Origin of the sequence: Bradyrhizobium sp. (assembly GCF_004799405.1) — a bacterium.
In the GTDB taxonomy this organism is placed as follows: domain Bacteria; phylum Pseudomonadota; class Alphaproteobacteria; order Rhizobiales; family Xanthobacteraceae; genus Bradyrhizobium.
This window is the reverse complement of the sequence record NZ_SSMW01000002.1, coordinates 1-115,343: the sequence shown is the minus strand read 5'-3', so window position 1 is coordinate 115,343 and position 115,343 is coordinate 1. Positions and strand designations below refer to the sequence as shown.

General features: G+C 62.8%; 98 protein-coding genes and 1 pseudogene (1 of these 99 running past the window's edge). 36 read left to right on the top strand and 63 right to left on the bottom strand.

Features of this window, described 5'->3' with window-relative positions:
* The 6 genes from E7813_RS00770 to E7813_RS00745 form a co-directional block, all read right to left on the bottom strand.
* Positions 1–124, bottom strand: partial view of an alpha/beta fold hydrolase gene (locus E7813_RS00770; RefSeq protein ID WP_291569877.1) — the beginning only. The gene continues 647 nt to the left of window position 1, outside the view; 124 of the gene's 771 nt are visible here — the first part of the coding sequence; the start codon lies at positions 122–124; the stop codon falls past the left edge of the window.
* Between the two features lie 197 nt (positions 125–321).
* Entirely contained in the window at positions 322–1,608 is a 1,287-nt protein-coding gene (locus E7813_RS00765; protein ID WP_291569875.1) for a DUF445 family protein, read from the bottom strand.
* Positions 1,609–1,816: 208 nt separating this feature from the next.
* Entirely contained in the window at positions 1,817–2,299 is a 483-nt protein-coding gene (locus E7813_RS00760; protein WP_291569873.1) for a phasin, read from the bottom strand.
* A 204-nt stretch (positions 2,300–2,503) separates the two neighbouring features.
* Entirely contained in the window at positions 2,504–3,100 is a 597-nt protein-coding gene (locus E7813_RS00755; RefSeq protein WP_291569872.1) for a GNAT family N-acetyltransferase, read from the bottom strand.
* A complete protein-coding gene (locus tag E7813_RS00750) occupies positions 3,097–4,179 on the bottom strand; it encodes an alpha/beta fold hydrolase (protein ID WP_291569871.1) in 1,083 nt (360 codons plus the stop codon). Before E7813_RS00750 ends, E7813_RS00755 begins: the two co-directional genes overlap by 4 nt.
* Positions 4,176–4,562: a hypothetical protein gene (locus E7813_RS00745; RefSeq protein WP_291569870.1), complete on the bottom strand. Its 387-nt coding sequence runs from the start codon at positions 4,560–4,562 to the stop codon at positions 4,176–4,178. Before E7813_RS00745 ends, E7813_RS00750 begins: the two co-directional genes overlap by 4 nt.
* A 204-nt stretch (positions 4,563–4,766) precedes the next feature.
* Between E7813_RS00745 and E7813_RS00740 the strand changes: the two genes are divergently transcribed.
* Complete coding sequence (locus tag E7813_RS00740; protein ID WP_291570068.1) at positions 4,767–5,657, top strand: alpha/beta hydrolase; 891 nt, start codon at positions 4,767–4,769, stop codon at positions 5,655–5,657.
* Positions 5,658–5,681: 24 nt separating this feature from the next.
* Here the strand turns inward: E7813_RS00740 and E7813_RS00735 are convergent, their stop codons facing one another.
* The 6 genes from E7813_RS00735 to E7813_RS00710 form a co-directional block, all read right to left on the bottom strand.
* Positions 5,682–8,918, bottom strand: a complete 3,237-nt coding sequence (locus E7813_RS00735) for a cytochrome P450 (protein ID WP_291569868.1) — start codon at positions 8,916–8,918, stop codon at positions 5,682–5,684.
* Positions 8,919–8,982: 64 nt separating this feature from the next.
* On the bottom strand, positions 8,983–9,966 hold the full coding sequence (locus tag E7813_RS00730) for an alpha/beta hydrolase (RefSeq protein WP_291570066.1): 984 nt from the start codon (positions 9,964–9,966) through the stop codon (positions 8,983–8,985).
* A 14-nt stretch (positions 9,967–9,980) separates the two neighbouring features.
* The gene (locus tag E7813_RS00725; RefSeq protein WP_291569866.1) at positions 9,981–11,531 is read right to left on the bottom strand and encodes a wax ester/triacylglycerol synthase family O-acyltransferase; all 1,551 of its coding nucleotides are present in this window, start codon (positions 11,529–11,531) and stop codon (positions 9,981–9,983) included.
* Positions 11,532–11,583: 52 nt separating this feature from the next.
* Positions 11,584–12,375, bottom strand: a complete 792-nt coding sequence (locus E7813_RS00720) for an alpha/beta hydrolase (RefSeq protein ID WP_291569864.1) — start codon at positions 12,373–12,375, stop codon at positions 11,584–11,586.
* Between the two features lie 8 nt (positions 12,376–12,383).
* Positions 12,384–12,638: a DUF6489 family protein gene (locus E7813_RS00715; RefSeq protein ID WP_291569860.1), complete on the bottom strand. Its 255-nt coding sequence runs from the start codon at positions 12,636–12,638 to the stop codon at positions 12,384–12,386.
* Positions 12,639–12,699: 61 nt separating this feature from the next.
* Entirely contained in the window at positions 12,700–13,953 is a 1,254-nt protein-coding gene (locus tag E7813_RS00710; RefSeq protein ID WP_291569859.1) for an FAD-dependent oxidoreductase, read from the bottom strand.
* 197 nt (positions 13,954–14,150) lie between these two features.
* On the opposite strand from E7813_RS00710, the gene E7813_RS00705 reads away from it, so the two are divergent.
* From E7813_RS00705 to E7813_RS00650, 12 genes are all read left to right on the top strand, one after another.
* On the top strand, positions 14,151–15,746 hold the full coding sequence (locus E7813_RS00705; RefSeq protein WP_291569856.1) for an ABC transporter substrate-binding protein: 1,596 nt from the start codon (positions 14,151–14,153) through the stop codon (positions 15,744–15,746).
* Positions 15,747–15,843: 97 nt separating this feature from the next.
* Entirely contained in the window at positions 15,844–16,824 is a 981-nt protein-coding gene (locus tag E7813_RS00700) for an ABC transporter permease (protein ID WP_291569853.1), read from the top strand.
* A 13-nt stretch (positions 16,825–16,837) separates the two neighbouring features.
* Positions 16,838–17,815, top strand: coding sequence for an ABC transporter permease (locus E7813_RS00695; protein WP_291569852.1), 978 nt, complete (start codon positions 16,838–16,840; stop codon positions 17,813–17,815).
* Between the two features lie 4 nt (positions 17,816–17,819).
* Positions 17,820–18,803, top strand: coding sequence for an ABC transporter ATP-binding protein (locus tag E7813_RS00690; protein ID WP_291569848.1), 984 nt, complete (start codon positions 17,820–17,822; stop codon positions 18,801–18,803).
* Positions 18,800–19,801, top strand: coding sequence for an oligopeptide/dipeptide ABC transporter ATP-binding protein (locus E7813_RS00685; protein ID WP_291569846.1), 1,002 nt, complete (start codon positions 18,800–18,802; stop codon positions 19,799–19,801). The genes E7813_RS00690 and E7813_RS00685 overlap by 4 nt, the downstream gene beginning before the upstream one ends.
* A gap of 103 nt (positions 19,802–19,904) precedes the next feature.
* Positions 19,905–21,767 (top strand): gamma-glutamyltransferase family protein, encoded by a 1,863-nt coding sequence (locus tag E7813_RS00680; RefSeq protein ID WP_291569844.1) that lies wholly within the window; start codon positions 19,905–19,907, stop codon positions 21,765–21,767.
* A 23-nt stretch (positions 21,768–21,790) separates the two neighbouring features.
* Positions 21,791–22,489: a DUF1028 domain-containing protein gene (locus tag E7813_RS00675; RefSeq protein WP_291569843.1), complete on the top strand. Its 699-nt coding sequence runs from the start codon at positions 21,791–21,793 to the stop codon at positions 22,487–22,489.
* Entirely contained in the window at positions 22,486–23,475 is a 990-nt protein-coding gene (locus E7813_RS00670) for an ABC transporter ATP-binding protein (RefSeq protein ID WP_291569841.1), read from the top strand. The genes E7813_RS00675 and E7813_RS00670 overlap by 4 nt, the downstream gene beginning before the upstream one ends.
* Positions 23,475–24,584 (top strand): dipeptide ABC transporter ATP-binding protein, encoded by a 1,110-nt coding sequence (locus E7813_RS00665; RefSeq protein WP_291569839.1) that lies wholly within the window; start codon positions 23,475–23,477, stop codon positions 24,582–24,584. Before E7813_RS00670 ends, E7813_RS00665 begins: the two co-directional genes overlap by 1 nt.
* 24 nt (positions 24,585–24,608) lie before the next feature.
* Positions 24,609–26,120 (top strand): ABC transporter substrate-binding protein, encoded by a 1,512-nt coding sequence (locus tag E7813_RS00660; protein ID WP_291569837.1) that lies wholly within the window; start codon positions 24,609–24,611, stop codon positions 26,118–26,120.
* A 139-nt stretch (positions 26,121–26,259) separates the two neighbouring features.
* Positions 26,260–27,201 carry an ABC transporter permease gene (locus E7813_RS00655; RefSeq protein WP_291569835.1) on the top strand — a complete coding sequence of 314 codons (942 nt, stop codon included), beginning with the start codon at positions 26,260–26,262 and terminating at the stop codon, positions 27,199–27,201.
* 3 nt (positions 27,202–27,204) lie between these two features.
* Complete coding sequence (locus tag E7813_RS00650; RefSeq protein ID WP_291569832.1) at positions 27,205–28,092, top strand: ABC transporter permease; 888 nt, start codon at positions 27,205–27,207, stop codon at positions 28,090–28,092.
* Positions 28,093–28,153: 61 nt separating this feature from the next.
* Here E7813_RS00650 and E7813_RS00645 read toward each other — a convergent pair whose 3' ends face one another.
* The 10 genes from E7813_RS00645 to E7813_RS00600 form a co-directional block, all read right to left on the bottom strand.
* Entirely contained in the window at positions 28,154–28,897 is a 744-nt protein-coding gene (locus E7813_RS00645; protein ID WP_291569830.1) for a hypothetical protein, read from the bottom strand.
* Positions 28,898–28,916: 19 nt separating this feature from the next.
* Positions 28,917–30,167 (bottom strand): adenylate/guanylate cyclase domain-containing protein, encoded by a 1,251-nt coding sequence (locus E7813_RS00640; protein WP_291569828.1) that lies wholly within the window; start codon positions 30,165–30,167, stop codon positions 28,917–28,919.
* Positions 30,164–30,553 (bottom strand): response regulator, encoded by a 390-nt coding sequence (locus tag E7813_RS00635; protein ID WP_291569826.1) that lies wholly within the window; start codon positions 30,551–30,553, stop codon positions 30,164–30,166. The genes E7813_RS00640 and E7813_RS00635 overlap by 4 nt, the downstream gene beginning before the upstream one ends.
* The gene (locus tag E7813_RS00630) at positions 30,550–33,666 is read right to left on the bottom strand and encodes a GAF domain-containing protein (protein ID WP_291569824.1); all 3,117 of its coding nucleotides are present in this window, start codon (positions 33,664–33,666) and stop codon (positions 30,550–30,552) included. Before E7813_RS00630 ends, E7813_RS00635 begins: the two co-directional genes overlap by 4 nt.
* Positions 33,667–33,721: 55 nt before the next feature.
* Positions 33,722–34,714, bottom strand: coding sequence for an ABC transporter substrate-binding protein (locus E7813_RS00625; protein WP_291569822.1), 993 nt, complete (start codon positions 34,712–34,714; stop codon positions 33,722–33,724).
* Between the two features lie 138 nt (positions 34,715–34,852).
* On the bottom strand, positions 34,853–37,933 hold the full coding sequence (locus tag E7813_RS00620) for a multidrug efflux RND transporter permease subunit (RefSeq protein ID WP_291569820.1): 3,081 nt from the start codon (positions 37,931–37,933) through the stop codon (positions 34,853–34,855).
* A gap of 105 nt (positions 37,934–38,038) precedes the next feature.
* Positions 38,039–39,232 carry an efflux RND transporter periplasmic adaptor subunit gene (locus E7813_RS00615; RefSeq protein WP_291569818.1) on the bottom strand — a complete coding sequence of 398 codons (1,194 nt, stop codon included), beginning with the start codon at positions 39,230–39,232 and terminating at the stop codon, positions 38,039–38,041.
* A gap of 1 nt (position 39,233) precedes the next feature.
* Positions 39,234–39,920, bottom strand: coding sequence for a helix-turn-helix domain-containing protein (locus E7813_RS00610; RefSeq protein ID WP_291569816.1), 687 nt, complete (start codon positions 39,918–39,920; stop codon positions 39,234–39,236).
* 85 nt (positions 39,921–40,005) lie between these two features.
* A complete protein-coding gene (locus E7813_RS00605) occupies positions 40,006–40,596 on the bottom strand; it encodes a thiamine pyrophosphate-dependent enzyme (protein ID WP_291569814.1) in 591 nt (196 codons plus the stop codon).
* A complete protein-coding gene (locus E7813_RS00600) occupies positions 40,593–41,150 on the bottom strand; it encodes a thiamine pyrophosphate-binding protein (protein WP_291569812.1) in 558 nt (185 codons plus the stop codon). Before E7813_RS00600 ends, E7813_RS00605 begins: the two co-directional genes overlap by 4 nt.
* Before the next feature lie 113 nt (positions 41,151–41,263).
* On the opposite strand from E7813_RS00600, the gene E7813_RS00595 reads away from it, so the two are divergent.
* The 3 genes from E7813_RS00595 to E7813_RS00585 all read left to right on the top strand — a co-directional run bounded on the left by E7813_RS00595 (position 41,264) and on the right by E7813_RS00585 (position 43,898).
* Positions 41,264–42,487 carry a cytochrome P450 gene (locus E7813_RS00595; RefSeq protein WP_291569810.1) on the top strand — a complete coding sequence of 408 codons (1,224 nt, stop codon included), beginning with the start codon at positions 41,264–41,266 and terminating at the stop codon, positions 42,485–42,487.
* Positions 42,488–42,589: 102 nt separating this feature from the next.
* Positions 42,590–43,597, top strand: a complete 1,008-nt coding sequence (locus E7813_RS00590; RefSeq protein WP_291569808.1) for a glycosyltransferase family 2 protein — start codon at positions 42,590–42,592, stop codon at positions 43,595–43,597.
* 58 nt (positions 43,598–43,655) lie between these two features.
* Positions 43,656–43,898: a hypothetical protein gene (locus tag E7813_RS00585; RefSeq protein WP_291569806.1), complete on the top strand. Its 243-nt coding sequence runs from the start codon at positions 43,656–43,658 to the stop codon at positions 43,896–43,898.
* Positions 43,899–43,987: 89 nt separating this feature from the next.
* Here the strand turns inward: E7813_RS00585 and E7813_RS00580 are convergent, their stop codons facing one another.
* From E7813_RS00580 to E7813_RS00570, 3 genes are all read right to left on the bottom strand, one after another.
* Complete coding sequence (locus E7813_RS00580; RefSeq protein WP_291569804.1) at positions 43,988–45,139, bottom strand: Gfo/Idh/MocA family oxidoreductase; 1,152 nt, start codon at positions 45,137–45,139, stop codon at positions 43,988–43,990.
* Positions 45,140–45,260: 121 nt separating this feature from the next.
* Positions 45,261–46,103: a VOC family protein gene (locus E7813_RS00575; protein ID WP_291569802.1), complete on the bottom strand. Its 843-nt coding sequence runs from the start codon at positions 46,101–46,103 to the stop codon at positions 45,261–45,263.
* Complete coding sequence (locus tag E7813_RS00570) at positions 46,100–47,359, bottom strand: Glu/Leu/Phe/Val dehydrogenase (RefSeq protein WP_291569801.1); 1,260 nt, start codon at positions 47,357–47,359, stop codon at positions 46,100–46,102. The genes E7813_RS00575 and E7813_RS00570 overlap by 4 nt, the downstream gene beginning before the upstream one ends.
* 226 nt (positions 47,360–47,585) lie before the next feature.
* On the opposite strand from E7813_RS00570, the gene E7813_RS00565 reads away from it, so the two are divergent.
* A complete protein-coding gene (locus tag E7813_RS00565; RefSeq protein WP_291569799.1) occupies positions 47,586–48,479 on the top strand; it encodes a sugar kinase in 894 nt (297 codons plus the stop codon).
* Between the two features lie 21 nt (positions 48,480–48,500).
* Positions 48,501–49,451: a ribokinase gene (locus tag E7813_RS00560; RefSeq protein WP_291569798.1), complete on the top strand. Its 951-nt coding sequence runs from the start codon at positions 48,501–48,503 to the stop codon at positions 49,449–49,451.
* 82 nt (positions 49,452–49,533) lie between these two features.
* Here E7813_RS00560 and E7813_RS00555 read toward each other — a convergent pair whose 3' ends face one another.
* Both E7813_RS00555 and E7813_RS00550 read right to left on the bottom strand, forming a co-directional pair.
* Positions 49,534–50,754, bottom strand: coding sequence for an FAD-dependent oxidoreductase (locus tag E7813_RS00555; protein WP_291569795.1), 1,221 nt, complete (start codon positions 50,752–50,754; stop codon positions 49,534–49,536).
* 4 nt (positions 50,755–50,758) lie between these two features.
* Positions 50,759–51,964 (bottom strand): cytochrome P450, encoded by a 1,206-nt coding sequence (locus E7813_RS00550; protein ID WP_291569793.1) that lies wholly within the window; start codon positions 51,962–51,964, stop codon positions 50,759–50,761.
* A 135-nt stretch (positions 51,965–52,099) separates the two neighbouring features.
* Between E7813_RS00550 and E7813_RS00545 the strand changes: the two genes are divergently transcribed.
* Positions 52,100–52,894, top strand: a complete 795-nt coding sequence (locus E7813_RS00545; RefSeq protein WP_291570063.1) for an enoyl-CoA hydratase-related protein — start codon at positions 52,100–52,102, stop codon at positions 52,892–52,894.
* A 156-nt stretch (positions 52,895–53,050) separates the two neighbouring features.
* Here the strand turns inward: E7813_RS00545 and E7813_RS00540 are convergent, their stop codons facing one another.
* The 6 genes from E7813_RS00540 to E7813_RS00515 form a co-directional block, all read right to left on the bottom strand.
* Positions 53,051–54,391, bottom strand: coding sequence for a TRAP transporter large permease (locus E7813_RS00540; RefSeq protein ID WP_291569791.1), 1,341 nt, complete (start codon positions 54,389–54,391; stop codon positions 53,051–53,053).
* Complete coding sequence (locus E7813_RS00535) at positions 54,388–54,972, bottom strand: TRAP transporter small permease (RefSeq protein WP_291569789.1); 585 nt, start codon at positions 54,970–54,972, stop codon at positions 54,388–54,390. The genes E7813_RS00540 and E7813_RS00535 overlap by 4 nt, the downstream gene beginning before the upstream one ends.
* A 159-nt stretch (positions 54,973–55,131) precedes the next feature.
* Complete coding sequence (locus E7813_RS00530) at positions 55,132–56,085, bottom strand: TRAP transporter substrate-binding protein (RefSeq protein ID WP_291569787.1); 954 nt, start codon at positions 56,083–56,085, stop codon at positions 55,132–55,134.
* 163 nt (positions 56,086–56,248) lie between these two features.
* On the bottom strand, positions 56,249–57,250 hold the full coding sequence (locus E7813_RS00525; RefSeq protein ID WP_291569785.1) for a TRAP transporter substrate-binding protein: 1,002 nt from the start codon (positions 57,248–57,250) through the stop codon (positions 56,249–56,251).
* A 127-nt stretch (positions 57,251–57,377) separates the two neighbouring features.
* Positions 57,378–59,093: an IlvD/Edd family dehydratase gene (locus tag E7813_RS00520; RefSeq protein WP_291569784.1), complete on the bottom strand. Its 1,716-nt coding sequence runs from the start codon at positions 59,091–59,093 to the stop codon at positions 57,378–57,380.
* A 224-nt stretch (positions 59,094–59,317) separates the two neighbouring features.
* A complete protein-coding gene (locus E7813_RS00515) occupies positions 59,318–60,136 on the bottom strand; it encodes an NAD(P)-dependent oxidoreductase (RefSeq protein ID WP_291569783.1) in 819 nt (272 codons plus the stop codon).
* A gap of 91 nt (positions 60,137–60,227) precedes the next feature.
* Between E7813_RS00515 and E7813_RS00510 the strand changes: the two genes are divergently transcribed.
* Entirely contained in the window at positions 60,228–61,196 is a 969-nt protein-coding gene (locus E7813_RS00510; RefSeq protein ID WP_291569781.1) for an SMP-30/gluconolactonase/LRE family protein, read from the top strand.
* Between the two features lie 2 nt (positions 61,197–61,198).
* Here the strand turns inward: E7813_RS00510 and E7813_RS00505 are convergent, their stop codons facing one another.
* The 3 genes from E7813_RS00505 to E7813_RS00495 form a co-directional block, all read right to left on the bottom strand.
* Positions 61,199–62,323, bottom strand: a complete 1,125-nt coding sequence (locus E7813_RS00505; protein ID WP_291569778.1) for a mandelate racemase/muconate lactonizing enzyme family protein — start codon at positions 62,321–62,323, stop codon at positions 61,199–61,201.
* A gap of 102 nt (positions 62,324–62,425) precedes the next feature.
* Positions 62,426–63,856, bottom strand: coding sequence for an aldehyde dehydrogenase family protein (locus tag E7813_RS00500; RefSeq protein ID WP_291569776.1), 1,431 nt, complete (start codon positions 63,854–63,856; stop codon positions 62,426–62,428).
* A 287-nt stretch (positions 63,857–64,143) separates the two neighbouring features.
* Positions 64,144–66,513: a transketolase gene (locus tag E7813_RS00495; protein ID WP_291569774.1), complete on the bottom strand. Its 2,370-nt coding sequence runs from the start codon at positions 66,511–66,513 to the stop codon at positions 64,144–64,146.
* Positions 66,514–66,648: 135 nt separating this feature from the next.
* On the opposite strand from E7813_RS00495, the gene E7813_RS00490 reads away from it, so the two are divergent.
* Complete coding sequence (locus tag E7813_RS00490) at positions 66,649–67,110, top strand: Lrp/AsnC family transcriptional regulator (RefSeq protein ID WP_291569773.1); 462 nt, start codon at positions 66,649–66,651, stop codon at positions 67,108–67,110.
* Positions 67,111–67,152: 42 nt separating this feature from the next.
* Here E7813_RS00490 and E7813_RS00485 read toward each other — a convergent pair whose 3' ends face one another.
* The 7 genes from E7813_RS00485 to E7813_RS00455 form a co-directional block, all read right to left on the bottom strand.
* On the bottom strand, positions 67,153–68,097 hold the full coding sequence (locus tag E7813_RS00485; protein ID WP_291570061.1) for a DMT family transporter: 945 nt from the start codon (positions 68,095–68,097) through the stop codon (positions 67,153–67,155).
* Between the two features lie 222 nt (positions 68,098–68,319).
* Positions 68,320–69,177 (bottom strand): aldo/keto reductase, encoded by an 858-nt coding sequence (locus E7813_RS00480; protein WP_291569771.1) that lies wholly within the window; start codon positions 69,175–69,177, stop codon positions 68,320–68,322.
* A 148-nt stretch (positions 69,178–69,325) separates the two neighbouring features.
* On the bottom strand, positions 69,326–72,076 hold the full coding sequence (locus E7813_RS00475) for a nitrate reductase (RefSeq protein WP_291569769.1): 2,751 nt from the start codon (positions 72,074–72,076) through the stop codon (positions 69,326–69,328).
* 21 nt (positions 72,077–72,097) lie between these two features.
* On the bottom strand, positions 72,098–73,315 hold the full coding sequence (locus tag E7813_RS00470; RefSeq protein WP_291569767.1) for an FAD-dependent oxidoreductase: 1,218 nt from the start codon (positions 73,313–73,315) through the stop codon (positions 72,098–72,100).
* A gap of 9 nt (positions 73,316–73,324) precedes the next feature.
* Positions 73,325–73,750 carry a globin family protein gene (locus tag E7813_RS00465; protein WP_291569765.1) on the bottom strand — a complete coding sequence of 142 codons (426 nt, stop codon included), beginning with the start codon at positions 73,748–73,750 and terminating at the stop codon, positions 73,325–73,327.
* A gap of 77 nt (positions 73,751–73,827) precedes the next feature.
* Positions 73,828–75,207: an MFS transporter gene (locus E7813_RS00460; RefSeq protein WP_291569764.1), complete on the bottom strand. Its 1,380-nt coding sequence runs from the start codon at positions 75,205–75,207 to the stop codon at positions 73,828–73,830.
* 318 nt (positions 75,208–75,525) lie between these two features.
* Positions 75,526–76,440, bottom strand: a complete 915-nt coding sequence (locus E7813_RS00455; protein ID WP_291569763.1) for an intradiol ring-cleavage dioxygenase — start codon at positions 76,438–76,440, stop codon at positions 75,526–75,528.
* A gap of 134 nt (positions 76,441–76,574) precedes the next feature.
* Between E7813_RS00455 and E7813_RS00450 the strand changes: the two genes are divergently transcribed.
* The 3 genes from E7813_RS00450 to E7813_RS00440 all read left to right on the top strand — a co-directional run bounded on the left by E7813_RS00450 (position 76,575) and on the right by E7813_RS00440 (position 81,004).
* Entirely contained in the window at positions 76,575–77,813 is a 1,239-nt protein-coding gene (locus E7813_RS00450) for a serine hydrolase domain-containing protein (RefSeq protein WP_291569761.1), read from the top strand.
* A gap of 148 nt (positions 77,814–77,961) precedes the next feature.
* On the top strand, positions 77,962–79,470 hold the full coding sequence (locus tag E7813_RS00445) for a sensor histidine kinase (protein ID WP_291570059.1): 1,509 nt from the start codon (positions 77,962–77,964) through the stop codon (positions 79,468–79,470).
* Between the two features lie 223 nt (positions 79,471–79,693).
* Complete coding sequence (locus tag E7813_RS00440; protein WP_291569759.1) at positions 79,694–81,004, top strand: ABC transporter substrate-binding protein; 1,311 nt, start codon at positions 79,694–79,696, stop codon at positions 81,002–81,004.
* A gap of 37 nt (positions 81,005–81,041) precedes the next feature.
* Here the strand turns inward: E7813_RS00440 and E7813_RS00435 are convergent, their stop codons facing one another.
* The 3 genes from E7813_RS00435 to E7813_RS00425 all read right to left on the bottom strand — a co-directional run bounded on the left by E7813_RS00435 (position 81,042) and on the right by E7813_RS00425 (position 83,295).
* Positions 81,042–82,211 carry a Gfo/Idh/MocA family oxidoreductase gene (locus E7813_RS00435; protein ID WP_291569757.1) on the bottom strand — a complete coding sequence of 390 codons (1,170 nt, stop codon included), beginning with the start codon at positions 82,209–82,211 and terminating at the stop codon, positions 81,042–81,044.
* 213 nt (positions 82,212–82,424) lie between these two features.
* Positions 82,425–82,760 carry a hypothetical protein gene (locus tag E7813_RS00430; RefSeq protein ID WP_291569756.1) on the bottom strand — a complete coding sequence of 112 codons (336 nt, stop codon included), beginning with the start codon at positions 82,758–82,760 and terminating at the stop codon, positions 82,425–82,427.
* Positions 82,690–83,295 (bottom strand): isochorismatase family protein, encoded by a 606-nt coding sequence (locus tag E7813_RS00425; protein ID WP_291569755.1) that lies wholly within the window; start codon positions 83,293–83,295, stop codon positions 82,690–82,692. The genes E7813_RS00430 and E7813_RS00425 overlap by 71 nt, the downstream gene beginning before the upstream one ends.
* Before the next feature lie 151 nt (positions 83,296–83,446).
* On the opposite strand from E7813_RS00425, the pseudogene E7813_RS00420 reads away from it, so the two are divergent.
* Both E7813_RS00420 and E7813_RS00415 read left to right on the top strand, forming a co-directional pair.
* A pseudogene (locus tag E7813_RS00420) lies at positions 83,447–84,492 on the top strand (LysR family transcriptional regulator).
* A gap of 7 nt (positions 84,493–84,499) precedes the next feature.
* Positions 84,500–84,895 carry a helix-turn-helix transcriptional regulator gene (locus E7813_RS00415; RefSeq protein WP_291569754.1) on the top strand — a complete coding sequence of 132 codons (396 nt, stop codon included), beginning with the start codon at positions 84,500–84,502 and terminating at the stop codon, positions 84,893–84,895.
* A gap of 28 nt (positions 84,896–84,923) precedes the next feature.
* On the opposite strand, the gene E7813_RS00410 is transcribed toward E7813_RS00415, so the two are convergent.
* The 3 genes from E7813_RS00410 to E7813_RS00400 all read right to left on the bottom strand — a co-directional run bounded on the left by E7813_RS00410 (position 84,924) and on the right by E7813_RS00400 (position 87,829).
* Positions 84,924–86,564 carry an FAD-dependent oxidoreductase gene (locus tag E7813_RS00410; protein WP_291569752.1) on the bottom strand — a complete coding sequence of 547 codons (1,641 nt, stop codon included), beginning with the start codon at positions 86,562–86,564 and terminating at the stop codon, positions 84,924–84,926.
* Positions 86,561–87,544 (bottom strand): tripartite tricarboxylate transporter substrate binding protein, encoded by a 984-nt coding sequence (locus tag E7813_RS00405; protein WP_291569750.1) that lies wholly within the window; start codon positions 87,542–87,544, stop codon positions 86,561–86,563. Before E7813_RS00405 ends, E7813_RS00410 begins: the two co-directional genes overlap by 4 nt.
* 123 nt (positions 87,545–87,667) lie before the next feature.
* On the bottom strand, positions 87,668–87,829 hold the full coding sequence (locus tag E7813_RS00400; RefSeq protein ID WP_291569748.1) for a hypothetical protein: 162 nt from the start codon (positions 87,827–87,829) through the stop codon (positions 87,668–87,670).
* Between E7813_RS00400 and E7813_RS00395 the strand changes: the two genes are divergently transcribed.
* The 4 genes from E7813_RS00395 (at position 87,819) to E7813_RS00380 (ending at position 92,381) form a co-directional block, all read left to right on the top strand.
* On the top strand, positions 87,819–89,150 hold the full coding sequence (locus E7813_RS00395; RefSeq protein ID WP_291569746.1) for a L,D-transpeptidase family protein: 1,332 nt from the start codon (positions 87,819–87,821) through the stop codon (positions 89,148–89,150). The genes E7813_RS00400 and E7813_RS00395 overlap by 11 nt on opposite strands.
* A 136-nt stretch (positions 89,151–89,286) precedes the next feature.
* Positions 89,287–90,018, top strand: a complete 732-nt coding sequence (locus E7813_RS00390) for a glutathione S-transferase family protein (RefSeq protein ID WP_291569744.1) — start codon at positions 89,287–89,289, stop codon at positions 90,016–90,018.
* 243 nt (positions 90,019–90,261) lie between these two features.
* A complete protein-coding gene (locus tag E7813_RS00385) occupies positions 90,262–91,083 on the top strand; it encodes an enoyl-CoA hydratase (RefSeq protein WP_291569743.1) in 822 nt (273 codons plus the stop codon).
* A gap of 71 nt (positions 91,084–91,154) precedes the next feature.
* Positions 91,155–92,381, top strand: a complete 1,227-nt coding sequence (locus E7813_RS00380; RefSeq protein WP_291569741.1) for a CaiB/BaiF CoA-transferase family protein — start codon at positions 91,155–91,157, stop codon at positions 92,379–92,381.
* A gap of 211 nt (positions 92,382–92,592) precedes the next feature.
* Here E7813_RS00380 and E7813_RS00375 read toward each other — a convergent pair whose 3' ends face one another.
* From E7813_RS00375 to E7813_RS00335, 9 genes are all read right to left on the bottom strand, one after another.
* Positions 92,593–92,847, bottom strand: coding sequence for a hypothetical protein (locus tag E7813_RS00375; RefSeq protein WP_291569740.1), 255 nt, complete (start codon positions 92,845–92,847; stop codon positions 92,593–92,595).
* Positions 92,848–93,036: 189 nt separating this feature from the next.
* Positions 93,037–94,116: an isocitrate/isopropylmalate dehydrogenase family protein gene (locus E7813_RS00370; protein WP_291569739.1), complete on the bottom strand. Its 1,080-nt coding sequence runs from the start codon at positions 94,114–94,116 to the stop codon at positions 93,037–93,039.
* 130 nt (positions 94,117–94,246) lie between these two features.
* Positions 94,247–95,314 (bottom strand): alcohol dehydrogenase, encoded by a 1,068-nt coding sequence (locus E7813_RS00365; RefSeq protein ID WP_291569738.1) that lies wholly within the window; start codon positions 95,312–95,314, stop codon positions 94,247–94,249.
* 63 nt (positions 95,315–95,377) lie between these two features.
* Positions 95,378–96,364 (bottom strand): oligopeptide/dipeptide ABC transporter ATP-binding protein, encoded by a 987-nt coding sequence (locus tag E7813_RS00360; RefSeq protein WP_291569736.1) that lies wholly within the window; start codon positions 96,362–96,364, stop codon positions 95,378–95,380.
* Positions 96,361–97,356 carry an ABC transporter ATP-binding protein gene (locus tag E7813_RS00355; RefSeq protein ID WP_291569735.1) on the bottom strand — a complete coding sequence of 332 codons (996 nt, stop codon included), beginning with the start codon at positions 97,354–97,356 and terminating at the stop codon, positions 96,361–96,363. Before E7813_RS00355 ends, E7813_RS00360 begins: the two co-directional genes overlap by 4 nt.
* Positions 97,353–98,225, bottom strand: coding sequence for an ABC transporter permease (locus E7813_RS00350; RefSeq protein WP_291569733.1), 873 nt, complete (start codon positions 98,223–98,225; stop codon positions 97,353–97,355). Before E7813_RS00350 ends, E7813_RS00355 begins: the two co-directional genes overlap by 4 nt.
* Complete coding sequence (locus E7813_RS00345) at positions 98,212–99,162, bottom strand: ABC transporter permease (RefSeq protein WP_291569731.1); 951 nt, start codon at positions 99,160–99,162, stop codon at positions 98,212–98,214. The genes E7813_RS00350 and E7813_RS00345 overlap by 14 nt, the downstream gene beginning before the upstream one ends.
* A gap of 6 nt (positions 99,163–99,168) precedes the next feature.
* Positions 99,169–100,710 carry an ABC transporter substrate-binding protein gene (locus E7813_RS00340; RefSeq protein WP_291569729.1) on the bottom strand — a complete coding sequence of 514 codons (1,542 nt, stop codon included), beginning with the start codon at positions 100,708–100,710 and terminating at the stop codon, positions 99,169–99,171.
* Between the two features lie 121 nt (positions 100,711–100,831).
* Positions 100,832–102,064, bottom strand: coding sequence for a CoA transferase (locus E7813_RS00335; RefSeq protein WP_291569727.1), 1,233 nt, complete (start codon positions 102,062–102,064; stop codon positions 100,832–100,834).
* Positions 102,065–102,261: 197 nt separating this feature from the next.
* On the opposite strand from E7813_RS00335, the gene glgA reads away from it, so the two are divergent.
* Entirely contained in the window at positions 102,262–103,677 is a 1,416-nt protein-coding gene (gene glgA / locus E7813_RS00330) for a glycogen synthase GlgA (RefSeq protein WP_291569725.1), read from the top strand.
* A 20-nt stretch (positions 103,678–103,697) separates the two neighbouring features.
* On the opposite strand, the gene E7813_RS00325 is transcribed toward glgA, so the two are convergent.
* The 4 genes from E7813_RS00325 to E7813_RS00310 form a co-directional block, all read right to left on the bottom strand.
* Positions 103,698–104,903 carry an MFS transporter gene (locus E7813_RS00325; protein ID WP_291569723.1) on the bottom strand — a complete coding sequence of 402 codons (1,206 nt, stop codon included), beginning with the start codon at positions 104,901–104,903 and terminating at the stop codon, positions 103,698–103,700.
* Positions 104,904–105,038: 135 nt separating this feature from the next.
* The gene (locus tag E7813_RS00320) at positions 105,039–105,512 is read right to left on the bottom strand and encodes a PRC-barrel domain-containing protein (protein ID WP_291569721.1); all 474 of its coding nucleotides are present in this window, start codon (positions 105,510–105,512) and stop codon (positions 105,039–105,041) included.
* A 27-nt stretch (positions 105,513–105,539) separates the two neighbouring features.
* Positions 105,540–107,738, bottom strand: coding sequence for an amylo-alpha-1,6-glucosidase (locus E7813_RS00315; protein ID WP_291569719.1), 2,199 nt, complete (start codon positions 107,736–107,738; stop codon positions 105,540–105,542).
* Positions 107,739–107,809: 71 nt separating this feature from the next.
* Positions 107,810–109,573, bottom strand: coding sequence for an ABC transporter ATP-binding protein (locus tag E7813_RS00310; RefSeq protein WP_291569717.1), 1,764 nt, complete (start codon positions 109,571–109,573; stop codon positions 107,810–107,812).
* A gap of 299 nt (positions 109,574–109,872) precedes the next feature.
* Between E7813_RS00310 and E7813_RS00305 the strand changes: the two genes are divergently transcribed.
* Positions 109,873–110,940, top strand: a complete 1,068-nt coding sequence (locus E7813_RS00305; RefSeq protein ID WP_291569715.1) for a glycosyltransferase family 4 protein — start codon at positions 109,873–109,875, stop codon at positions 110,938–110,940.
* A 28-nt stretch (positions 110,941–110,968) separates the two neighbouring features.
* Here E7813_RS00305 and E7813_RS00300 read toward each other — a convergent pair whose 3' ends face one another.
* The gene (locus tag E7813_RS00300; RefSeq protein ID WP_291569713.1) at positions 110,969–111,709 is read right to left on the bottom strand and encodes a GntR family transcriptional regulator; all 741 of its coding nucleotides are present in this window, start codon (positions 111,707–111,709) and stop codon (positions 110,969–110,971) included.
* Positions 111,710–111,888: 179 nt separating this feature from the next.
* Between E7813_RS00300 and E7813_RS00295 the strand changes: the two genes are divergently transcribed.
* From E7813_RS00295 to E7813_RS00280, 4 genes are all read left to right on the top strand, one after another.
* Complete coding sequence (locus E7813_RS00295) at positions 111,889–113,142, top strand: ABC transporter substrate-binding protein (protein WP_291569710.1); 1,254 nt, start codon at positions 111,889–111,891, stop codon at positions 113,140–113,142.
* A 27-nt stretch (positions 113,143–113,169) separates the two neighbouring features.
* The gene (locus E7813_RS00290; protein ID WP_291569708.1) at positions 113,170–114,024 is read left to right on the top strand and encodes a branched-chain amino acid ABC transporter permease; all 855 of its coding nucleotides are present in this window, start codon (positions 113,170–113,172) and stop codon (positions 114,022–114,024) included.
* Positions 114,021–115,013, top strand: a complete 993-nt coding sequence (locus E7813_RS00285; protein ID WP_291569706.1) for a branched-chain amino acid ABC transporter permease — start codon at positions 114,021–114,023, stop codon at positions 115,011–115,013. Before E7813_RS00290 ends, E7813_RS00285 begins: the two co-directional genes overlap by 4 nt.
* Before the next feature lie 4 nt (positions 115,014–115,017).
* A partial coding sequence (locus tag E7813_RS00280) for an ATP-binding cassette domain-containing protein (protein WP_291569704.1) occupies positions 115,018–115,343 on the top strand: 326 nt, incomplete at its 3' end.

The window sequence follows — 115,343 nt, the reverse complement described above, 5'->3', positions numbered from 1 at the left end:
CCTTTGGCGCCAGGCTCAGCAGTGGCAAAGCGCCCAGAAAGGCGCCAAGTTCATGGATGGCGCGCCCCTCCAGAAACATCAGGGTTCTGGACGGCGGGCGCAGCGTCTGCGTGGCAACGGACATCGTAGCTCCTCTCAGGACCGGCCCCTCAAGCTTCGGCAGCCGGCCGATCGACCATGGGAAGACGCAAATCTCGTAGAATCGTTCCGCAACGCAACAACCCGTCATGAAAGCTAGGGAACGGCTTTCCGCCTTTCAAGCCGACCACCATGACGCAGGCGGGCATCGTCGCATTTAGAACCCTCGGCGTGATGAAATAGTCACAGCCAGCGCAGCAGAAATTCGGCGGTGTAAAGCCCCAACCCTGCCAGGCCGCCGATCAGCGAGCCGTTGAAGCGGATGTATTGCAGATCCTTGCCGATGTTGATTTCGATCAGCGAAATCAACTGCCCCATATCCCAGGCCTTGACCTGATCGGAGATGAAGCTCGAGACGCCGCTTTTCTGATCGGCGATGAAGCTTCCGAGCACGGCGACGAAACCCTTGTTGATCTCGCCTCGCAACTCGGAATCGCCGGCGAGCGCTTCGCCGGCCGCCGCGAACATGCGGGCCAGGTGCTGCTGCAGCACCTGACTCTCGCCGCTGGCGCTGCGCTCGATGAAGAGCTGCGCGTTCGACCAGATGTTGCGCGCGAGGTCGCCAAGCTCGGGGCGCGCCAGGAGGTCGCGCTTCAGCCCGTCGATGCGATCGGCATAGGCCTTGTCGTGACCGAGCCGGTCCACAAACGACAGCACCATGCGGTCGAACTCGCCGCGGAATGGATGATTGGGATCGCTGCGCACTTCGTCGAAGAAGGTGCTGGCGGAGGCTACGATCTTGTTCACCAGGAATTTGTCGGTGCGATAGAGTTTTAGCAGCGTCGGCAACTCGCCGCGGATTTTCTCGCGGATCATCGCCATGGTTTCAGGCTGGGTCAGCGATTGATGCACCGCGTGCAGGAAATCGTCGAGCAGCCCCTGATGCCGGCCCTCGGCCACGAATGCACGCAACGTTCCGGCGGCGAGCGGCGCCAGGTCGATCGATTGCAACTGACTGGTAACGCGGCGGGTGATGAAATTCATCAGGCCCGAGGTTTCCGTCGCGGAGACGGCCTCGGGCAGAAGACGCAACGCAAAGCGGGCGAGATCGGCGCTGCGCTTGCGATCGCGCAGCCAGTCGGCAATGAACGAGCCGAAGTCGATCTGTCGCAATTTAGCATCGACGGGAGCCGCTTCAAGAAAATGCCCCTCGATGAATTCGCCGAGCTTGTCCGCGATACGGTGCTGATTGCCCTGGATGATCGCGGTGTGCGGGATCGGCAATCCCAATGGCCTGCGAAACAGCGCCACCACGGCGTACCAGTCGGCGAGCCCGCCGATGGTGGCGGCTTCCGCGAACGCGGCGATGAAGCCGAACATCGGATGTACAGGCAGCAGCGCCTTGGCGGCGATGAAGACCGCCAGCGTGCCGGCCAGCACCAGCGTCGCCAGCAGCTTGACCCGCCGCAGTTCCGCCGCCCGCGCGGCGTCGCCGGGAGCATCGAACGAGAATGTGCCGGTGGCGGGCATGAAGGTTTCCGGAACGGACCCAAGGTTTCGCGCAACGTGAAGAATAGCAGCTTCCGTCATGGCGAGCGAAGCGAAGCAATCGATGGCAATGCGAAACAACAGCCGGATTGCTGCGTCGCTCGCGCTTTTTTGCAACGACGAACGACGGCCGCAAAAAGAAGGCCCGCATCAAGCGGGCCTTCGAATGTCGGAAGTCTGTCGATCGCGATCAGGCGATCTTGCTGTACACCTTGGAGAAGTTGTCCTGGGCAGTCTTGGCACCGTCGGCGACGAGCTTTCCGAGATATTCGGTGGTGGACTTCGCTCGCGACATGAACACTTCACCGCGCGCGCGCACCATATCGGACTGGATCTGGACGGCTTCGTTGAACGACTTGGCGGAAGCGAGCTTGTCGATGCCGGCGAAGAACGCCTCGGCGTCCTGATAGATCGCGTCCTGGATGTTGCGGCTGATCTTGGCGGCCTCGGTGACCGAACCGGTAACGGCGGTCTCGATCGCAGCGGTCACCTTCTCGGAACCGGCGTACAGGTCGGCGGCGCGGTCCTTGGCAGTACCGGCGGTCTTCTTCACGAACTCACGGGCGGCCTCGGGAACTTCCATGTTCTGGATGTTCTTCAGCGCATCGGTGACGGGCGCGAAGGCCTGCTTGACGGTGTCGAGCACGGGATTGGTCTCATTGATGTCGGTCATGGGGTCTCTCCATCCTCAGGTTTGAGCTATGGGCTCACCCCGTCCGGATTGGCCCGGGGCAAGTCATATATGGCACGGTTAATGGTGCGACGCAACATGGGATGTTGCGATGCGATATCACGAATTCGTGATCGGCTGGATGTTTGGGCAGTTTGCTCGAAAGCCAGGCCGCGAACCTGGCCCACTTCGTTCGCAAGCGTGTTTTCAGTGCTGAACAGCCCCTGGCAGCCCGTAAGCCTCCATCTGGGCCCGGACCTGCGCCACGTTGTGCCCAAGCACGACAATGTCGTGCTTGCGGCCGGACTTGTCCTGCACATGGTCGCGCAGCAGCGCTTCGGCCTTGAAGCCGAGGCCCTCGAAGATCGCGATGGCACCGGTCTGGTCCACCGTCATCTGCACCACCAGCTTTTCCAGACCGGCGCCCAAGGCCAGCGCAAACGTCTCCTGCGACAGCGCCCGTCCGACCCCCTGCCCGCGCACGTCAGACGAGACCACGTTGCGGATTTCGCCGACATGCGGCGACCACGACAAGGGATCGCGCACCAGCGTGCCGCATCCCACCACCTTGCCGTCCTTTACCGCCAGCAGGCTCGTGATCGCGCCGCGCTCGATCTCCTTGATCCAGGCGGCCAGCACCTTGGGTTCGCTGATGTTGCGCGGCAGGAACAACAGATCATGCACCGGGAGCTTTTGTGCGAACTCCAGCACGGCGGCCTCGTCGGCCGGCGACATCAGGCGTATCTCGATCTCGCCGGCCTCGGTCGCCACGCGGCGCGGATAGGAACGTGTCTCGCTGCTCATATCGATCTCTCACCTAGCCAGGAATCCAGTTTCGGCCATAGCCGCTTGATCGCGTTGGCGCCGGCGACCAGGCTGACGTGACCGCCCTTGAGCATCACCTCTTCCTTGTCGGTCGAGCCGATCTTTTGAACCAGCGGCTTGGCCGCATCGTAGGGCACGATGTGGTCGTGCTCGGCGACCGCATGCAGGAACGGCACCGTGATCTTGGAAATTTCAGCTTTGCGCCCGCCGACCGACATGGCGTCGTTATAGAACTTGTTCTCCCACATCAGGTCCTTGGTAATGGTGCGGAAATACTCGCCCGCCAGCGGCAGCGTGTCGGTGGCCCAGCGGTCGAACATCCGGTACGACTTGACGTATTCGTCATTCCAGATGTTTTCCCACAACTGGACCTGGCTTGCCGCGCGCGACGCGGGGCGTAACATCTCGAACGATGACAGGATCATCTCGGGCGGCACGTTGCCGACGCTGTCGATCAACCTGTCGACGTCGAAATAGCGCCTGTCGGCGAAATTCTGGAACAGCTTCATTTCGCGGAAGTCGACCGGCGTGGTGAAGCAGACCAGGTTCTTCATCGGTCCATCCGTGAAGATCGAGCCGTACAACAACGACAGCACGCCACCGAAGCAATAACCGATCACCGTGACGTCGGTCTCGCCGGAATCGCGCTGCACCTGGCGGATGCAATCCGGGATGAAGTCGAGGACGTAATCCTCCATCCGCAGGCTTTTCTCTTCCGGCTTGGGCGCGGTCCAGTCCAGCATGTAGACGTCGTAGCCGCGCTTCAACAGAAACTCGATGAAGCTTTGGCCCGGCACCATGTCGAGGATGTAGCCGCGGTTGGTGGTCGCCATCACGATCAGGATCGGCACGCGGTAGATTTCGTCCGCAACCGGCCGGTAGTGATAGAGATTCATGGTACCGCGCGCGCTCAATATGTCCTTCGGCGTCGATCCCAGCGACGGGCCGGATGAGGAGATATACTCGACACCCTTGATGCTGCGCTCGATCGCGCGCTGCACCTCGGACCGGATCCGGTCCGGGATCGACGCCAGGTCGAGGCCCGCGGATGCATTCATTTTTGCTCTCCGCCTGCCGACGGCGGGCGCCTGGTGCGCGGTGGCCGCGGCGCCCCGGCATAGCCGCCCTCCGGCGCGCCGGAGTTATTATGGACCTGATGCAGCAGCGCCTTGATCTCGTTCAACTGCCCTTCGATCGATTGCAGCCGCTCGCCCATGCTGACCATCTGCGCCCGGCTCGGCAGGTTCATGCTGACGAGGTACTTCTCCATGAGATCGCCGAGCTGTTTTTGGGCGCCCGCCGCGGCCCCGCCGACCTGATTGACGACCTTGGAAAATTCCGGCGACGCCATCGCCTGGTTGGCGAAGGAGTTGAATCCCTTCTCCATCTCGCCGATCATGTTCTGCCAGATCGCGACCGGATCGTTGCTCTTGTCGGCCATTGGCGCCTCTCCCGGAATGCCGGCGATTGCTTCGCCGTTTTCGGTCCATACCACACTGTTGCGACGGGACGGTCAACATCGCGGCCGTCGATTTGCGAGTTGAGGGAGCCTTCTGCGGCGTGAAAAACCGTGTCATAGAGTCATCATCTCAATACCACCAGAGGAACTACCAAGGTGAACGCATCAGCCCATCAGCAGCCCCGGATGGCCCGCGCCAACGGCATCGACATTTGTTACGAGATTTTCGGCGAGCAGGGCGCGGAGCCGATGCTGCTGATCATGGGGCTCGGCGGCCAGATGATCTATTGGGATGACGATTTCTGCCGGCAGATGGCGGCGCGCGGTTTCCGCGTAATCCGCTTTGACAACCGCGACATCGGCAAGTCCACCAAGCTTTCCGGCGGCAAGCGGCTGGGCGCCATCGAATTGCTTAAACTGCGGTTCCTGAATATCCCGATCGCCGCCCCCTACAAACTTCTCGACATGGCACGGGACACGACCGGCCTGATGGATACGCTCGGCATCAAATCGGCGCACCTCGTGGGTATGTCGATGGGCGGCATGATTGCCCAGGAAATCGCGATCTCGTTTCCGGAGCGGGTGCGCTCGCTGACCTCGATCATGTCAAGCACGGGCGATCCAAAAACGCCGCAGCCGACCCGCGAGGCAATGGCGGTCCTGATGGCGCCACCACCCGCCACCAAGGAAGAATATTTCGAGCGCCATGCGCAGACCTGGAAAATCCTGCGCGGCGGCAGCTTTCCCGAAGACGAAGCGCTCGACCGCTCGCGCGCCGAACGCAACTTCGAGCGCGGCCTCAATCCGGCCGGCGCCGGACGCCAGCTGCGCGCGATCCTCGCCTCCGGCAGCCGCAAGCAGCGGCTCGCGTCGGTCAAGGCGCCGACGCTGGTGATTCACGGCACCATCGATCCGCTGGCGCGTCCGGAAGGCGGCAAGGATACTGCAGCCTCGATTCCCGGCGCGAAGTTGCTGATGATCGAAGGCATGGGGCACGCGCTGCCGATCCGGATGTGGCCGCAGATCATCGACGCCATCGACAAGCATGCGCATGGGGCAAGTGCGAAGGCGGCGTAAGATAACCGGAGCGGCGAAGCGGTCCTATCCCCCCGCCCAGACGTCCAGCACGTAGCGGTTCTTGGTGCCGAGATCGTCCATCCAGCGCTGTGCTGTTTCCGTGTCCGCTGCCTTGCGTTCGCGGCAGATCGCGACCAGCGCTGCCTTGACGTCCGGCTCCATCTTGCCGCCATCGCCGCAGACATAGATGATCGCGCCCTGCTCGATCAGGCTCCAGACGCGATCCTTTTGCGCTGCGACGAGGTTCTGCACATAGGTCTTGGGACCCTCGCCGCGCGAGAACGCGGTGTGCAGTTCGGTGATGCCGGCGGCGGCGAAGGCTTTCAGTTCGTCCGCATAGAGATAGTCCTGTTCGGGATGGCGGCAGCCAAAGAACAGCATCGCCGGGCCCAGTGTTGCTCCTATCTCCTTCAGCGCGGCGCGCTCCTGCAGGAAGCCGCGGAATGGCGCGAGACCCGTGCCGGGGCCGACCATGATGATCGGCACGGATGGGTCGTCCGGCAGCCGAAAGCCAGCCTTGGTCTCGCGAATGGTGGCGTGGATGGTCTCGCCGATGCGGCGGCCGGCAAGGTAGTTCGAGCAGATGCCTTTGTAGACGCCGCGCCCCGAGCTTGCCGGCGCCTCGACCACGCCGACCGTGACGCTGCAGCGCGACGCATCGCCCGAAGGCGACGACGAGATCGAGTAATAGCGCGGCGCCAACAGCGAGAGCATTTCGAGGTAGGCGTGGAACGGCAGTTCGCAGGCCGGATGCTCTTCCAGCAGATCGAACACCGATTTGCGCTTGTTGAGAATCTCCGCACGATAGCGTTCGGTGGAAGCGGCATCGTCGCCGATAAAGGCCAGCAGCTTCGGCTTGGTCACGGGGCAGCGGGTATTTTCCGACATGATCTGGATTTGCTTGCGGGTCGCGACCTGCTGCAATTCGACAAAATCGGTCAGCAACCGTCCGACCGATACCGCATCGCCGACCGGCAATTGCGCGCGGCGGCCTTCGGCGACCTGCAAGCGGATCTGGTCGGCGGGCAGGAACCCGAAGCGGCGCGCCACCGAATCCACCAGCGCCGGATCGTTGCGCGGCACCACGCTGAGGTGGTCGCCGACCCGGTAGCTCATGCCGGAAGGCAGTTGCACCTCGATGTGCCGGGTCGATCTGTCGGAGGCATTGGCGCCAGTCTTGTTCTGCAGTTCCGTGTTGACCAGCACCTGCATGGGAGCGGCGCCGCCAAGGGCCACGATCGCATTGACCGCCGATGAAGCCACCGGCTCGACCCTGTAGAGCGGCTCGTCGTCGGCGCTGCGGCTGAAGCTCGAATCGACACCAAACTCCTTTACGGCCTGAGGTGCCGCCTTCGCGAACCAGTTCTCGAACTGACCCTCGAGATCGCTGCGGGCATCGCCCTCGCCGCGGGCGTAAACGCTGACCGCGCCATGCGCCGCCAATTGCTCATCGATCAGGCGCGGGATCGACTGATAGGTCGCGGCCCAGTCGCTGTTGCCGCAGCCGAACACCGTGTAACGGACCTTGGCGAGCGCATTCTTCGGCATGTCCCCGCGGAGCCACTTGACGAACTGCGTGGCGTTGTCGGGAGCGACGCCGTTATACGATGCGCAGAAAATCAACACGCCGCCCTGCTCCGGCAGTTTGCCGGCGAATTCGTCCAGCGGCGCAAGCCTGGTGACAAAACCGTTGACCTCAGCCAGATCCGCCACGCGGGTTGCGAGTTCTTCGGCGGTGCCGAGGTTCGATCCATAGAGCACCAGCAGCGGCGTGTTGTGCCCGGGTCGGGTCCGCGCCCGCGGCGCCGAAGCGGCCGCTACCGCCGGTGTCGTCGTGGTCCGGCCGGCATAGGCACCGCGATCCCTCTCCGAGCGCGCCCGCACCTTGATCTTGAATCCGTCGGGCTTGATCGTCAGCGTCTCCTTCAGCACCATCTGATACCGGTTGACATCGATCAACTTGAAGCGCTGCAGGATCATGCCGATCGCGAGCGCTGCTTCATGCATGGCAAAACCGCGGCCGATGCAGGCGCGCTGGCCGTTGCCGAACGGCTTCCAGGCATTGACCGGACGCGCCGCCTCTGCCTCGCGCGAGAAATTCTCCGGATCGAACGCATCGGGATTAGGCCCCCACACCGAGGGATCGCGGTGCAACGCCATCACCAGCACCGTGATGAAGGTGTTCTTCCTGAGCTTGTATTTTCCGCCGATGGTCTCGTCCTGCAGCGGCGCGATGCCATAGGCCGGCGCCGGCGGCCACAACCGCAAGGCTTCTTTCAGGATCTGCGTGATGTAGGTGAGTTGCGTGACTTGCTGATAGGTCGGCTTCGCCTCGATGTCAGGCCCGAGTACCCGATCGACTTCCTCATAGGCCTTCTTCAGCACATCGGGGTGCTTGAGCAGCGCATAGATCGTGCATGACAACAGGCCGCTGGTGGTTTCATGGCCCGCGATCAGGAAGGTGTTGATCTGGTAGCGGATGTTGACGTCGTCGAGCTGTTCGCCGGTGGCGCGGTCGACGCCGGTCATCATGGCGCCAAGCATGTCTTTCTTGTCTTCGGCGGCTTCCGCATTCTTGCGGCGCTCGGCGACGATCTCGTCGACCATCTTGTTCATGAAGGCGACATCGCCGGCGAGATCGCGCCGGCGTTTCTGCATCCAGAGATTCTCCATCGGCAGGCCGCGGATCATCATGATGGTTTCGAGCGAACGCACCAGCGATTCGACGAACGGATGATAATCCCGCCGGTAGAACGAATTGAAACGATAGTCGAAGCCGCACAGGCCAATGGTGTCGAGCGTCAGCGCGGTCATGTCGTGAACGACGTCGATCTCCTCGTCGCCGTTCAGCCGCTCCCACTTCTTGACGAGCTGGTCGGCGATATCGACCATGCTCTGGTGGTAGGACTGCATGGCGCGATTGCCGAACGGCTGCATCAGGATGTTGTGCGCCTTGCTCCAGTTCGGTTCCGTGGTGTCGGCGGTGAACAGGCCGTCACCGGCGACCGCGCGGACCCGGCGTAGCGGCCCGCGCACCGCCTTGTCGAAACGCTTCTCGTCGCTGAGTTCCTCGACAAGATCGTGGCCGGAGACAATCACGAGCGGCGCGCCCATCATGTCGAGCCAGTAGATCGGCCCCAGCTCCTTTGCCAGCCGCGCAAGGTTTTGCACCGGCGCGCTGGAATCCAGCGACAGCATGTTGCCGACCACCGGCTTGGTCGGCGGTCGCGGGATCGGGCTCAGTTTGTTGGTGGACGCCATCGCAAATTGTCTTCCTGTAATTTTACCCCCGGCCCGCACGTCAGGATGCCGACCGGCGGTTACCTCAGCCGAACCGCCTTCTACGCCATTCGATCAATTTGGCGCTGACCTCATCGGGCTTTTCCTGCTGTGTCCAATGGCCGCTGTCGCGGACCAGATATTTCTCGAGATCGGGAATGATTTTCTCCATGCCGTCGGCCGCGGAAGGCGGCAGCACCGGATCGTTTTCCGCCATGATCATCAGCGCCGGCACCCGCACCGTACGGTCGAGGTCGGCCGAGCGCTGCCAGTTGCGCGACATGTTGCGGTACCAGTTGATGCCGCCGGTGAAACCCGTTTTGGTGAAGGTGTCGACGAACACCTGCTTTTCCTCAGGCGACAGGATCGGCGTGCGCGGATCGAATTTGGCGTCGTAGCCGGCGACCATTTGCGGAAACGCCAGATTGAGTTTCGGGAGTTCGCCGGCGCCCGCCGTCGGCGCGGTCTCCTTGCGGGGGGTCGGTTTGCGCATGAAGAAATCGAAGGTCTGCTCGACCCGGCTGCCGAAGATCCTGTCGGGCTCCCGCGCGGGGTCCTGAAACTGCACGATATAACTCTGGTCGCCGAAGCGCTGGCGGAACAATCCGATCGGGTCCGACGGTGCGCGGGGCGTATGCGGCGTGTTGACGCCGACGACGCCGGCAACGCGATCGATATGCCGCAGCGGCATTTGCCAGACGATAAAGCCGCCCCAGTCATGGCCGACGAAAATCGCCTTGTCGATCTTGAGATGATCCAGCAGCCCGACGAGATCGCCGGTCAGGTGCTCCATGTCGTAGGCCTCAACAGGCTCCGGCCGGTCGGTCGCACCGTAGCCGCGTTGATCGGGCGCGATCACCCGGATGCCGGCTTCGCTCAACGCCTTGATCTGGTGCCGCCACGAAAACGCGATCTCCGGCCAGCCGTGGCACAGGATCACCGGCGGCGTGTCGGTGTTCGGACCGGCCTCGTAATAGCCCATGCGAATGCCGTTGGTCCGGGCAAACTGCAGCGGCGGCATCTCGATCAACGCGGCCATCGTGTTCAACTCGCCGCACTTTGCGCGCTGGACGCCGGCGGCGCGTAGGCGGCTTCAAGGGCGGCGAATTCTTCGGGCAGCATGTCGCACAGCACTTGCACATGCGGGATGATATTGGCGCCGGCGATGAAGCCGAAATCGAGCTGGTCGCGATAGCTCTGCACGGTGATGTTGAGCGCCAGCCCGTGCGTCGAGATCGATACCGGGAAGATATGCAGCAACTCGGCGCCTGCGGCGTACAGCGTCTGGCGCGGTCCGGGCACGTTGGACACCGTGATGTTCGCCGCCGGCGGCAGCACGTCCGACAGGCTCGAGCGGCTGTACAACAGCGCCAGGATCTGAACCAGGATCGGCGCGCCCAGCATGGACACGTTGGACACCTGCGGCATCAGCGCCCGCAGCGGATGCGACATTTCCTTGGACTTGGTGGATTGCGCGATGATCGCTTCCAGCCGCGCCTTGGGATCCTCGATGTTGGTGGCGATCGAACAGATCATCCCGAACACCTGATTGTTGGCGTCGGTGTTGCCCTCTTCGCGCAGTGAAATCGGCACCGCGGCGGTCATCGATTTTGCCGGCAGCGCGCCGCGCTCCAGAAGATAGCGCCGGACCACGCCGGACGAGACCGCCAGCACCACGTCATTGAGCTTGCCGCCGGATTGCTTCGCCACCGCCTTGGCTTGCGACAACGAAATCGATGTGCCGGCAAAGCTGCGTTCCGACGAGATCGATTTGTTCAGGATGGTCGAGGGCGACATCATGCTGGCGATACTGTCGCGCGATTTCGGATCGGAAATCTTTCCAACCACCTCGGAAACGCTCTTGAGCATCGCCGGAACGCTGCCGACGAATTTGACCGCGTTTTCTATCTGGAACATGGCGTTGTCGAACAGGATCGATCCGAGATCGCTTTTTCCCGAGCGCGGCAGGTCGATGCCCTTGGCGGCTTTCGAACCGTCGAACGGCTGGCGCCAAAGCTGCTGATAGGAATCGATCAAATTGGCGGCGATGTCGCGCGGCTCGTTACCCACCTGCGCCCGCGCCATCGGCGGCTCGACTTCTCTCGGGACCGGCGTCACATCGTAGATCATGTTGGTGAGCGCGGCTCCCGCGCCGCCGTCGATGCAGGCGTGATGCATCTTGGAATAAAGCCCGATCTCGTTGTCCTTCATGCCTTCGAAGACATAGAACTCCCACAGCGGACGGGCGCGGTTGAGAAGCTTGGCATGCATCCAGCCGACGATGCGCTCCAGCGTGGCGCGGTCGTGCGGCGCGGGAAGGCTGCCGCGGAAGATGTGGCGATCGATGTCGAACTGGTCGTCCTCGACCCAGGAAGGATGGTCGATGTCGAGCGGCGCTTTTTCGAGTCGCGCCTTGAGGATCGGCGCGATGTGCAGCCGCGAGGCGATCATCGCCTTGAAGTCCTCGAAGAAGTTGCCCTTGTAGTCCTCCGGCAGGCGGAAGATCGCCATGCTCCCGACATGCATCGGCATCTCCGGCGTTTCCAGATACAGAAACGACGCGTCCATCGAGGACAGCTTCTTGGCGCCACCCATGTTTTCCTCCCGCAAACCAACTCACGCGGCGCCTTGGCGGCGCTTCTGACGTCTAGACCTGGGATTGTGCATTTTCCGCAGGTGCATATGCAATGGCAAAGGGTCCCGATCGGTCAAATGGGCTGAATTGGCCCTCGGGTTGGGCCAAACGATCCGCCAGTGCCCACAAAGCGGCCGCGTTGACGCCGAGGCCGATATGGCTGGCCAGGCGGACCTCAATGTTTTCAGCGATATCGGAAGGACGCAGCAGGCAGGTTTGCCAGTTCACTACGCCATCGGTGCGCGAATAGATCGAACTGGTCGGGACCGGCAAATCGCCCGAAATCGCCGCCCGAAGCTGCGACCCGTCCTCGACCGCTTCGCCCGACAGCGCCTCGTAAAGCCGGGTGGCATTGGTGGCCCTCACGTCGTTGGCGAACGGACTTCCCAGCGTCACGACATAGCGCACCATGTCCGGCGCCTGCAGCGCCAGATCGCGCGCATAGATGCCACCGAGGCTCCATCCGACAACGCTGACCTTGCGGCCGGCGCTTGCGTAAATATCGGCAAGCCGGTCGCGCAATACGGCCCGCATACGTGCAACACCGCCGGTGTTGCGGCCCATCTTCCACGCATAGGCGTCGTATCCGAGCTCCTTGAGATATCGGCGCATCGGCGCCGTCGACAAATCGCTGGCGAGAAACCCCGGCAGCACCAGCACCGGGTGACCGTCGCCGCGCGGCGCGCGCATCAGTAGCGGCGATAGCAACAGGCTGGCGTTGAATTCGAATATCCCCCGCACCTCGGCCAGCAGCAGGCCAAGACTGGGTGGCCGAAGCTGGCCGGCCGCCGGCGCATCGTCCATCGCCGTCACTACTTCTTGGCCTTGGTGCCGGTGCCGCCCAATCCTGCCATCGAGACGAACATGTCGGAAAACCGCTCGGCCAGTTTCGGATCGAAGGTGAACCAGCTCTGCATCAGCGCTTCCGGCGAGACCTTTTCGATGTTGGCCATCATCTGTTGCTGCAGCTTGTCCATCACCGCCGTCTGCATCGGCTGCAGATCGGGAAGGCCGAGAAACTGCCGGGCTTCGAGCGGCGTGCAATCTATTTCGACGTTTACCTTCATGTCCGCTCCTGATGGCATTACGGCTCGTTACAGTATCGGGAAATTGCTTCGGCACCAATGGTCAACCGAAGCGCTCGACGGCAAAGGGGGCGGGATCGGCGAACGGGGTCTCCCCGGTCATCATCTCCGCGAGCAGACGCCCGGTGGCGGGGCCCAGCGTCAGGCCATGGTGCTGATGTCCGAAATCGAACCACAACCCGGCATGGCGCGGCGCCTTGCCGATGACCGGCAGCATATCGGGCAAGCATGGCCGCGCGCCCATCCAGGGTTTGGCATCGAGCGTCTCGCCCAGCGGAAACAAGGCATGCGCACGCGGCAAGGCGCGCTCAAGCTGGACCGGTGTCGGGGGCGCATCGCGGCGCGCGAACTCCACCCCGGTCGTCAGACGAATACCGCGATTCATCGGTGCCAGCAGATAGCCGAGATCGGAATCGAGAACCGGATGATGCAGCATGGCGTTGCCGCGCGGCGCCAGATGCAGATGATAGCCGCGCTTGACGCCAAGCGGGATGGCATAGCCGAGCGGACCAAACACCTGATCGGACCAGGGTCCCAGCGCGACCACGACTTCGCGCGCGATCGCCGCACCCTCCGGCCCGCTGACGCGCCAGCCGCCGGGATCCTGTTCGAGCGTCCTGGCATCGCCGACCCAAAACCGTCCGCCCTTGCGCTTGAACAGCGCCGCATAGGCTTTGGCCAATCCACCGGGATCAGGCACGAAGGCCGGCGCCGGCAGATGAATGGCGCCGGCAAAATCTCCGGTCAGATTAGGTTCGCGTGCCGCTATGGCATTGGCGTCGAGCACGTCGCCCTCGACGCCATACGTCTTCGCCCGTTCGAGATCCCGCACCGCGGTTGCCAGCGTCGCATCGGAGCGAAACAGCTTGATCCATCCGGTGCGCTGTAACAGTTCCGGCACCTCTGCCTCCGCAACCAGCGCTTGATGTTCGATCAGGCTGTGACGGATCAACGGCAATTCGGCCTTCGCGCTGTGCAGCGCACGTTCCGGCGAGGACGCCAGATAGTAACGCACCAGCCATGGCAGAAAGTCCGGCAGATCGGACAGCCGGTAGCGGACCTGCGGCGCACGGTTCATCGCGTATTGCAGGATCTGGCCGAAATCCCGCGGAAACATGTAGGGAAAAACCGACGCGCATTCGATGATTCCGGCATTGCCGAAGCTGGTTTCTTCGCCGGCGAGCTCGTGCCGGTCGATCAGGATCACATCGCGGCCCCGCTGCTGCAGATGCAAGGCCGCACCGACGCCGACCATGCCGGCACCCAACACGAGGACGTCAGCCCTGAGTTCCGTCATCCGGCGCTCCCGTTGAACATTGCACGGCTGCTGGCACCGTCGCGCTGAAGGTTAATCATTGCGGCATCGTGGCGCAAACCGGCTTACCCCCTACGGAAATCGCGCTTGCGCGGCGGCCAAACTCTGGCAACATGGATCGGCTACAGCCCTCGATAGTGCAGAAATAAACCACGCGCCACAGCGGAGAACGTGAACAAATGTCGGTACGTCAGACCTTGCTCGCAGCGGCCACCGTCTCAATCGTCGCTTTTACGATGGCCCCGGCATCGGCCCAGACCCTGCGCTACGCCAACCAGGGCGACCTCAAATCGCTCGACCCCTATACGCTCCGGGAAACCACCACCATCGCGCATCACGCCCACGTCTATGAAGGCCTGGTGACCCGCGACAGGGAACTGAAGATCATTCCGGCTCTCGCGGAAAGCTGGGAAACGCCGGAGCCGACCCGCTGGCGTTTTCATCTGCGCAAGAATGTCAAATTTCACAACGGCGATCCCTTCACCGCCGACGATGTGATCTTTTCCGCCGATCGCGTGCGGGCCACAGGCTCCAACTTCACGACCGTCGTTCCGACCAACGCCAAGTTTGTCAAGATCGACGACTACACGGTTGACGTAGTGCTATCCACGCCCAACCCCATCCTCATTTCGCAGTGGGATGGCTGGTACATCATGGACAAGAAGTGGTGCGAGGAGAACAACGCGGTGGCGCCGACGCCGGCCTCGGCGACAACGCCGAGTTTTGCTTCGCTCCACGAAAATGGCACCGGCCCGTTCACTATCGAGAGCCATCAGCCCGGCGTGAAAACCGTGTTCAAGGCGAACCCGGACTGGTGGCGCAAGCCCGAGCATAACCTGAAGGAAATCGTCTTCACGCCGATCGGCTCGGACGCGACCCGGGTCGCGGCTTTGCTGTCGGGCGAAGTCGACGTCATCGAACCGGTTCCAATCCAGGATATCGCAAGGGTGAATGCGAGCGGAAATGCCGAGGTTCTGACCGGGCCGGAACTGCGGACCATCTTTCTGGGCATGGACCAGGTCCGCGACGAATTGCTGTATTCGAACGTCAAGGGCAAGAACCCCTTCAAGGACATCCGCGTGCGCGAGGCCTTTTACAAGGCAGTCGATATCGAGTTGATCAAGACCCGCGTGATGCGCGGCCTTTCAACCCCGTCGGCACTGATGATCGCACCTCAGCTGTTTCCGCTTTCGAAGGATTTCACGCGGCCGAAATTCGATCCGGATGGCGCCAAGAAACTGCTGACCGAAGCGGGCTATCCCGATGGGTTCGAACTCACGATGGATTGCCCCAACGACCGCTACGTCAATGACGCCGCGATCTGCCAGGCAGTCGTTGGCATGCTGGCCCGCATCGGCGTCAAGGTCGACCTTCTGGCACAACCGAAGCAGCAGTATTTCGCCAAGGTGCTAAAGCCCGGCGGTTATCAGACGTCGTTCTATTTGCTGGGCTGGACCCCGGCCTCGCTCGATTCCCAGAACGTCATGAATGACATCATGGGCTGCCGCGACGATCCGAAATCCTCGCGCGGCGAGGCCAATCTTGGCGGCTACTGCAACAAGGAATTCGACGCCCTCAGCGACAAGGTGCTGCTGGAGACCGATCAGACCAAACGCGATTTGCTGATCAAGCAAGCGTTCGAAATCGCCAACAAGGACTTCGCATATATCCCGCTGCATCAGCAGGCGCTGGCATGGGGCGTGTCGAAGAAGGTGAAATTGACCCAGCGTGCGGACAATGCGGTCTTGTTCTACTGGGCAACGAAGCAGGAATAGGCAGCTTGAATTCAAAAGTCCCGGTGGCTTCGCGCTCCCGGGACTTTCGTTTGGGGCTTGATGCGCGCTGCACGTTGGAAAGAAGTGAAAGGATCACATGCTCGCTTTCACTCTTCGCCGGGCCATTCAAGCCATTGGCGTCATGATCGCGGTCGGGATCATCTCGTTCTCGATGTTCCGCTTCGCGGGCGATCCGGTCAACCAGATCGTCGCAATCGATACCTCGGCGGCCGAACGCGCCGAGATCCGCCATTCGCTCGGCCTTGACGATCCCTTTCCGGTGCAGTTCTCGCGCTATTTCATCAACGCGGCGCAGTTCAAGTTCGGTGTCTCCTACCAGTTCCGCCAGCCGGTCGCGAGCCTGCTGAAGGAGCGGATGCCGGCCACGCTGGAGCTCGCCACCTGCGCAACCATTCTCGCAATGGTGTTCGGAATCCTGATGGGGGTCTATTCGGCGCTGCGGCGGGATTCGTTTCTCGCCAAAGTATTCCAGGCGGTGTCGTTGGTCGGCATTTCGCTGCCGACATTCCTGATCGGCATCCTCCTGATCTATCTGTTCTCGGTGACGCTAGGCTGGCTGCCATCGTTCGGCCGTGGCGAGGTCGTGCACATCGGCTGGTGGACCACCGGGCTTCTGACGGTCTCGGGGCTCAAGGCGCTGGTCATGCCGGCGATCACGCTCGGCCTGTTCCAGATGACGTTGATCATGCGGCTGGTGCGAGCTGAAATGCTCGAGGTGCTGCGCACCGATTACATCCGGTTTGCGCGGGCGCGCGGATTGACGACGCGGGCGATCCATTTCGGCCATGCGCTCAAGAACACGCTGGTGCCGGTCATCACGGTGGCCGGCCTGCAATTTGGCTCGGTTATTGCATTTGCGATCATCACCGAAACCGTGTTCCAATGGCCGGGCATGGGATTGCTGTTCGTGCAGGCGGTGCAAAACGTCGATATTCCGATCATGGCGGCCTACCTCCTGGTGGTGTCGCTGATCTTCGTCACCATCAACCTAATCGTCGACATTCTTTATACCGTGGTCGATCCGCGGCTGCGCTCGACCATCAGCCGTCCGGCTTGAACGCGAGATTGGCATGACCGAAGCTCTCGTTCCGCACACGACCGAAACCAGCACCGGAGGCGCTGCCGCGCACTCCTCGCCGGGCTGGTTCAGGCGCGCGCTTGAGAGCGACATCCTCTATTCTTTCCGCCGTTCCCGGCTGACCATGGTCGCGGCTGTCGTCACCGCGTTGTTTTTCCTGCTGGCGATCTTTGCACCGTTGCTTGCGGTGCAGAATCCGTTCGACCCCTCGCAGCTTGAGTTGATGAATTCGCGCATCGCGCCGCTGTGGACCGCCGACGGCCAGAGTCCGTTCCTGCTCGGCACCGACGAACAGGGCCGCGACGTCTTTTCCGCCATTCTCTACGGCCTGCGTATTTCGCTCACGGTCGGCGTGCTCGGCGTTTTGTTCGCCGGCACGCTCGGCATCATGCTCGGGCTGATCGCCGGCTATGTCGGCGGCGCCGTCGATGGCCTGATCATGCGCATCGCCGATGTTCAGCTCACCTTCCCCGCCATCCTGATCGCGCTGCTCATCAACGGCGTCGTCAAATCGATTTTCGGCAACCGGCTCGACGCCACGAGCACGCTGGCGGTGCTGGTGTTTGCGATCGGCCTGAGCTTCTGGGTGCAATATGCCCGCACCGTGCGCGGCTCGGTCATGGTCGAGAAGAACAAGGATTATGTCGCGGCCGCGCAATTGATCGGACTGCCCGCGCCCGTGATCATGCTGCGCCATGTGCTGCCCAACGCCATGGGCCCGATCCTGGTGATCGCCACCATCAATCTTGCGCTCGCCATCATCACCGAAGCGACATTGTCGTTCCTCGGTTCCGGCATGCCGGACACCATGCCCTCGCTCGGCACCTTGATCCGCATCGGCAACAATTACCTGTTTTCGGGCGAATGGTGGATCGTCGCCTTCCCGGGCTTCGCGCTGGCGGCACTGATCCTGTCGATCAACCTGCTCGGCGACTGGCTGCGCGACGCGCTCAATCCAAAGCTGCGCTGACCGCATGACCGAGCCCGTTCTCTCCGTGCGCAATCTTCAGGTGGAGTTCATCACCCGCCGCAGCGTTCTCCGCGCCATCGACGGGGTATCCTTCGACATCGCCAAGGGCGAAGTGCTGGGCGTGGTCGGCGAATCCGGCGCCGGAAAATCCGTCACCGGGCTTGCGGTGATCGGCTTGATCGATCCGCCCGGCCGCATCGCCGGCGGCGAGATCTATCTGTCGGGCGTGCGGATCGACAATCTGCCGCAGGAAGAAATGCGCCGGCTGCGCGGAAAGCGCATCGGCATGATCTTCCAGGATCCGCTCACCAGCCTCAATCCGCTGTACCGGATCGGCGATCAACTGATCGAGACCATTCGCACCCACCTCAACCTTTCGGAATCAGCGGCGCGCAAGCGCGCCATCGACCTTTTGGCCGAAGTCGGCATTCCCGCGCCGGACAAGCGCATCGACGCCTACCCGCACGAATTCTCCGGCGGCATGCGCCAGCGTGTCGTGATTGCGCTTGCCATCTGCGCCGAACCGGAACTGATCATTGCCGACGAGCCGACCACCGCCCTCGACGTATCGGTGCAGGCGCAGATCATCACCCTGATCAAGCGGCTCGGGCGCGACCACGGCACCGCCGTGATGCTGGTGACGCACGACATGGGCGTGATCGCCGAGACCTCCGCCCGGGTCGCGGTGATGTATTCCGGCCGCATCGCCGAGATCGGCCCGGTGCAGGATGTGGTGCAGCATCCGCTGCATCCCTATGCCAAGGGGCTGATGGGCGCCATTCCGACGCTGGCCAGCGACGCCCGGCGGCTCATGCAGATCCCGGGGTCGATGCCGCGGCTGTCAGCCATTCCGACCGGCTGCGCCTTCAATCCGCGCTGTGAATTTGCTTTCGACCGCTGCCGGGTCGAACGGCCGGAGCCGATACGACAGGGCGCGCAGGCCGTGGCCTGCCATCTCTATGACGCCGCCGCGGAGACCGCGGCATGACCGCGTCGCGCTTTATCGACGTCAAAGACCTGCGCCGCGTCTTCGACGTCTCGAAGCCGTGGCTCAACCGGGTGATTGAAGGCGGCCATCTCGAATTCCTCAAGGCCGTCGATGGCGTCACCTTCGACATCGCCAAGGGCGAGACCTTCGCGCTCGTCGGTGAATCCGGTTCGGGCAAGACCACCGTCGCCCGGATGGTCGTCGGCCTGTTGCCGCCGAGCTCGGGCGAAGTGGTGATCGACGGTGTCTCGATGAGCGACACCAGGCAATTGCAGGCGCGCCAGCAGCTGCGCCGCCGCATCCAGATGATCTTCCAGGATCCTTATGCCAGCCTCAATCCGCGGCTGCGGGTCGATGCCATCGTCGCCGAGCCGATCCGCGCTTTCGACCTGATCGAGGGCGAGCGCAACATTCAGGGGCGGGTCGGCGAGCTGCTAAATCTGGTCGGCCTGCACGCCGATGACGGATTGAAATATCCGCATGAGTTTTCCGGCGGGCAGCGCCAGCGCATCGCGATTGCCCGCGCGCTGGCGTCAGAGGCCGAGTTCATCGTTTGCGACGAGCCGACCTCCGCGCTCGATGTGTCCGTACAGGCGCAAATCCTGAATTTGATGCGTGACCTGCAGGACAAGTTCGGTCTCACCTATCTCTTCATCAGCCACAACCTGGCGGTGGTCCGTCACATGGCGAACCGCATCGGCGTGATGTATCTCGGCCGCATCGTCGAGGTCGCGCAGGCGCGCGAACTGTTCGACAATCCGCGCATGCCCTACACCAGGATGCTGCTGGGGGCAGTGCCGGATCTGGCGATGTCCGGCCGCCAGCGCATCCCCGTAAAGGGTGAAATCCCCAACCCGATCGACCCGCCGCCCGGTTGCGCCTTCAACCCGCGCTGCCCGCTGGTGTTCGATCTATGCCGCCAGAAGGCGCCCGAACTGATCGATGGTGTCGCCTGCCACGCCGTGAACAATGCGGCGGCCGCCACCGTGCCGGCTTGATCACAAGGATGCGAGCGGCGCGGGATCCGGTACCGGTTGGCAGGCTACGCCGGCTGTGGTCAAGTGCGCCGGCCGCGCCGCGTCAAGGCAAAGATGGAACCCCATGAGCAACATCAATCCGAATCCGTTCACCACAAGGCCGGAAATCGAAGGCACTTTTGGGGTCGTGACCTCGACCCACTGGATCGCGACCGCGGTCGGGATGGGCATCCTGGAAAAGGGCGGCAATGCGTTCGATGCCGGCGTTGCCACGGCATTCACGCTGCAGGTGCTGGAACCGCATTTGAACGGCCCCGGCGGCGACGTGCCTGTCATTGTGCACGACGTGAAGCGCGGCCGCACCGAGGTGATCTGCGGCCAGGGGCCCGCACCTGCCAAAGCCACCATTGCGCACTACCGCGACGAGCTCGGCCTGGATCTCATACCCGGCACCGGTTTGCTGGCCGCCTGCATCCCCGGCACCTTCGACACCTGGATGACCTTGCTGCGCGACTACGGCACGATGCGGCTGGCCGATGTGCTTAGCCCCGCAATCGACTATGCCAAGAACGGTTTTCCGCTGGTGGAGCGCGCCAGCGCCACCATCCATACCGTCAAGGATCAGTTTCGCGAACATTGGCCGACCTCTGCCGCGGTTTATCTGCCGAACGGTAAGGTGCCGGCGCCGGGCACCATCTTCACCAACCCGAAATTTGCCGAGACCTACGAACGCATCCTTCGCGAAGCGCAAAACGGCGGAGGAAGCCGCGAGAATGAAATCGAGCGCGCCCGAAAAGCCTGGTCGCAGGGTTTTGTCGCCGACGCCATCGATCGTTTCTGCCGCACGCAAGAGGTCATGGATACGTCGGGCAGGCGTCACCGCGGTGTCCTGACCGGCCAGGACATGGCCGGCTGGCAGGCGACCATCGAGGCGCCGATCTTTTACGATTACGGGCGCTACAGGGTGATGAAAGCCGGACCGTGGACGCAGGGGCTGGCTACGCTACAGACGCTCGCTCTGCTCAAGGGTTTTGACCTGGATGCGCTGAGCCCGGTGAGTGCCGAGTTCATTCACCTTCAAGTCGAGGCTACCAAGCTAGCCTTTGCCGATCGCGACACCTTCTACGGCGATCCCAAATTCGTCAACGTGCCGGTCGATGTGTTGCTCTCGGACGTCTACAACGAACAGCGCCGAAAGCTGATCACCGATCGCGCCTCAATGGAGCTGCGGCCCGGAACAGTGACCGGTTTCGGCAAGCAGGTCGACATTCGACTCGCCTCGGGCGTGCGCTCGGCGGTCGAAAACTCAGGCGCGGGCGAGCCGACCGTCGGCGGCATCGACTGGACCCACGACGAAGACCACCTGCCCGACGTCACGCAGGCGCGCGAGCGGATGGGCGCAATTCCCGGCGACACGGTCCATTTCGACATCATCGACCAGGTCGGCAACATGGTTACGGCAACGCCATCGGGTGGCTGGCTGCATTCGTCGCCGGTGATTCCCGAACTCGGCTTTCCCCTCGGCACCCGCGCGCAAATGTTCTGGCTCGACGAAGACCATCCGGCGGCACTGATGCCGGGAAAACGTCCGCGCTCGACGCTGACACCGACCATGGCGCTGCGCGATGGCGAGCCGTATCTGGCCTGGGGTTCGCCCGGCGGCGACCAGCAGGACCAGTGGATCACCCAATTTTTCCTGCGCCACGTCCACGCAAACATGAATCTGCAAGAGGCGATCGACGCGCCGGCCTGGCATTCCGAGCATTTCCCGTCATCGTTCTGGCCGCGCAAGGCGCGTCCCGGCGTGCTTGTGGTCGAGAACCGCGTGCCCAAGGCGACCGTCGATACTCTGAAGAGCCGCGGCCACATCGTCGAAACCGGCCCCGACTGGTCGGAGGGCCGCCTCACCGCGGCTTCGAAACTCGGCCGCCGCCGGCGCGCCGCCGCCAATCCCCGCGGCATGCAGGGCTACGCGGCCGGACGGTAAGGGCCGGATCTGAAAGAGTTGAGATGACTTGGTCGATCATCGCCCGTGACCACGCCACCGGCCAATTCGGCATCGCAGTCGCGACGCGGTTTTTCGCGGTCGGCGCTCGGGTGCCTTATATTGCCGCAGGCTTCGGCGGCATTGCCACGCAGGCGCTGGTCAATCCCTATTACGGCATCGACGGCCTGAAGCTGCTGCGCGAGGGGCGCCAGCCGCGCGACATCGTCGAGAGCCTGATCGCAGCCGATCGCGGCCATGCGAGCCGGCAGCTCCACATCATGGACGCCGCAGGACGCATCGCCTCCCATACGGGCAGCGAATGCGTCGACTGGTGCGGACACATCGCGGGCAACGGGTTTTCCATTGCCGGCAACATGCTGGCGGGCGCCCGCGTGCTGGAAAACACCGCCAAAACCTACATCGCCGGTGAAAAGCTGCCCTTCGCGCAACGCCTGATCGCGGCGATGCTTTCAGGCGAAGCCGCCGGCGGCGACAAGCGCGGCAGGCAATCGGCCGCACTCTTGATCCACGACGAAGAGGAATGGTCGGCGCTCGACCTGCGCGTTGACGACCACGCCGACCCCCTGGCCGAACTCGCCCGCCTCGAACAAGTCAGCCGAGAGCGCTGGGTGCATTTCCGGAAATACCTGCCGAGCCGCGACAACCCTGCCGGCATTACCGATCGCCAGACCATCGAGGCCGGCATTGAAGGCCGTAAATGACCGCGGCCCCGCTGATCGAGATCGAGGGTTTGCGGGTCATCTTCCACGGCGACGACGGGCGTTCGACACACGCGGTCGACCGTGTCGATCTCAGCGTCGCCAACGGCGCGACGCTTGGCCTCGTCGGTGAATCCGGCTGCGGCAAGAGCGTGACTTCGCTGGCCATCATGGGACTGCTGTCGAAGCATTCCGCCGAAGTCACCGGTTCGGTCCGGTTCGACGGTTTCGATCTGCTTGACGTGCCCGACCAGACCCTGCGCGATCTCAGGGGCAATCGTCTTGCCATGATCTTCCAGGAACCGATGACGTCGCTCAATCCGAGTTTCACCATCGGCGACCAGATTATCGAGACCATCCTGCGCCACCGCGGCGGCTCGCGGCGCAGCGCACGCGAGCGCACGGTCGAGCTATTGCGGCGCGTGCACATCCCGTCGCCGGAACGCCGCATCGACGAATATCCGCACAAGCTTTCCGGCGGCATGCGCCAGCGCGTCATGATCGCGATGGCGCTGGCCTGCGATCCCATGTTGCTAATCGCGGATGAGCCGACCACCGCGCTGGACGTGACCCTGCAGGCCCAGATCCTCGGTCTGATGCGGGAACTCAAGGCGGCGAGCGGGGCGGCGATCATCCTGATCACCCACGATCTCGGCGTCGTCGCCGAAGTCTGCGACGAGGTCGCGGTGATGTATGCCGGGGAGATCGTCGAACGCGCCACCGTCGATGAATTGTTCGCTCGGCCGCAGCATCCGTATACGGTGGGGCTGCTCGGCTCGATCCCGCGGCTCGATCGGCGGGCGTCGCATCTGGCAACCATCAAGGGCATGGTCCCCAACATGACGGCGCCGCCATCCGGCTGCCGCTTCGCCGCGCGCTGTCCCTTCGTCAGCGACATCTGCATCGAGGCGCCGCCGCCATTGGTGGCGTCAAGCCCCGGTCACTGGTCGCGCTGCATCAAGGCGCCGCTGGAGAGGCTGGTGTCGTGATGGCCCTGCTCGAAGTCAAAAACCTCGTCAAGCATTTCGTCGCGGCACGTTCGGTGTTCGGCCGTCCCACCGCTTTTATCAAGGCGGTTGATGGCGTCTCCTTCCGCGTAGAGGCCGGCAAGACGCTGGCGCTGGTCGGGGAATCCGGTTGCGGCAAATCCACCGTGAGCCGGCTGGTGCTGCGGCTGATCGAACCTGATTCAGGCAGCGTCAGTTTTGAAGGCCGCGATCTGCTCGGCCTGGACGCCAACGAATTGCGCGCCTTTCGCCGCGATGCGCAAATCATCTTTCAGGACCCTTACGCCTCGCTCAACCCGCGCATGACCGTCAGCCAGATCCTGACCGAGCCGTTGGCGCTGCATGATCTGGTGCCACCCCAGCGCCGCCGCGAACGCGTCGAGGAACTGTTGCGCCTGGTCGGGCTGGAGCCGCGCTTCGCGCGCCGCTATCCGCATGAGTTTTCCGGCGGCCAGCGCCAGCGTATCGCCATTGCGCGCGCGCTTGCTGTCGAACCGAAGCTCATCATCTGCGACGAGCCGGTTTCGGCGCTGGACGTGTCGATCCGCTCGCAAATCCTCAATTTGCTGCGCGACCTGCAGGACCGGCTTGGGCTGGCCTATATCTTCGTCTCGCACGATCTGGCCGTGGTGAAGCACATCGCCGACCGCGTCGCCGTGATGAATCTCGGCGGCATCGTCGAGACCGCGGAGGCGCAGGAATTGTTTGCCTCGCCGCGCCATCCCTATAGTCGCGCGCTATTGTCGGCGATTCCGGTGCCCAACCCCAGAGCCAAGCGCAGCCGGATGCTGCTGCAGGGCGAGATGCCGAGCGCGCTCAATCCGCCATCGGGTTGCCGCTTTCATACCCGCTGCCCCTATGTGATTGAACGCTGCCGCGTTGAACCGCCGGAGTTGCTCGCCGACGCGGCCGGACACCTCACCGCATGCCACCGCACGACGGAACTGCCGCCGTCGGAAGCCTTCGTGCCGGTCGATGGCGGGTTTTCGCCGGCATTGGAGCGATTGGTCGCGGCTTTCAGCGGAGCTGCGGAAGTACCGGTTTCCTCCGGGGTTGGTATAGTCGGAGCCATGCCACCGGCGGCCGTTTGAATTCGTATAGAGGGGAACAGTCCAATGAAGCTTTTGCGTTTGGCGGCGACCACGGCGGCGTTGTTGTTGTCGCTGGGAGCCGGTGTTCAGGCCCAGACCACACTTCGCATCGGGTTGGCCGAAGATCCCGATATTCTCGATCCGACGCTGGCACGGACCTATGTCGGCCGCATCGTATTCGCAGCCTTCTGCGACAAGCTGTTCGACATCGACGAAAAGCTCAATATCGTGCCGCAACTGGCGCTGTCCCACGAGACATCGGCCGACGGCAAGGAAGTCACGATCAAGCTGCGGCCGGGCGTGAAATTCCAGGACGGCGAGCCATTCGACGCGGAGGCCGCGAAATTCTCGCTTGAGCGCCATCTCACCATGCCGGGATCGTTCCGCAAGCCGGAACTGGCCACGCTGGACCATGTCGACGTCGTCGACCCCCTGACCATCAAGCTCGTGCTGAAGTCGCCCTATTCGCCGCTGATCGCCCAGCTTACCGACCGCGCCGGAATGATGGTCTCTCCCAAGGCGGCGAAAGAAGAAGGCGACAAGTTCGGACTGCATCCGGTTTGCGCCGGACCCTATAAATTCGTCGAACGCGTGCAGCAGGATCGCATGGTGTTCGAAAAATTCGCGGATTACTGGAACAAGGACAATATCCATATCGATCGCGTGGTGTTCCTGCCGATCGTGGATGCCACCGTGCGGCTCGCCAATCTGAAATCCGGCGGACTCGACCTGATCGAGCGTTTGCTCGCGACCGACATCAAGGACGTCAAGGCGGACCCGAAGCTTGAACTGTCGACCGCGATCGAACTCGGCTATCAGGGCGTGACGCTGAACGTCGGCCACGACAAGGCCAACGGTCCGTTGAGCCAGTCTGCCAAAGTGCGCCAGGCGCTCGACCTTTCGATCGACCGCGAGGCGATCAACCAGGTCGTGTTCAACGGCGAATTCAAACCCGGCAATCAGTGGGTCAACCCGGATCATCCGTATTACCAGAAGGCCTTTCCGTTGCGGTCGCGCGATGTCGCCAAGGCCAAGGCGCTATTGAAGGAAGCCGGCGTTACTGCGCCCGTAAGCGTCGATTTCATGGTCCCCAAGGGCGCGGAAACCGAGGCCGTGGCGCAGGTAATCCAGTCGATGGCGGCTGAAGCCGGGTTCGACATGAAGATCAGGGTGACTGAGTTTGCGACATCGCTTAAAGCGGCCGAGGCCGGCGACTACCAGGCCTATATGCTGGCGTGGAGCGGACGGATCGATCCGGACGGCAATTCCTACATCTTTCTGAAAACCAACGCGCCGCAGAATTACAGCGCCTGGTCCAATCCCGAGGCCGACAAGGCGCTCGATGACGCCCGTCTCATCACCGATCAGGCGCAGCGCAAGGCGATCTATCAGAAGCTGACCAAGACGGTGCTCGACGAAGAGCCGATCCTTTACCTCTACCACCGCGGCATCCTGATCGCGCATACCACCAGGCTTGAGGGCTATAAGCAGATGCCGGACGGGCTGGTGCGCGTGACGGGCTTGACGCTGAAGTGAGGATGAGCAGCTCATTCTCGTGTCCCGGACATAGTGCGGCGCGCCAGCGCTGCACTGCCGAGCCGGGACCCAGCCGCAACATGGATCCCGGTTCTGCAGCGCACCATTACACGCTGCGCTGCGCCCGGAAAACGAAGCCATGCTGAGCTTTCTCGTCAGGCGCATTGTCCAGCTGATCCCGACGCTGTTCTTTGTGTCGATCCTGATCTTCTCGTTGCAGCATTTGCTGCCCGGCGATCCCGCGCTGGTGATGGCCGGCGAGGAGCACGATCCCGCCGTCATCGCGCAGATCCGCCAGCAGTACCGGCTCGATCGTCCGATACCGGTACAATATTTTTACTGGGTCAAAGGTGTTCTCGCCGGCGACTTCGGCGAGTCGCTGCGCATCAAGGTGCCGGTGCGCGAGCTGATCGCGCAGAAACTTCCGGTGACCATGCAATTGGCGGCGATGGCGATCGTGATCGCTTTCTTGATCGGAATCCCCGCCGGTATCCTGTCCGCCGTCAAGAAGGGCACCGCATGGGACTACGGCGCCAACCTATTTGCGCTGTGGGGCATCTCGACGCCGAATTTCTGGCTCGGGATCATGCTGATCTTCCTGTTCTCGATCGAGCTCGGCTGGTTGCCGGCGTCGGGCTACGTCCCGCTCTCCGAAAACTGGCGCGCCAGCCTCGCGGCCACCATCATGCCAGCCTTCGTGCTCGGCAATGCGATTGCCGCGATCCTGATGCGGCACACCAGGAGCGCCATGTTGCAGGTGCTCGAAAGCGACTATGTCCGCACCGCCCGCGCCAAGGGCCTTTCCGAACGCTCGGTCATTCTCAAGCACGCCATGCGCAACGCCCTGACGCCGGTAATCACGCTCGGTGCGCTCGAACTTGGCACGTTATTGTCCGGCGCGGTTCTGACCGAGCAGATATTTTCGATTCCGGGTTTCGGCAAGCTGATCGTGGACGCCGTGTTCAACCGCGACTACGCCGTGGTGCAAGGCGTCGTGCTGGTGACGGCGACCATCTACATCACGCTGAACCTGATCGCCGATATTGCCTATATCCTCGTCAATCCCAGGCTGAGGGCGTAGCGCATGACTGACGCTGTGCTCGGCGCAACTCCTGTCGCCGGATCCGACGAACTTGAAAGCCCGGCGCGGCGCGCGCTGCGTCGGTTGTTCGCGCGCAAAGGCGCGGTGGTCGGATTGGTCGTGATCGCGACATTCATCCTGCTCGCGGTGTTTGCGCCCCTGATCGTGCCCTATGATCCGATCGCAGCCAATTTTGTGCTGGTCCGCAAGCCGCCTTCGGCGCTGCACTGGTTCGGGACCGACGAGTTGGGCCGCGATATCCTGGCCCGCGTGATCTATGGCGCGCGCGCTTCGCTGGTGGCGGGCGCGATCTCGGTCGGGATCGCGCTCGGCATCGGCGTGCCGTTCGGGCTGCTGTCGGGTTATCGCGGCGGCTTCATCGACGCCCTGATCAGCCGGATTACCGACGCCATGCTGGCCTGCCCGTTCCTGATTCTCGCGATTGCGCTGGCGGCCTTTCTCGGACCGAGCCTCGGCAACGCCATGATCGCCATCGGCATTACCACGACGCCGATATTTGTCCGGCTGACTCGCGGCCAGACCATGAGCGTCAAGGTCGAAGACTACGTCGAGGCCGCCCGCGCCATGGGCAATCCGCGCTGGCGCATCGCGCTGTTCCACATCCTGCCGAACATCATGCCGGCGCTGCTGGTGCAGGCGACGCTGTCGATTGCAGCCGCCATCATCGCCGAAGCGGCGCTGTCGTTCCTCGGGTTGGGGCAGCAACCGCCCGCACCGTCCTGGGGCAGCATGCTCAACGCCGCCCAGCGCTTCCTCGTCAACGCGCCCTGGATGGCGTTGTGGCCCGGCCTGGCGATCTTTCTGGTGGTGCTGTCGTTCAACCTGGTCGGCGACGGCCTGCGTGACGCGCTCGATCCCCGCGCGCGGTAACGACTGCGCGAGTTGCGCTCCCTCTCCCGCTCTTGCGGGGGAGGGAAGAAAAGCGGCGGCTCTAGATCACCGTTTCCCGCATCACCCTGCGGCAATCCATCTCGTATTCGAGATCGATCACCGGCGGCCGCGCGAAATGCCAGGTCAATCCCGATCGCGCGGCGCCGCGACGAACCAGGGCCTCGGCAAAGACGGGATGAAAATCATGCACGGTGTAGGTCTGGACCGCCGTCGTATCCCTCCAGCCGAAGCCGAACTCGCCCATGCGACGTTCCATGGCGTCGACGACGAAGCTGACTTTTTCCTTCAGGCCGTCCGGGCTGAGGTCGCGGTAGCGCACGGTACGTTCGGAATAGGTGGCCCCTCCTTCGCGCGCTTCACCGCTGCCCGCGATCACGAAACTCGGCGTCGTGTTCTGGCTCGGCCGGACAAAGGAAAATGCGTAGAATGACGGTTCGGAAGGCGGATCGATCTCGGGGCAGACATTGCTGCGCGCCACCGGATTGGTGGTGCCGTCGAACAGGCCCCATTCCGCGAGCGTTTTGACGTAATGCTGATTGAACCTGCGAAACCCGTCATCGGTGAACGCCGCCGGCGAGCGCAACTCGCAGGCGCAAAACGCCGTCAGTGGCCGGCCGGCGGCCTGGATGTATTTTGCGACCAGTCCAAAACCTTCGGCCAACGGCGGCATCTTGTCGAAGCGCACGCGTTCTACTTCATAACCGGCGTTCGCCGCTATGCCGCCGGAATACTGAAACACCCCGGGGATGAAACGATAATTGCAGGCGGCAAACTCACGCGTCATGTCTGGCATCCCTGATTTTTTATTCCAATTGCATGCGGGCGCCCTTGGCGCCGTTGAGCAACCGCCGCAGGTGAAAGCCCGCCAGCGCATCGTCGGCATGCAGCCCGACCAGCGCCGCAAAAGCCGGCATCGCCGCGGCATCTTCGGTCTCAAGCTTGGCGAAGGCTTCGCAATATTGCACCCTCGCCGGCCCTTCGAACGCCGCCGCCGACAGCGGCTCGTAGGCGCGCAGCGGCTCGCTGCGCCCGCGCAGCATCAGATCGCCGACCGGCCTGCCCTTGAATTTCTCGGTACCATCGGCGACCGTGGCACTGACGCAAATCCGCGTGCCGAGGAATTTGTTGGCGGCCTCCAGCCTTGCCGCGATGTTGATGGTATCGCCATAGGCGGTGTAATCGAAGAAACGGCTGCCGCCGAAATTCCCGACCAGCGCGGGGCCGGCATGAACGCCGATCCGCGTCGCGCCGAAATTCACCCCCTTGGCCTTCCAGCGCTCGCGAAATTCCTGCGCCCAGTTATCGAGATCGTGCGCGCAGGCAATCGCGCGGGTGGCATAGTCCGGCTGGTCGCCGGGCGCGTTGAACAGAATCTGGATCGCATCGCCGATGATCTTGGCGACGGTGCCTTCATGCGCGAACACGACGTCGGTCATGCCGCCGACATATTCGTTGAGCAGCGCACCCAGCACTTCGGGTGCCGCGGTCTCCACCAGCGACGTGAAGCTGGTGATATCGGTAAAGATGGTCGCGACCTCGCGGCGATGCACCTCCATGCCGTTGCCCTCGCCATCGGAGGCGAGCCGCAAAGCGATCTGCGGCGAAAAATAGCGCGACAGCGAAGCGTGCGCGCGCTCGGCTTCCGCCTGGCGGCGGCGCGCATCGCGCATCATCTCGACATGACGGATGGTCTTGTCGATGGTCATTTCGAGATCGCCGAAGTCGATCGGCTTGGTCAGGAAGTCGAACGCGCCGCGGTTCATCGCGACGCGGATGTTGCTCATGTCGCCATACGCCGACACGATGATGGTCGATTTCTTGTCCTCGGCTTCCTGCAGCTTCTGCAGCAACGAAAGCCCGTCCATCCGCGGCATGTTGATATCCGACACAACCATATCGACATGCGGATGGTCCTCGATCGATTGCAGCGCCTCGATGCCGTCATGCGCGAACATGAACGTCACCGTGCCGTCGCGGATCTGCTTGCGGAACTTCTGCAGCACCAGAGCCTCGAGATCGGGCTCGTCATCGACGACGAGGATGGTTGCGGTCATGCGGCCTGCCCGAGCCTGGTATCGATCTCGTGGCGCAGCAGCGCGAAATCGATCGGTTTGGTCAACAGGCCGATCGCGCCGCGCTCGATCGCCTTGCGCCGCGTTTCGGCATCGCCATAGGCGGTGATCATGATCACGGGAACGTCGGGCCGCTCGGCACGCACTTTCGGCAGCATTTCAAGGCCGCTCATGCCGGGCATGTTGATGTCGGACAGGATCAGGATCAGCGACGGATCGGCGACATTGGAGGCGCGGGCCAGGGCCACAGGCGCCGACGGCGCGAACTCCATGGTGAAACGCCCGGAGCGGATATCGCGCCGGAACTGTTGACGGAACAGGGCCTCAACATCGGGCTCGTCATCGACGACGAGTATATAGACGCTCAATGGGTGCCTCCAGCCTGTGCCTGCGCCGCGGTCCGCGGCAGCGTAATAATGAATTCGGTAAATGCGCCCGGTTCGGTATCGACGTCGATCTTGCCGCCGTGTTGTTTCACCACGATGTCGTGACTCATCGACAGGCCAAGTCCGGTACCCTCACCCGCCGGCTTGGTGGTGAAGAAGGGATTGAACATTTTCTCCTTCACTTCCAAAGGGATACCGGTGCCATTGTCGCGAATGCGGATTTCGACCTTGTTGCCGAGGCTCTTGGTGGTCGCGCTCAGCACGGGCTCGAAACTCTGGTCGCCGGCCTCCTTGCGCTTGGTGGCGGCGTAGAAGCCGTTCGAGATCAGATTGAGGAACACCCGCGTGATTTCCTGCGGGTAAAGGTCGATCATCCCGGCGGCGGGGTCGAGGTCGCGCTTCAGCGTGATATTGAAGCCGGACTTCTCCGCGCGCGCGCCATGATAGGCGAGATTGAGACTCTCCTCGACAATCGCGTTGATGTCAGCGGGCCGGTGTTCGCCCGACCCCTCGCGCGAATGCAACAGCATGTTCTTGACGATCGAATCGGCGCGCTTGCCGTGCTGCACCACTTTCTCAAGATTGCCCTTCAGCATATTCGTAAGCTCGTCGATCTCTTCCCGGATCTTGTCATCGAGCGCGGCCGGCTTGAGCGCGTCGTTCAACTCGTCGATCAATTCCGCAGATAACGCCGAGAAATTGTTGACGAAATTGAGCGGATTCTTGATTTCATGCGCGATACCGGCGGTGAGCTGGCCAAGCGAAGCGAGCTTCTCGGTCTGCACCAGACGATCCTGCGCGGTGCGCAACTCATCGAGCGAAAGCGACAGCTCCCTGGTGCGCTCCTGCACCTGATCGAACAACCGCACGTTCTCGATGGCGATCACGGCCTGGTCGGCAAAGGTCTGGACGAGATCGATCTGCCGTTGGCTGAACGGTCCGGGTTCCGGCCTGCCCAACAGCAGCACGCCCTCGACCGCGCCGTCGCGCATCAAAGGCACGGCGAGCACCGCGCGATAATCGCCGAGAACAGGCGCACGGCCAAAATTGTATTCGGGATCCAGTTGCACGTCGGGGACGTGGACAGCTTCGCTATCCATGAAGACCCGACCGGTGATGGTATCGCGGCCGGGCTTGATGGGGTTGGCGTGCATAAAGTCGACGAAGGCCTGCGTGCAGCCGGATTCAGCCTGCAGTCGCATCACCTCGCCGTCGCGCAGGCATATGATGCCAAGCGACGCGCCGCACAGCGCTTTCGCTGAATCGGTCAGGGTGGTGAGCACGGATTTCAGATCGAAGGCAGAGCGGCTGATGACCTTGAGCACGTCAGCGGTCGCGGTCTGCTGCTGCAGCGACTCGCTGAGGTCGTCGGTGCGTACCCGCAGCTCATTAAGCAGGCGGGCGTTTTCGATGGCGATCACGGCTTGATCCGCGAACATCTTCAACAAAGCGATATGCTTGTCTTCGAACGGTCGCACCTCCGCGCGGCGGACGAGTATCGTGCCGAGCGCGCGAGCGTCTCTGACCAGCGGTACAGCCAAGGTGGTTCGATGCCCGAGCCTCAGCGCAAACTCCCGGCCAAGCGGAAAATCGTGGTCCGCGCTTTGCAGGTCGGCCACGTGCACGGGCTGTTTGTCGGTTATGGAACGTCCCATGACTGAGTCTCGGTTCAGGGGCGCCGTCTCGCCGTTGACCATCCTTCCAAAGTCACCGAACTCTGCAGCATAACGCAATGTGTCGCCTTCGACGGTGAGTATGTCGACGATCTGCGCTTCGCAGATCTGCGCTGCGTGCCTGGCAACCGTATCGAAGACCGGCCTGAGGTCCCCCGGCGAACTCGAAATCACTCGCAGGATGTCGCTGATTGCCGTCTGTTGCTCAAGCGACTCGCTCAATTCGGCCGTTCGCAATTCAACCTTCTTCTCAAGGTCGGTGTAGGATTCCTGCAGCCGCGCGCCCATGTCGTTGAATTGATCGGCAAGACCTTCGAGTTCGTCACCGGTCTTGATCGAGATACGCTGGGCGAAATCGCCGCTGCCCATGCGTTCGGCACCCGCGCGCAACGCCTGGATCGGACCGACCATGCGCCGGGCCAGGAATATCCCGGCCAGCACCGCGAAAAACGACGCCCCCGCGAGCACGATGGCGAGACGCTGCAAGGCGAGATACAGCGACGCATAGGCTTCCTCGACCGGCAGTTCGACGAACATGGTCCAGCCCAGCGGCGCGATCGGCGCCGACGCCGTCAGCACCTCCTGGCCCTGGATGTTGCGCGCGCCCTGCAGGGAGTCGGGATCGAAATTCGCAGCCCCCGCCCGGGCTGCCTGCACCTGCACCAGCTTCGACATGTCGGTGTTGCGCAGCACCAGGCTGATGTCCGGATGCGCGATCAGGCGTCCCTGCGCGCCGACGACGTAGGCATGGCCGTGCTCGCCGACCTTGATCTGCGACACCACATCCCAGATCAGCTTGAGATTGACCTCGGCGATGCTGACGCCGGCGTCCTTGCGGGTGCCGGCCAGCGACAGCGTCATGTACGGCTCGGACTCGCGGCGGAAATAGACCGGGCCGTAATAGACCTTGTGTGCGACGGCCTCGGTGAATTTCGGATCATGGGAGAGATCGACACCGCTATCGACCACGTCCATGGCGAGCCGCGACACCCGCAGCCGCTCCCTGCCGGTGGAATCGATCTGCCCCAGTTCGGTGATCGCCGGCACCTGGCGCAACAGCCGCAGCGCGTCGAATCGGCGCGGCTCGATCGACCCCGCGGACCACGGCAACTGGGTGGTCCAGCCGAGCTGGCTTTCGATCTCCTTGATGAACTGGCTGATCTTGGCCGCCGCCGCCTCGGCCTGCTCGTGCTGAATCCGGATCAATGCCGCCTTGTGTTCGCGGTAGTAGAAGAAAACTTCGAAAATCCCGTTCGATAGCAGCGCCACGGCCACCACCGCGACGAACAGCGCGACATATTTGGTGAACAACCGGCTGCGGATCCTGGTGCCGGAAGCACCCGCCAAAGGCGTCGTTTCCGCCACAGGCGATGCCTCCAGCGGTCGACCTTTGGGCGTGTCGGGGTGGATGGAAATGCTCATCCGGCCCCATTTAGCAAGAACGGACAGCGATGTCTCTTGTCGCAGTGCGGGAAGATCATTCGATGACCTCGTCGGCGGTCGCCAGCAGCGTCGGCGATACTTCGATCCCCAGCGCCTTCGCGGTTTTCAGGTTGATCACCAGTTCGAATTTGGTGGGCTGCTGGACCGGCAGGTCGGCTGGCGTGGCGCCCTTCAAGATGCGATCGACATAGTCAGCCGCGCGCCGGTGCAGGTCCGCCACATCGACCCCATACGACACCAGCCCGCCATCGGTGGCCCCGAACCGCCACGGAAATACCGTCGGCACCCGGTCGGCAGCGGCTTGCGCGATTATCGCCGGGCGATGCACGGCCGTGAAGACATCCAGCATGACGATCAGGCCGCTGCCCGGCTCGCGTCCGAGTCCGCTCACGGCCCGCCTGATCTCGTCGTCACTGCGGACCGGGACAGGAAGCAACTCCACCGCCAGAGCGGGCGCCGAGGCGGCAACCGACTTCAGGAAAAAAGCCCCACCGCCGGGCGCGGTCTCCGGATTGAAAATCACGCCGACCCGCCTGGATGCGGGTGCGATCTTCTTGAGCAGCTCGATCCACTTGCCGCCCATCGTCGCTTCGAAGTTGGTGAAGCCGGTGATGTTGCCGCCGGGATGGGCGAGGTCTGCGACAAAGCCGTTGCTGACGGGATCGGTAACCGAAACAAAGATGACCGGGATCGTCGAGGTCTGGTCCGCGACCGCTTTCAGGGTTGGCGTGGTTTCGCAAACGATCACATCCGACTTCAAACCGACCAGGTCCCTGGCGTACTCACGAACCCGGTCGATTTCGCCGCCGCCAAAGCGATAGGTGATCGCGACGTCGTGACCATCCATCCAGCCGAGTTGTTCCAGCCCTTCCCTGAACGCCCAGATGCGCGCCTGGGTATCGGGATCGTCTTGCGCGTATCCCATCAGGATGCCGATACGCCGGATGTGGTTCGGCTGCGCGCGCGCAGCGCTTGCCGCCGCAACCGCGGCACCGCCCATCAGGCCGATGAACTCACGCCGTTTCATCCCGGCATCCTGTTCGCCGGGCGCTCAGTCGCCTGGCACCCCCGGGCAGGGTACCATGCGGTTTCGGAGATAAGCCAAGGAAATGGGCTGGATTCCCCAGAGGAAGCCGGTCCGTTCTTGTTTGCGGCCGACCCCCGATCAGGTCGGACTCAATCCGAACTCGGCGATCTGCTTGCTGCGGTCGGATTCCGCGCTCGCCCGGTGATCGGTGGCGATCGCCACATAGACCGCCGGCAGCACGAACAGCGTGAACAGCGTTCCGATCGACATGCCGGCAACAACGACCAGCCCGATCGAAAACCGGCTCGCTGCGCCCGCGCCCGACGCGGTCAAGAGCGGTAGCAACCCTGTCACCATCGCCGCCGTCGTCATCAGGATCGGACGAAGCCGGACCCGCGCCGCCATCTCGATGGCGGAACGCTTGTCGAGACTCTCATTGAGCTGGAGCTCGTTGGCAAACTCCACCATCAGGATGCCGTGCTTGCTGATCAGGCCGACCAGCGTCAGCAATCCGACCTGGGTGTAGATGTTCATGGTCGCGGCGCCGAAGAACAGGGGAATCAACGCACCCACGATCGCCATCGGAACGCTGATCATGATGACCAAGGGATCGCGCAGGCTCTCGAATTGCGCCGCCAGCACCAGGAAGATGATGATCAGCGCAAAAGCAAAGGTGACCGCGAGCTGGTTTCCTTCCTGCACATATTGCCGGCTATCCGCGAGATAGTCGTGACTAAATCCGGCCGGGAGCTTCTTGGCTTCGCCTTCGAGGAAATCGACCGCCGTTCCCACCGTCACCCCGGGCATCGGCACCGCCTGGAAGGTTGCCGAATTCAACTGATTGTAGTGGGTCAACGCGTTCGGATCGGTCGCCGTCTCGATCGAGACGACGGTGGAGAGAGGCACCTGCTGGCCCGTCGCGGTCGATACGTAGTATCCGCCGAGCGCCTCCGGTGACAGCCGCCGGTCGCGCGGCACCTGCGGGATGACCTGATAGGACCGACCCTCGAGGTTGAACCGGTTGACGTAGTTTCCACCGAGCAGGGTAGCCAGCGTATTGCCGATGTTCTGCATGGTGATGCCGAGGTCGCTCGCCTTCGAGCGGTCGACCTTGACCCGCACCACCGGCTGGTTGAAATCGAGGTCGCTGTCGGAGACGATGAACAGCCCGCTCTTTCGCGCCGCGTCCTTCAGCTTCACCATCTGTTCATAGACCGACTGAAATCCGTTGGTCGAGTTGATCACCATCTGCACGGGCAATCCGCCGGGACCGCCGGGCAGCGGTGGCAGGTTGAACGCAAACGCGTTGACGCCCTCGATCTTGCTGAGCTGCGCCTGCACCAGCGGCTTCAGCTTGATCGAGGAGCGCACGCGCTCGTCCCAGGGCTTGAGAAGCATGCCGGCAATTCCGTTTTGCGGACCGTTGATGCCGTTGATGACGAAGCGCAGATCGGTCTCCGGGAAGCTGGCGAATGCCTTGTCGAGCTTCTCGCCGTAATAGTCCGAATAGTCGATGTTGGCGTATTTCGGCGCCTTGGTGACGGCGAACACGATGCCCTGATCTTCTTCCGGCGCCAGTTCCTTCGACGTGTGCAGATAGAGGAAGCCGACCAGCCCGAGGATGGTCAGCGCAAACAACGCGGTAATCGGACGATAGTCGAGCGAACGGTCGAGCTGGCGGCCGTACCAGCGCGTTATCGCTCCGAACACCCGGTTGACGATTTTTGCAAATCGCCCTTCCTCGGCGTTTTTGAGGAAGATTGAGCACATCATCGGCGAAAGCGTCAACGCGATGACGCCCGACACGATCACCGAGCCTGCAAGCGTGAACGCGAATTCGCGAAACAGCGAACCGGTAAGGCCGCCGAGGAAACCGATCGGCGCGAACACCGCCGCGAGCGTAATGGTCATGGAGACGACGGGGCCGACGATCTCGCGCGCGCCCTGCATAGCGGCCTGCACCGGAGGTTTGCCCTCCTCCAGGTGGCGATGGATGTTCTCCACCACGACGATGGCGTCATCGACGACGAGCCCGATCGCCAGCACCATCGCCAGCAGGGTCAGCAGATTGAAGCTGAATCCGGCGACCAGCATCAGGCTGCAAACGCCGATCAGCGACAGCGGAATGGTCACGACCGGGATGATCACCGAACGGAACGACGCCAGGAACAGAAAGATCACGACCACCACGATGATGACCGCCTCGCCCAGGGTTTTCTCGACCTCGTCGATCGACGATTGAATGAACTTGGTCGAATCGTACGCCACCTTCATTTTCATCGAAGGCGGCAGATTGCGTTCCAGTTCGGGAAACAGCGCCCGGACGCCCCGGACCAGCGTCAGCGGGTTGCCCTGCGGCGTCGCCTGCACGCCGATGAAGATCGCATGCTCGCCGTTGAAGGCGACGCTGGCGTCAGTGCTTTGCGCGGCGAGTTCGACGGTGGCGATATCCTCCATCCGCACAAACCCGCCGTCCTTGGACTTGACGATCATGCGCTTGAACTGATCGAGATTCTTCAGGTCGGTGTTGGTCGATACGTTGGAGACGATGAAAAAGCCCTTGGCCTGGCCTGCCGCAGCCTGGAAATTATTGGCGGCGATCGCCGCGGAAACATCGCTCGGCGAAACGCTTCGACCGGCCATCCGGACCGGGTCGAGCCACAGCCGCATCGCAAACGTCTGACCACCCAGAATGTCCGCGGAAGCCACGCCATCGACGGTCGAAAGCACCGGCTGAACCACCCGCGTCAGGTAGTCCGATATGGCCGACCCCGACAGCACTTCGCTGGAGAAGCCGAGATACATCACGGCCGTGGTCTGACCCGTGGTCTTGGTCACGATCGGATCGTTCGATTCCTTCGGAATGAGATATTTGACGGAATTCACCTTGGCGAGAACTTCGGTCAGCGCCTGGTTGGGATCGAAGTTCAGCTTGATGTAGACCTGGATCGTGCTGGTGCCGAGCACCGAAGACGACGTCATGTAATCGACGCCTTCTGCGGACGCGACGGCCTGTTCGATCGGCGTCGTGATGAATCCCTGAATCAGATCGGCCGACGCGCCCGGATAGACGGTGGTGACGTTGACGACCGTATTCGACAGCTTTGGATATTGCCGAATCGGCAGGCTGGTCGCCGCCCGAAAACCGATCAGAAGGATCAGCAGGCTCACGACCACCGACAACACCGGCCGCTTGATGAAAATATCGGTCCAGACCATCGCGATGCGCTCCGTTAGATCACGATCCGGTCAATCCGGATCGGTGATCGCGATCTTCCCATTGTTCAAGCATGACCTTTCCGAAAACCGGTTCCGGATCATGCTTCAGTAACGCGGCGGATTAGCCGGGATCGGCGGAGGCGGCTCGGCGGAAATCGTCACCGCCGCTCCCGATTGCAGCTTAAGCTGACCGACGGCAACCACGCGATCGCCGGGTTTCAAGCCGCTGAGGATTTCAGCGCGTCCATTGATCCGGTTACCGGTCCGCACGAAGGTGCGAACGACGGTCAGGCTGCTCTTGCCGTCATCCTCCTTCTTCTCGGTGATGAGGTAAACCGAATCTCCGTAGAGCGTATAATCGACGGCCGTTTCGGGAACGGTGACGACCGCCGGCTTGTCCGGCAGCACGACCGTGGTGGTGGCGAACATGCCGGGCTTGAGGATATGGTCGGGATTGTCCATCGTGGCCTGGACATGGATGTTGCGCGTATCGGTCGAGATCTGCGGTTCGACGGTGGTGATCTTGCCTTCGAACGTCCTGCCGGGATAGGCATCGACCGCGATGCGCACGGTCTGCCCAACCTTAAGCGTTGAGCTGTCCTTTTCCGTCACCGTGAAGTTCGCGTACAGTGCCGATAGGTTCGTCAACGTCACGATCTGGGTGCCCGCAGTCAGGAACTGGCCGACCTCGACATGGCGGACGCCAAGTTCGCCGTCGAACGGCGCGCGCACCACCTTCTGCGAAATGATCGCCTGGGTCTTGGCGATGCCGGCATTGGCCTGGTCATAGGTCGCCTGCGCGGCATCGGCCGTCGACTGCGGACCAAACTGGCGCGCCGCCAGTTGCTTGGCGCGATCCAGCGCTAGTTGCGCGCCGATTGCCTGCGCCTTGAAGCCGGCGAGATCGCCCTGTTCGGGCGCGTCGAACAATTGCAGCAACGGACTGCCCGCCTTCACGTTGGCGCCGGCGGTGAACATGATGTCGGTGATGCGGCCCGAGACATCGGAGGTGACGTTGACCTGATGCACGGCGGCAAGATCGCCGACTGCGGTGAGCAGGTTCGGGATCACCTCGGATTTGGCCTCGGCGATAGTGACCGTTGCCGGCGGCGGCTTGTTGTTGGCGAAGAACTGCGCGATCGCGTGGCTGCGGATTGCATTGAAGCCGACCAGAGCGCCAACCAGCAGCGCCAGCAGCAGCCCGACGATGATGAACCAGCGCATCATCCGGACCGGACGCGCGCGCGGCTTCTCGGCGATCGGCTGGCCCGAAATGTTGGATTCGGTCACGATATTCATGTCATACACCTTCTGCAGTTACCGGCTGCCCCGGAGATCGCGCGAGATCGCGATCCAGATGGGAGGCAATCGCGGTTTCGTTCAATCCAATTCCGCGGAGGATGAATTCGCAAAGTTGCCGTTCGAGACCGCCGGCATTGCCGTAAGCCAAACAAGGCACGGCCGGAAGCCTTGCCAACGCCGCCATCAGCAACGTGTGATGGGCAAACCAGAAGAGATTGAGCGGCTCGCTGCCGATACGCGACGCATCGCCCGCCGCCACCGCGCCATCGAGCGAAGCGGTAAAAACCGGCCCGATCAAATCGCCAACTTTCGCGTAGAGCAGCCGTGCGAATTCGCCGTCATCGAGATGGCTCGTGGTCATCAGCCGAAGGCGTTGCCCTTCCTGTTCGTCCGGACCGTCCATTATTTGCAGGAAGTGCCGGACCATGCCTTTCACCAGTTCGACCAGCGTAGCCGTCGACGGTTCCTGCCCGAGCAAGTGCGCGAGATCCGGATCGGCCTCGCACTCTTCAGCCAGAATTTCCGCATAAAGCGCCGATTTGGTCGGAAAGTGCTTGAACAACAATCCTTCCGAAATGGCGGCCGCCGCCGCGACACTTTTGGTCGTGGTGCCCGCAAAGCCGTTGCGGGCAAAGCACCGCCTGGCAGCGCTCAATATGAGCTGCCGCCGCAAATCACTCGTCATGCGTAGCGTAGACATGCTCGTGAGTAAGCACTCACCTTACCAGCTGTCAAGGGTTTTGCTGCAGTGCACCAGGCTGGGTCGGGCTCTAAATCGGCCCAAACCCCAGCGCGCCGCGGATCCGCGTCACGGTGTACTGGCCGTCGCGGCTGGAGAGCACGCGCTCCAGATTGGCGCTGTCGATCTTGATGCTGGCAAAGCGCGGCCCGCTGGAGAGGTCATGCATCGAGGATGCGAAGGCCTCGATCTCGGCCATGGTCGACAGCGCGCGGGCGTCAAATATCCCGCAGGACCGGGCGACCCCGACGAGATCGGCAGTCCCGGCGGTATGGCTCGCCTGCCCGCCGGTCTCACCATAGACCTCATTGTCCAGCACCACGATGCTGAAATTCTTTGGCTGTTGCAGGCCGACGGTAGCAAGGCTTCCCATCCCCATCAGCATCTCGCCATCGCCGGTGATCACGACCACCGGCAGCTTCGGCTGCGCCAGCGCGACGCCGAGCCCGATCATGACCGCGCCACCCATGGCGCCCCACAGGTAGAAATTGCGGTCGTGGTCGCCGGCCGCGGCGATGTCGTAGGTCGAGGCGCCCAGTCCGCCGACCACGATGGCATCCTTGCGTTCCGTCAGAAGACTGCCGACGACTTCGCGCCGGTCGAGAAGATTGGCCTTGCTCATTTGGTGAAAACCTTTGCGCCGATCAAACGTTGCGAGAGCAGGACGGCGGTCGGCGTGCAGGCATTGTAGGCCTGCCCCGCCGCGGCCTCCACGACCTCGCGCACCTCCTCCGGATGCGAGGCGCGCAGCACCTTGATGCCCGACAATTCGAACACGCCCGCGGTGCTGGTTCCCATCGGCACCTGCCAGGGATTGAATTCGCCCCATTCGCCGCGCATCGTCACCAGCGTCAGGAACGGAAAGCGAAAAATCTGGGTCAGCGACAGCATGTTCACGCAATTGCCGACGCCGCTCGACTGCATCAGCAGCACGCCGCGCTGGCCGCCGGCCCAGGCGCCGGCCAGGAGCGCCACGCCTTCTTCTTCCGTCGTCAACGGCACCGCGCGCATCGAGGACGCGCCCAGCACCCGTTCGATCAGTTGCGAGTGCCCGGCGTCCGGCACGTAAGGTACCTGGCGCACATCGAAGCGCTGCAAAATCGCAAAAATATCTTCCGGCCAGGAAGGGGTCGTTTCGGCCGCATTTTCGGCAGCCGTGGCGGCGCGGTCGTGCATTTTCATTTCCAGGCGATCTAGGAGATTGTATTCCGGGACGGGACCATAGAGCCGTCTGCGGTTTCCGAAAGAGCGAAAACGGCATATCGGTCTCTATTTATGAGTATGGCAGCATGAATGCGAACGCGCGAGAGCTGGCGGAGCGTTTCGACCTCGAGAAACTGACGCCGGAATTCTATGCCGACCCCTACCCGACCTATCGTGCACTGCGGGAGAACGAGCCGGTCAAGCGATTGCCCAACGGCTCCTGGTTCCTGACGCGGTATGACGATCTGGTCAGCGCCTACAAGAACACCAGGCTGTTCAGCTCCGACAAGAAAAAGGAGTTCGCGCCGAAATACGGCGCTTCGCTGCTCTATGAGCACCACACCACCAGCCTCGTCTTCAACGACCCGCCTGCGCACACCAGGGTACGGCGGCTCATCATGGGCGCGCTGTCGCCGCGCGCGATCGCCGAGATGGAGCCCGACCTGATCGCGCTGGTGGACCGGCTGCTCGACGCTCTTGCAGCGAAGCGCGACGTCGAGTTGATCGGGGATTTTGCCTCCGCGATCCCCATTCAGGTGATCGGCAATCTGCTCGATGTGCCGGTGGAAGAGCGCGAACCGTTGCGCGACTGGTCGCTGGCGATCCTGGGCGCGCTGGAGCCGGTGATCGGGCCCGAGGCATTCGCTCGCGGCAACGAAGCGGTGCGGGATTTTCTCGCCTATCTGGAAATCCTGGTGGAGCGGCGCCGGGCCAAACCCGGCAATCCCCAGCGCGACGTGCTGACCCGCCTCATCCAGGGCGAAGACAATGGCGAACGGCTGACGGCGAAGGAATTGCTGCATAACTGCATCTTCCTGCTCAACGCCGGGCACGAGACCACCACCAACCTGATCGGCAACGCGCTGGTGGCGTTATCGGAGAACCCTGCGCAGAAAAAACGGTTGATCGAACGTCCGGACCTGATCAAGACGGCGGTCGAGGAAATCCTGAGGTTCGAAAGTTCGAACCAGCTCGGCAACCGCATGACCACCGAGCCCGTCGAACTCGGTGGCATCAAGCTCGCCGCCAGCACACCGGTCACGCTGTGCATCGGCGCTGCCAACCGCGATCCCGCGCAATTTGCCGATCCGGAAAATCTCGACATCGGCCGCAGCCCCAACCGTCACCTCGCGTTCGGCACCGGCGCCCATCAATGTGCCGGGATGGCGCTGGCGCGGCTCGAAGGCGCGATCGCGATTTCGCGATTCCTGGCGCGATTCCCCGGCTACGCGCTGAACGGCGCGCCGATGCGCGGCGGCCGCGTTCGCTTCCGCGGATTCCTGAGCGTGCCGTGCGTGGTGGCTGGTTGACGGAAGCCGGCTTGCGACGGTCGAAACGCACCGGTACCGTGACTTACCGGGCGCCGGCTCGCCCGAATTCGAGGGAATTAGTTAGTAACGGAGTTCGTCACCATGAGTAACCTGGAAAAATTTAAGGTCGCGATTCTGCTGGCGACGAAAGACGGCGCTGAATTTCTTCCCGAACAGCTTCAGTCCTACCGCGATCAGCGCCATGGCAACTGGGAACTGCATGTTTCCGACGACGGATCGTCAGACAGCACCACGGATATCATCGATCAATTTGCCCGGGACATTTCGCAACGGGTTGGACGGCGTAGAGGTCCGTGCCAGGGCTTCTGGCGCAATTTCATGTCGCTTGCCCGGGACCGCAACATTACCGGCGACTTTTTCGCGTTCAGTGACCAGGACGATATCTGGTCGAAAGAAAAGCTGACGCGCGCAGTGAACTGGCTCGCCGGCATCCCAGAAACGATTCCCGCGGTCTATTGCGGGCGCACCGAGATCGTCGATCGCGCCGGCCTGACGCTCGGCTATTCGCAACTTTTCACCAAAGCAGCAAGTTTCCAGAATGCGCTGGTGGAGAACATTGGCGGCGGCAACACGATGGTCTTTAACCGGGCTGCCAAAAAGCTGCTTGAGGCATGCGAGCCGGTGGAGGTCATCGCGCATGACTGGTGGACATACCAACTCGTCACGGCAACCGGCGGCATCGTCGATTATGATCCGCAGCCCTGCCTGAAGTATCGTCAACACGGCCGGAACGTTTCCGGTTCACGGACCGGTCTGGATGCTCTCATTCACCGTTTTATGACCCTGTTTCCGAACCGAGAATTCGAGACCAACGACATCCACATCGACGCGCTGCTCTCGATAAAGCAGCTGCTGCGGCCCGAGAGCATCGCCAGCATTGAGCTTTTCGCGGCAGCGAGAAAAGGTTTCCTGCTGGAACGGGTTCGCTTGCTGCGGCAGTCGGGGGTTTACCGCCAAGGCACGTTTGAAAATGTTGCGATGTTCCTCGGAATCATCTGGGCGATGTTCCTCCGACGGGAATTACGGTTGCGCGGTTGTCCGGTCGAGCAAGTCGTTTGGCGGGTCAAGCCGGCGGGCGCCTGGCGGTAGTTCCGACTTGAGCAGAGCCGCGTGAGAGCGGCTCGCTGGCGGAAGGCAAAGGCGGGTCGTGTCGAAGCAGGACAACAGCGCCCCACCGGCGCCGCCAGGCCAACCGCCAGATGGAAACCCTGACGGGGATTCGCGGCCAATCCCCGATTCCGTGCTGGCGATTTTCCTGGTTGTGCTCGTGGCGGCGCTGCTGCTTGGCTACCTGTTCCTGAACAAGATGGTCGATATCTCGCGTCAGGAGGACTGCATGCTGGCCCACCGGACAAATTGCCAGGCAAGCGAGCTGCCACCCGACCGCTGAGGCAGGTTCCGTTGCCGCGCTAACGCAGCATTCGCGAACTCACCGCCAGCCGCGAATTGTCTGGTTGTGAGACGAAAGATTTCTGAACTTCACACCTTGATCGGAGCGACGTCGATCCAGCGCCGTTCGCGCCAGCTTTGCAGCGCGCATTCGGCAAGCTGCACGCCTTTGGCGCCTTCGAGCAGTGTGTGTTTATAGGGCGCATCCTCGCAGACATGGCGGATGAACATTTCCCACTGCTCCCTGAAGCCGTTGTCGTAGACGGTGTTTTCCGGAAGCTTGTGCCAGTCGGCATAGAAATCGTGGGTGCGCTTCTCGTCGGGATTCCACACCGGCCGCGGCGTCGCCTGCCGGGCCTGGATGACGCAGTCCGAGAGCCCGGCCACTGCGGAGCCATGGGTGCCGTCGACCTGGAAAGTGACGAGATCGTCGCGATAGACCCGCGTCACCCAGGACATGTTGATATGCGCAATCACGCCGCCCTTGAGCCGGAAGGTCGCATAGGCGGAATCATCGGCGGTCGCGTTGTATTTTCTGCCCCTCTCGTCCCAGCGCTCCGGAATATCGGTTGTGCCGAGACAGCTTACGCTTTCGACCTCGCCGAAGAGATTGTCGAGCACGTAGCGCCAGTGGCAGACCATGTCGAGAATGATGCCGCCGCCATCCTCGGCGCGATAATTCCACGAGGGACGCTGTGCCTCCTGCCAGTCTCCCTCAAATACCCAGTAGCCGAATTCACCGCGCACCGAGAGCATCCGGCCGAAGAAGCCGGAATCGCGCAGGAACGCCAGCTTCTTCAGGCCGGGCAGGAACAGCTTGTCCTGCACGGTGCCGTGCTTGACGCCTTTCTCTTTTGCCAGCCGGAGCACCGCTATGGCTTCATCGAGATTGGTCGCGATCGGCTTTTCGCAATAGACGTGCTTGCCGGCGTTGATCGCCTTGGTCAGTAGCGAAGGACGCGCCTGCGTGGTCGCGGCGTCGAAGAAGATGGTGTCGCCTTTCTCGGTCAGGGCCTTGTCGAGGTCGGTGGTCCAGCGCGCCACGTTGAACTGCTTTGCAAGATGCTCGACCTTGGCGGCGTCGCGGCCCACCAGAATCGGATCGGGCATCATGCGGTCGCCGTTGCCAAGCCGCACGCCGCCGGCATCGCGGATCGCGATGATGGAGCGGATCAGGTGCTGGTTGAGACCCATGCGGCCGGTGACACCGTTCATGATCAACCCCAGTCGTTTCGTCGTCATATCGTCTGCTCCTGCAGGAGTTTTGCTTTTGGTTGTTCCAGCGGCCGGTCGCTCGATGATGGCGGGAGATCGGATGTAGCACGTGAAGTGCGGTTTGAGCCGGAGAAGGGAAGCAGGAATCTCATGCTTTTGCCGTCCGCTCCACCAGCAGCGTGGGGATGCCGCAAGTACCGTTGCGCACCGTCAGCACCCGCGTCCCCGGCTTGCGCCCCGTGCGCACCTCGGACACATCGACGCCATCCGACACCAGCCGCGCCCGCGTCGCATCGATATCGGCGACGCGCCAGCTCACGCCCCACAGCCTGTCATGCTCCGCATCGGTGTCCTTGCCCGGTCGGTGCACCACTTCGACAATGAGATCGCCGCAGCGGAAGAACATCAGCCGTCCCCACTCGGCGTGTGAGCGGTCCAGCGCCATGTCGAGCCCGAGCCGCGCGCCATAGAGTGCGGCTGCGCGTTCAGGGTCCGCAGTCGAGACCACTACGTGATCCATCGCGGTGACGGGTGCGGACGTGGTCCGGACCGAGAGCGGACGTTCCTTCGCCAGTTCCAGGAAAAACATCCGCACACCGCGCGTGGCCTCGGTCGCCGCACGGGTTCGCTTCCACGACAACACGGCGTCCGACGTGGCGTCGCGGCTTTCGACCTCGGCAATCGGCTCGGGCTTCAGCGTCAAACGATCCAGCCTGCGGTGCATTTTCGCAATATCGCCGGTGCGAAAGCAGATGCTCGTCAGCCCTTCGCCCTGTTTTGCAATAACAGCACGAATCCCGTCCGCGGCGTTGCCGTCGCCATCGGGCGACATCAGCTCCAGTGTCATGTTGTCGAGCGTGAACAGCACGCGCGCGGCGCCGTCGCCGCGGTTGCGCCAGGCCGGCGCGCGCGCAAACAGCGTCTGATAGGCAGTCGCACCGGCGGCGATATCGCTGACCAGAATGACGACGTGATCGAGCCCGGTGATCACGGAAAAAGTCCCCGCGTGTTCTTGGCGGCGCGGACTTTCTCCACGCCGATCGCCATCGCAGCGGTGCGGTGGGAAACCCCGTCAGCCTTGGCGCGCGCCACCATGTGGTCGAAGGCGCGATCGAGGATGTGATATTCGCGTCGCATCACCTCCTCTTCTTCCCAGAACAGCTGCTGCAGGTCCTGCACCCATTCGAAATAGCTGACCACGACGCCGCCGGAATTGCACAGGATGTCCGGGATCAGGAAAATCTCATCCTGGCGTTTTTCGAGTATCAAGTCCGCATCCGGCGTGGTCGGGCCGTTGGCGCCTTCCGCCAGCACCCGGCATTTGAGGGTTTCGGCGACCCGCGCGTCGATCACGCGCTCCATCGCCGCCGGTACCAGCACGTCGCAGGGCAGCGCGAGGATTTGAGCCGGGTCGAACTGCATCTGGCTGGAAAAACCGGCGATGCTACCGTGCTCGCCGGCGTGGCGCATCAGCGCCGTGATATCGAGGCCGGCAGGGTCGTGAAGCGCGCCGGTATGGTCGCTGACCGCGATCACTTTCAGGCCGAAATGATGCAATCCGAGCGCGGCATAGGAGCCGACATTGCCAAAGCCCTGCACCGCGGCGGTGGCGTTGTTGAGGTCGATCGACAGTTCGTTCATCACCCGCCTGGCGAGATGGGCGACGCCGCGCCCTGTGGCTTCGCGCCGTCCCAGCGTTCCGCCCGATGCAACCGGTTTGCCGGTGACGATCCCGGTCACCGTGTGTCCCTGATACATCGAATAGGTGTCCATGAACCATGCCATGACCTGCTCATTGGTGCCCATGTCTGGCGCCATCACGTCGGTATGGGGGCCGACGAACGGGATCATCTCCTGCATATAGCGGCGCGACAGCGCCTCCAGCTCGCGCTTGGAGATCTTGCTGAGATCGACGTTTATCCCACCCTTGGCGCCGCCATAGGGCAAGCCGACCAGCGCGCATTTCCAGCTCATCCAGATCGCCAATGCCGCGACTTCGCCGATATCGACGCTGGGGGCAAACCGGGTGCCACCCTTGGTCGGGCCGAGCGTGAGGTGATGCTGGACGCGATAGCCCTCGAACACCGCGACCGATCCGTCGTCGCGGTGGATCGGACAGGAGACCGTAACGGCCCGCTTCGGCAGCAGCAGGCGGTCGCGTTCGTCCATCGGGATCGACAGATGATTGGCGATAACGCCAAACTGGTTCACCGCCATGTCGAACACCGGACCGGAATAAACCGTCATCGTTCCCTCCCCTGTTTTCTCTTGTCAGGAACTCAGAACAGCCACAGGCCGTTAGGCCGGCGCGGCGCACTGACGATACCCCTTGGAAGGTCGTAGTCCGGCCATGGGGTTATCTCAAGCGATACCGGCGGCGCGGTTGCCAATAATTTTAGCGAATAATCTGTGATAGACGGTGCTAATGTGAGGTTGCCGCCGGGACCACCCTTCAGCGCACGACGGAAAACCAATGCAAGCCCTGTTCATCGGACAAACCTATATCGATGTTACCTTCATCACCGACCACATGCCGACCGGCGACGAGAAGCACGTCGCCAAGGACTATGCGGTATCGTTCGGCGGCAACGCCGTGACAGCGGCGTTCTGCTGCGCCAAGCTCGGCATCGTGCCGGATCTGATCGCCACCGTCGCCAATGACTGGCTGGGCCGCATGTTCCAGGACATGAGCGCCAAGTACGGAATTTCGATCCATCCGCGCAAGGTCAACGCCTCCTCGCTGTCCTTCATCATGCCGAAGGAAGGCAAACGGGCGATCGTGCGCTGCCGCGACGACGAGCACATTCATCCATTTCCGATCCTCAATCTCAAGGGCTGCCGCGCGCTGCATGTCGATGGCCACCAGCCGGACGCAGCGATCCATTACGCAAAACTCTGCCGCGAGGCCGGCATCCTGACCTCGCTCGACGGCGGCGGCCTGCGCAGCAATACCCACGAACTCCTCGAGTTCATCGACATCGCGATCGTCGCCGAACGATTGTGCGAGCAAATGGACAAGACACCCGAAGAGATGCTGGATTACCTCAAGAGCCGCGGCTGCCGGGTCGGCGGGATCACCATGGGCGAGCGCGGCCTGCTTTGGTATGACGAGACCGGCGCCGTCCGCAGCCTGCCAGCGCTTCCGATCCCGCGCGAGCGCGTCATCGACACCAACGGCGCGGGTGACGTCTTCCACGGTGCCTATATCTATTCATACCTGAGCAATCCGGGCAAAAGCTGGCATGACCATTTCGTGTTCGCGCGCGCCGCATCCACCTACAAGATCCAGCACCTCGGCAACGAGGCCGGCTTGCCGACACTGACCGACATCGAAGTGGTCAAGATGGCGTTCGCGGGCGGCGCCTGACGGGATGAATCAGGCGCCAGCATGAGCCGCGTTTTCGTTGCCGGAAGCATCAACATGGATGTAGTGGCGACGGCCGGGCGCCATCCCCGTATCGGCGAGACCGTCACGGGGAACGCGGTTCGCTATTTTCCCGGTGGCAAAGGCGCGAACCAGGCGGTCGCCGCGGCCAAACTGGGGGCGCCGACGACGCTGATCGGCCGCATTGGCAAGGACGCGTTCGGCGATCAGTTGAAGGCGTTCCTTGCGGCGCAGGGAGTCGACGTCGCTTACCTGCGGGAAACAGCCGAGGCACATACGGGAACGGCGATCATCACGGTCGCCAATGCCGACAACACCATTGTCGTCATTCCCGGCGCCAATGCGCTTGTTGACGCTGCCGATATCGCTGTATCCAACCTTGCGAAAGGCGATATCGCTGTCAGCCAGTTCGAGATTCCGCTGCCTGCGATCAGCGCCTTCTTCAAACGAGCCCGCGCAGCAGGCGCGACGACGATCCTCAATCCGGCGCCTGCGATCGAATTCGACTCCGCAATGCTTGATCTGGTCGATATTCTCATCCTCAATGAAAGCGAGCTCGGCTTGCTGGCGAAAACCGGACTTCTTGATACCGACGATCATGCGCGATTGATCGGCGCGGTGCGATCGTTACCAACCAAAGACAGGATCATCTGCGTGACGCTGGGCAGGCGTGGCGTGCTGGCGCTCGTCAACGACGAGCCCGTGTTTATTCCAGGCCACGCCGTCAAGGCCGTCGACACCACTGGCGCCGGCGACTGTTTTGTCGGCGCGGTTGCCGCCCAACTCGCCGACGGCCAGTCAATCGAGGCCGCGCTGGACTTCGCCAATGCTGCTGCCTCGATCTGCGTACAACGGATGGGCGCGGGGCCATCGATGCCGACAGCCGCGGAAGTGGGGGCCGCTCTCTCCACGTCATCCCGGCCACCGAGCGGGACCCATAATCACCGGCGTTAATTGTCAAGAAAGAGGTCTCTGCCACCGCGCAAAACGAGATGGCACGGCGTCTGGGTCCCGGCTCGGAGGCCGGGACGACAAGTCAAGCCAGCGCTGCTTTCAAATCAAACCGCAAGTCCGCGGCCTGTTCCGGCGTGATCGACCTGTTGAGTCCGAGAATTTTCCGTCCGAACACATGGTCCGACGCGCGATTGACCGACTCGACGCCAACCAATTGTCCAGCTTTGTAGCAGAACGCCGAGAACGATCCCTGCCCGGCGTCCCCGCGCACCACGACGCGATCGTAGCCAGTGGTGAGACCGGCGATCTGCAGCTTGTCGGGGCCCTGGTCGCTCCAGAACCACGGCAGGCCGTCATAGGTTTTGGCATCGCCGGTTAGACGCGCCGCGACGCAGCGGGCGTGATCGGTGGCGTTCTGCACCGATTCCAGCCGCAGCGACGCGCCAAAGCGCGGGCTGTCGAACAGCGCGCAGTCGCCGATCGCCGATATGTTCGGATCCGAGGTCAGCAATTGCTCGTTGACGATGATCCCCGACCCCACCGGCAGGCCGGCTTCCGCCGCCAGTTCGACGTTCGGCAACACACCGACGCCGACCACGACCAGATCGGCCGCGACATGCCGGCCGTCGCTGAGGCTGACACCGGTCACGCGGCCGCTATCGCCCTCGATGCTGGTGGCCTGCACGCCGAAATGGATGCGGATCCCTGCAGCGGCGTGCCGCTGCTCGAAGAATGCCGAGATTTCCGCGGTCACTGCACGCGCCATCACGCGCGGTCCGAGTTCGACCACATCCACTTCAAGTCCCTTGGCCCGCGCGGTGGCGGCAAATTCGAGGCCGATAAATCCAGCACCGACGACGACGACGCGCTGGCCCTGCGTGATCCTTTGCCGCAATGCCTCGCTTTCGTCGAGCGTCCGCAAATAGCGCACGTCTTCGAGGTTGGCATTGGGGATGTCGAGCAGCCGGTTGCGCGCGCCGGTGGCCAGCACCAAATGGCCGTAATCGAAAAATGAGCCGGAGGCGAGCAGCAGCCGGTGCGCGGCGCGATCGATGAAGGCGGCACGATCGGCGGTCAACTCGATGTTCTGGTCGCGGTAAAATTTGTCGGGGCGGAACATCAGGCTGTCAGGCGCGCCGCCGCCTTTGAGATAGGCTTTCGACAAAGGCGGCCGCTGGTACGGCAGATGCGCCTCGTCATTGATCAGGACGATGCGTCCGCCGTAATGGTGCTGCCGCAACGAGGCCGCGAGCTGAAAGCCCGCATGGCCTGCCCCGACGATCAGAACCGGTCCCTGCTCCATCCGATCAGGCCGGCACGAGGGGAAGCGGCAAGGTATCGAACCCGCGCAGCGTGTTGTTGAGCCGCCGACGCGGTTCGCCTGTCAGTTCGAAGGAAACTACGCGTTTGGCGAGTGCTGCAAAAATCGCCTCGCTTTCAAGCCGCGCCACCGCCTGCCCGACGCAGCCATGAATGCCGGTGCCGAAGGTCATGTGCCCGGTGGCGCGGCGCCTGACGTCGAAAGTATCGGGCCTGTCCCAGCGGCGCGGATCGCGGTTGGCCGCGGCGAGAAACAGCAGCACCTTTTCGCCCTCGCCCAGGCGTACGCCGCCGACATCGACAGCTTTGGTCGTGGTCCGAAAGAAGGTCTGCACCGGCGCCTCGAAACGCAACACCTCCTCGAAGGCGCCGCGGATCAGCGCGGGATTCTCGCGAAGTGCCGTCCATTGTTCGGGATAACGCGCCATGCAGTACAGCGCATTGCCGAGCCCATACACCGTGGTGTCGATGCCCGCCGAAAGAAATGAACGCACCAGCATGCCCGCTTCATCTTCCGCCAGTTCGCCGGCATCGACGGCCCTGAAAATCAGCATGCCCAATCCGTCCGGCGCCAGCGCCGCGCGGCTGCACTTCGACATGATCCATTCGCGAACCGGGCCGGCATTGGCCATCGCCTGGTTGAACAGATCGTTGCGCGGGCCGAAGGAATTGAACACCATGCTGCCATAGGGCAAGAGATTCTCGCGACCGTCTCCGGAAATGCCGACCGCATCCGGAAAAACCTTGAGCGGATAAGCTTCCGCCAGATCCGCGACACCGTCGAATTCGCGCTGTTCCACCAGCCGGGCGACCAACAGTTCCGCCTCGCGCTCGAAGGTCGTGCGCAGGACATTGATCGCGGCCGGTGACAGGATTCGGGTCAGCACCGCGCGGGTACGCGTGTGCAGCGGCGGATCGGCTTCCAGAATGATGCTGGGCGGACGCCATGGCGGTTCCTTTCGGAAGTCGCTCAAGCCGACTCCGGCCGACGAGCAAAAGGTTTGCCAATCCGTCAGGGAATCCCGCACCTCCTGGTGGCGGGCCATCGCCCATATTCCGTATTGCTCGAGCCAAACCACGGGACCTGCTTCCCGCATCGCCTCGTGGTGCGGATAGGGATCGTGCAGGAAGGCGTGCGAAAACGGATCGATGGTGGAAACCGGTCGGCTCAACGTCGCTTGGTCGCTTGCCATATTGTCCCCGTTTCCATCCCTCGCCGCCTGGCCGGTTCGGCCCATTTTGCACGACTTCGGCGGGGATTGTCACCCCACCGCTTCTGCTATTTAAATGCCCCCGAACCTCACAAGACCGGGACTCACCAGATGTCGATGCCCGCAACCGCCTCCCTGCCCGACGATCCGGCGCTGCTGCGGATCGAAGGCCCGATCGCCACCATCACGCTCAATCGCCCCGCCGCTTTCAACTCGATCGATCTTTCGATCGCAAAGAAGCTCGAACAACTCGGCGCCGAGGTCGCCGACAACGACGATATCCGCGTGCTCGTGATCGAAGGCGCAGGCCGCGCGTTCTGCGCCGGCGGCGACCTGCAAACCATTGGGGCGGCGGCCGCTGCCGACAACATCGCGCCTGTGGTCGGTGAATTGCTGAAGCACTATCACGCTTTCATCACCAGCTTGCGGCAGATGCCCAGGATCGTGCTGGCGAGCGTACACGGTTCGGCCGCCGGCGCCGGCCTTTCGCTCGCCTTCGTCGCCGATCTCTGCATCGCCGCCGAAGACGCCCGCTTCACGCCCGCTTATGCCAAGCTCGGCGTATCGCCCGACGGCGGCGGCACCGTCGGCGTGGTTGCGAGCGTCGGGGCGCGCCGGGCGTTGCAGATCTATCTGGCCGAGGACAGCTTTTCGGCGGCCCAGGCCTATGACTGGGGCCTGGTCGCCAGGGTCGTGCCAGCGGTTGAGCTGAAAGCCGCGACCCGCGAACTGGCGCTTCGTCTGGCGCAAAACGCACCGGCAGCACTGGCGGCGACGAAGGCGCTGATCCATCGCGCGCATGTGACGCCGATCGAACAACAGCTCGACGCCGAACGGGACGGCATCATCGGCTGCATGCACACGGAAGAGTTTCGCGTGGCGGTGAAGAAGTTCACCAGCAAGGGAAAGTAGCGGCCGATCGCCCACTCTCAGTGTCGTTCCTGCGAAAGCAGGAACCCATAATCACCGACCGCAATTGTCGAAGCGTAGGCTCGCCGCAGCCGTCTGTATAAATGCCGCGCTGACTACGCGGTATGGGTTCCCGCGTTCGCGGGGACGACACGGTGTCTAGGGCGGGCAGATATACCCGGTCCCCGACGGCGACTTGAAGCAGCCGACCGATTCCGGGATCACGTGCTTCGGCAGCCACAGCACCACTTTCGGGAAATAGATCGTAAAGCAGATCGTCACCAGGAACACCACGTAGATCGGCAGCGCCGCGCGCAGCGCCTTGCCGAAACTGACGCCGACGAATTTCGACGCCATCAGCAGCACCAGACCATAGGGTGGCGTGATCAGCCCGAACGCCAGTGTGGCGATCAGGACCACGCCCATATGTACGCCGTTGATGTCGCCGGCCTGCGTCAGCGCATTCACCAGCGGCATGAAGATGATGATGGTCGGCACCGGCTCGATGAAATCGCCGACCACCGTGAACAGCAGCACCAGCAGCAGCATCATGTATTGCGGATCATTGCCGGCGATCGAGGTGATCCAGTCGGCGATCACGATGGCGCCGCGCAGATAGGCGAGCATCCATCCGAACGCGTTGGCGGCGCCGATGGTGATCAGCGGCAGCGAGAAGATCAGCCCGGCAAGGCAAAAGTCGTAAGGAATCTTCCTGATGTGCCCGCGATTGAGCGCGGGGATCACCACCGCGATGATCCAGATCACCGCGACGGCGCCGGCTTCGGTCGGCGTAAACCAGCCGGTGAGGATGCCGCCGAGCAGGATCACCGGAATCATCAGCGGCAACGCCGCGTCGCCGGCGGCGAAAACCACCTGGCGAAACGGCGCGCGCGGCTTGCGCATGCCGGAGGGTCCGAAAAAATAGCAATAGATCATCAGGCCGAAGCCGATCATCAGTCCCGGCACCACTCCGGCCATGAACAGCCCGGCGATCGAGACGTTGCCGACCGCGCCATAGACCACGGCCGTGATGCTCGGCGGCACCAGGGCCGCAATGGTGGAGGCGGATGCGATGATCGCCGCGATGAAGGCGGGGCTGTAGCCCTCCCGCTTCATCGGGCCGCCCAGCGCGCGGCTCATGACCGCGACGTCGGCGGTGGTCGATCCCGACATTTCCGAGAAGAACATGCTGAAAACTACGACGACCTGCGACAGCCCGCCCCTGATGTGCCCGACCAGCGACAGCGACAGATTGGCGATCCGCACCACCACGTTGGCCGAGCTCATGAGTTCGCCGACCAGCAGGAAAAACGGAATCGCCAGCAGCGCCTCGGAATCCATGCCGTCGAAAATCTTCTGGACGATCGCCGCCAGTGAAACGTCGGTCAGCGCCGCGCCGATGAACACGCCCGCCATCAGCGAGAACGGCACGGGCACGCCGAGGTAGCCGAAAAACAGGAAGCAGAACGACATCAGCGCGAGGATGACCGGCGCGCTCACAGGCCCACCTTCTTGGTCATGTTGGTGTCGATCGATGGAATGTCCCTGTCCTCTTCCGGCGGCTCGGGATGATCAAAGCCGTTGCGGATGCCGTTGACCAGTTGCTCGACCGCAAACAGCGCGATCAGCGCGCCGGCAAAAGGAATGGCTGCATAGAGCGAGGCGATCGGGGTGCCCGAGGGAAGCCGGAAACTGCCGAAGCCCCTGATGTAATTGATATAGCCGAACCCGATCAGGCAGAATGCGACGCCGAGAACGATCAGGCGGATCAGGATCTCGACGATCAGGCGCGGGGTACCGTGCATCGCCTCGGAAATCGCGGTCAGATACAGATGGTCGTTGCGGCGGGTGGCGACCGCAGCGCCGATGAAGATCGCATAGATAAACAGCGTGGAGGTGACTTCCTGCAGCCATAGCCAGGGATGGCCGATGGTCCGCGTGACGATATCGCACATCACCGACAGCGAGAAGCCGAAGCACAGCACGCCGCAAACGATCATCAGGACCAGTTCGAGCCGGTCGAGCGACCGCCACTTGAGGTGATGCTGCCGCTGCAACACCAGTTTATCGGCGATGGACATCGTCAGGTTCTCCGTCGTCCCGGCTTTTCTTCATGGCCGGGCAAAAGTGCGAAGCACGTCTTCGCGCTAGATATCCCGGCCATCCACGTCCTGATGCAGCGTGAAGTAAGACGTGGATGCCCGGCACAAGGCCGGGCATGACGATGCTATTTCAGCCGCCTAGTCGATCGCCCGGATCAGGGTCTTGATCTTGTCGGCGTGCGAGCCGAGTTCCTTGGCAAGCTTGTCGAGATAGGGATCGGCGATTTTCTGAAAACCCGTCTTGTCGACATCGGTGACGATCTTGACGCCCAGCTTCTCGAGTTTCGTCGCCGCCGAGCGTTCGAGCTCGAAAGCCCGCTTCGGCTCCTGCGCACTGACGTCCTTTGCGGCGGTCAGAACCCATTGCTTCTGCTCGGCGCTGAGGCTTTGCCACAGTTTGTCGCTGATCCAGACGATGGCGTTGTTGGCCTCGTGCTCGGTCATCGAGAGCACGGGCGCCACTTCATAGTGCTTGTTGATGAGGTAGACGTTGACGCCGTTTTCGCCGAAATCCACCACGCCGGTTTGCAGCGAAGTATAGACGCTGCCGAACGGCATGTGCACGGTCTGGGCGCCATAGGCGGCAAACATCGTGTCCTCGGTCGCGGTTGCCTGGACCCGAACCTTGTAGCCCTTGAGGTCCTCGACCTTGTGGACTTCCTTCTTGCCATACATGTTGCGGAAACCCTGGGTGGCAAGCCCGATCGCATGAATGCCGGGCGCGGTGTCGTCGATCATGTCCCGGATCGCTTCAAAGACTTTCTGGTCGCCCATCGCCTTGATGTCGTGCGCCTCGGAGCGGAACAGGAAATGCAGCGACATCACGCCGGCTTGCGGCGAGATCGTCGAGGTATTGGCGGAAGAGACGACCGCAAAATCGATATCGCCCGATTTGACGAGCTGCAGGATCTGCGGCTCCTGTCCGAGCTGCGCGCCGGGATACTGGTCGACCAGCATGCTCCCCTTGCTCAATTCCTTGAGCCTGGCGGAAAATATATCGTAGGCGACGCTGTAGCCGGAATTGAGCTGCTGGTCGTGGGCGAAACGATAGTGCTTCACCTCCTGCCCGCCGGCGCCGGTGGTAAAAACCATTGCCGCCGCCGCGACCGCCGCAGCGACTATTTTTCCTGGATTGTTCAAAGCTTCCCCCTGTTTTGATTTTTTCAATCATCCCATCGGGGTAACAGGATTGTCAATCAGACATCGGGCCATCTCGTCGGCCCGGTGAAACGCCGGGACGACGAGTGCAGATGCTCTAATTAATCGACCGGATCAGGTCCTTGATCTTCTCGGCGTGCGGGCCAAGCTCCTTGGAGAGCTTGTCAAGATAGGGGTCGGCGACCTTGATGAAACCGGATTTGTCGACGTCGGTGACGACCTTGACGCCCATCGCCTTCAGCTTGTCCTGCGATTGATGCTCGAGTTCGATCGCCTTCGCCGGCTGGTTCTTGTTGACCTCGTCGGCGGCGGCTTGCACCCAGCCCTGTTGCTCCGGCGTCAGGCTGTTCCACAGCTTGTCGCTGACCCAGACCAGGCTGTTGTTGGCCTCGTGTTCGGTCATCGAAAGCACCGGGGCTACTTCATAGTGCTTGTTGGCGAGGTAAACGTTGACGCCGTTTTCGGCGACATCGACCACGCCGGTCTGCAGCGAGGTGTAGACGCTGCCGAACGGCATGTGCACGACCTGCGCGCCATAGGCCGGGAACATGGTGTCCTCGGTCGGCGTCGCCTGCACCCGCACCTTGAGGCCTTTCATGTCGTCGACCTTCTTGATCTCGCGCTTCGAATACATGCTGCGAAGCCCGAGCGTCGAGAGCGCGATGACGCGCGCGCCCTGCACCGTATCCGCGATCATCGCCTTGACCTCCGCGGACACCCTGGGATCCGCGATCGCCTTGACGAGGTGCGCTTCGGAGCGGAACAGGAAATGCATCGACATCACGCCGGCCTGCGGCGACAGCGTAGCGGCATTGGCCGAGGAGGAAATGCAGAACTCCACGTCTCCCGCTTTCACCAGTTGCAGGACTTGCGGCTCCTGCCCGAGCTGCGCGCCGGGATATTGCTCGATCAGCATGGTGCCCTTGCTTAGCTCCTTCAGCTTGTCGCTGAAGATATCGCCGAGGATTCCGTAACCCGTCGTCTTGGGCTGGTCGTAGGCGAAGCGATAATGCTTCACCTCCTGCGCGCTCGCGCTTGTCGCCATCATGATCGCCGACGCGGCCACGACCGCACCGAGAATTCCTCTCAACTTGACCATCGTCTCCCCCCTGTTTTGATTTTCTCAATCATCCCATCGGGGTTGTTTGAATGTCAATCAAACAAAGGGCGCAACGCATCTGCGAGATAATGGGCTCCGTCACCCCCGGGATGAACCGCAATTGCGTTCACCCGGAGGATGACGGTCCCGTGCCGCGCATGAAATCGAAGTCGCAGCCTTCGTCGGCCTGCAGGATGGTTTCATTGAACAGATGCGCATAGCCGCGTTTGGCCCAATCCGGCGTCGCCGCCGGGGCCAACGCTGCCTGGCGTATTCTAAACTCCGCAGTGTCGATCAGAAGATCGATGCTGCGGTTGGCAACGTCGAGCCGGATCATGTCGCCGTTTTGGACCAGCGCCAACGGGCCGCCCACGGCGGATTCCGGAGTGATGTGCAGCACGATGGTGCCGAATGCCGTTCCGCTCATTCGCGCATCCGATATCCGCACCATGTCCTTGACGCCGGCGCGCCCCAGTTTCATCGGGATCGGCAGATAGCCGGCTTCCGGCATGCCCGGCGCACCCTTCGGCCCGGCGTTGCGCAGCACCAGCACGTCGTCGGCATTGACGTCGAGATCGGGATCGTCGACCCGGAGCGTCATGTCCTCGACCGAGTCGAACACCACGGCGCGGCCGGTGTGCTGCAACAGCCTGGGGCTGGCCGCCGAATGCTTGATGACGGCGCCGCGCGGCGCGAGATTGCCGTGCAGCACCGCCATCGCGCCTTCCGGCTTGATCGGACTTTTTCGCGCGCGGATTACGTCCTGTCCCGGTACCTCCTCGGCGCCGGCAACCACATCGCGCAACGTGGCGCCGGTGATGGTCCTGGCATCCAGATCGATGAGGTCGCCGAGCTGCGCCATCAATCTCGGCACGCCGCCGGCATGATGGAAATGCTCCATGTAGTGTGCACCCGATGGCTTCAGGTCGATCAGAACGGGCACCTCGCGGCCGATTCTGTTGAAGGCTTCGAGATCGATGCGATGTGCGGTGCGATTGGCGATCGCCGTGAGGTGAATGAGGCCGTTGGTCGATCCACCGATCGCCTGCAGCACGACTTGCGCATTCCTGAACGCCGCGGGCGTCAGCAACTCGCTCGGCCGCGGGCCTTTCGCCCTGGCCATTTCGGCGGCGACCTTGCCGCTGGCTTCCGCGAGACGAAAACGCTCGGCATGGGGTGCCGGAATGGTCGCGCTCATCGGCAGCGACAGTCCCAGCGACTCCGTGATGCAGGCCATGGTAGAGGCGGTACCCATCACCATGCAGGTGCCGACGGAAGGCGCGAGCCGGCCGTTGACCGCCTCGATCTCGACGTCGTCGATTTCACCGGCGCGGAATTTGGCCCAAAGCCGCCGGCAATCGGTGCAGGCGCCCAGCACCTCGCCCTTGTGATGACCGACCACCATCGGCCCGACCGGGATCACCACCGTCGGCAGATCGGCGCTGACGGCGGCCATGATCTGCGCCGGCAAGGTCTTGTCGCAGCCGCCGATCACCACCACCGAGTCCATCGGCTGGGCGCGGATCATTTCCTCGGTGTCCATCGCCATCAGATTGCGCAGATACATCGAGGTCGGGAACGCAAAGCTTTCGGCAATCGAGATGGTCGGAAACACCATCGGCATCGCACCGGCCAGCATCGCGCCGCGTTTCACCGCTTCGATAATCTGCGGCACGTTGCCGTGACAGGGATTGTAGTCGCTGTGGGTGTTGGTGATGCCGACGATCGGGCGATTGAGCGCATCGTCGGAATAGCCCATCGCCTTGATGAAGGCCTTGCGCAGGAACAGCGAGAACCCGGCGTCGCCATAACTCGTCAAACCCTTGCGAAGCCCGTCAGCCATGCGTCGTATCCTCTCCAACTTGGCTCAAGTGCCAACGTTCAACTACCTCTCCCCTTGTGGGAGAGGTCGGATCGCATCGTTAGATGCGATCCGGGTGAGGGATTAAGGTCCATCGATAGACCGTGACCCCTCACCCCAACCGTCTCCCACAAGGGGAGAGGGTGCTCACCGTCGTTGTCGCAATCTCGAAGCAATACTTCAAGCTTGGGCTTAAACTTTGATCGTTATTTCCAGTCCACGATCCTGCCGGCGTCGCCGTCGAACTCCATGCTGCAGAACGCGCCGCCCTGGTAGAAATCGCCGACCGGATCGGGCCGAAGCCTCGCCTGTTCGGCCATGGCGTGTTCGCGAAAATCCTCGGCGCGGCCGGTCGGGCGATAGCCGAGATCGTAGGCGCGGTGATTGTCCCACCAGGCGCGCTCGTTGTAAGACGCGCCATAGAAAATCTCGAAATCAATGCCCGGATGATCGAGCCCGATCCGGCAGAGCTGGACCAGGTCTTCGGGCTTGAGCCAGATCGCGAGCCGGCGATGATCCAGCGGCTTGTCGCCGAAATTGCCGATCCGGATGCAGGTGACGCCAAGACCGTGCTTGTCGGCATAGAGTGCGCCCAGCGCCTCGCCGAACGCCTTGCTGACGCCATAGCGGCTGTCCGGCCGCGCCGTCACGTCGGTGCCGATGCGGTGATGGCGCGGATAGAACCCGACCGCGTGGTTCGACGAGGCGAACACGATGCGCTTGACGCCCTTCTTGCGCGCGGCCTCGAACAGATTGTAGCAGCCGATGATGTTGGACTGCAGGATCGCGTCCCACGGACCCTCGACCGAAAATCCGCCGAAATGCAAAATACCGTCGACGCCGTCGCAGATCGCCTCGACCTGCGCCAGATCGGACAGTTCGGCCGCCTTGAACTTCTCTATCGGACCAAGCTCGGCGGGCGCCTCGCGGTCGCTCAGCAGCAGGTCCGGATAAATCGGCGGCAACAATTTGCGCAAGGCCGTCCCGATTCCCCCCGATGCGCCGGTCATCAATATGCGTGGCATTTCTTCCCTCGTTTCTGCGACCGATTTGCGGTCCTTGGCCGACAATGATAGCAAACCAGAACGCGAGGAAACGCAACAACGAGAACAGCAAATGTCCGAGACAAAATCCCCCCGCGCCGGCTGGCAGCCGGCGACCTGTTATCCCGATCCGGCGATCCATGCCCTCGATCCACGCTTTGAAAAATACTGGCTGAAACTCTCCGCCGTGGAACGGTTGACCACGGGGCTGCGCTGGGCCGAGGGGCCGGTGTGGGTCGGCGACGGACGCTACCTGTTGTGCAGCGACATTCCCAACAACCGCATCATCAAGTGGGAAGAGGAAACCGGCGCGGTCAGCATCTACCGCAAGCCGTCGAACTTCACCAACGGCCATACCCGCGACCGCCAGGGCCGCCTGATCGGCTGCGAGCATGGCGGACGCCGCGTGGTGCGAACCGAATATGACGGTTCGATCACGGTGCTGATGGACAATTTCGAAGGCAAACGGCTGAACTCGCCGAACGACGTGGTGGTGAAATCCGACGGCTCGATCTGGTTCACTGATCCGATTTTCGGCCTGCTCGGCAACTACGAGGGCTACAAGGCCGAACCCGAGATCGACATGAACGTCTACCGGATCGACGGCAAGACTGGAAAGGCCACGATCGTCCGCACCGGCGTGCTCGGCCCCAACGGCCTTTGTTTCTCGCCAGATGAAAAAATCCTCTACGTCATCGAATCCCGCGGCGAGCCGACCCGCAAGATCCTCGCCTACGACGTATCGGCAAGCGGCGACACGGTTTCCAACAAACGCGTCTTTGTCGACGCCGGCCCCGGCACCCCCGACGGCATGCGCGCCGACATCGACGGCAACCTGTGGTGCGGCTGGGGCATGGGCGATCCCGAACTCGACGGCGTCGTGGTGTTCGCGCCCGACGGCGTCCTGATCGGCCGCATCGCGCTGCCCGAACGCTGCGCCAATCTGTGCTTCGGCGGATTGAAGCGCAACCGGCTGTTCATGGCCGCGAGCCAGTCGATCTATGCGCTCTATGTCAACACCCAGGGCGCGCTCGGGGGATAGGCCTACATCGTCCTGTACTTCTCGATTGCCGCGATATCCGGCTCGATGCCTAGACCCGGTGTTTCCGGCAGCACGATCTCGCCGTCTTTGATGTCGGCGATCGCGCCGCAGAACTGCTGGCGCAGCGGGTTGTCGTTGCTGTCGACCTCCAGCAACCCGCCACCGCCGCTGCCCGCAAGCAGATGCGCCGACGTCAATAGACCAATGCCGGCGCCGAGGAAATGCGGGCAATAGATGCGCTTTGCGGCAACGATTTCGCGCGCCACCGCGATGCAGCCAGTGATGCCGCCCCATTTGGCGGCATCCGGCTGAACGACGCTCAAGACGCCTTCTTTCAGCGCCGCCGCAAAATTTTCGCGGCCTGCGATGTTTTCACCCCCGGCTATTGGAAGCGTTGAGCCCTCTTGCAGGCGGCGCCATTCGCTCCAGGGACGGTCGGCGCGCAGCGGCTCTTCCAGCCAGGCCAGCCTGAAATCTCCCAGCGGCGGGGCCAATTGCAGCGCCTTCTCGATCGACCAGCCCTGATTGACGTCGGTGGCGAGAAAGCCATCGCCGGCGAGCTTTCGCAGTTCGCGAAGGTTGGCGCGGTCGCGTTCCGGATCGAAACCGATTTTCAGCTTGAAAGCGCGATGGCCGCGGCGCATCGCCGCCTCCGCCATCGCCACGCTGCCGGTCGGATTGAGGCCGCTGGCATAGACGCGCATGCGCCCCGACGCGCCGCCGAGCAGCCGCCACAGCGGCGTTTTTGCGCGCTTGGCGAACAAATCCCACAGCGCGATATCGATGCCGGCGATCGCCTGCGCGAACGGGCCGGGCTCACCCGACTGCAGCGCCAGCACGGAAGTCGCGGCGCTCAAATCCTCGAACACTTCGGAAGGATGGGTCACCGCGCGCCCGGCCAGCATCGGCGCCAGCATTTCGTTGATCAGGCGCGTGCGATGCTCGGGACCGACGGCCGGGAAATTGCACCACAACTCGCCCCAGCCGCATTGGCCGTCGTCATCCTCGAGGCGGACGAACACCGCGGGTCGGTCGCGCATCTCGCCGAACGAGGTCACCACCGGCGTCGTCAGCGGATAGCGGTAGCAGAACGCCTGCAGGCTGCGGATCTTGAAGGCAGAAGTCATATTCGTGATTTACGCAATCCCTCTCCACGCGTCATCCCCAAAACGCAAAAACGCCGGAACGGGATCATCCCCGTCCCGGCGCTTGCGACAGCGCGCTGACGATTACGCGGCGTTGAAGCCGGCGACTGCCTTGACTTCGAGATATTCTTCCATGCCGTAACGGCCCCATTCGCGGCCGTTGCCGGACTGCTTGTAGCCGCCGAACGGCGCGGAGCGGTCGTTGGGAACACCCTGCAGGTTGACATTGCCGGCGCGGATCCTGCGGCCGACCCGGCGCGCAGTCTCAACCGTGTCGGCGGAGACGTAACCGGCAAGACCGTACGGCGTGTCGTTGGCGATCTTGACGGCGTCTTCCTCGTCCTTGGCGCCGAGGATGGTCAGCACCGGCCCGAAGATTTCCTCGCGCGCAATCGTCATGTCGTTGGTGACATCGGCGAAGATGGTCGGACGAACATAGAAGCCCTTGTTGACGCCTTCCGGCAAGCCGGGGCCGCCGGTCACCAGGGTTGCACCTTCCTCGATGCCCTTCTGGATCAGCTTCTGGATCTTGTCCCACTGGATGCGGGACACCACCGGACCGATGGTAGTGCCTTCGGCTCGGGGATCGCCGGCCTTGGTCTTGTCGGCGACGCCCTTGGCGATGGCGGCGACTTCCTTCATCTTCGACAGCGGCACGATCATCCGCGACGGCGCATTGCACGATTGTCCGGAGTTGTTGAACATGTGCATCACGCCGCCGGTGACGGCCTTGGCGAGATCGGCGCCTTCCAGAATGATGTTCGGCGACTTGCCGCCGAGTTCCTGGCTGACGCGCTTGACGGTCGGCGCGGCGCGCTTGGCGACGTCGATGCCGGCGCGGGTCGAGCCGGTGAACGAGATCATGTCGATATCCGGATGCTCGCTCATGGCCGCACCGACTTCAGGGCCGAGGCCGTTGATCAGGTTGAACACCCCCTTCGGCACGCCGGCCGCATGCAGGATTTCCGCGAAGATCAGCGCAGACGACGGCGTGAATTCGGATGGCTTGAGGATCATGGTGCAACCGGCGGCCAGCGCCGGCGCCACCTTGCAGGCGATCTGGTTCAGCGGCCAGTTCCACGGCGTGATCATGCCGATGACGCCGACGGGCTCGCGCACCACCATCGCCGAGCCGAGCGGCTCCTCGAAGTGGTAGGTCTTGAGAACCTCGAGCGTATTGGTGATATGGCCGAGACCGGCGCCGGCCTGCAGCCGCTCAGCCATCGGCAGCGGCGCGCCCATCTCGTCGGAAACGGCGGCGCCGATGTCCTTCATGCGGGTCTTGTAGATCTCGATGATCTTTTCGAGCAGCGCGACGCGCTCTTCGCGGCTGGTCTGCGAGAAGGTCTCGAAGGCGCGCCTGGCGGCGGCCACCGCCTTGTCGACGTCGGCCTTGGAGCCCAGCGCAACCTCGTACATCGCTTCTTCGGTCGCCGGATTGACGACGGGTATGGATTTCTTGACGACCGGATCGACCCAGGCGCCATCGATGTAGAATTGCATGCGGTTGACCATCGTAAACCTCTTGATTTCAGGGGCAATTGGAGGGGGAACAGAGCGTTCGGCAAGCATCCTTGCACGAAACCTCCGGAAAATGAACCCGCCATATGCGGGACACCGCACTGCAGCGGACGCAGCATATTAAAGTCGCTGGTGTGACCGATGCAAGACGCTGCTCCGTCGCCCCGGCGAACGCCGGGACCCAGACGCCCGTGTCCTCACGTTTTATCGCTGACGATAGCGACCTTCTAGAACAACTATCGCTACGGATTGTGGGTCCCGGCGTTCGCCGGGACGACAGATCAAACCGCCATCTTCCGGTGCCGCACCGGTGCGCCCGCCGTGAGGCTCTCGGCGGCGTCGAGGATGGCGTTGGCGTCGATGCCGTGGTGGCGGTAGAGCTCGTCGATACTGCCGGTCTGGCCGAAATGCTCGACGCCGAGCGCCTCCACCCGGTGACCGCGTACGCTGCCGAGCCAGCCGAGGGTTGCAGGGTGTCCGTCGATCACGGTGACGATGCCGCAGTCGCGCGGCAGCGGCATCAGCAGCTTTTCGATATGGCTGAGATGCGGCAACCCGCGCCAGTCGCGGCGCATCCGCCGCGCCGCGGTCCACCCCGCATGCAGCCGGTCGGCCGACGTGATCGCCAGCAGGCCGATATCCCGGCGGCTTTCGCCCAAGAGCCCAATGGCCTCGATCGCCTCCGGCACCACCGCGCCGGTATAGGCGATCACAGCTTCGGCATTCGGTCCCGGCTTGCGCAGCCAGTAGGCGCCGTCGGTAATGCCGCGTTGCAGATCGGGCGTCATCATCCGCTGCGGCTGCTCCAAGTTGCGGGTCGACAGCCTCAGATAGACCGAGCCGCCCTCCCCCGCGCCCTCACGCTGCATGTGCCGGAAGCCCCAGCCCATGATGACGGCGAGTTCGTCGACAAAGGCCGGCTCGAACGAGGCGAGCCCATCCAACGCCATGCCGATCAATGGCGTCGCGATCGACTGGTGCGCGCCGCCTTCCGGCGCCAGCGTGATGCCTGACGGCGTCGCCGCCACCATGAAACGCGCATCCTGATAGCAGGCATAGTTCAGCGCATCGAGCCCGCGCTGGATGAAGGGATCGTACAAGGTTGCGATCGGCAGCAGCCGTTCGCCGTTGATGGCATGCGACAGCCCCAGCGCCGACATCAGGATGAACAGGTTCATCTCGGCGATGCCAAGCTCGATGTGCTGTCCCTTCGGCGAAAAATCCCAGTTGAAGGTCGAGGGTATCTTCTCGCTGCGGAACAGATCGGCCTTCTCGGCGCGCGCGAACAGCCCGCGGCGGTTGACCCAGGCGCCGAGATTGGTCGACACCGTGACATCGGGCGATGCCGTGACGATCCGCGAGGCCAACTCGCTGTCGCCGCGCGCAAGTTCGTTGAGCACGAGGCCAAAACCCTGTTGCGTCGACATCTGCGGTGACGGCTTGAACGAAAGCTGCTGTGGCACGTCGATGACCCCAGCGGTCAGGCGGCGTTGGCTGTCGCGGTTGAACGGCACATCGGCCAGGAACGCCTCCAGTGCCGCCGGTTGCTGCGACAATCCCTCGAATTTTTCCCATTCATGCCCCGGCCGGATGTTCTGCGCCGAGCGCCATTTCTCCATCTGGGTGACCGTCATCAACCCGGCGTGATTATCCTTGTGGCCCTGGAACGGCAGGCCGACACCCTTGATGGTATAGGCGATGAAGCAGACCGGACGGTCGTGGTCGATCGACTCGAATGCCTCGATCATGCTGGTCATGTCGTGGCCGCCGAGATTGGACATCAATGCCAGCAATTCCTCGTCGCTGCGTCTGTCGATCAGTTGCGACACCGCCCCCTGATCGCCGATCTCGTCGCGCAGATGCTTGCGGAAAGCAGCCCCGCCCTGAAAGCACAACGCCGCATACATCGCGTTCGGGCAGGCATCGATCCAGCGTTTCAGCGCTTCGCCGCCGGGTTCGGCGAACGCCGCCTGCATCAGCCGGCCGTATTTCACGATCGCCACGTCCCAGCCGAAATTGCGGAACATGGATTCGAATTTTTCCCACAGCCCCTCGCGCACCACGGCATCGAGGCTCTGGCGGTTGTAGTCGACCACCCACCAGGTGTTGCGCAGGCCGTGCTTCCACCCCTCCAGCAGCGCCTCGAAGATGTTGCCTTCGTCCATCTCGGCGTCGCCGACCAGCGCGATCATCCGCCCCTCGGGGCGGTCCTTCATCCAGCCATGCGCCTTGACGTAGTCCTGCACCAGCGAGGAGAACAATGTCTGCGCCACGCCGAGGCCGACCGAGCCGGTGGAGAAATCGACGTCGTCGGTATCCTTGGTACGCGATGGATAGGATTGCGCGCCGTTAAAGCCGCGAAAATTCTCCAGCTTGTCGCGGGTCTGGCGGCCGAACAGGTACTGGATGGCGTGAAACACCGGGCTCGCATGCGGCTTCACCGCGACGCGGTCTTGCGGCCTCAAGACCGAGAAATATAGCGCCGACATGATGGTGGCGAGCGAGGCCGACGAGGCCTGATGTCCCCCGACTTTCAACCCGTCGGCATTGGGCCGGATGTGGTTGGCGTGATGGATGGTCCACGACGACAGCCAGAGCACTTTTCGGGCCAGCGCGGACAACAATTCGAGGCGTGTGGGTTCGATGGCCATCGCGGTGCTCCAACGCAGGAATCCGGCAGGATGTTAACCAGCCTGCCGGCACCAGAAATCCCAAATTTTCGCTCCATACCCGCATTTATTGGTATAAAACACCGCTTCAACCGTCCGAACCGCGAGTTTGTTCCAATGCAGCCGCTTGACGCCATCGACCGCAAAATCCTCGGCCTGCTGCAGTCCGACAGCCGCGCCACCATGCAGGAACTCGCCGACAAGGTCGGCCTGTCGGTTTCGCCGTGCCACCGCCGCGTCAGACGCCTGGAAGAGCGCGGCGTGATCACGCGCTACATCGCAACCGTCGACCAGAAATCGCTCGGCCTGCACGTCAGCGTCTTCATCTCGATCAAGCTGGCGCGGCAGAAGGAAGAAGATCTCGACCGTTTCGCCAAGGCGGTGTCGAAATGGGACGAGGTGCTGGAATGCTACCTGATGACCGGCAACCGCGATTATTTGTTGCGCGTCGTCGCCGCCGATCTGTCTTCCTATGAGGCGTTCCTGAAAAACAAGCTAACGCGGCTCGACGGCATCGCCTCGATCGAGTCGAGCTTTGCGCTGAGCCAGGTGAAATATTCGATCGCACTGCCGGTGTGACCGTCCGTCGTCCTGGCGAACGACGGGGCGACGATGGATCGATCACGGGTTGGGCGACGGCTCGGCCGGGAGCACCAGGAGCTGCGAGCGCCTGACGCGCTCGCGGTGTGCGGTGTAGAGACCGCCGGCGACGATGAAAACCGCACCGGTCACGGTCCAGATATCAGGCACTTCGCCAAAGATGATGAATCCGAGGATGCTGACCCAGAGCAGCTGCGAATATGAAAACGGCGCCAGCACGGAGGCGTCGGCGTAGCGAAAGGCGAGCACGACGATCCACTGCCCCGCGGTCGAGGCGATGCCGATGAAAACTCCGAAGGCAATGGCCTGCCAGCTCGGCGCAACCCAGACCGTCGGGACCAGCGCCGACATGATGCAGACGCCCGCGATCGACGAATAGGTCATGGTGGTAATGGCGCGTTCGCGGCCGCTCAGCATCCGCGTCATGATCAGAGTGCAGGCCCAGGCCAGCGCCGACACCAGCGGGAAGAACGCCGCGGGATGAAATGCGCTGGAACCCGGCCGCAGGATGATCAATACGCCGATCAACCCGACCGCGGTCGCGAGCCAGCGGCGGACGCCGACCTGTTCGCCGAGAAAGAAGATCGACAGCGCGGTGACGAACAGCGGCGAAACGAAACCGGTGGCGGAGGCTTCCGCGATCGGGAGAAACCGCAAGCCGGAAATGAAAAACAGCGACGATGCCAAAAGTGCAGCGCCGCGGATCAACTGCAGGCCGCGGCGTTGCGTCTGCAGGGCATATAATCGCGTTCCCGGCAGCATCGCCGGAACCATGATCAGTGCGAACACCGAAAACCTGATCCATGCGATCTCGATCGACGGCAACGTCGCCGACAGATATTTCGCCGTCACATCCGAGGCCCCGAGGAACACGGTCGAGGCGAGGATCAGCGCAATGCCGCGGAACGGCCGGTCGGCGCGCGCTGGCACGGGTCGGTCGGCTGATTTTTTCTCGGGCAAAGGCAAGGGCGCGCTATGCAGCCGGGCGGCTACGGCGGATGGAGGAGTCACGGTTGGGCTCGGGCGCAGGAATTATCGAATCGGGCGAGCGCCCAAAAAACGACAATTGGCCGTCATCGACAAGGTCCGAAAACAGGCAGCCGATATGCGCGATTGGGCGCGGCAGAGCGCCGCGCTGCCCCCAATTCGCCCCATCTCGGGCGGCGCTCCTTACCCTGGAGAAATTCACTACAGCATCGGCAACCCGCGGGGTTTCGGACCGCGGGGAAAGGCCTTCTCGAGCGCGGCGATGTCGTCAGCACCGAGCACAAGCTCGCCGGCTGCCGCGTTGTCGGCGGCGTGCCCCTCGCTTGAGGCTTTTGGAATGGCGAATACCGAGGGTTCGCGCGTCAGAAAGCTCAGGGCAATCTGCCGGGGCGATGCGCCATGGGATTTCGCGATTGCTTCCAGCACCTCGCCGGCCTTGCTCCGCGGCTGCGGAAAGTCATGGTGACCGAACGGCGAATAGGCCACCACGGCGACGCCTTGCTGCACGCACCATGGAATGACCGCGTGCTCGATCGCGCGCTCCTGCAGATGATAGAGCACCTGGTTGCAGGCAATCCTGCCTTTACCCGCAACCGCGAGCATTTCGTCGAGATCGCCGGTGTCGAAATTGCTGACGCCCCAGCTTCGGATTTTTCCGACGTCGGCCAGTTCCTCGAACGCGGCAACGGTTTCCGAGAGCGGATACGATCCGCGCCAATGCAGCAGATAGCAATCGAGCCGGTCGGTCTTCAGCCGTTTCAGCGAACGCTCGCATGCGGTGATGGTGCCATGCCGCGAGGCGTTGCTCGGCAACACTTTCGAGACCAGGAAAACATCGTCGCGCCGTCCGGCGATCGCTTCGGCGACGACCAGTTCCGCATCGCCATACATCTCGGCGGTGTCGATATGGGTCATGCCGAGATCGACGCCGCGGCGCAGGGCGGCGACGGCAGCTTTGCGATCGCCGCGGTCAATATACCAGGTACCCTGCCCGATCACGGGTAGCTGCGGGCCGCCACTGCCGAAGTCTTGTCGCCTCAAAGTTGCCTCGCTATCCATCGCAAGCTTGCAGATTACACGTCTGTTCCGGTCATTGCGAGCCAACGGGTCGCGCGAATGCGCGCCCGATGACAGGCTCCGCAAAGCAATCCGTGGCGGATTCAGAAGCTGGATCGGGGGAATCGACCGTGGGCACGGTCGGGGGCGGCTAGATCGCGGCCACCGCTTGCCTGCGTGGCGCATCCGGGGTGGCCACATCGGCTTGCGCGATCAGCCGCTTCAATTCCGGGATGCACGAGCCGCAATTGGTGCCGGCCTTCAACTGCAACCCGATCTTGGCAGCCGAGCGCGCGCCGGCGCCGATGGCATTGCAGATGGTGTCGCGGCCGACGCCGAAACAGGCGCAGACGATCGGACCGGCGCTGGCCAGCCCATCCGTCGATTTACCCGACAACAGCATGCGGCGCTGATCGTCGCTGAGCGCAGCTTGAGCGAACAGGTTCCTGACCACACCCCAGTCGCCCGCGTCATGCGCTGGACCGACAAACAGACAGGTCTCGATACGGTTTTCCGCAAACGACGCCGCGCGATAAACCCCGCCGCCGAAATCCCGGTATTCGGCGAGATCGCTGCCGGCAAAGGATCGCAGCCATGGTTGCCATCGCGCCAGGTCGGCATTGTCGGCGAGCAGATAGCCGTAGCCGGCGGTGACGCTGACTCGCGTCCACCAGACATGCGGCGGCAATTCGAGGTGGGTGCGCGACAGCACGAAGCCGCGAAAGACGTATTCATAGGGCACGATCGTCACCGGCGTGGCCTTGTTCTCGGGCTGGCCGGAAAACGGATCGGTGAACGGCGCCACCAGCGCACCGACGCGCGCGGCGGACGCGTTCTGCTCGCTCCAGTGAATCGGCGCGAACAGCATGCCGCGCTGCTGCCGCTCGCTCACGACAACTTTGAGAATGCATTGTCCGTAATCGGTGACGACGCGCGCAAAGCCGTCGTCGGTGACACCAGACCTCAAGGCGTCGGCAGGATGTATCTCGACGAACGGCGCCGGCAGATGCTGACCCAGCCGCGCGCTCATGCCGCTGCGGGTCATGGTGTGCCACTGGTCGCGGACGCGGCCGGTATTCAGCCGCAGCGGCCGTCCGGCAGTGGTCTCGGTCCGCAACGCCGGAATCTCGGGCGCGACGAAGCGCGCCCTGCGGTCGTTGGCGAAAAACCCGCCTTCCGCAAAGAAGCGCTGCTGCGGCTGGATATCGCCATAACGCATCGGCCACAGCACCGGCGTCATCGCATCGAACGCCTCGTCCGACAGCGACTGCAGCGCGCCGATATCGAAATCGCGACCGCCATTGTTCTCGAACGCCGACAGGCCGGCATGCTCGCGAAACACGTCCGCCGCCGATTTGAAATCGAACGCCGAACCGAAGCCCAGTCGTTTCGCCACTTCGCCGACGATCCACCAGTCCGGCCTGGCCTCGCCGGGCGCCGGCAGGAACGCGCGTTGCCGCGAAATGCGCCGTTCGGAATTGGTCACGGTGCCGGACTTCTCGCCCCAGGCCAGCGCCGGCAGCAGCACATGCGCGCCGGCGCTCACGGTGTCGTTGGAGCGCACGTTTTCCGAGATCACGAACAGTTCGAGTTTTTTCAGCGCGGCGCGCGCGGCGTCGGCATCCGGCAACGATACCGCCGGATTGGTGCCCATCACCCACAGCGCCTTGATCTCGCCGCGCGCGATCGCCTCGAACATCTGGACGGCCTTGAGCCCTTCATGGGTGGCGATGCGCGGCGCCTTCCAGAACCGGCGCACCCGGTCGATATCCGGCGGCGTGAACGCCATATGGGCGGCGAGCTGGTTTGCGAGGCCGCCGACCTCGCGCCCGCCCATCGCATTGGGCTGTCCGGTCAGCGAAAACGGCGAGGCGCCCGGTTTGCCGATCCGGCCCGTGGCGAGATGGCAATTGAGGATGGCGTTGACCTTGTCGGTGCCCTGCGCCGACTGGTTGACGCCTTGCGAATACAGCGTGACCACGCGCGGCGTAGTGCCGAACATCTGGAAGAAGCCGGCAACATCGGATTCGGAAAGTCCTGTCGCCAGCGCGGTCGCGGCAACGCTGCCAGCGATGCCGCGTGCCCGCGCCAATGCCTCGTCGAAACCGGAAGTATGACGTTCGATGTAGCCATGATCGAGCGCGGCGCTGTCGGCGAGATGCACCAGCAGTCCAGCAAACAGCGCGGTGTCGGTGCCCGGTTTCAATCCCAAAAACAGGTCGGCATCCCCGGCGGTGTCGGTCCGCCGCGGATCGATCACGACAATACGCGCGCCGCGCGTCTGCTTGTTGGCAAGCATGCGCTGGAACAGGACCGGATGGCACCACGCCGCGTTGGAGCCGACCAGCACCAGCAGGTCGGCCTGGTCGAGATCTTCATAGCAGCCGGGCACGGTATCGGCGCCGAACGCGCGGCGGTGGCCGGCGACCGAAGAGGCCATGCACAGCCGCGAATTGGTGTCGACATTGGCGCTGCCGATGAACCCCTTCATCAGCTTGTTGGCGACGTAATAATCTTCCGTCAGCAACTGGCCGGAGAGATAGAACGCCACCGAATCCGGGCCATCGCGCGCGACGATATGCTTGAAACGATGCGCGACGTGATCGAGCGCATCGGTCCAGGCCACCCGCTCCATGATGCCCTTGCTGCAGCGGATCATCGGATGGAGCAGCCGGTCTTCAAGCCCGAGTGTTTCGCCGAGCGCCGAGCCCTTCGAGCATAGCCGTCCGAAATTGGCGGGATGTTCCGGATCGCCGGCGATCGCCGCACCTCCACCGCGATCCGGCGTCGCGAGCACGCCGCAGCCGACGCCGCAGTAGGGGCAGGTCGTGCGCGTGGTGCCCACGGGTCCGCGCGGTGCGCGGCCCGATGACAAACTCTGCGTGGGATCGATCGACGTCATGTCAGGCATCCGGCCATCGCGTCACGCCGCTCTTGACGGAACGGCGAGCACGCGGCCGAACATCATGTCGGCGCGAATGGCCGCGACCGGCTTCTGGTTGCGGATCAGGCCGAGATACCACAACGCATCGGTAGTATCGCCGACCAGCACCGCACCGGTCAGCCGGCCATTCGCTATCACCAGCTTCTTGTAGGTGCCGTGCCTGACGTCGCTGAGCACGATGGCTTCGCTTCCGTCCGCGCCGATAAAGTCGCCAGCGGAAAATACCGCGACGCCGGAGACTTTCAGATTGGTCGCAACCACGCTGCCGTTATAGGCGGAGGCTGCGCCCGCCAGATGCCGGGCCAGGACGCCCGCCTGCTCGTAGGCGGGTTCAACCAGGCCGTAGCAGATGCCGCGATGCTCGGCGCATTCGCCGAGCGCGAAGATATCCGGCGCGCCGGTCTGCAGATGTTCATCGACGACGATGCCGCGATTGACCGGAATGCCGGCGTCCCTGGCGAGCGCAATATTCGGCCGGATGCCGGCCGCGAAGATCACCGCGTCGGCCTCGATCCGGCGTCCGTCCACGAGTTCGACGCCTTCGATATGCTGCTCGCCATGCAGGCGCGCGGTGTTGGCATTGAGCAGGACCTCGATGCCCTTGCGCTCGACCAGCGATTTCAGGAGTTCTGCCGCCGGCGCATCGAGCTGGCGCTCCATCAGCCGGTCCATCAGGTGGATTAGCGTCACCGGCGCGCCGGCCTTGGCGAGACCATAGGCGGCCTCAAGCCCGAGCAATCCACCGCCGACCACGACAACGCGTTTCTTCTGCGCCGCCAGCGCCAGCAGGAGATCGACGTCCCTGCTGTCGCGAAAGGTATTCACGCCGGCGAGACCGGCCCCGGGCACGTCGAGCCGCAGCGGCGTCGAGCCGGTGGCTAGCACCAGCCTGGAAAACGCGATGCTCTCTTCATGCGCGATCTTGAGCTCGCGGCGGCCGACGTCGATCTCGGTGGCGACGCAGCCGTATTTCAGGGTAACGCCGCGGTCGCGCCACCACGTCGCGGGCTTGAGTTCGATGTCGTGCGACGCGGTCTCGCCCGCAAGCACCGACGACAGCAGCACGCGGTTATAAGCGAGCCGCGGTTCGTCGCCGATGACGGCGATGGCATAACGTCCGAGCGCCACTTTCGCCAGTTCGTCGACCAGACGCGCGGCGGCCATTCCATTACCGACCACGACCAGCGGTTCGCTCACGGCGCGTCCTTACTCTGCGGCTTCGGCGCTGCCGTAGGCTTCGGCAATCATGAAGCCGGACAGCGTCCCGTAGGCCGCGGTCCACGCGTCCTTGACTTCCGGCGTCCAGCTTTCGCCAAGTCCTTTTTCCAGCGTCCACAGCAGCGCGCCGCCGACCACGGGATAGTGCTCCGGTTTGGCGCCGTAGCCCACATGGCGTTTGGCCAACGCGCCGGCGGCCGGCAGGATCGACTCCAGATTGGCAAGGCCGCCCACCACCGTCGCCAGCATCGCCATCAATTTCTTGCGCTGTTCGGTCATGTCGGCGGGAAACATCGCCCTCACCGAGGGCGCGACCTCGAACAGGCGATCGTAAAACAATACGGACGCCTGCTCCGAAATCGGCGCCACCCTGGCAAAGCTCTGCTGCACGAGTGCGACCTGGTCGGGTGTCATGCTTGCCTCCTGCCTGTTGCTGTCGCTTGCATTTCCCCCCGCCCGGCGCGCCGGGCGGGGCCGTTCCGTTCAAGCGTTCACACCCGCGCTTCGGCGAGGCTGGCGACGCCGGCCGCCGCGGGAGCGCGGCGCAGGTAGAACCACCAGGTCAGCGCCAGGCAAACCGCGTAGAACGCCAGATAGATTTCCAGCGCCAGCGCCGGACCGCCGGTGATGGCGATCGACTTGCCGAAGCCGCTCGGGATCAGGTAACCGCCGCAGGCGCCGACCGCGCCGATGAAGCCGAGCGCGGCGCCACTCTCGATGCCGGCCGTCTTCAACGCCAGCGCCTTGCCGGCTTCGCCGCCGCCCCTGGCCTTGCGCAGATTCTCCTCGCGGAAGATCGAGGGGATCATCCGGTAGGTCGATCCGTTGCCGACGCCGGTGGTCACGAACAGGATCAGGAACATCACCAGGAAGCCGGTGAAGTCCTTGATCCCGACGAAATACAGGACACCGATGGTGGCCGTACCCATCGCGATGAAATTCCAGAACGTGACGATCGCGCCGCCGACCTTGTCGGCGAGCAGGCCGCCGAGCGGACGCGACAGCGAGCCGACCAGCGGTCCGAGGAACGCAATCGCAATCGTCACCGCCGGGAATTGCGTCTTGATCAAGAGCGGAAACGCCGCTGAGTAACCGATAAAGGAGCCGAACGTCCCGATATAGATGAAAGCCATGATCCAGGTGTGCTTGCGCTTGACGATGGCAAGTTGGTCCTTGAACGAGGACTTGGCCGAGGTCAGGTTGTTCATGAAGAAAAACGCGCCCGCTATCGCGACGATCAGCGGCAACACCCACATTAGTCCGGCGTTCTGCAGATAGACGCCCGTCACCGGGGTCGCCTGATAGAGGTTGATGAGGCCGACGCCCATCAGGATCGGTGTCAGCAACTGGACGCTGCTGACGCCGATGTTGCCGCCGGCGGCGTTCAGACCCAGCGCCCAGCCCTTCATGCGGTCGGGATAGAAGAAGGAGATATTGGCCATGCTCGAGGCGAAGTTGCCGCCGCCGAGACCTGCCGTCGAAGCCACCAGCAGCATCAGCCAGAACGGCGTCTCGGGCTGGCTGACGAAATAGGCGAGCCCGAAGGTCGGAATGAACAGGACGGCGGCGCTGAAGATGGTCCAGTTGCGGCCGCCGAACGTGGTCACGGCGAACGTGTAGGGAAACCGCATCAGCGAACCGATCAATCCCGGTATCGCCACCAATTGAAATAACTGGTCGGTGGTGTAGTGGAAGCCGGCCGCCGGCAGTTTGGTTGCGACGATGCTCCAGATCAGCCAGACCGAAAATCCGATGTGCTCGGCAACAATCGACCAGATCAGATTGCGCTGGGCGACAGTCTTGCCCGTCGAATTCCAAAATGTCTCATCTTCCGGTCTCCAATCTGAAATCCAGGTCGGGTCGTTGCTCATTAGAGATTCCTTTCTGAAGGGCCGTAAGCCGCTGTGATCCGGGGATCGCGCGCGAACGCAGGGAGGCACGCTGGGGAGGCCCCAGTCCTTGCGGTGTCACGACTCGGATGATTGGTTTCGATCGACGGCTTCGATGGCGTCAGCACAAACTATTCAAGCTTTGTGCCAAGCTACCGCAGCGCAAAAAGTCTTTTATCTATAAATAGTTATAGGTACCGCCGGACATCGGCCCGGAGCGGCGACCGCATCTAAAATTTGCGATTCGCTTATTTCTTGTGCGCCGCACAATAAATGGGCATGTGCTTCGACCAGCCTTTTTCAGGCAGCTTCGGTTGCCGCCATCATCGGCTTCGGCGCAGCACCGGCGCCGGGCCTTAAGTGGAATTCATAAGTCATCAAATGCCAGGGCCCTTTGGCGGGCTTGCCGTCGGGCATCACGCCATCGATATGGTGCTCGATCTTCGAAATCAACTCATCCTTCACCCCGAACACCACGTCGGAGTCGAGATACTTGTCGCCTTCGATGAAGACGTGGGTAATCAGCGGTTCGTAACCCGGCGCGTTGACGAGAAAGTGCACATGGGCCGGCCGCATCGGATGACGCCTTGTCTCGATGATCATCTGGCCGACCGGACCGTCGGTCGGAATCGGGTAGCTGCATGGCAGGATAGTGCGGAAGAAGAACCGGCCATCGGCGTCGGTGACGAACCGGGCGCGCAACGATGGCCCCTCCGTCAAATAGCCCGGCCTTTGCGAGTCGTAATAGCCGTCGTCGTCGGCGTGCCAGATGTCGACCGGGACGTTCGCTAGCGGCTTGCCTTTCAGATCCGTGACGCGGCTCTGCACGAACATCCGCTCTCCGGTATGACCGGGCGGTGAAACATCCGTGCCATGCGGCATCTGCTTGTGCTCGCCGACATAGAACGGGCCGAGCACCGTGGTCTCGGTGGCGCCTTCGCGCTCGCGATGATTGACCGCGTCAACCAGCATCGAAACCCCGAACACGTCCGACAGCAGGATGAACTCCTGCCGGGTCGGCGTGCATTTCTGGCCGACGCGGGTGAGGAAATCGATCGCGTACATCCACTCGTCCAGGGTGAGATCGGTTTTGCGCACGAAGTCGTGCATCGACTTCACCAGTTCCTCCAGCAGGAATTTGACGCGGGGGTTCGGCGTCTCCTCGAAGCTGCGGATCACGGCTTCGGTAAGTTCGGTGTCGTTGAATTGAGGCATGGCGGGCTGTCCTGTATGCGACTGTGCGTCAAGCCTACACCAGCCCCCGGGCCGGGGTAAGCGGGCCGCGATTGGAACAGAACACACTTTTCGGCTATCAGGGCTTAACCCCGCCAATTCCGGAGACCCTCTCGATGCTCGCCCCGTCCCCCGCCCCGCCCGAATCCGCCGGCATGTCCAAGGCCGCCTTCGACCGTCTCGAAGATCACCTGAAGCGGCGATACATCGATGCCGGCCGCTTTCCGGGAACCCGGCTTGTGGTCTATCGCCGTGGCAAGATTGTCCACAGCACGGTGCAAGGCTTCGCCGACGTCGAGCGCAAGGCACCGGTCAGGGACGACACGATCTTTCGCATCTATTCCATGACCAAGCCGATCACCAGCGTGGCCTTCATGATGCTGCTCGAGGAAGGCCGCGTCGCGCTCGATGAGCCCGTTCACCAATACATCCCGGAATGGAAGAACCTCGGCGTGTTTCAGGCCGGCATTGCGCCGGCGTTTCTGACCAGGCCGCCCTCGCGGCCGATGTTGATCGTCGACCTTTTGCGCCACACCTCCGGCCTGACCTACGCTTTCCAGCAGCGGTCCAATGTCGACGCCGCCTATCGCGAAATGAAAATCGGCGAGGTTGAGAAGGCGGGAACGCTGCAATCGATGATCGATGACCTTGCCAAGATTCCGCTGGAATTTTCGCCGGGCGAGGCGTGGAATTATTCTGTTTCCACCGACGTCATCGGTTATCTCGTCGGCAAAATCAGCGGCAAGCCGTTCGAGCAATTCCTCAAGGAACGCATCTTCAATCCACTCGGCATGAACGACACCGATTTTTTCGTGCCGCCGGAGAAAGCCCATCGCCTGGCGGCCTGTTATTCGGCCGACAAGGGCGGCATCACGCTGCAGGACGACCCGGCCACGAGTTCTTTCCTTAGCCCTCCATCGTTCATCTCCGGCGGCGGCGGATTGTGTTCGACCGCGGCCGATTATCTCACCTTCTGCCGCGCGCTGCTCAACGGCGGCGAACTCGGAGGCGTCAGGCTGATCGGACCAAAGACGCTGGCGCTGATGACGTCCAATCACCTGCCCGGCGGACGCGACCTGCCGGAAATGTCGCGGTCGCTGTTCTCCGAGGCGTCCTACAACGGCATCGGCTTCGGTCTCGGCTTCTCGGTCACGATGAATCCGGCACAGACATTGATTCCGGGCAGCGCCGGCGAATATGCCTGGGGCGGTGCTGCGACCACATCATTCTGGGTCGATCCCGCCGAAGAGTTGATCACCGTCTTCATGACCCAGGTGCTGCCGTCGAGCGCCTATCCGGTGCGGCGCGAGTTGCGCACGATGGTTTACGCCGCGATCAGCGACAGCAACCTTTAGGGGAACCGCACAGCGCCCGGCACCGGGCGCCGAGGCGCGTGGCGGAACCGGCCCCGGCGACCGGAAATCCTTGGCGGAATCCCGGCGCTTCTCCTATGCTCCGGCCGATCTGGCGCCATCGCGACCAATGTATCCGTTCGGGACCCGCGTGCCAAAACCCTCACTGCCAGTGCGTCTAGCCCTTCTGGTTGCGGGAACCACGCTGCCGCTGATCGTCTTTGCGGCTGTCATTGTTTTCAACGACTACGAACAGGACCGCAGGGACGCCTCACAGCGCGCGCTCGAAACCGTGCGCAGCATCCGTCTCGTGCTCGACGCCGAGGTTCAGCGCATGGCCGGGGCGCTGCAGGTATTGTCCTTGACCGATTCGCTGCGCGACGGCGATTTCGAACCGTTCCGCCGCATCGCCCGCGGTTTCCTCGATCAGTATGGCGAAGGCGGCGTGGTGCTGGTGGCGGACCGCAATGGCCGGCAGTTGTTCTCGTCGATCACCACCGACACCGCAAGCCTGCCTCCCCGCAACAACCGCGACATGGTCGAGAAGGTGTTCGCGACAAAAAGTCCGCAATACTCCAATCTGTTCCTCGGCGCGGTGAGCAAGCGGCTGATCGTGACAGTCGAAGTCCCGGTGTTTCGCGATGGCAACGTCATCTATGACATCTCGTTCACCCCGCCGATCGATATCTTCCAGGCCATTATCGAAAAGCAGCGCCCGAGCCCGAACTGGACCATCTCGATATTCGACGGCGATGGCATCAATTTCGCCCGCGTGCCGAACCCGCAGGAGACGATCGGCAAGCGCGCCTCGCCGTCGCTGTACGCCGGGATGTTGCATGCCACCGAGGCGACGCTTCCGACGGTCTCGCTGGAGGGCGTGCCGCTAATCACGACGTTTGCGCGATCCTCGCTCACCGGCTGGACGGTGGCCGCCGGCATCGCCGAGGGTTCGCTCGTCGATCCCTTGTGGCGCAATCTTGCGATCACCAGCGTGATCGGCGGCGTCCTGCTGTTGATCGGCCTTGCCTTTGCCGTGCGCATGGCAACGACGATCGCCCGCGGCGAGATGCTCCATGACCTCTTGATCGAGGAGCTCAATCATCGCGTCAAGAACACGCTGGCGATCCTGCAGGCGATCGCGGTGCAGACCTTCCGAAGCGCCACCAAGGCCGAGCGCGAGACGTTCGAAGGCCGGCTTGGCGCGCTGGCGGAGGCACACAATCTGCTGAGCCAGGAGAGATGGCGCGGCTCGGAACTGCAGGACGTGATTAACCTCGTCTTGCAACCTTATCGGCTCAACAATCCGGAACGAATCCGCATGTCCGGACCGAAGGTGCCGCTGTCGCCGCGGCTGGCGGTCGTGCTGTCGATGATCGTGCACGAGATCGCAACCAACGCCGCAAAATACGGCGCGCTGTCGAATGACACCGGCACCGTCAGGCTGGATTGGGAAATCATCGCGGAACATTCCAGGCAAAAATTGCGGCTGATATGGGCCGAGTCCGGCGGTCCTCACGTGGTCGCTCCGGTGCAGCGCGGCTTCGGGTCGCGGTTGATCGAACGCAGCGCACGCGACCAGCTCGGCGGCGAGGCCACCGTCGATTTCCTGCCCCATGGTGTGGTCTACACCGTGACCTGCTCGCTTGAAGACGAGAGCTAGCGCCAGCGTTCGTTGGCGCGCAACCGAATCCGGATTGATGCTCGGGGTTGCGTCGAACGACTGCGTTGCCGACAACCGGGCTACCGGCACTACATCCGAACGGTGCCGGTTGACTTTCCAACGCATTCTTTAAATACTTGGTCAACAAAGGCTTGGCCAAAACTAAAAGAAGCCTGGCCAAAACAAGACAGCCGCAAAAGCGACGATCTCGGGGAGGAATGCCATGCCGACTTCACGCAGGACGCTGTTAAAGAATGCCGCGGCCGCAGCAGCCGCCTACAACCTCGATTGGACCCGCGCGCGGGCGGAAGCCGAGACGGTTCGCCTCGGCGTGATCTACGATTTGACCGGTCCGTTTGCCGCGGGCGGCTCGGTCGCTTCCTCCGTCGGCACGCAGATCGCGATCGACCTCGTCAACGAGAAGGGCGGCGTCGGCGGCAAGTACAAGATCATCCCGGTCGCCGCCGATTCCCAGAGCAAGCCCGAAGTTGCGATCAACGAGGCTGAACGGCTGATCAGCCGGGAGAACATCGACCTCATCAACGGCATCTTCGCGAGCTCGCATGCGGTCCCGCTCGCGGCCAAGGTTGAGCAGCAGAAGAAGATCCTCTGGATCACCACCGCGGTCGCGACCGCCGTGTTCAAGGACAAGAACCTGCATTACGTCTTCCGCGCGCAGATCCACTCGGATCAGTACGGCCAGGCCTTTGCGAGCTTCCTGACCGAGCACGCCAAGGAAAAACTCGGCATCGAGCCCAAGGACGTCAAGATTGCGCTCATTCACGAGGACGGTCCCTATGGCTCCGGCGTTGCGGGAGCGGACGAGGCTTATGCAAAGGAGACCGGACTGCAGGTTGTGCTGAACGAGGGTTATTCGGCCGCGGCCCCTGACCTCTCCGTGCTGGTGACCAAGATCAAGCGCTCCCGCGCGGACGTGATCTCCCACGCCGGCTACAATCCCGACATCACCCTGTTCCTGCGCCAGGCGCGCGAGAATGGCCTTCAATTCAAGATGCTTTTCGGGAACGGCGCCGGCTACAGCCAGCTCGACAAATTGCGCACGAGCTTTGGCGCAGATATCGACAATTTCTGCAATATCGATCCGGTGCCGGCGCAGTTGCTCGACCCCGCAAAGCTGGCACCAGGCGTCGGCGATCTTACCAAGATCATGGTCGAGCGCTTCAAGGCGAAAACCGGCGCGATCGACGTTCCGCCGCATTGTTCGATGGGCTTCAATCAGACCTGGGTTCTGCTCAACAACGTCCTGCCCGTCGCCAAGGAGAAATACGGCGGGTTCGATCCCGAGGCGGTTCGCAAGGCGGCGCTCGACGTCGATATCCCGGCCGGCGGCACCATCCAGGGTTACGGCGTTAAATTCTTCCGGCCCGATACGCCGCTCTCGGGCCAGAACGAACGCTCGACACCGGTCGTCATGCAAAACGCCGGCGAGCATATCTCGGTGGTCTGGCCGACCAACATCAGCACGCAGCAACCGGTGTTCCCGCTGCCGAAGTCCTCGGTCTACGCCTTGTAGACCGCGGTATCGCCGGACTCTTCAAGCGCCGGCGGCGTCACAACGTCACGCGACGCCCCTCTTCGGCGGCCCAGTAGCCGGCGTAGTTGACCCTGGTCGTCTCGTAGGCCAGCGCGAGACCTGACAGAGGCTGCCGGCCGGTAGCGGCGCATTCCATGAAATCCTGGATTTCCTGCAAATAGCCGCGCGTCCATTCCTCCTCGAGGCAGACGTACTGCCACCCGGTCTTCCGATCGACTTTCTCGGTGATATAGACACTCGCGAGCTTCTCGTCGCTGGTCTGATAGCTCATCATGTGCGTGTTCGGCGTAATATTGGCAAACAGCGAGCCGCCGCTGGTATAGGTTTCGATCAGGTTGCGCACGCCACCCATGATGATGTCGCCCGAAAGCACAGTCGCTTTGGTGCCGTCGGAGAAGGTCAGGGCAAGCGTGCCCCAATCCTCGACATCAATCGGATCGGCCTTGATGAAGGCTCGCTCCTCGGGCCGCAGGCACGCCGAGACATTGCCGACGTCACAGGTCACGCTCGCAACGCTGATCGCCTCGCCGCGGGCTTTTGCCTCTATTTGCTTGAGATAGAGCACCGCCGAAAGCGGATGGCACCCCATCCGGATCAGGGAGCCGCCGCCGGTCATCGCCCATTGCGCCGCGTGCGCCGCGTGCGAGCCGCTGTGACTCTCTTCCCCCTTCATGAAAAGTATCTTGTCTTTGGTGGCCCGGAGAATTTCCACGGTCTTGGTCACCGCCGGCGCGTAGATCCAGTCTTCCGCGTACATGAACAGCTTGCCGGTGTTCTTTATCGCCGCAGAGGTCGCTTCCATTTCCTGGAGCACGCGCTCGTACATCAGCGCTTTCGGGACGTGCTTGCCGATCGGGGCCTTGTCGCCATCGCGTCCGAAGTAGCCCGTGAAGGGCTTTTCGCAGATGACATGCTTGCCGCCGTTCATCGCGTCGATGATCATCGAGGTGTGCAAGTTGGGCGGCGTGCAGATGTCAACGACATCCAGTTCGTCGTCAGCCATCAAGTCGCGAAAACTGCGGTAGACCCTCGGGATTCGGTGCCGAGCGGCGAAATCGACAACATGGTCGCCGCGCGCCGCGACGGCCTTGACTTCGACATCGACGCCATAGACGCGCCGGTAAGCGTACATGTGCAGTTCGGAAACGAAGCCGCATCCGACCAGACCGATCCTGATTTTCGCCATTGCGGAAGCCTCCGGGTCGCCGTGATGATCGATAGCAAGCGAATCCCTCAGCCATAGGCGCGCAGCGCCGCGGCCGCAAGAACGGGTCGGCGCCGACTTGGTGTGATATCCGTTGATGGCAACGCGTCGTTTCGCGACGCTGCAGGATTTGGTCGCGTCCTGGAGTCGTCCAGCTTCGCCGGGTTGGTCCGCCGGACTTCGGGCTGGCCGCGGCTATTGGACCAGTTTCAGGGCGGCCGGACGCCGACGCTGGCCTTGCGGCGATTTCGGACTGCGTGCTTCCACCGCCACTTCTTCAACCGGGCTCATTGCATCGCACAAAGCCTTCAATTCCGCCTCGGCAATTCCGTTGAGTTTCATCCGGAGCTGAAGAATGGCCAGCGACACCAGTTGCGCCGTCTCCCGATTGCCGCTGCCGGCGAGCGTTGCCCGGCACTGCTCAAGCGCAGCAACGGTGGCGTGCAGTCGTTCGCCTGAATTAGCCACCAGCGTTTTTTCTGTTACCGAGCTTGCCAGGTAGAGTTGAGGCGATCCAGTCGGTCGTTTCATATACCTCTCCATAAAGTCCGGATATTTTCGAGACCGCGCGATGGATTTCGTCCGCCGACACGTCCTCGAGCGCGTGACTGGCCGAGGCGTCGGACAGATAAGTGACCTTGTGGTTGCGGTGGAACGCATCGATCAAGGTCGACAGGCAGGCCGATTCACCGGCAAATCCCGCCAGCACGATGCCGCCGCAGCACTGGCTCACCAACGCATTGAAGGGCTCGCTGGAGTAACAGGACGGGCTGGAGCGTTCGAACACCATTTCGTTGCGGCACGGTTCAAAACTCTCGATCCAGCGGACGAACGGCGTGGCGCGATTGAAAAACGCCGACTGGCTGAGCATGCGGATGAAGGCGACCGGCAGTCCCATCCTGCGCGAGTGATCCAGCACCTTGCGGCAATTATCCAGGGCGCAGTCGATCTCGGAAATCGCGAACAGGCGCGGCTTTGCCAGATATTCCTGCTGCATATCGACGAACACGACGATCGGAACGCTCGATGAATTCGCGAAGGTCCGAAGGCTGACAACTGAAGTCACGCGGCTCCCTTTCAGCGGCGGGCACGCAGGCCCGGGTTCCGCGCCGGTCCCAGCGGCAAATATCGGCACGAAAATGCACAGGTTCCGGAACCCGCCATAGTTGTAGTCCGCCAGATATTCTGCCAAGTTTAGCCGGGGAAAGGGGCTGTGTATGCGCTTGGTGCTGGAAAGGGGCGTTCCTCAGGAGGAACGCCACAAGATCGCGCTTGGAACACTCACGGACTGGGACGCGGCCAGGGTCTTCCTGGAAGTTGTGCGCTGCGGCAGCTTCAGATCCGCGGCCGAGCGGCTCGAACTGTCCATCAATGTCGTCCGCCGGCGAATTGACTATTTCGAACGGCAAATCGGCGCCACGCTGTTCAAGCGCGATGTCCATGGAACCCGCCCGACCGGCGAAGGCTCGGTGGTTGTCTCGGCCGTCGAACGCATGGAGGCCGCGTCGTTCGATCTGCTGCGCGCCGGCAATTCCGTCGCCAACACTCTTTCGGGTGAAGTCCGTGTTGCCATCACCGAGGGCCTGGGCACATTTTGGCTGGCCCCTCGCCTTGTGGAATTTCAGCAATCCTTCCCAAACGTCATCGTCGACCTCCACTGCGCGATGCGCTCGGCCGACGTGTCGAGGCACGAGGCCGACATCGCGATCCACCTGTCGCGGCCGGTGACGCTCGATGTCAAACTCGTCCGGCTCGGCAGAATGCATTTGATGTTCTATGCCAGCCAAAAGTACATCGACACTTTCGGCGCGCCGAGAACCGTCGAGGAATTAGCCAAGCACCGACTGGTGCTGCAGGTCGCCGATCGGACCGCCGCCAAGGAAGCTTTCGAAAGCTGGTTTCCCGGTCGCCCCCAGGGGAATTGGTGGTGATGAAGACAAACGTCAGCAGTGCCAACTACTGGGCCGTGGCCAATGGCGCCGGTATCGGCGTATTCCCGACCTACGCCTGCGCGCTTGGGGGAAACATCGTACCTCTCGATATCGAGTGGCGGCGGCCATTCGATATCTGGCTGTCCTATCATCCCGGCAGCGGCGGCATTCCGCGGGTGCGGCGCATGATCGACTGGCTGGTTGAAGCCTTTAACCCTGTTAGATTCCCGTGGTTCAAGGATGAATTCATCCATCCAGATGAACTTAAAGTGGTATATAAGGGCGAACCCCTGACCCACTTATTCGGGGGTTTTTCGATTAAAGAACGGTAAGAGCGGTATGAACAAATCAGCGGCAAAGAAGATGAAGCAGCGCAGTGCCGGAAAACCCGACATTGAGTTGGGCAAGCGAATTCGGTTGCGGCGCGTTGAACAGCGAATTTCCCAGGCGGAACTCGGCGAGCAGCTTGGCGTCAGCTTTCAGCAAGTCCAGAAATACGAGAAGGGCGTCAACCGCGTCGGCGCTGCGCGTCTGCAGCAGATCGCCACAGCGCTCGATGTGCCCGTGACATTTTTCTATGACGGCGACGGCAAGGCGCGGGAAGTCGAAAGCCTGCTGTTTCTCGACAGCGCGTTCAGCCTGAGGTTGCTGCGGGCCTACAGCAAGATCAAGGACCAGACCGTGCAGCGTCAGTTGGTGTCCCTGATGGAATCGATCGCCGCCAACGAAGACTAGGCGTCGATCCGGTCCAGCCCTCACTCATCTAATTTGCAGCACCGCGAATCCGATCGATCAACGCCAGTGGATCGATCGGTATCGTATTTCCGCGCCACGCCACATGCTGGTCCGGCCGCGACAGTATCAATCCGATACCATCGAAGACGGCGGCCGTTGGCCGCTGGATGTCAACGACCTTCAACGGCACGCCCCGCCTGCCGGCGGCGGCCTCAAGTGCCACGACCTCGATGCTGGAATCGAACCTGAGCAGCGTGAATTCCGGCCCCATCGCATCGTAGAGCGAGCTGCCGTCCTCGCGCCACAGGTGCGGCGTGCGGCAGCCCGGAACCGTCGACAGCGTATAGCTGTTCATCGTATAGGCCGGATGTTCGGCGCCGTCATAGGCAATGATCGGTGAGCGATCGTAATAAGTGCCGAAGTTGAGACCCGCACAGGCGTATTGCCGGACGTTGATTTCGTAGGCGAGACGCCCGACCTGTTGCCGCGCCCGTTCGCCCTGCGGTCCGGCATCCTCGATCTCGTCGGGGACCGCGCCGCGTCGGCGAATCTCGGCCTCGGCATGCGACATCGCGAATCGCGAAACCTGGCTGGTGATCGGCCAGCGCTCCGCCTCATAGGCATCGAGAATGGCAGATGGCGCCCAGCCGTTGAGATGCGCGGCCAATAGCCACGACAGGTTCATGGCATCGGCAATCCCGGCGTTCATGCCGTAACCGGCATAGGGCACCCAGATATGCGCCGCATCGCCGGCGAGGAACGCGCAGCGGTCGCGAAACTTGTCGGCGATCAGGCGGCGTCCGTACCAATCCTCTTTGGACAGGATGTCGTACTGGAAGTCCGCATCCACCCCGAGGATGGTTCGAATGCAGGCGTCGCGATCGACCGCATCGAAATCGGTCTCGCCCGGCTTCATGTAGTTATGCAGCAGCCATCGCTCGCGGCCATCGATCGCATACACCATGCCGGAACGTCGGGGATTGATCGAACCGGTCCCCCAGGCGCGCTCATGGTGTTGAAGAACGATCAGGCCGGGCGCGCGGATATAGGTCGACTGCACGCGCTGGACGATGGCGTCGCCGGTCAGTTCAGCGCCGACCGCCTTGCGGACGATCGAGCGCGCGCCGTCGCAACCGATCAGATAGCGGCAGCTCAAACGCCGCGCCGCGCCGGTTTCGAGATCACGCAAGGTCACGGTTGCGGAAGTATCCTCCACCACCACGCCTTCGGCCGAGGTCCGGTTGATTAGGTGGATGCGGCCTTGTGCTGCGGCATGCGCGAACAGGATCGGTTCGAGAAAGATCTGGTTGATGCGATGCGGCGGCTCCGGGGTCGGCCAGTTGCCGTCAGGACCGTCCTTCTGCGTGAAACGGTCGCGCCGGCAGGGAATCGGAATGCGCGTCAATTCCTGTCCGGTGAACGTGGTGCGATAGGCGATGTCGTGCGGATAATCCGCGGGCAAGCCGGCGTTGCGTACCTTTTCGGCGATCCCCAGCCGCCGGAAGATTTCCATGGTGCGGGCGGCGACATGGTTGCATTTCGGATCGGGCACGGTGCCGGCGGCGCGCGTTTCCACGACCGTCACGCCGATACCGCGCCACGCCAAGTCGATCGCCAGCGTGAGCCCCACCGGTCCGGCGCCAACGATCAGCACATCAGACTCGATCATTCCGCTTCGGCGCCCGAATTCCTGACAATGACGGCCCAGCGGTCGACCTCGGCCTTGATGTAGCCCGCAAAGCTGTCGGGCGTCGAAGCAGGCAGCGGTTCCAGCGCGATTTTAGTGAGCTTGTCGCGGGTGGCGGGATCGGCCACCAGCTTTCCGATCTGCGCCGCCAGTTGGTCGACGATGGCGCGCGGTACGCCTGCTGGCGCGACGACGCCCTGCCATGCGACGAGTTCGAACCCCGCAAGGCCGCCTTCGGCCAGCGTCGGAATGTCGGGTGCCGCGGCGACACGATTTAGCGTGGTGACGCCGAGCACCCTCAGCTTGCCGTCACGGATCTGCGGCAGCGCGGGTTGCAGGTCCACCACCATGAATGGAATGTGCCCCGCGATCACATCGAGCATCGCCGGCACGCTGCCGCGATACGAGACGTGACGGATGTCGATGCCCGCCGCCGTCTTCAGCATCTCGGCGCCGAGATGGTGCGGACTGCCATTGCCGGCCGAGCCGAACGCCAGTCCAGGATTCAACTTCGCATAAGCAATGAATTCGGCCAGCGTCTTCACCGGTAGCGACGGGTTGACGATCAGCGCGAAGGGCACGCCGGCCACCAGCGCGATCGGCGTGAAATCCTTCACCGGATCGTAGGGCAGCTTCTTGTAGAGTGTCTTGTTGATGGCCAACGTGGTCGAGGTCGCCATCAGCAGCGTATAGCCATCCGGTTCGGCCCGCGCGACCTGTTCGGCGCCCAGCGTGGTGCCGGCGCCAGGCTTGTTCTCGACGAAGACCGCCGCGCCAAGGCCGGTTTGGATCTGATCGGCCACCAGGCGGCCGAGAAAATCGGTGGTGCCGCCGGCTGGATAGGGCACGATCATCTTGATGGTCCGGCTGGGATAGGCCGCCTCGGCCATGGCCGGCAACCCCTTCAGCAAGGCCAGCCCGCCGCCAAATCCGGCCATCGCCTGTCGGCGCGTCAACACCATGGTTTCTCCCAACATTTATTTCTTGATCGGCCGGCTTTCTCGCGAACCACATTAGCGTCCGCCGCGACATATCAAAGGCCACAAAAGTCCAATCCGGGGCTTGCGGCAGCGCAGTACCACGACTTAATCAGAACGCAACTGTCGCGGGCTAAACTCCCCAAACGCGAATGACGGGATCGATTTCACCCCATCCGACCGGTCCAAACCGCCAAACCCGTCGATTTCAACGCCATCGCCGTCGCGGCCCATTCCAAAGGCATCCAGCATGCGAAGAATGACCATCATTGCCGTTGCCACGATGCTTGCGGCTGCGCCGGCCCTTGCCCAGAACTCGCCAACCGCGCCGCTCCCCGCCAGGCCGGCTACGGCCGCGCCGGCCGCTGGGGAAAAGCCCGCCCCGCGGGCGGCAGCGGCAAAGCCGGCGGTCGCCGTCTCCACGCCGGAATCCCGCTCCGCGGCTGCATTGGCGTTGTCGCATGAGCCGACCTTCGACGAAGGCACCGCGCAACGGATCAAGGAAGCCGCGTTGAGCTATTCGGATATCGCGGTGCGCGGCGGATGGCCGATGATCCCGGCGGACGCCAAATTTGCGATCGGGGTGCCGGGACCGAACGACGATCAGTTGCGAAAGCGGCTTCTGATCACCGGCGATCTTGCCGAGGACAAAGCCACCGGCCCCTATGACGAGGTTGTCGCCGAAGGCGTGAAGCGCTTCCAGGCCCGCCATGGCCTGGCGCCAACGGGGACCGTGACCCCGCGGACGCTGGCAGCCCTCAACGTTCCCGTTCAGCAGCGGATCAAGCAGCTGGAAGCCTCGCTCGAGCGTATCGAGAACATGAACTTTTCATTCGGGCAGCGCTATGCCGTCGTCAACCTGCCAGCGGCCTTTGCCGAAGCGGTCGAGAACGATCATGTGGTGCGGCGTTATCGCGTGATCGTCGGCAAGACCGAGAAGCCGTCGCCGACGCTGACCGCCGAGATCACCAGCGTCAATCTCAACCCGACCTGGACCGTTCCGTCATCGATCTCGAAGACCGAAATCTCGGCGCATATGCGCAAGGATCCGACCTATCTCTCCCGCATGCACATGGAAGTGCTCGATGCGCATGACACCCCGATCGACCCGCATGCGGTGGACTGGTCCGGCGCGCGCACGCCGAACTTCACGGTGCGCCAGCAATCCGGCGCCTGGAACGCGCTCGGTGCGGTGAAAATCGACATGCCGAACCCCTATTCGGTCTATATGCACGACACCAACCAGCGCAACCTGTTCAGCGACGACTACCGCTTCGATTCACACGGCTGCTCGCGGGTCGACAATGTGCGCGACCTCGCCGCGTGGCTGCTGCAGGAAGAGATGCCGAAATGGAATCGCGCCGCCATCGATGCCGCCATCGCCACCGGCCAACGCGAGGATATCGTGCTGCCGAAGAAAGTCCCGGTGGCCTGGGTCTACCTGACGGCATGGATGACCAGGGACCAGACCATCCAGTTCCGCAACGACATCTATGACCAGGACCAGCAGCTTCTGGAAGCCACCGCCGAAGAAGCGGCGTTCTTCAGCCAGGCCGGCAACCATCCGTTGACGGCGCACCTGGCGCAGTAAACGTCAGGCAAGCCCGCCTCATAGCCCGATCCATGGAGCATAGGCGCCAGAACCTTCAGGGGTATTCCCGAACCCGCCGAAAAGTGCCACCACACCCCGGACGTTCGAGCCAACGAATGCGTTCGGGGAGCAAATCATGATAATCCTCCACCACGGCTGGCGCTCAAGCGCCTCGCGCCGGGTGCGGCTGTGTCTTGAGGAAAAGGGTCTTGGCTACGAGGGCCATGTCGTCGATATGGCCAGGCTTGAGCATCACTCGCCGGAATACCTCAAGATCAATCCGTTGGGCGTGATCCCGACCCTGATTCATGACGGCAAGCCGCTGCATGAGAGCGGCACAATCTGCGAATATCTCGACGAGACCTATCCCGATCCGCCGCTGCGCCCGGATGCGCCCTACGAGCGCGCGGTGATGCGCAACTGGATCCGGCACATCGACGGGCTGATCGGCAATCTCATCATTTTTAACTGGCGTCATCATCTGGCGAAAACCGCATCGCAATGGTCAGACCAGGAACTCGCCGAAGTGCTCAAGAACATCCCGAGCAAGGAGCGCCAGGAAGCCTGGCTGCGGGCCGCGCGCAAGCCCTACAGCGAGGAAGAACGCGGCGCAGCCAGGGATAAGCTGGTGACCTCGCTGCTCGACCGGATGGAAGCAGCGCTGAAACCCTCGGGCTGGATGGTCGGCAACGCCTATTCGATCGCCGACATCGCGGCGGTGCCGTTCGTCAAACGGATCGACGAGGAAATCGCGCCCGATGAAGTCGGCCCCAGGAAACATCCCCGCGTCGCCGAATGGTGGGCTAAAATACAGGCCCGGCCGGCGTACTCGCGCGCGAAATTCGACCCGTTTGTCACCACGTTGTGAGGCTAAGCCATGGGCGAATTTGCGTTAGCGTAATCAGGCTCGATACCACCTCTCCCCTTGTGGGAGAGGTCGGATCGCATCGCCAGATGCGATCCGGGTGAGGGGTTACGGCCTATCGATAGACCTGAACCCCTCACCCCAACCCTCTCCCACAAGGGGAGAGGGAGCTCACCGTCATTGCCGCGACACCGAACGAATGCTTCAATCTACGTAAATCGTTCCTAACCACCGAAAGTCACCCTGATGCTGGACACCCCCAACAACACCGAAAAATCCTACGCCGACGGCAAGATCCTGCAAAGGATCGACGATGGCGTCGGTGTCATCACCTTCAACAATCCGGAAAAGCGCAACGCCATGTCGCTCGAGATGTGGGAGGGGTTCGGTCATGCGCTGATCGAACTGCGCGACAATCCGGATGTGCGCGTCGTGATCCTGACCGGGGCCGGTGACAAGGCGTTCGTCTCGGGCGCCGATATCAGCCAGTTCGAAAAGACCCGTCACAACGCCGAGGCCTCGGAGGAATATTCGAGGAAAAGTGCCGCGCAGCGCGCGCTGCTGGCGGATTACCCGAAGCCGGTGATCGCCTGCATCCGCGGCTTCTGCCTCGGCGGCGGCATGCAAGTGGCGATGTCGGCGGATATCCGCATCGCCTCGGATAACAGCCAGTATGGCATTCCCGCCGCCAGGCTCGGCATCGCCTATGGCTATGACGGCCTGAAGAATCTGGTCTCGCTGGTGGGGCCGTCCTGGGCGCGGCTCATCATGTATACCGGCATGCGGATCGTTTCCGCCGAGGCGGTACGGATCGGACTGGTGGATCGCGTGGTGCCTGACGGTGAATTGTGGAACGCGACGATGGAGATCGCCCGTACCATTTCCGGCAACGCGCCGCTCGCGATCAAGGCGGCCAAGCTCACCATCGCGCAAATACTGAAAGACCCCGGGGAACGCGACATGAATGCGATCAAGGCGATCGGCACCGCCTGTATGGACTCCGAGGATTTCCGCGAAGGCCGCCGCGCCTTTATGGAAAAGCGCAAGCCGCAGTTTCAAGGGCAATAGAGCATGCCCCGGAAAAGTGGGAACCGGTTTTCCGAAAAGGGCATGCTCAAATGAAAGAAAGCACCACCCTCATGCACAAGCCCGTCGAAACCTCTGGCCAACCCCCGCAAGCGCAGGCGCCGCGCCTGCCGCTGTCGCGTTTCAAGGTGATCGACCTGACGCTGGCGCGAGCGGGTCCATCCTGCGTGCGCACCCTGGCCGACTGGGGCGCCGACGTGATCCGGGTCGAGCCGCCGCCGGCCACCGGCGAATCCAACGAGATCATGGGCAAGCGCGACGGTTCGGACTTCCAGAACCTGCACCGCAACAAGCGCGCCATCACGCTCAACCTGAAGACCGACGAGGGCCGCGAGGTCCTGATGCGGCTGGCCGAGAAAGCCGACGTCATCATCGAGAACATGCGGCCCGGCGTCACGCGCCGTCTCGGCGTCGATTATGAGTCCGCGAGGAAGCGCAACCCGAAGATCATCTATGGCAGCATTTCCGGCTTTGGCCAGTACGGCCCCTATACGGCGCGTCCCTCGATCGACCAGATCGCGCAAGGCATGACCGGCATCATGTCGGTGACGGGCCTTCCCGGCCAGGGCCCGGTCCGCGTCGGCGTCGCCGTTACCGACATCATGGCCGGCGCATTCCTCGCGCAAGGCGTGCTGATCGCGCTGCTCGACCGCGAAGTCTCAGGCGAAGGCCGCTGGGTGCAGACCTCGCTGCTGGAATCCGGCATCACGCTACTGGATTTTCAGGCCACGCGCTGGCTGATGGACAAGAAAGTCGCGCCTCAGGAAGGCAACAATCATCCGACCAACACGCCGATGGGGCTCTATCCCACCGCCGACAGTTTTCTCAACCTCGCCGCCACCAGCAACAAGAACTTCCAGAAACTCTGCAAGATCATCGACCGCGAGAAGATGGCAACCGATCCGCGCTTTGCCACATCCGCATTGCGCGGCCGCAATAAGCAAGCGCTGAACGAGATGATCGCCGGCGCCTTGCGGGCGAAAACCAGCCGCGAATGGTTCGAACTGCTGGTGGAAGCCGGCCTTCCCTGCGGACCCGTCTACAGCATCAACGACGTCTTCGCCGACCCGCAGGTGCAGGAACTGCGCATCGCGCGATCCGTCGCCCATCCGCGGCTCGGCGCGATCGATCTCGTGGCGCAGCCTTGTGAGATGACCGGCTTCGACCGCGCGATCCGAACCGCCACGCCCGATCTCGGCGAACACAACGACGAGATTCTGGAATCGCTGGGGTACAAGCAAGACGAGATCGAGAAGCTGAAGGCGGCGGGCATTACGTGAGCCCCATAGGGATAGCTACTTGACCCATATAAACCCTATGCCATAGGGCTTGACTTGCGCAGGTGGTGCGCGTGACCAAAATCGCCAGCCTCGCACCACCAATCCAGCGAGGATGGGCCGCAGTAGACGGGGCCAAATGTCCGCTATCGGTAGCAGGCCGGAGAACATGTGATCGGAGCGAATATTTCCGATTTTGACCCGTCCGCGACGTTCATCCGATTTTTCCAAAAGAGATGACGACTTTAGGTTGATCAACGGCTTGGTGCACCGGCTCGCGATGAATTTCAGTGCCAGATTCGTCAACGACGACGATTGAGCGAATGGGATCTTTGAGACGATGATCATGGCTGAATCGCAAAGCCAACACCTTGCTGTGTTCAATTGCGTCAGCGCCTGTGGGGAATGGTAATCCCGTTCTATCCCTAATCGGAACTCCGTCTTTCATATCGAAATAATATGTACGCATGAAAGGCACCTCCGTCGGCAAAAGCGGGTGCCAAGAGCTAAGCTCAAGGCACCCGCGAGTTAAGTGTCCGAGGAGGGAAGCTCCGATTCTTACCAGCCGCGATCATCCTCTACATGGAAAGCAAAGCATGAGTCTGCGACAGGCCCCTTTGATACAAATCAATATCCGCGAGTAATGCTGCAACCTCCACTACAACGCTTCCAACACCGCTCTTGCGATATCCGCGGTGCCGTTGCCGCCGCCGAATTCCATCGGCTTGATGCCGTCGGCATAGACCTTGTCGACCGCGCGTTCGATGCGCTCGCCGGCTTCCGCTGCACCCTCGAGGCCATGCTTGTCGGCGAGCCAGTCCAGCATCATCGCCGCAGACAGGATCATGCCGGTCGGATTGGCCTTGCCCTGCCCCATGATGTCGGGCGCGGTACCATGGCAGGGCTGAAACACCGCATGGTGATCGCCGATATCGGCGGATGGCGCCATGCCCATGCCGCCAATGAGACCGGCCGTCATGTCGGAGAGAATGTCGCCGAACATGTTCTCCATCACCATCACGTCGAAATCCCAGGGCCGCTTGACCAAGAGCGCCGAGCAGGCATCGACATAGAGCCGGTCGGCCTTGACATCGGGATGGCGCCTGGCGGCCTCGTCGAACATCTCGCGGAAGAACGCAAACGCCTTGAACACATTGGCCTTGTCCACGCATGTCAACTGACCGGGTTTGCCGCGCGCCTTGCGGCGCTCGGCGAGACGAAACGAAAACTCGAACAGCCGCTCGGAGGTCTTTCGCGTGATGACCAGCGTCTCCCGCGCCTCGGTGTCGGTGACGACGCCCTTGCCCATCGACGCGAACAGGCCTTCGGTGGATTCCCTGATCACGACGAGGTCGATGCCGTGCCGGTCGGCGCCGACGATCGGACTGGGCACGCCCGGAATCAGCCGCGCCGGGCGCACGCCGGCATAGAGATCGAAATGAAACCGCAGCTCCACTTGCGGCATGATTTCAGTATTGTCGGGGTAACGCACCGACGGCAGGCCGCAGGCACCGAGCAGGATCGCGTCGGCTTCATCGCACAGCCGCACCGTGCTCTCCGGCATCGACTTGCCGGTTTCACGGTAATTGTTGGCGCCGGCCGGCGCGTCGGTGAAACGAAACTTCAGGCCCGAGGTCGCCTCCACCTTGCGCAAGACCTCAAGCGCGGGGGCCATCACTTCCGGGCCGATGCCGTCCCCGGCAAGCACGGCGATATGGAAGGCGTCGTTGGCGGACATGGGAAAAATCCTTTGATAATTGCCCGTCATGCCCCGGCTTGTCCCGGGCATCCACGTCTTACTTCCTCGTTCGGCCAAAGCAAGACGTGGATGGCCGGGTCAAGCCCGGCCATGACGAATGAACAAGGTACTACGGCGTCAGCACCGCGCGCCCGACCAGCCTGCCCTTCTGCAGGTCGATCAGCGCCTCGTTGGCCTTGGCGAGCGGCATCGGCGTCACCGGAATCGGTGCGATCTTCTTGGCACGAACCAGATCGAGCAACTCCTGCGTCTCGCGGAGATTGCCGACATAGCTGCCCTGGATCGTGATGGCCTTGATCGGAATCAGCGGCAGCGCCCACGGCGCGCCGCCGCCGAACAGGCCGACGATCACGAGCTTGCCGCCCTTGGTCAGGCAGTCGAAGCCGAGCTGCGTGGTCGCAGCATTGCCGACGAGATCGATCACCGCGCGGATCGGCCCGCCCGCCTTCGCGGCGAGTTGTTCCAGCGCATCGGGTGCCTTGCCGTCGACGGTCGCCAGCGCGCCGGCCTGCTCGGCCGCTTCCCGCTTGCGCGCGTCGATATCGACGACGATCGCGCCCTTGCCGCCCATCGCCTTCAGCAGCGACAGCGCCATCAGCCCGAGCCCGCCGGCGCCGAAAATCACGATCGGCGTGTTGAACGAGGCCTCGACCTTCTTCAGCGCGCTGTAGGTGGTGACGCCGGAGCAGGCATAGGGCGCCGCGGTCACGGGATCGAGGCCCTTCAAATTCAACAGGTACTTCGGATGCGGCACCGTGATGTGGTCGGCATAGCCGCCGTCGCAATAGACGCCGATCGCATTCGGCTTGACGACGCACATATTCTCGTCGCCGCCAAGGCAGGTTTCGCACTTGCCGCAGCCAAGCCAGGGATAGACCAGCGCGACATCGCCGAGCTTGAGATCGCCGGCGGCGGCCTTGGCGTCCGGTCCGAACGCCAGCACTTCGCCGACCGTCTCATGCCCCATCGTGCGCGGCAGCGACACGCCGCGATCCCTGAGCGACAGCGGCTTCCGCCCATGACCGAGATCGTAGCCGCCTTCCCAGATGTGCAGGTCGCTATGGCAGACACCGGCGGCCTTCACCTTGAGCAGCACCTGCGTTCCCGACGGCTGCGGGGTCGGAAGATCCACTTCCTTCAAGGGAGCGTTGAAATCGGTGACCTGGAAACTCTTCATCGGTTTACTCCCGTCAATTCTTGTGCGGACATTGCCACGCCTTGCGATGCCGTTGCTAGACGTTTAGCCCGGTGCGATCAATGGATGATGGCAAGCGACGAACTGCTCCGGCGCCACCGCGCGAAGTTCCGGCACTTCTTCCTTGCAGCGTGCATCGGCCCGGGGACAGCGGGTGCGAAACCGGCAGCCCGAGGGCGGCGCGATCGGCGACGGCGGCTCTCCAACCGCCACGCTCTCGGCGGGACGCACGTCCGGATCGGGCACCGGGATCGCCTCGATCAACAGTGCGGTATAGGGATGGGCTGGCGTGGCAAACACCTGCTCGGATGGGCCTACTTCGCACAGCCTGCCGAGATACATCACCGCCACCCGGTCGCTGACCGCCTTTACGACCGCAAGATCGTGGGCGATGAACAGCAGCGTCAGGCCGTAGCGCGCCTTCATCTCTTCCAGCAGATTGAGGATTTGGGCTCGAATCGAAACGTCGAGCGCCGACACCGGTTCGTCGCAGATGATGAAATCCGGATTGAGAACCAGCGCGCGCGCAATGCAGATGCGCTGGCATTGCCCGCCGGAAAACTCGTGCGGCAGGCGCCCCATCACCAGATCGGGGTCGAGGCCGACCGCGCCGAGCACGTCACGAACAAGCCGCGTTCGCTGCTCCGGATCCTTGACGCCGGATATCACCAGCGGTTCGGCGACGATGTCGCCGATGCGGCGCCGCGGATTCAGCGACGCGATCGGATCCTGGAAGATGAGCTGCACGCGGCGGCGCATTTGCCGCAAGGTATCGCCCTGCATCGCCGTGAGGTCCTGGCCGTCGAACAGCACACGGCCCGAAACCGCCCTGCGCAACTGCAGCACCGCGCGGCCGAGCGTGGACTTGCCGCAACCGGATTCGCCGACCAGGCCGAGGGTCTCGCCGCGCGCAACCTGCAGGCTGACGTCCGACACCGCGTGAACGGTGTTGCGGCCCACCGCATATTCGACGACGAGGTTCTCCACCTTCAGCAGAGGATCGCACCAATGCGTTTGGGTGTTCTCCATCATGCGTGGATACCGGCCGCGGCGCCGATCGGGTGAAAGCAGGCATATTGGTGGTCCGGCGCATCTGAACCGGCCAGTGCAGGTTTCTCCTGATAACAGGATCCGGCGGCATAGCGGCAGCGCGGCGAGAACGAGCAACCCTTGAGCGACCGGGTCGGGTCCGGCGGGCGCCCGGAGATCGCCGGCAACGGCGTATGCGGCGCGGCGTCGAGCTTCGGGATCGCCGCCAGCAACGCCTCGGTGTAGGGCATCCGCATCTTCTTGAACAAAGCCGGCGTCGGCGCGCGTTCGACGACGCGGCCGGCATACATGACAGCCACTTCGTCGGTGCGGCCGGCAACCACGCCGAGGTCGTGCGTGATCAGGATCATCGCCATGTGCCGGCGGCGCTGCTCGCGCGCCAGAAGATCGAGGATTTGGGCCTGGATCGTCACGTCCAGCGCCGTGGTCGGCTCGTCGGCGATCAGCAGTTTCGGCTCGCACGACAGCGCAATCGCGATCGCAACCCGCTGCCGCATGCCGCCCGAAAGCTGATGCGGGTACTGCGTCAATCGCTGCTCCGGCGCGGGAATGCCGACCGCGGCGAGCAATTCCGTGCTGCGTTGCCTTGCAGCATGGCTATCGAGTTCAAGATGCTCCTGCAGCGTTTCGATCAACTGGGTGCCGATGGTCAGCACCGGATTGAGCGAGGTCATCGGGTCCTGGAATACCACCGCGAGCGACCGGCCGCGAAGCTTGCGCAAACTTTCAGGATCGAGGCTGGCGAGATCCCGGCCGTCGAACATCACGCGGCCGGAAAGTTTGGCTTTCTTCGGCAACAGTTGCAGGATGGCGCGCGACAGCATGGTCTTGCCGCAACCGGATTCGCCGACAACGCCGAGCGTCCGGCCGGCACCGACCTGGAGGTCGACACGATCCACCGCGCGAAGATTGCCCCGCGGTGTCGGCAGGTCGACCGCCACGCCTTCGACGGAAAGCAGCGCAGGCTCGGTCACAGCGCGCCCTGTCGCGGATCGGTGAGAGCCCGCAAGGTATCGCCGACCAGATTGAGCGACAGCACCGTCAGAAACATCGCGATCGCCGGAATGAAGGCGAGCCTTGGTGCAATTTCCAGGCTCTCGCGCCCCTCCCCGATCATGCTGCCCCAGCTTGAGATCGGCGGCGGCACGCCGAGACCAAGGAAGGACAACGAGCCCTCGACCACGATGGTGACGGCGACGCCGAGCAGGAAAAAGGCGAGCAGCGGCAGCATGACGTTGGGCAGCAGTTCACGCAGCAGGATGCGCATATGCGTCGCACCCAAAGCCTGGGCCGCAATCACGAATTCGCGTCGCGCCAGGCTGAGCGTCGTCGCGCGGGCGACGCGCATGAAAGCGGGAATGCCGAGTACGCCAAGAATACAAGTGAGATTCAGAAGGGATTGACCGAGATAGGCGGTTACCGCGAGCGCCAGTATCAGCGGCGGAAAGGCGAGCAGCACGTCCATGCTGCCGACCACTGTTGTCTCGAAGCGGCCGCGAAAATAACCTGCCAGCATGCCCAGCGCGCCGCCGATGGTGATCCCGATCACCGGCGCACAAAGACCGACCGTCAGTGAAATCCGCGCGCCATACACCAGCCGGGCCAGCTCATCGCGCCCGAGACCATCGGTGCCGAGCCAGTGCAAGGCCGATATCGGCGCCCGCCGATCGAGCATGTCCATGTCGGTCGGGCTCGGCAGCGGCAGCAGGCCGGCAAGGGCGGCGGCGGCAACAACGAAGATCAGCCAGCCGATCGCCGCCCAGAACAGCGATCCCAGCCGTCGCGTCCGCCTGACCGTAATGACGGCGACATCGTCGTCGATGGTGAGCTCAAGCGTGGCCATGACGGATCCTTGGATCGAGGACGGCGTAGAGCATATCGACGATGAAGTTCATCAGCACGTAGCCGCAGGCCACGAACAGCACCACGCCCTGCAGGATGACGAGGTCGCGGGTATAGATGGCGCCGAGCAGCAACCGGCCGATTCCCGGCAGCGCGAACACCGACTCGACGATCACGGTGCCTCCGATCAGCCGGCCGATGTTGATACCGGTGACAGTGACAAGGGTCAGCGACGAAGGCTTCAAGGCGTGCACCAGCAGGATGCGCGACGGCTTCAGCCCCTTGGCCCGCGCCATCGCAATGTAATCCTCCTGCAGGGTCGCGATCATGTCGGAACGCAACACGCGCATCAGTACCGGCCATTCGCCCAGCGCCAGTGTCAGGGCTGGCAGCACGAAGCAGCGCAGATTCCCGATCGGATCCTCTTCGAACGGCACGTAGCCGGTCGCCGGCAACCAGCGAAGCTCCACCGCGAACAGGTAGATCAGCAAGATAGCGGAGAGAAATGCCGGCATCGACAGCATGCTGAACGCGCTGCCGGTCATGAAGCGGTCGAACGCGCTGCCGCTGCGCACCGCGCAGGCGATGGCCAGCGGAATGCCGATCGCCAGCGCGCCGAGCTCGGCGAGGAACATCAGCTCCAGCGATACCGGCAGCCGTTCCGACACCGCCTGCAGCACGGTCTGGCCGGTGCGGAAGGATCTTCCGAAATCGCCCTCCAGCACGTGGCCGAGCCAGCTGAGGTAACGCCACCAGATCGGCTGATCCAGCCCCATGTCATGGCGCAGTGCCGCCACCTTGTCCGGCGTCGCCTGATCGCCCAGGATGACGTACGCCAGATCGCCCGGCAGCAACGAGGCGATCAGAAATGTCAGCAGCGATACGGCAACCAGAACCGGCACCAGATAGAGGAGCCTTCGCGCGACAAATCCGAACATGCGCGGTCATTCCAGCCAGACGTCGGATACGTCGATCACCCCGCCATAGATCTTCGGCAATCCCTTCAGTCTGGCGCTGGAAAGCGCGTAGTAGGTGTTCTGGAAAGTCCAGAACCAGATCGCCTCTTTGTTGATGAGCCGGCTGACGGCACAATAGTCCTCGATGCGCTTGCCGGTGTCGGCCGTGGTTCGCGCATGCTCGAGCAGCGCGTCGAGTTCGGGATTGGAATAATTGGCGAGCGCGACCGGGCTGCCGGTGTGGAAATTCGCATACATTTGCGGGTCGGGATCGGCAAGGTCGACGATCCGCCATGGCGTTAACTGGAACTGACGCATGAAGGCGCGCGGCACGACCGAGGCCTGGTCGATCTGCTCGATCTCCATGTTGGCGCCGATGTTTTTCCAGAACTGCTGCAGGATCTGGCCGACGGTACGTCCGCGCGGCGTCGCGGTGACGATCATCTTGAAGTCGACCGGCTTGCCGTAGTCCTTGATCAGGGCCTTGGCCTTTTCGATATCATTGGGCAGCGCGCCGTCGTCGGTGCATTTGACCCAGGAACCGTCGCCGTACGGATTGGTGGCCGGCCTGCTCATGCCATTGGTCAGCGCCTGCGACATCTTCTTGCGATCGATCGCCATCACCACCGCCTGGCGCACGCGCACGTCGTCGAACGGCGCGACCTTGGTGTTGAAGGCATAGACCGAGGCGCCCGACCCGGCATAGGAATGGACCGTCAGCTTCGGATCGGTTTGCGCTTTCTGGATGCTGTCCGCATCGGCCTCGTCATCCCAGACGATATCGGCTTCGCCGGATTGCAGGCTGGCGAAGCGCGACTGCGCATCCGGCAGCGGCTTCAGCACGATCCGGTCGAGATGCGGATGCCCCTTGTTCCAGTAGTCCGGATTTCGTTCCAGAACCATTCGATCGCCCGCGGTCCACGACTTCAATATGTACGGCCCGGTGCCGACGGGATTGCGGTTGTAGTCATCGCCCTTGGTCTGCCACGCGGTCGGTGACTGGACGACGTTGTTCGAACTCTGAAGGGTCAAGATCGCCGGCAGGTTCACCGACGGATCTTTCAGATTGTAGACCAGCGTCAATTCGTCAGGCGCCTGCACGTCGTTGATAAAGGAGATGTAGAAGGCGCATCGGCATTTGTTGGCCGGATCCTTCTGCCGGTCGAAATTGGCCTTGACCGCTGCGGCGTTGAAAGGCGTGCCATCCTGAAATTTGACGCCGGGCCGCAGCTTGAAGGTCCAGGTCTTGAAATCGTCCGAATGGGTCCAGGACAACGCCAGCTTCGGCTGCGGCTCGCCTTTGTCGTCGAGAGTGGTCAGCGTATCGAAGATCGCCGCGGCGGCCGTTTCAGCCGACGTATCGAACACGCCGACCTTGAGCGGATCGAAACCGGGAATATCGAGTTCAAGGCCGACAGTGATGCTGCCTCCCTGCTTCTGGGCATTGGCCGGCGCCGCAAACAGCGCGACCCCAAATACCGTAGCGAAGAAAATTTGCGCAGGCTTGCGCGCTCGGATTGCCACCGTCATGTGATCTCCTCCTGGAAGGTCCGTCCGGTATTCCGGATCGTTGAAGATTGTCGGTTAGATTGGCTGGAATTGCCGGCTCCGGCAAGGCCGGAGACGGTTGCCGGATGAAAAGCCGCAGCCCTTATACCATCGTCGAAGCGCTGTCGCCTTGCGCATGCTTCACCACCGCAGCCTTGCCGGTGAAAGCAGCTATTTCGTGTTCGGAAAGCCCGGCTTCCCTCAGGATCGCCACGGTGTGTTCACCCAGGGTTGCGGCGCGCTTTCCCGCCGACACATTTGCCCCCGACATCCGAAACGGCAAATTCATCACCTTGAACGTGCCGCCGCCGTCTTCCACTTCAGCGAGTGCGCCCCGATGCGCGATCTGGGGATCGGACAAAGCCTGGGCAACGCTGCGATACGCTGAACTCGGAACCCCGTTGTTGCTGAGGTCCGCGAGGCACTGCTCGGTCGTCAACCTGCGCGACCATGCCTCGACACCGTCCATCAGATCGTTCCAGTTGAGGCGCCGATCGACGTATTTCGCAAAACGCGGATCGCGGGTCCATTCCGGATGACCGGCCGCCCTGACCAGACCCTGGAAGGTCTTCTCGCTGGCGATCGCGACCATCACATATCCATCCGCGGTCTCGAGCGGGCCGAACATCGGCCGACTTGGAAATGTCACCTCGAATTGCGACCACTGCACCTCATTCAGGGTGAGGCTGAGCATCGATTCAAGCATCGAGACATCGATGTGCTGGCCTTTTTGCGTGCTGTGACGCTGATGCAGGGCCGCCGAAATCGCGCCGAAAGCATAGACGCCGGTGAGGACATCGGCGTGATAAATTCCGCAATAATCGGGGCGGGTTCGACCAGGCTGGTACGACAGGTGAGCCATGTCGTAACCCGAGGCCGCATGGATGACGGGCGCGTAAGCCGGCAGTTCCGCCGACGGGCCGGTCTGGCCGTATCCGGAGATCGAGCAATAGATCAGCCGCGGGTTGAGCGCTTGCAGCGAGTCGTAATCCAGCTTCAGGCGTCGCATCACTCCCGGGCGAAAATTCTCCACCAGGATATCCGCGGTGGCGACGAGCCGGTGGATAGCGTCGATCGCAACCGGCGATTTCAGGTCGAGAACGAGGCTCTTCTTGCCGGCATTGAGCTGACCGAAAACGGTGCTGGAGCCGTTGCGGAGTGGCGGACGGTGTCGCATCGTCTCCCCCTCCGCGGACTCGACCTTGATGACCTCGGCCCCCATGTCGGCCAGCATCCGGCTACAATGCGGACCGGCGATCGTGGTCGAGAAATCGAGCACGCGAAGATCCCCGAGGCTCTTGGTCGAGACGTCACCGGCATTTCGCCGTTCTGTCATTCCAGTCTCCCTGAACTGCTGTATCCCTTGACGGCACGAAGACGACCCTAAGTGTCGCTGCTATCCGTGGGAAGCGATTATCGGCAGGGCGGTGCCGAGGCCATCGGCGCCGCTATCCGGCTTCAACTTTTCCGCACTGCAGCGGAACTGGAACTATTCTTGCATAGTTGTGGTTGTGGCTGGTACGAGGGCGTTTCTTGAGGGTTTTGTTCGTTACGACGGAAATGGATGACTTCGTCCGGGTGGGCGGGCTCGCCGCCGTTTCAGCCGCCCTTCCCCGGGCATTACGGCTCCAGAGCGATGTCAGGATCATCCTTCCCGGCTACCGGGACGTGGTCGAGCAATTCACCCATATCCACATCGTCGGGCAATGCCCGGCACTGGCGGAAATGCCGGCCTGCTCGCTGGGGCTGGCATCAACCAAAGACGGGCTGCCCGTCTACGTATTGCTTTGCCCCCAGCTTTATGACCGGCCCGGCAACCCCTACGGCGACGCCTCGGGCCGGGACTGGCCGGACAATGACGTGCGCTTCGCACGTCTGGCGTCCGCGGCGGCCCAACTGGCCGCCGGCGCTCTGGACAAGAACTGGGCAGCGGATCTGGTTCACGTCAACGACTGGCAGGCCGCGCTGGTCCCGGCCTATCTCGCCTGGAATCGCGTCAAGATCCCGAGCATCCTGACCATCCACAATTTGGCCTACCAGGGCCTGTTTCCGAGGGAGTCGCTGCGGCGGATCGGCGCGCCTGAGGATTCCTTCCATATCGATGGCCTTGAGTTCTACGACAAATTATCCTTCCTCAAAGGCGGCATCGTCTACGCATCTCACCTGACCACTGTCAGCGAAACCTATGCCCGGGAGATCACGACACCGGAACTGGGTTGCGGGCTTGAGGTTCTGCTGCGCCGCCGCTCCGACGCCGAGCAACTCACCGGGATATTGAACGGCATTGACGAAAGCTGGGATCCTCGCGTCTGCGCCCAATTGGCCCAGCCGTTCGCCGCGGGAGACTGGGAGGGCAAGCGCGCCAATTCGGATTACGTCCGTCATCAGTTCGGCCTGGCGGTTTCCCGCGGCCCGATTTTCGGCCTGGTTGCCCGACTGGTCCATCAGAAGGGCATCGACCTGGTGCTGTCCGCCGCGGACGAGATCATCGAAGCCGGAGGACAGATTATCGTGACCGGCAGCGGCGAACCCGATATCGAACAGACGCTGGTCGACGCACACCGCCGCCGGCCGGATGCGATCGGGGTCACCATCGGCTTCAATGACGGACAGGCGCGGCGGATTTTTGCCGGCAGCGATTTCACGCTGATGCCGTCGCGCTTCGAGCCGTGCGGACTGAGCCAGATGTATGCGCAGAAGTTCGGATCGCTGCCGATCGGCCACCAGACCGGCGGGTTGGCGGAAACCATCGTCGACGGCGAAACCGGCTTCCTGTTCACTCAAGCGTCAACCGAATCCTTTCTCGGCGGCATCCGGCGCGCGTTCACCACCTTCAGGGCGAAAGATCGCCTCGATTCCATGCGCCGCAGCGCGATGGCAAGATCGTTTAGCTGGAACGCTTCCGCCGCCTGCTACGGCGCCTTGTACCGGAAAGCTGTATCCCCGTAACAGCGCGGCCGCCCCTCTGCTCAGTCCGCGCTCCGTCGCGTTTCCGGCATCACAAACCAGACCAAGGCGAGACCTGTCGCGGCGACGCCCGCAAGACCGGTAAACGCGATGCTGCTGCCGAAGACATCGCTGACGTAACCGGCGAGCACGGTGCTCAGTGATGCACCGATACCGGTCGCGGTCCCGACGATGCCTTGCGCCAGATTGAAGTGGCCGCTGCCAAACGCCACATCGGCGACGATCAGCGGTATCATGACGCTGAACACCGCCGCGGTGATGCCATCGAATATCTGCGCCGCGACCAGAAGATACGGATCGTGCACGGTCGCAAACAACAGGCCGCGGATCGCCAGCGCGGCAAAGCCCAGCAACAACAATGGCCGCCGTCCCCATCGCTGCGCCGTGCGTCCGACCGACGGCGAGGTCAGCGCCACGATGGCTTGCGGCACGATGATACAGGCCGCGATCAGCACCGGCGCCCATCGGCTGGAGCGGGTCGTGACCACGCCCGCCATCAACGGTAGCATCGCCGCATTGGCGAGTTGAAGCAGCAGCACGCTTCCGGCGAAGATCAACAGCGAGCGATTGCGCATCAGGCGCAGAACGCTGGTCGCGTTGGCATCCGGCACTTCGCGCATCACCGCGCCGTGAGCGCGCGCGGCATCGATTTCGTGCTCGCGGATTCGCGACAGCGCCAGCAAGGTCGGAACGGCGAGCACGAACGTGACAAAAAATACCGAGCGGCTCGACAGAAAATAGCCGCAGGTACCCATCACCGCGGCTGCAACGCCGTTGCCGATCGACGCATAACGCGCATTGCGTCCGAGCCGTTCACCGATCGCGAACGGTCCGACCAATCCAAGACTGATCGCGGCAATTGCCGGACCGAGCACGCAGCTCGCGGCGGCATGCAGGGTCGCCGCAACCACGACTACCGGAAACAGCGGCCATGCCGCATATCCCAGTGCACTGGCGCCGATCGCAGCAACCGCAAGACCCGCCACCAGCCGTTCGGAGCGGGCGGCATCGACGATAGCTCCGCCCGGAATCTGCCCGATCAGGGCGACCAGTCCGCCGATCGACAGCACAAAGCCGATTTCGACCTGGGTCCATTTTTGTGTCGTCAGATAGACCGCAATGAATGGCCCGAACCCGGTCTGCACGTCCGCCAGAAAGAAAATGAACCAGTCGAGGCCGCGCAAGCTCTGGCGCGAAGGCGCTGGCATCGGCGGGCGCGCCACCGGTTCAGGCTTTCCGGACGAAACGCTATCGCTCCCGATCGGCCGCGCATGGCGGTCATCGTCAGTCCGGCCCTTCGAGTGTCGGAATGAACTTGCGAACAGGATCGTGCTCCGGCTGGTTCAGGGATCGAATTGTAGCGGGTGCAAGGTGCCCGATGCCCCAAGCACGACAATGGGCGCATCTTCCTTGTATTCGGGGGCAGCCATCACCTGCTCCTTGGTCAATTCAAGCGTGATGCTGTCGCCCTTGTCGGTGACGTGCCCGAAATGCAACGCACTCCAGTCGACAACGATCTTACGGCTGCCGACGCCGAGAAATCCGCCGAAGTCGATAACAGCCGCGCGCACCGTCCCGCCGCGATCGACGATCACGTCGACGATACGCCCCATGTCCTCGTCAGCCGGGCTGCGGACATCGCGACCGAGCACCCCATGCGCTTCCTTGGCGCCGATGATAGTGACCGATGGCGGCGGCGCCGGTGCCGCGACCGGCGGATTGGTGTCCTGCGGCGCAGACGTCTGCGCCCAGGATGCGACAGCCGCCAACGTCGCAAAACCGATTGCAGCAAAAACGGTCAGATGCTTTGCGCGCATGTGGCCTCCTCCGATCGGGTACCGGTTCTAGTGCGCCATTACGATCGACACCTGGATTTGGCCGCGCGTCCGCAAGACCTCCAGCGACACCTCCTCGCCGTGGCGGCGAACCCGAAGATCGACGCTTGAAGCGCCGAGGTTCAGGTCGCGCAGCACCACTTCATTGAGGAAGGCCGGCAGGCGCGGGTTGCGCAGCCGGATTTCGCCGCGCGGCGTATCGAATTCGAGCCCGAGGGCAGCTTCCAGCAGCGTAAACGGCGTCGCGCTCGCCCACGCCTGCGGCGCGCAGGCGACGGGATAAAGCGTCGGTCCGCGTTGTTTCTCGCGCCGAAAGCCGCAGAAAAGTTCGGGAAGCCGCCGCAAATCCATGTAGGCGGCGGCATCGAACAGCGCCTCGAATACGTGTACGACAGAATGCTTGAGGCCATAGCGCGCCAGGCCGAGCGCGATCAGCGCGTTGTCGTGCGGCCAGATCGATCCATTGTGATAGGACATCGGATTGTAGCGCGCCTCGCCGCGCGCGACGGTGCGAATGCCCCAGCCGGTGAAGAAATCCGGCCGCATCAGGTCGGCGGCAACCATGCGGGCACGGTCTTGGCGCACGATGCCGCTGAACAGCAGTTGCCCGGCATTCGACGAGCGGACCCTGCAGGGCTGCTTGTCGCCATCGAGCGCCAGCGCGTAGGTTCCGAGTTCGTCACACCAGAAGGCTTGCTCAAAACGTTCCGCGAGCAGCTTGGCTTCCGCCTCGAGGTTACGCGCTTTGTCGTGCTTGCCGAGCCGCGCCGCGCACCGTGCCGCCTGCCGTTTGCCGGCATACACATAGCCCTGGACTTCAGCGAGCGCGATGTAGCCTTCGGCGAGACGGCCGTCGGCATGAAAGATGGCGTCGTAGGAATCCTTCCAGCCCTGGTTGGCGAGCCCCTGTTCGGATGCGCGCTGATATTCGATGAACCCATCCCGGTCGGGATCGCCGGCGCCGTCGATCCAGTTCAGCGCCGCTTCGATCGAGGGCCATAGCTCCCCCAGCGTTTCCTCATCGCCGGCGCGTTCGACGTAGAGCCCCGCCAGCAGCACAAACAGCGGCGTCGCATCGACGCTGCCGTAATATTGCGCGAACGGCACCTCGCGAAGTGCCGCCATCTCGCCGCCGCGCATCTCATGCAGTATTTTTCCGGGCTCGGCATCCGCGAGCGGATCGGTCGACCTGGCTTGGTAGAAAGCCAGCCGCTTCAGCACACCGCGGGCGACGCGTGGATCGATCCATAGCATTTGCAGCGCGGTGATCAGGCCGTCGCGGCCGAATGTCGTCGAGTACCAGGGAATTCCCGCATAGGGATATCGCCCCTGCGGCGTCTCGGTCATCAGCATGTTGAGATCGGCCATCGACTGGCACAGCACCTCGTTGAAGATGTTGTTGGAGGTCTCGACGCTGGCGGCGCTGGTGGTCGACTGGCGCATCTCGCGGCGGTGCGCTAGCAAGCCGCGAAAGAACGGCGCCGGTTTGTAGGGGATCGGCTTGTTGCAGGAGACCGCGACGAACAGCGAACTTATCTGCTGCGGCGCCAGGTCGAAATGATAGGACGCCGCGTTCACCGCAAGCCGGGTCGGCCGCGGATCGAAGTGCAGCGCCGTGCTGCGCGATTTGCCGTCGAGTCCGTTGTATTCCAGCACGACGTCGGCGGGACCCAGCAGTTTGCTCAAGCCAATGCCGCGGCGCGGGCGACGTTCGCCACGCACCTCGAACAGGTCGGCGAAGTCGTTGTCGAACTGCAGCGTCAGGTCGAAACTCGCGGGCCGGTCGCCATGGTTCTGCAGACCGATCCGCTGATAGGCGGTCCCGCGCCATAGAAACACCGTACGCACGACGTGCAGCATGTCCTTCTTCAGAACAATCCGGCCATGACGATAGATATCCGGATTGGTGAGATCGACCGTCAACGCCGAATTGTCATCGCGCAGGTTCGACCCGAGCAGCAGCGGCTGCACCTCGTCCAGAACGAGTTCAAGCCGGGCCAGATAACGGGTATCGGCATTGAACAATCCATCGGGTCCGCCGGCGGATGCGCCGATGTCGCCATGGCTGTCGAGTACGATGAACGTATCGTCGTGCTTAAGCGAGCGCCGCGGCCTCGCCGCCGGCCCGGTCATCGGAATATAGAATGGCGATTCCGAGACGACTTCGATCTCTCGAATCGTCGTTAGAGTCGTAGCTTCGATTGCCATTGGATGACCTTGGCCGTTGACTGCTGCGCCCTCTGCGCGACGGTACGCAACTTAAGAACAATGCCTGACGCTCAGGCCGCATGTGCTGCAAGGCGGCTCATCTCTCGCGCCACCAGTTCCCGATACGGGCCGCTGCCCTGCATCAGATGATCCGGCGGACCATCTTCGATGATCCGGCCGCCCTGCAACATGATCACACGATCGAAGTTGCGCAGCGTCGCCAGACGGTGCGCGATCGCGATCACGGTTCGTCCGCGCATCAGGCGGCTGAGCGCTTCGCGGATCGCTTCCTCGGATTCGCTGTCGAGCGCGGCGGTCGCCTCATCGAGCAACAGGATCGGCGCGTCTTTCAGGAATGCACGGGCAATCGCGATACGCTGGCGCTGGCCGCCGGACAGCTTGACGCCGCGGTCGCCGACCTGCGTGGCCATGCCTTCCGGCAAGGTCTCGACGAAATCGCAGCGCGCCGCAATCGCGGCGCGCTGCACCTCACCGTCCGTCGCCGTTGGCCGTCCATAGCGGATATTTTCCATGATCGATCGATGGAACAGCGAGATGTCCTGCGGCACCACCGCAATTGCCTCGCGCAGGCTCTCCTGGGTAACCCGGGAGATGTTCTGGCCATCAATGGAGATGTGGCCCTGGTTCACGTCGTAAAATCTCTGCAACAGCACGAACAGGGTGGATTTGCCGCCGCCGGACTGTCCAACCAGCCCAACCCTTTGGCCCGCATTGAGGCGGAGGCTGAACTTGTCGAACACCTGCATGCCGCCGGGATAGCGGAACGACACCTTGTTGAAGACGATCGCCGCCCCCGCCTTCACCAGCGGCTCGGCTTCCGGATGGTCGCGCAGTTCGTGGGGAAGCAGCAGGGTAGCAATCGCTTCGGTCAGGCGGGCGACATGCTGGGTAACATCGACCAGCGCCACCGCGAGATCGCGCGTGGCATTCAGAATGGAAAGTCCCAGGGTGCAGACCAGCACCACGTCACCCGTGGTGGCGCCGCCGCGCTGCCACAGCACGATAACCCACGCCAGCAGCGCGATCGTCAGAACGACGGTAATCGCCGCGTGGCTGAGCCGCAATTTTTCGAGATAACGCAGGCTGCGTCCGCGCGCCGTCAATTCCCGGTTGACGGTGGCGTCAAACCGGTCGTGCTCGAAGCGGAGGCCGCAAAACGCCCGCACCAGCGGCATGTTGTTGATGACGTCGACCATCTCGCCATCGACCGCCGCGGCCTTGTCCGCGAACTCGTCGTGCAGCGGCTTGCCGGCGGCGGCCAGGTGAAACATTCCGATCACCATGAGGCCCGCGACGACGATCAGGCCCGCCGACATCGACAGGCTGACGGTTCCAATCAGGGCGATCGCCGAAATCGTCGCAATGCATGGCGGCAACACGTTCCAGACGAACATGTTTTCGACGGTGAAAACCGCATTGGAGGTCGCGGTGATACGGCTGGTCAGCATTCCCGGCAGCCGGTCGGAAAAATAACTCGGCGCGTGACCGGTAAGGTGGCGGAAAATGTCGCGGCGCAAATCCCCGGTTACTCCCACGAAGGTGAAACTCGCGGTCCAACTGGCGATCCGCCACAGGAAATTATCCGCCGCGATCATCGACATGAGGAAAACGAATGCCAGCCATACGCTGCCCGCGCGGGCCGGCCCGGCCGATAACCCATCGACCAGGTGTTTGACGCCATATTGCGTGCCCACGGAACAGGCGACCGCCGCAACCACCGCGGTCAGGATGACCACATGCGAGGCGAGCCGCTGGCGGATATAGCGCAGCACAAGGGGAAACGGGCGGTGCGCGTATCCTGAAAGATTGTCCATGTGGCGGCACACCTGTTGGAGACGCAAGAGAATTGTATTGTTACGGCACGATCCCGCGCACGTTCACGTGAAGACCGACAGCTCCAATGTCCCGCGCGGCCATCCCGGCGCAACAATCTTGCAGCATTGATCTGGGCAAGAACCTGATCGGACGTGATGGCATCAGCAAGACCATGGCGTGGAAGAAGTAGGCGTCTTCAGGGGAACTTCGCATATGCGGAAACGTTCCCTTTCAGGCAGCTGGTGCCGAGGGCGGAATGGGGCTTGTTTATCCATGATCACAAATAGGAGACGGTGAGATGCGCATCGCGCAGGTTGCTCCGCTGACCGAGGCTGTGCCCCCCAAACTATATGGCGGCACCGAACGGGTGGTACACTGGCTGACAGAGGAACTGGTGGCGCTGGGAAACGACGTCACCCTGTTCGCCAGCGGCGATTCCCGAACCTCGGCGAAACTTGACGCGACGTGGCCGAAGGCGCTGCGCCTCGACGGATCCGTCCGGGATCCCAACGCCTTGCACATGGTGATGCTGGAACGGGTCCGGCAGAAATGCGACGACGAGGAATTCGACTTCCTGCACTTCCATCTGGATTATTATCCGTTCTCGCTGTTCTGCCGGCAGCCGACCCCTTTTCTGACCACTCTGCATGGCCGACTGGACCTGCCCGAGCACCAGCCGGTGTTCACGACATTTTCATCGATTCCGGTGATTTCGATCTCGAACGCGCAGCGGCGCCCGGTGCCGCAGGCCAACTGGGTTCGCACCATCCACCACGGCCTGCCGGAAAAGCTGCTGACGCCGCAGCCGGTGACTCCGGGATATCTCGCGGTGCTCGGCCGGATCGCGCCGGAAAAGGGCGTTGATCGGGCGATCAAGATCGCGATCCGATGCGGCATCCCACTGAAAATCGCCGCCAAGGTCGATCGGGCCGACCAGGAATATTACGATGAAATCATCCGTCCGCTGATCGATCATCCGCTGGTCGAATATATCGGCGAGATCGGCGATCGCGAAAAATCCGACTTTCTCAGCGGCGCGATCGGGCTATTGGTCCCGATCGACTGGCCGGAGCCGTTCGGCCTGGTCATGATCGAGGCGATGGCGTGCGGTACGCCTGTTATCGCCTATAACCGTGGTTCGGTCGCAGAGATCATCGATGACGGCCGGACCGGCTTCATCGTCGAGGATGAAACCAGCGCAGTCGCCGCGGTCGATCGGCTGTCGGGATTGAGCAGGGACGCTATCCGCAAGCAGTTCGAGGCGCGCTTTACCGCGCGGCGCATGGCGCTCGATTATCTCGCCGCCTATCGCAGCCTGACCGAAGCCGCTGAGCCGCGCATCAAGCTGGTGAGCAGCGCCGAGTAAGGCCGAACTTGCACGCTGACGCGATGCTCTATTGCGCGGGCGCCAGGTCGGCTTTGCCGAAGCGCCGCTCGTAAGCCTTTATATAGGCTTCCGGAGAGGGTTTGAGGTGGCGCCGGGTAAGCGCCACCAGATCGTCCCGGCGCGAACCGCGCAGCGCCTTGATCATATCGAGGTGGTCGCGGCGGGCCCGGTCAAGCGATTCAGGAAAAGCGTTGGCATAGGACCTGATGCCGTAGACCTTCTGCGCCAGCAGTTCGATGGTCTCGATCAGGCAGGCATTGCCGCAGAGACCGAACAAAACCTGGTGAAAACTGAGGTTGCTGTAGAACACCGTCAGCAAGTCGCCGGCGGCAACCGCCGCGGTGTGCTGCCGCTGCAGTTCCTCCAGCCGCTCGACATATTTTGGGTCGACCGGAAACGGGATGATGCGGACCGCCATCACCTCGAGCTCCTCACGAACCGCGTAGATTTCTCTCACCTCCAGCGGCGTCAATCCGCGAACCAGCGCGCCGCGATTTGGAATGCGCTCGACCAGGCCCTTTTTCTCAAGTTCAAAGAGAGCCAGTCTCACGTCGCCGCGATGGGTCTGGAACAGGTCGCACAAATCCTGCTCGACCAGGCGCTCGCGCGGCTGACGCCGCCCCAATACGATGTCCTCCTCGATGCGCTTGGCGATGACGATCGCCACCGGCTCGCGCGCCGGCGATACCGGTGTCTGACCGGGTTTGATCGGGCGGACCATCGCGTGTTTGGCAGGTTTTCCGGCCATGGATTCCCCGATCTGGCAGGCGCGCCGCCGAGCCGGCATCGCCAAAGCTTTTGAAGATAATATCGTAAACCGTATTGTAAACAATATTAAAGGGCGCTACCATCCCAAAAAATGCGCTAGATACGATCTCAAAAAGCGAGCGGACAGCCTGTACCGCGATCGCGCCAAGGGGAGATGTCATGACGAAAGATCGCACGGATTCCGTCAGCCAAAAGACCGGTCTTGCTCAAACACTGTCGAAGCGGCGGGGCCGCCGCGAATTTCTCATAAAGACCGGGGGCATGCTCGCCGCCGGCGCGTTCGGCGCGGTGCCGTTGCGAGGCTGGGCGGCCGAGCCGGTCAATATCGGCGCGCTCTACCCGACCACGGGAAGCATGGCGCAGATCGGCGTCGGCTGCGTCGCCGCCGCCAAGCTCGCGGTCGAGATGGTCAATGACGCCGGCGGCATCAAATCGCTCGGCGGCGCCAAGCTCAACCTCGTCATTTCCGACGTGCAGAGCGACACCACGGTGACGCGCACCGAGACCGACCGGCTGATCACCGGCAACAAATTGTCGGCGATCCACGGCTGTTTCGCCAGCGCGCTGACGCTGATCGCCAGCGAAGTGGCGGAACGGGCGAAAGTGCCGCTGATCACCGGATCCAGTTCGGATCAGCTCAACAAGGGCCGCACCTACACCTTTACGCCGTTTGCGCGGGCCTCGCAGTTCGCGCAGGCGCAGTTGCAGATGTCGAAGCTGGTCGGCGACAAGCCGAAGGTCGCCGTCATCTTCGAGAATACCGCGTTCGGCACCTCCACGTCCAATGGCCTGAAGGAACTGGCGCCGGCCGAAGGCGTCGAGATCGTGATGTTCGAGCCGTATTCGGCAGGCTTCACCGATGCGAGCCCGCTGATCAACAAGGTCAAGGCGTCCGGCGCCAACGCGCTGTTCTCGGTCTCCTACCTGAACGACCTCATCCTGATCGTGCGGACCGTCAAACAGGTCGGCCTCAATATCGCGATCAATGGCGGCTCCGGCGGCTTTGTCATTCCGGACTTCTACAAGAACGTCGGAAAACTCGCCGAAGGCCTGCAAGGCGTGGCGCACTGGAACCACGACATGAACCCCGACTGCGAGAAGGTGAATGCCGAATACAAGAAGCGCACCGGCGAGTTCCTGTTCGAATATGCCGGGGGCCTGGTCGCCCAGACTTTCATGATCGCGGACGCGCTCGAACGCGCCGCCTCCGCCGACCCGCAGAAGGTGCGCGAAGCCCTGTCGACGCTCGATGTCTCCTCCGGCTACGCCGCGATGGCCCCGGGCGGCAAGGTCAAGTTCGGTCCCGACGGCAAGAACATCTACGGCCGCCCGGTCGGCGTGCAATGGCAGAACGGCGATCTCGCCAGCGTATTTCCCAAGGAAGACGCCCGCGCCCCGCTGATGAAGACCTGACGCTGGTCCTAGGCGATGTGGGAGACAGTGGCCCAGGCCGTCATCAACGGCCTGCTCATCGGCGGCATCTACGCGCTGGTCAGTATCGGCGTCACGCTGATCTTCGGCGTGGTCAAGATCGTCAATTTCGCGCAAGGCGAATTCGTGATGATCGGGATGTACATCTCCTTCTTCCTCGCCAATCAGTTCGGCGTCGATCCCCTGGTGTCGCTGGTGGTCACGATGCCGGTGCTGTTCGTCATCGGGGTGCTGGTCCAGCATTTTCTGATCCGCCGGGTTCTGGGGCCGAACGACATGCCCCAGATCTTCCTGACCTTCGCGCTGTCGCTGCTGCTGTTGAACCTGGCGCTGATGCTGTTCTCGGCGAACTACCGCACCGTCCACACCTCCTATTCGGATGAAGCCTTCCATCTCGGCGGACTTTACATCCCGGTCGCAAAACTCATCGCCTTTGTCGTCGCCATGATCCTGAGCGGCGCGCTCTGGGTCTTCCTGCACACCACCGATCTCGGCAAGGCGATGCGCGCCGCGGCCCAGAACCGCGATGTGGCGACCTTGATGGGCATCAATCCCAACCGGGTGTTCTGCGTCGCGCTCGGCATCGCGCTGGCGCTGGCGGGCGCCGCCGGTTCGCTGCTGATGCCGTTCTATTCGGCCTACCCGTTCGTCGGGCAGGTGTTCGTGCTGATGGCGTTTGTCGCGGTGGTGCTGGGCACGCTCGGCAACGTGATCGGCGCGCTCGTCGCCAGCCTGATGATGGGGATCGCCGAGTCCTTAGGCATTCAATACATCGGCGCGGATTCCGGATTGATCGTGGTATTCGCCATGCTGCTGCTGACGCTGGCCTTCAAGCCGACCGGGCTCGGGGGTAAGGCGCGATGACGATGGGGCTGATACGAACACGAAATGCGCTCTGGATTGCGGCAGGGGCCGTGGTCCTCATCGCATTGCCGCTGGTCGTGACCAGTTCGTTCGCGATCAGCATTTTCATCCGGATCTTGCTGTTCGCCTTTATCGGGGTCGCCTGGAACCTGATGGGCGGCTACGCCAAGCAGTTGTCGCTCGGTCACGCCGCTTATTTTGGCCTCGGCGCCTACACCTCGACCATCCTGCAGATCGATTTCGGCATCTCGCCGTGGATCGGGATGATCGCCGGCGGCGTGGTCGCGATGCTGGCAAGCCTTCCGATCGGTTGGTTGTGTTTCCGGCTGCGCGGCCCCTATTTCACCATCGCCACCATCGCCACCGCGCAAGCCCTGATGCTGATCTTCCTCAAGTTTCGCGATTTCGCGTGGGGCGCCGAAGGCACCACCATCCCGAACCTCGGCAACGCGCCGCTGATGATGCAATTCGAGGCCAAGGCGGCTTACTATTATGTCGCACTCGGCCTGCTCGCGGTCGGGCTGGTGATCACCTGGCTGATCGAACGATCCTGGATGGGATATTACCTCGTCGCGATCGGCGAAGACGAAGACGCCGCCGAAGCGATCGGTGTCAACGCCCCCAAAATCAAGCGCGACATCTACATGATCAGCTCGTTTCTCACCGCATTGGCCGGCACGTTCTACACCCAGTACATCTACTTCATCGATCCTGCGACCGCGTTCAGCTTCAACATCTCGATCGAGGCCGCACTGGTGTCGATCGTCGGCGGAATCGGGACGCTGTGGGGCCCGGTGATCGGAACCGTGCTGCTGGAAACGACTTCCACGCTGCTCCAGAGCTGGCTCGGCAATTCGATCGCCGGCGTGCAGCTCACCGTGTACAGCCTGATCCTGATGGCGGTGATCCTGTGGCGGCCGACGGGGTTGATGGGAATGATGCGCGAAGCCTGGCAACGCTATGTCAGCCGCAAACCGGCGCGAGCGTAAGGGTATGGCGGAAGCACTGGTTATCAGCGGTCTCAGCAAGCGGTTCGGCGGCTTGCGCGCGGTGCAGGACGTCAGCTTCACCGTGCAGGAAAACGAAACCGTGGCGCTGATCGGCCCGAACGGCGCCGGCAAGACCACGAGCTTCCACCTCATCACCGGATTTCATCGGCCCGACTCCGGTTCAGTCTCGGCTTACGGCCGCGACATCACCGGCCTGAAACCGCATGACATCTGCGCGCATGGCCTCGTTCGCACTTTTCAGGTCGCAAAGCCGTTCGGCGCCATGACCGTGCTCGACAACGTCATGACCGGGGCGTTCCTGCGCGACAA

Coding starts and splice junctions, on each gene's coding strand:
- E7813_RS00440 (WP_291569759.1), top strand. CDS start 79,694: ATGCCGACTTCACGCAGGACGCTGTTAAAGAATGCCGCGGCCGCAGCA.
- E7813_RS00400 (WP_291569748.1), bottom strand. CDS start 87,829: ATGATGGTCATTCTTCGCATGCTGGATGCCTTTGGAATGGGCCGCGAC.
- E7813_RS00525 (WP_291569785.1), bottom strand. CDS start 57,250: ATGGTCAAGTTGAGAGGAATTCTCGGTGCGGTCGTGGCCGCGTCGGCG.
- E7813_RS00295 (WP_291569710.1), top strand. CDS start 111,889: ATGACGAAAGATCGCACGGATTCCGTCAGCCAAAAGACCGGTCTTGCT.
- E7813_RS00455 (WP_291569763.1), bottom strand. CDS start 76,440: ATGCCTCAATTCAACGACACCGAACTTACCGAAGCCGTGATCCGCAGC.
- E7813_RS00765 (WP_291569875.1), bottom strand. CDS start 1,608: ATGCCCGCCACCGGCACATTCTCGTTCGATGCTCCCGGCGACGCCGCG.
- E7813_RS00335 (WP_291569727.1), bottom strand. CDS start 102,064: ATGACAGAACGGCGAAATGCCGGTGACGTCTCGACCAAGAGCCTCGGG.
- E7813_RS00750 (WP_291569871.1), bottom strand. CDS start 4,179: ATGAATGCATCCGCGGGCCTCGACCTGGCGTCGATCCCGGACCGGATC.
- E7813_RS00570 (WP_291569801.1), bottom strand. CDS start 47,359: ATGACGGTTTATTCCGGTCCGGTGTTCGACATGGCGGTGAACCAGTTT.
- E7813_RS00545 (WP_291570063.1), top strand. CDS start 52,100: ATGCCCGCAACCGCCTCCCTGCCCGACGATCCGGCGCTGCTGCGGATC.
- E7813_RS00510 (WP_291569781.1), top strand. CDS start 60,228: ATGTCCGAGACAAAATCCCCCCGCGCCGGCTGGCAGCCGGCGACCTGT.
- E7813_RS00675 (WP_291569843.1), top strand. CDS start 21,791: ATGACTTGGTCGATCATCGCCCGTGACCACGCCACCGGCCAATTCGGC.
- E7813_RS00580 (WP_291569804.1), bottom strand. CDS start 45,139: ATGACGACGAAACGACTGGGGTTGATCATGAACGGTGTCACCGGCCGC.
- E7813_RS00375 (WP_291569740.1), bottom strand. CDS start 92,847: ATGCGTACATATTATTTCGATATGAAAGACGGAGTTCCGATTAGGGAT.
- E7813_RS00480 (WP_291569771.1), bottom strand. CDS start 69,177: ATGGATAGCGAGGCAACTTTGAGGCGACAAGACTTCGGCAGTGGCGGC.
- E7813_RS00740 (WP_291570068.1), top strand. CDS start 4,767: ATGGCCCGCGCCAACGGCATCGACATTTGTTACGAGATTTTCGGCGAG.
- E7813_RS00490 (WP_291569773.1), top strand. CDS start 66,649: ATGCAGCCGCTTGACGCCATCGACCGCAAAATCCTCGGCCTGCTGCAG.
- E7813_RS00650 (WP_291569832.1), top strand. CDS start 27,205: ATGACTGACGCTGTGCTCGGCGCAACTCCTGTCGCCGGATCCGACGAA.
- E7813_RS00645 (WP_291569830.1), bottom strand. CDS start 28,897: ATGACGCGTGAGTTTGCCGCCTGCAATTATCGTTTCATCCCCGGGGTG.
- E7813_RS00695 (WP_291569852.1), top strand. CDS start 16,838: ATGACCGAAGCTCTCGTTCCGCACACGACCGAAACCAGCACCGGAGGC.
- E7813_RS00305 (WP_291569715.1), top strand. CDS start 109,873: ATGCGCATCGCGCAGGTTGCTCCGCTGACCGAGGCTGTGCCCCCCAAA.
- E7813_RS00515 (WP_291569783.1), bottom strand. CDS start 60,136: ATGCCACGCATATTGATGACCGGCGCATCGGGGGGAATCGGGACGGCC.
- E7813_RS00715 (WP_291569860.1), bottom strand. CDS start 12,638: ATGAAGGTAAACGTCGAAATAGATTGCACGCCGCTCGAAGCCCGGCAG.
- E7813_RS00385 (WP_291569743.1), top strand. CDS start 90,262: ATGCTGGACACCCCCAACAACACCGAAAAATCCTACGCCGACGGCAAG.
- E7813_RS00610 (WP_291569816.1), bottom strand. CDS start 39,920: ATGACGAGTGATTTGCGGCGGCAGCTCATATTGAGCGCTGCCAGGCGG.
- E7813_RS00450 (WP_291569761.1), top strand. CDS start 76,575: ATGCTCGCCCCGTCCCCCGCCCCGCCCGAATCCGCCGGCATGTCCAAG.
- E7813_RS00285 (WP_291569706.1), top strand. CDS start 114,021: ATGACGATGGGGCTGATACGAACACGAAATGCGCTCTGGATTGCGGCA.
- E7813_RS00615 (WP_291569818.1), bottom strand. CDS start 39,232: ATGAATATCGTGACCGAATCCAACATTTCGGGCCAGCCGATCGCCGAG.
- E7813_RS00300 (WP_291569713.1), bottom strand. CDS start 111,709: ATGGCCGGAAAACCTGCCAAACACGCGATGGTCCGCCCGATCAAACCC.
- E7813_RS00415 (WP_291569754.1), top strand. CDS start 84,500: ATGAACAAATCAGCGGCAAAGAAGATGAAGCAGCGCAGTGCCGGAAAA.
- E7813_RS00475 (WP_291569769.1), bottom strand. CDS start 72,076: ATGACGTCGATCGATCCCACGCAGAGTTTGTCATCGGGCCGCGCACCG.
- E7813_RS00430 (WP_291569756.1), bottom strand. CDS start 82,760: ATGAAACGACCGACTGGATCGCCTCAACTCTACCTGGCAAGCTCGGTA.
- E7813_RS00590 (WP_291569808.1), top strand. CDS start 42,590: ATGAGTAACCTGGAAAAATTTAAGGTCGCGATTCTGCTGGCGACGAAA.
- E7813_RS00555 (WP_291569795.1), bottom strand. CDS start 50,754: ATGGAGCAGGGACCGGTTCTGATCGTCGGGGCAGGCCATGCGGGCTTT.
- E7813_RS00605 (WP_291569814.1), bottom strand. CDS start 40,596: ATGAGCAAGGCCAATCTTCTCGACCGGCGCGAAGTCGTCGGCAGTCTT.
- E7813_RS00465 (WP_291569765.1), bottom strand. CDS start 73,750: ATGACACCCGACCAGGTCGCACTCGTGCAGCAGAGCTTTGCCAGGGTG.
- E7813_RS00495 (WP_291569774.1), bottom strand. CDS start 66,513: ATGGCCATCGAACCCACACGCCTCGAATTGTTGTCCGCGCTGGCCCGA.
- E7813_RS00565 (WP_291569799.1), top strand. CDS start 47,586: ATGCAAGCCCTGTTCATCGGACAAACCTATATCGATGTTACCTTCATC.
- E7813_RS00600 (WP_291569812.1), bottom strand. CDS start 41,150: ATGCACGACCGCGCCGCCACGGCTGCCGAAAATGCGGCCGAAACGACC.
- E7813_RS00690 (WP_291569848.1), top strand. CDS start 17,820: ATGACCGAGCCCGTTCTCTCCGTGCGCAATCTTCAGGTGGAGTTCATC.
- E7813_RS00350 (WP_291569733.1), bottom strand. CDS start 98,225: ATGGCCACGCTTGAGCTCACCATCGACGACGATGTCGCCGTCATTACG.
- E7813_RS00320 (WP_291569721.1), bottom strand. CDS start 105,512: ATGCGCGCAAAGCATCTGACCGTTTTTGCTGCAATCGGTTTTGCGACG.
- E7813_RS00700 (WP_291569853.1), top strand. CDS start 15,844: ATGCTCGCTTTCACTCTTCGCCGGGCCATTCAAGCCATTGGCGTCATG.
- E7813_RS00365 (WP_291569738.1), bottom strand. CDS start 95,314: ATGAAGAGTTTCCAGGTCACCGATTTCAACGCTCCCTTGAAGGAAGTG.
- E7813_RS00655 (WP_291569835.1), top strand. CDS start 26,260: ATGCTGAGCTTTCTCGTCAGGCGCATTGTCCAGCTGATCCCGACGCTG.
- E7813_RS00325 (WP_291569723.1), bottom strand. CDS start 104,903: ATGCCAGCGCCTTCGCGCCAGAGCTTGCGCGGCCTCGACTGGTTCATT.
- E7813_RS00530 (WP_291569787.1), bottom strand. CDS start 56,085: ATGGTTTTTACCACCGGCGCCGGCGGGCAGGAGGTGAAGCACTATCGT.
- E7813_RS00660 (WP_291569837.1), top strand. CDS start 24,609: ATGAAGCTTTTGCGTTTGGCGGCGACCACGGCGGCGTTGTTGTTGTCG.
- E7813_RS00670 (WP_291569841.1), top strand. CDS start 22,486: ATGACCGCGGCCCCGCTGATCGAGATCGAGGGTTTGCGGGTCATCTTC.
- E7813_RS00755 (WP_291569872.1), bottom strand. CDS start 3,100: ATGAGCAGCGAGACACGTTCCTATCCGCGCCGCGTGGCGACCGAGGCC.
- E7813_RS00640 (WP_291569828.1), bottom strand. CDS start 30,167: ATGACCGCAACCATCCTCGTCGTCGATGACGAGCCCGATCTCGAGGCT.
- E7813_RS00460 (WP_291569764.1), bottom strand. CDS start 75,207: ATGAGCAACGACCCGACCTGGATTTCAGATTGGAGACCGGAAGATGAG.
- E7813_RS00745 (WP_291569870.1), bottom strand. CDS start 4,562: ATGGCCGACAAGAGCAACGATCCGGTCGCGATCTGGCAGAACATGATC.
- E7813_RS00500 (WP_291569776.1), bottom strand. CDS start 63,856: ATGGTCAACCGCATGCAATTCTACATCGATGGCGCCTGGGTCGATCCG.
- E7813_RS00665 (WP_291569839.1), top strand. CDS start 23,475: ATGGCCCTGCTCGAAGTCAAAAACCTCGTCAAGCATTTCGTCGCGGCA.
- E7813_RS00620 (WP_291569820.1), bottom strand. CDS start 37,933: ATGGTCTGGACCGATATTTTCATCAAGCGGCCGGTGTTGTCGGTGGTC.
- E7813_RS00395 (WP_291569746.1), top strand. CDS start 87,819: ATGACCATCATTGCCGTTGCCACGATGCTTGCGGCTGCGCCGGCCCTT.
- E7813_RS00735 (WP_291569868.1), bottom strand. CDS start 8,918: ATGGCGTCCACCAACAAACTGAGCCCGATCCCGCGACCGCCGACCAAG.
- E7813_RS00560 (WP_291569798.1), top strand. CDS start 48,501: ATGAGCCGCGTTTTCGTTGCCGGAAGCATCAACATGGATGTAGTGGCG.
- E7813_RS00310 (WP_291569717.1), bottom strand. CDS start 109,573: ATGGACAATCTTTCAGGATACGCGCACCGCCCGTTTCCCCTTGTGCTG.
- E7813_RS00340 (WP_291569729.1), bottom strand. CDS start 100,710: ATGACGGTGGCAATCCGAGCGCGCAAGCCTGCGCAAATTTTCTTCGCT.
- E7813_RS00680 (WP_291569844.1), top strand. CDS start 19,905: ATGAGCAACATCAATCCGAATCCGTTCACCACAAGGCCGGAAATCGAA.
- E7813_RS00725 (WP_291569866.1), bottom strand. CDS start 11,531: ATGGGTGGCGCCAAGAAGCTGTCCTCGATGGACGCGTCGTTTCTGTAT.
- E7813_RS00630 (WP_291569824.1), bottom strand. CDS start 33,666: ATGAGCATTTCCATCCACCCCGACACGCCCAAAGGTCGACCGCTGGAG.
- E7813_RS00520 (WP_291569784.1), bottom strand. CDS start 59,093: ATGGCTGACGGGCTTCGCAAGGGTTTGACGAGTTATGGCGACGCCGGG.
- E7813_RS00405 (WP_291569750.1), bottom strand. CDS start 87,544: ATGGTGTTGACGCGCCGACAGGCGATGGCCGGATTTGGCGGCGGGCTG.
- E7813_RS00370 (WP_291569739.1), bottom strand. CDS start 94,116: ATGTCCGCCAACGACGCCTTCCATATCGCCGTGCTTGCCGGGGACGGC.
- E7813_RS00345 (WP_291569731.1), bottom strand. CDS start 99,162: ATGTTCGGATTTGTCGCGCGAAGGCTCCTCTATCTGGTGCCGGTTCTG.
- E7813_RS00380 (WP_291569741.1), top strand. CDS start 91,155: ATGCACAAGCCCGTCGAAACCTCTGGCCAACCCCCGCAAGCGCAGGCG.
- E7813_RS00685 (WP_291569846.1), top strand. CDS start 18,800: ATGACCGCGTCGCGCTTTATCGACGTCAAAGACCTGCGCCGCGTCTTC.
- E7813_RS00595 (WP_291569810.1), top strand. CDS start 41,264: ATGAATGCGAACGCGCGAGAGCTGGCGGAGCGTTTCGACCTCGAGAAA.
- E7813_RS00720 (WP_291569864.1), bottom strand. CDS start 12,375: ATGGACGATGCGCCGGCGGCCGGCCAGCTTCGGCCACCCAGTCTTGGC.
- E7813_RS00435 (WP_291569757.1), bottom strand. CDS start 82,211: ATGGCGAAAATCAGGATCGGTCTGGTCGGATGCGGCTTCGTTTCCGAA.
- E7813_RS00410 (WP_291569752.1), bottom strand. CDS start 86,564: ATGATCGAGTCTGATGTGCTGATCGTTGGCGCCGGACCGGTGGGGCTC.
- E7813_RS00505 (WP_291569778.1), bottom strand. CDS start 62,323: ATGACTTCTGCCTTCAAGATCCGCAGCCTGCAGGCGTTCTGCTACCGC.
- E7813_RS00710 (WP_291569859.1), bottom strand. CDS start 13,953: ATGACGGAACTCAGGGCTGACGTCCTCGTGTTGGGTGCCGGCATGGTC.
- E7813_RS00760 (WP_291569873.1), bottom strand. CDS start 2,299: ATGACCGACATCAATGAGACCAATCCCGTGCTCGACACCGTCAAGCAG.
- E7813_RS00535 (WP_291569789.1), bottom strand. CDS start 54,972: ATGTCCATCGCCGATAAACTGGTGTTGCAGCGGCAGCATCACCTCAAG.
- E7813_RS00315 (WP_291569719.1), bottom strand. CDS start 107,738: ATGGCAATCGAAGCTACGACTCTAACGACGATTCGAGAGATCGAAGTC.
- E7813_RS00390 (WP_291569744.1), top strand. CDS start 89,287: ATGATAATCCTCCACCACGGCTGGCGCTCAAGCGCCTCGCGCCGGGTG.
- E7813_RS00705 (WP_291569856.1), top strand. CDS start 14,151: ATGTCGGTACGTCAGACCTTGCTCGCAGCGGCCACCGTCTCAATCGTC.
- E7813_RS00550 (WP_291569793.1), bottom strand. CDS start 51,964: ATGGCAAGCGACCAAGCGACGTTGAGCCGACCGGTTTCCACCATCGAT.
- E7813_RS00360 (WP_291569736.1), bottom strand. CDS start 96,364: ATGATGGAGAACACCCAAACGCATTGGTGCGATCCTCTGCTGAAGGTG.
- E7813_RS00625 (WP_291569822.1), bottom strand. CDS start 34,714: ATGAAACGGCGTGAGTTCATCGGCCTGATGGGCGGTGCCGCGGTTGCG.